At 52.5% G+C, this 115,343-nt stretch carries 110 protein-coding genes and 2 tRNA genes (2 of these 112 only partly in view); 64 read left to right on the top strand and 48 right to left on the bottom strand.

Going from position 1 to position 115,343, the window contains the following annotated elements; all coding sequences use genetic code 11:
• From R2K28_RS05315 to R2K28_RS05275, 9 genes are all read left to right on the top strand, one after another.
• Window positions 1-179, top strand: partial view of a tetratricopeptide repeat protein gene (locus R2K28_RS05315; protein WP_316368331.1) — the final stretch only. 1,669 nt of this gene lie to the left of the window's left edge; only the last 179 of its 1,848 coding nucleotides appear in the window; its start codon lies off the left edge, out of view; the stop codon is at window positions 177-179.
• Entirely contained in the window at window positions 176-3,010 is a 2,835-nt protein-coding gene (locus tag R2K28_RS05310; protein WP_316368330.1) for a tetratricopeptide repeat protein, read from the top strand. Before R2K28_RS05315 ends, R2K28_RS05310 begins: the two co-directional genes overlap by 4 nt.
• On the top strand, window positions 2,997-3,650 hold the full coding sequence (locus R2K28_RS05305; RefSeq protein ID WP_316368329.1) for a tetratricopeptide repeat protein: 654 nt from the start codon (window positions 2,997-2,999) through the stop codon (window positions 3,648-3,650). The genes R2K28_RS05310 and R2K28_RS05305 overlap by 14 nt, the downstream gene beginning before the upstream one ends.
• A 12-nt stretch (window positions 3,651-3,662) precedes the next feature.
• A complete protein-coding gene (locus tag R2K28_RS05300) occupies window positions 3,663-3,950 on the top strand; it encodes a hypothetical protein (RefSeq protein ID WP_316368328.1) in 288 nt (95 codons plus the stop codon).
• A gap of 132 nt (window positions 3,951-4,082) precedes the next feature.
• On the top strand, window positions 4,083-4,736 hold the full coding sequence (locus R2K28_RS05295; RefSeq protein ID WP_116446455.1) for a MotA/TolQ/ExbB proton channel family protein: 654 nt from the start codon (window positions 4,083-4,085) through the stop codon (window positions 4,734-4,736).
• Window positions 4,733-5,251 carry an ExbD/TolR family protein gene (locus tag R2K28_RS05290; RefSeq protein WP_316368327.1) on the top strand — a complete coding sequence of 173 codons (519 nt, stop codon included), beginning with the start codon at window positions 4,733-4,735 and terminating at the stop codon, window positions 5,249-5,251. Before R2K28_RS05295 ends, R2K28_RS05290 begins: the two co-directional genes overlap by 4 nt.
• On the top strand, window positions 5,248-5,778 hold the full coding sequence (locus tag R2K28_RS05285; RefSeq protein ID WP_316368326.1) for an ExbD/TolR family protein: 531 nt from the start codon (window positions 5,248-5,250) through the stop codon (window positions 5,776-5,778). The genes R2K28_RS05290 and R2K28_RS05285 overlap by 4 nt, the downstream gene beginning before the upstream one ends.
• A complete protein-coding gene (locus tag R2K28_RS05280; protein ID WP_316368325.1) occupies window positions 5,775-6,743 on the top strand; it encodes an AgmX/PglI C-terminal domain-containing protein in 969 nt (322 codons plus the stop codon). Before R2K28_RS05285 ends, R2K28_RS05280 begins: the two co-directional genes overlap by 4 nt.
• Before the next feature lie 209 nt (window positions 6,744-6,952).
• Window positions 6,953-7,933, top strand: a complete 981-nt coding sequence (locus R2K28_RS05275; protein WP_316368324.1) for an FAD:protein FMN transferase — start codon at window positions 6,953-6,955, stop codon at window positions 7,931-7,933.
• Here the strand turns inward: R2K28_RS05275 and tgt are convergent, their stop codons facing one another.
• Together tgt and queA are read right to left on the bottom strand one after the other, a co-directional pair.
• Window positions 7,934-9,052: a tRNA guanosine(34) transglycosylase Tgt gene (tgt, locus tag R2K28_RS05270; protein ID WP_316368323.1), complete on the bottom strand. Its 1,119-nt coding sequence runs from the start codon at window positions 9,050-9,052 to the stop codon at window positions 7,934-7,936. It abuts the gene before it with no gap.
• 227 nt (window positions 9,053-9,279) lie between these two features.
• Window positions 9,280-10,320: a tRNA preQ1(34) S-adenosylmethionine ribosyltransferase-isomerase QueA gene (gene queA, locus R2K28_RS05265; protein ID WP_316368322.1), complete on the bottom strand. Its 1,041-nt coding sequence runs from the start codon at window positions 10,318-10,320 to the stop codon at window positions 9,280-9,282.
• Between the two features lie 395 nt (window positions 10,321-10,715).
• Here queA and R2K28_RS05260 point away from each other — a divergent pair, with 395 nt between their 5' ends.
• The 6 genes from R2K28_RS05260 to R2K28_RS05235 all read left to right on the top strand — a co-directional run bounded on the left by R2K28_RS05260 (window position 10,716) and on the right by R2K28_RS05235 (window position 18,738).
• On the top strand, window positions 10,716-12,851 hold the full coding sequence (locus R2K28_RS05260; RefSeq protein ID WP_316368321.1) for a bifunctional diguanylate cyclase/phosphodiesterase: 2,136 nt from the start codon (window positions 10,716-10,718) through the stop codon (window positions 12,849-12,851).
• 36 nt (window positions 12,852-12,887) lie between these two features.
• Window positions 12,888-12,974: transfer RNA gene (locus R2K28_RS05255), tRNA-Leu, on the top strand.
• A gap of 978 nt (window positions 12,975-13,952) precedes the next feature.
• Window positions 13,953-14,681, top strand: a complete 729-nt coding sequence (locus tag R2K28_RS05250; protein ID WP_316368320.1) for a hypothetical protein — start codon at window positions 13,953-13,955, stop codon at window positions 14,679-14,681.
• Between the two features lie 90 nt (window positions 14,682-14,771).
• Entirely contained in the window at window positions 14,772-16,718 is a 1,947-nt protein-coding gene (locus R2K28_RS05245; protein WP_316368319.1) for a vWA domain-containing protein, read from the top strand.
• Window positions 16,719-16,753: 35 nt separating this feature from the next.
• Window positions 16,754-17,527 carry an ABC transporter ATP-binding protein gene (locus R2K28_RS05240; protein ID WP_316368318.1) on the top strand — a complete coding sequence of 258 codons (774 nt, stop codon included), beginning with the start codon at window positions 16,754-16,756 and terminating at the stop codon, window positions 17,525-17,527.
• Window positions 17,527-18,738 carry an ABC transporter permease gene (locus tag R2K28_RS05235; RefSeq protein WP_316368317.1) on the top strand — a complete coding sequence of 404 codons (1,212 nt, stop codon included), beginning with the start codon at window positions 17,527-17,529 and terminating at the stop codon, window positions 18,736-18,738. Before R2K28_RS05240 ends, R2K28_RS05235 begins: the two co-directional genes overlap by 1 nt.
• 126 nt (window positions 18,739-18,864) lie before the next feature.
• Here R2K28_RS05235 and R2K28_RS05230 read toward each other — a convergent pair whose 3' ends face one another.
• Both R2K28_RS05230 and R2K28_RS05225 read right to left on the bottom strand, forming a co-directional pair.
• The gene (locus R2K28_RS05230) at window positions 18,865-19,335 is read right to left on the bottom strand and encodes a hypothetical protein (protein WP_316368316.1); all 471 of its coding nucleotides are present in this window, start codon (window positions 19,333-19,335) and stop codon (window positions 18,865-18,867) included.
• 516 nt (window positions 19,336-19,851) lie between these two features.
• On the bottom strand, window positions 19,852-20,961 hold the full coding sequence (locus R2K28_RS05225) for a putative Ig domain-containing protein (RefSeq protein ID WP_316368315.1): 1,110 nt from the start codon (window positions 20,959-20,961) through the stop codon (window positions 19,852-19,854).
• 441 nt (window positions 20,962-21,402) lie between these two features.
• Between R2K28_RS05225 and R2K28_RS05220 the strand changes: the two genes are divergently transcribed.
• The 4 genes from R2K28_RS05220 to asd are packed head-to-tail and all read left to right on the top strand — an operon-like array spanning window position 21,403 to window position 24,896.
• The gene (locus R2K28_RS05220) at window positions 21,403-22,575 is read left to right on the top strand and encodes a pyridoxal-phosphate-dependent aminotransferase family protein (protein WP_316368314.1); all 1,173 of its coding nucleotides are present in this window, start codon (window positions 21,403-21,405) and stop codon (window positions 22,573-22,575) included.
• A gap of 8 nt (window positions 22,576-22,583) precedes the next feature.
• Window positions 22,584-23,402, top strand: coding sequence for a sulfurtransferase (locus R2K28_RS05215; RefSeq protein WP_316368313.1), 819 nt, complete (start codon window positions 22,584-22,586; stop codon window positions 23,400-23,402).
• Window positions 23,399-23,992 carry a hypothetical protein gene (locus tag R2K28_RS05210; protein ID WP_316368311.1) on the top strand — a complete coding sequence of 198 codons (594 nt, stop codon included), beginning with the start codon at window positions 23,399-23,401 and terminating at the stop codon, window positions 23,990-23,992. Before R2K28_RS05215 ends, R2K28_RS05210 begins: the two co-directional genes overlap by 4 nt.
• 4 nt (window positions 23,993-23,996) lie before the next feature.
• Window positions 23,997-24,896, top strand: a complete 900-nt coding sequence (gene asd / locus R2K28_RS05205) for an archaetidylserine decarboxylase (protein ID WP_316368310.1) — start codon at window positions 23,997-23,999, stop codon at window positions 24,894-24,896.
• 73 nt (window positions 24,897-24,969) lie between these two features.
• On the opposite strand, the gene R2K28_RS05200 is transcribed toward asd, so the two are convergent.
• The 3 genes from R2K28_RS05200 to R2K28_RS05190 all read right to left on the bottom strand — a co-directional run bounded on the left by R2K28_RS05200 (window position 24,970) and on the right by R2K28_RS05190 (window position 26,811).
• A complete protein-coding gene (locus R2K28_RS05200) occupies window positions 24,970-25,818 on the bottom strand; it encodes an arsenite methyltransferase (RefSeq protein ID WP_316368309.1) in 849 nt (282 codons plus the stop codon).
• Entirely contained in the window at window positions 25,811-26,161 is a 351-nt protein-coding gene (locus tag R2K28_RS05195) for an ArsR/SmtB family transcription factor (RefSeq protein WP_316368307.1), read from the bottom strand. Before R2K28_RS05195 ends, R2K28_RS05200 begins: the two co-directional genes overlap by 8 nt.
• 182 nt (window positions 26,162-26,343) lie before the next feature.
• Window positions 26,344-26,811 (bottom strand): DUF882 domain-containing protein, encoded by a 468-nt coding sequence (locus R2K28_RS05190; RefSeq protein ID WP_316368306.1) that lies wholly within the window; start codon window positions 26,809-26,811, stop codon window positions 26,344-26,346.
• On the opposite strand from R2K28_RS05190, the gene R2K28_RS05185 reads away from it, so the two are divergent.
• A complete protein-coding gene (locus R2K28_RS05185; protein WP_316368305.1) occupies window positions 26,810-26,944 on the top strand; it encodes a hypothetical protein in 135 nt (44 codons plus the stop codon). The two genes, R2K28_RS05190 and R2K28_RS05185, sit on opposite strands and share 2 nt — an antisense overlap.
• Before the next feature lie 125 nt (window positions 26,945-27,069).
• On the opposite strand, the gene R2K28_RS05180 is transcribed toward R2K28_RS05185, so the two are convergent.
• From R2K28_RS05180 to efp, 3 genes are all read right to left on the bottom strand, one after another.
• Window positions 27,070-28,689 (bottom strand): L,D-transpeptidase family protein, encoded by a 1,620-nt coding sequence (locus R2K28_RS05180; RefSeq protein WP_316368304.1) that lies wholly within the window; start codon window positions 28,687-28,689, stop codon window positions 27,070-27,072.
• 346 nt (window positions 28,690-29,035) lie between these two features.
• Window positions 29,036-30,019 (bottom strand): EF-P lysine aminoacylase EpmA, encoded by a 984-nt coding sequence (epmA, locus tag R2K28_RS05175; RefSeq protein ID WP_316368303.1) that lies wholly within the window; start codon window positions 30,017-30,019, stop codon window positions 29,036-29,038.
• Window positions 30,020-30,027: 8 nt separating this feature from the next.
• Complete coding sequence (efp, locus tag R2K28_RS05170; RefSeq protein ID WP_116445031.1) at window positions 30,028-30,600, bottom strand: elongation factor P; 573 nt, start codon at window positions 30,598-30,600, stop codon at window positions 30,028-30,030.
• A 34-nt stretch (window positions 30,601-30,634) separates the two neighbouring features.
• Here efp and epmB point away from each other — a divergent pair, with 34 nt between their 5' ends.
• Window positions 30,635-31,654: an EF-P beta-lysylation protein EpmB gene (epmB, locus tag R2K28_RS05165; protein WP_316368302.1), complete on the top strand. Its 1,020-nt coding sequence runs from the start codon at window positions 30,635-30,637 to the stop codon at window positions 31,652-31,654.
• Here epmB and tsaD read toward each other — a convergent pair.
• Complete coding sequence (gene tsaD, locus R2K28_RS05160) at window positions 31,651-32,700, bottom strand: tRNA (adenosine(37)-N6)-threonylcarbamoyltransferase complex transferase subunit TsaD (RefSeq protein ID WP_316368301.1); 1,050 nt, start codon at window positions 32,698-32,700, stop codon at window positions 31,651-31,653. The genes epmB and tsaD overlap by 4 nt on opposite strands.
• A gap of 119 nt (window positions 32,701-32,819) precedes the next feature.
• Here tsaD and rpsU point away from each other — a divergent pair, with 119 nt between their 5' ends.
• The 8 genes from rpsU (at window position 32,820) to R2K28_RS05120 (ending at window position 40,328) form a co-directional block, all read left to right on the top strand.
• On the top strand, window positions 32,820-33,035 hold the full coding sequence (gene rpsU, locus R2K28_RS05155; protein ID WP_069120837.1) for a 30S ribosomal protein S21: 216 nt from the start codon (window positions 32,820-32,822) through the stop codon (window positions 33,033-33,035).
• A 33-nt stretch (window positions 33,036-33,068) separates the two neighbouring features.
• The gene (locus R2K28_RS05150; protein WP_116445028.1) at window positions 33,069-33,512 is read left to right on the top strand and encodes a GatB/YqeY domain-containing protein; all 444 of its coding nucleotides are present in this window, start codon (window positions 33,069-33,071) and stop codon (window positions 33,510-33,512) included.
• Window positions 33,513-33,580: 68 nt separating this feature from the next.
• Window positions 33,581-35,332, top strand: coding sequence for a DNA primase (dnaG, locus tag R2K28_RS05145; protein WP_316368300.1), 1,752 nt, complete (start codon window positions 33,581-33,583; stop codon window positions 35,330-35,332).
• Between the two features lie 111 nt (window positions 35,333-35,443).
• Entirely contained in the window at window positions 35,444-37,276 is a 1,833-nt protein-coding gene (gene rpoD, locus R2K28_RS05140) for an RNA polymerase sigma factor RpoD (protein ID WP_316368299.1), read from the top strand.
• A gap of 73 nt (window positions 37,277-37,349) precedes the next feature.
• A tRNA-Ile gene (locus R2K28_RS05135) sits at window positions 37,350-37,426 on the top strand.
• A gap of 377 nt (window positions 37,427-37,803) precedes the next feature.
• Complete coding sequence (locus R2K28_RS05130; RefSeq protein ID WP_316368298.1) at window positions 37,804-38,670, top strand: DUF4747 family protein; 867 nt, start codon at window positions 37,804-37,806, stop codon at window positions 38,668-38,670.
• A 6-nt stretch (window positions 38,671-38,676) separates the two neighbouring features.
• Window positions 38,677-39,351: a hypothetical protein gene (locus R2K28_RS05125; RefSeq protein ID WP_316368297.1), complete on the top strand. Its 675-nt coding sequence runs from the start codon at window positions 38,677-38,679 to the stop codon at window positions 39,349-39,351.
• Window positions 39,352-39,455: 104 nt separating this feature from the next.
• Window positions 39,456-40,328 (top strand): FRG domain-containing protein, encoded by an 873-nt coding sequence (locus R2K28_RS05120; RefSeq protein ID WP_316368296.1) that lies wholly within the window; start codon window positions 39,456-39,458, stop codon window positions 40,326-40,328.
• A 53-nt stretch (window positions 40,329-40,381) separates the two neighbouring features.
• Here R2K28_RS05120 and R2K28_RS05115 read toward each other — a convergent pair whose 3' ends face one another.
• The 8 genes from R2K28_RS05115 to R2K28_RS05085 all read right to left on the bottom strand — a co-directional run bounded on the left by R2K28_RS05115 (window position 40,382) and on the right by R2K28_RS05085 (window position 47,545).
• Complete coding sequence (locus R2K28_RS05115) at window positions 40,382-41,671, bottom strand: hypothetical protein (RefSeq protein ID WP_316368295.1); 1,290 nt, start codon at window positions 41,669-41,671, stop codon at window positions 40,382-40,384.
• Between the two features lie 191 nt (window positions 41,672-41,862).
• Entirely contained in the window at window positions 41,863-43,503 is a 1,641-nt protein-coding gene (locus R2K28_RS05110; RefSeq protein ID WP_316368293.1) for a replication endonuclease, read from the bottom strand.
• 274 nt (window positions 43,504-43,777) lie between these two features.
• Window positions 43,778-43,978, bottom strand: a complete 201-nt coding sequence (locus R2K28_RS05105; protein WP_316368292.1) for a helix-turn-helix transcriptional regulator — start codon at window positions 43,976-43,978, stop codon at window positions 43,778-43,780.
• An 87-nt stretch (window positions 43,979-44,065) separates the two neighbouring features.
• Window positions 44,066-44,464: an HNH endonuclease gene (locus R2K28_RS20410; protein WP_442871425.1), complete on the bottom strand. Its 399-nt coding sequence runs from the start codon at window positions 44,462-44,464 to the stop codon at window positions 44,066-44,068.
• A 210-nt stretch (window positions 44,465-44,674) separates the two neighbouring features.
• Window positions 44,675-45,439, bottom strand: coding sequence for a hypothetical protein (locus tag R2K28_RS05100; RefSeq protein ID WP_316368291.1), 765 nt, complete (start codon window positions 45,437-45,439; stop codon window positions 44,675-44,677).
• Between the two features lie 73 nt (window positions 45,440-45,512).
• Window positions 45,513-45,818, bottom strand: coding sequence for a DUF3658 domain-containing protein (locus R2K28_RS05095; RefSeq protein WP_316368290.1), 306 nt, complete (start codon window positions 45,816-45,818; stop codon window positions 45,513-45,515).
• Between the two features lie 20 nt (window positions 45,819-45,838).
• Window positions 45,839-46,291 carry a hypothetical protein gene (locus R2K28_RS05090; protein ID WP_316368289.1) on the bottom strand — a complete coding sequence of 151 codons (453 nt, stop codon included), beginning with the start codon at window positions 46,289-46,291 and terminating at the stop codon, window positions 45,839-45,841.
• Window positions 46,292-46,312: 21 nt separating this feature from the next.
• Entirely contained in the window at window positions 46,313-47,545 is a 1,233-nt protein-coding gene (locus R2K28_RS05085; protein WP_316368288.1) for a tyrosine-type recombinase/integrase, read from the bottom strand.
• A gap of 537 nt (window positions 47,546-48,082) precedes the next feature.
• Here R2K28_RS05085 and R2K28_RS05080 point away from each other — a divergent pair.
• Window positions 48,083-49,342: a GGDEF domain-containing protein gene (locus R2K28_RS05080; protein ID WP_316368287.1), complete on the top strand. Its 1,260-nt coding sequence runs from the start codon at window positions 48,083-48,085 to the stop codon at window positions 49,340-49,342.
• A gap of 74 nt (window positions 49,343-49,416) precedes the next feature.
• Here R2K28_RS05080 and R2K28_RS05075 read toward each other — a convergent pair whose 3' ends face one another.
• Window positions 49,417-50,085, bottom strand: coding sequence for a rhodanese-like domain-containing protein (locus tag R2K28_RS05075; RefSeq protein WP_316368286.1), 669 nt, complete (start codon window positions 50,083-50,085; stop codon window positions 49,417-49,419).
• A 221-nt stretch (window positions 50,086-50,306) separates the two neighbouring features.
• Between R2K28_RS05075 and R2K28_RS05070 the strand changes: the two genes are divergently transcribed.
• From R2K28_RS05070 to R2K28_RS05050, 5 genes are all read left to right on the top strand, one after another.
• On the top strand, window positions 50,307-52,307 hold the full coding sequence (locus tag R2K28_RS05070) for a CHASE domain-containing protein (RefSeq protein WP_316368285.1): 2,001 nt from the start codon (window positions 50,307-50,309) through the stop codon (window positions 52,305-52,307).
• Window positions 52,308-52,385: 78 nt separating this feature from the next.
• Entirely contained in the window at window positions 52,386-52,775 is a 390-nt protein-coding gene (locus R2K28_RS05065) for a response regulator (protein WP_316368284.1), read from the top strand.
• Window positions 52,776-53,232: 457 nt separating this feature from the next.
• Window positions 53,233-55,320, top strand: a complete 2,088-nt coding sequence (locus R2K28_RS05060; protein ID WP_316368283.1) for a TonB-dependent receptor plug domain-containing protein — start codon at window positions 53,233-53,235, stop codon at window positions 55,318-55,320.
• Window positions 55,321-55,384: 64 nt separating this feature from the next.
• Window positions 55,385-55,930 carry a YfiR family protein gene (locus R2K28_RS05055; RefSeq protein WP_316368282.1) on the top strand — a complete coding sequence of 182 codons (546 nt, stop codon included), beginning with the start codon at window positions 55,385-55,387 and terminating at the stop codon, window positions 55,928-55,930.
• Between the two features lie 2 nt (window positions 55,931-55,932).
• Window positions 55,933-57,951 (top strand): ATP-binding protein, encoded by a 2,019-nt coding sequence (locus tag R2K28_RS05050; protein ID WP_316368281.1) that lies wholly within the window; start codon window positions 55,933-55,935, stop codon window positions 57,949-57,951.
• Between the two features lie 711 nt (window positions 57,952-58,662).
• Here the strand turns inward: R2K28_RS05050 and R2K28_RS05045 are convergent.
• Complete coding sequence (locus tag R2K28_RS05045; protein WP_316368280.1) at window positions 58,663-59,073, bottom strand: hypothetical protein; 411 nt, start codon at window positions 59,071-59,073, stop codon at window positions 58,663-58,665.
• A gap of 255 nt (window positions 59,074-59,328) precedes the next feature.
• Here R2K28_RS05045 and R2K28_RS05040 point away from each other — a divergent pair, with 255 nt between their 5' ends.
• Window positions 59,329-59,955 carry a TIGR04211 family SH3 domain-containing protein gene (locus R2K28_RS05040; RefSeq protein WP_316368279.1) on the top strand — a complete coding sequence of 209 codons (627 nt, stop codon included), beginning with the start codon at window positions 59,329-59,331 and terminating at the stop codon, window positions 59,953-59,955.
• Window positions 59,956-59,957: 2 nt separating this feature from the next.
• On the opposite strand, the gene R2K28_RS05035 is transcribed toward R2K28_RS05040, so the two are convergent.
• Entirely contained in the window at window positions 59,958-60,899 is a 942-nt protein-coding gene (locus R2K28_RS05035; RefSeq protein WP_316368278.1) for a sigma-54 interaction domain-containing protein, read from the bottom strand.
• A 120-nt stretch (window positions 60,900-61,019) separates the two neighbouring features.
• Window positions 61,020-61,931, bottom strand: coding sequence for a LysR family transcriptional regulator (locus tag R2K28_RS05030; protein WP_316368277.1), 912 nt, complete (start codon window positions 61,929-61,931; stop codon window positions 61,020-61,022).
• Window positions 61,932-62,119: 188 nt separating this feature from the next.
• Here R2K28_RS05030 and R2K28_RS05025 point away from each other — a divergent pair, with 188 nt between their 5' ends.
• A complete protein-coding gene (locus R2K28_RS05025) occupies window positions 62,120-62,458 on the top strand; it encodes a pentapeptide repeat-containing protein (protein WP_316368276.1) in 339 nt (112 codons plus the stop codon).
• Between the two features lie 98 nt (window positions 62,459-62,556).
• On the opposite strand, the gene tatC is transcribed toward R2K28_RS05025, so the two are convergent.
• From tatC to typA, 13 genes are all read right to left on the bottom strand, one after another.
• Window positions 62,557-63,681 carry a twin-arginine translocase subunit TatC gene (gene tatC, locus R2K28_RS05020; RefSeq protein ID WP_316368275.1) on the bottom strand — a complete coding sequence of 375 codons (1,125 nt, stop codon included), beginning with the start codon at window positions 63,679-63,681 and terminating at the stop codon, window positions 62,557-62,559.
• Between the two features lie 9 nt (window positions 63,682-63,690).
• The gene (tatB, locus tag R2K28_RS05015; protein WP_316368274.1) at window positions 63,691-64,029 is read right to left on the bottom strand and encodes a Sec-independent protein translocase protein TatB; all 339 of its coding nucleotides are present in this window, start codon (window positions 64,027-64,029) and stop codon (window positions 63,691-63,693) included.
• A gap of 37 nt (window positions 64,030-64,066) precedes the next feature.
• On the bottom strand, window positions 64,067-64,312 hold the full coding sequence (gene tatA / locus R2K28_RS05010; RefSeq protein ID WP_116444989.1) for a Sec-independent protein translocase subunit TatA: 246 nt from the start codon (window positions 64,310-64,312) through the stop codon (window positions 64,067-64,069).
• Between the two features lie 157 nt (window positions 64,313-64,469).
• A complete protein-coding gene (locus tag R2K28_RS05005; RefSeq protein WP_316368273.1) occupies window positions 64,470-64,787 on the bottom strand; it encodes a phosphoribosyl-ATP diphosphatase in 318 nt (105 codons plus the stop codon).
• A 209-nt stretch (window positions 64,788-64,996) separates the two neighbouring features.
• A complete protein-coding gene (gene hisI / locus R2K28_RS05000) occupies window positions 64,997-65,380 on the bottom strand; it encodes a phosphoribosyl-AMP cyclohydrolase (RefSeq protein ID WP_316368272.1) in 384 nt (127 codons plus the stop codon).
• Complete coding sequence (gene hisF / locus R2K28_RS04995) at window positions 65,377-66,147, bottom strand: imidazole glycerol phosphate synthase subunit HisF (RefSeq protein ID WP_316368271.1); 771 nt, start codon at window positions 66,145-66,147, stop codon at window positions 65,377-65,379. The genes hisI and hisF overlap by 4 nt, the downstream gene beginning before the upstream one ends.
• 202 nt (window positions 66,148-66,349) lie before the next feature.
• Complete coding sequence (hisA, locus tag R2K28_RS04990) at window positions 66,350-67,087, bottom strand: 1-(5-phosphoribosyl)-5-[(5-phosphoribosylamino)methylideneamino]imidazole-4-carboxamide isomerase (RefSeq protein WP_316368270.1); 738 nt, start codon at window positions 67,085-67,087, stop codon at window positions 66,350-66,352.
• Window positions 67,088-67,186: 99 nt separating this feature from the next.
• Window positions 67,187-67,831: an imidazole glycerol phosphate synthase subunit HisH gene (hisH, locus tag R2K28_RS04985; RefSeq protein ID WP_316368269.1), complete on the bottom strand. Its 645-nt coding sequence runs from the start codon at window positions 67,829-67,831 to the stop codon at window positions 67,187-67,189.
• An 18-nt stretch (window positions 67,832-67,849) separates the two neighbouring features.
• Window positions 67,850-68,440: an imidazoleglycerol-phosphate dehydratase HisB gene (gene hisB, locus R2K28_RS04980; protein ID WP_116444983.1), complete on the bottom strand. Its 591-nt coding sequence runs from the start codon at window positions 68,438-68,440 to the stop codon at window positions 67,850-67,852.
• 209 nt (window positions 68,441-68,649) lie between these two features.
• Window positions 68,650-69,609 (bottom strand): MBL fold metallo-hydrolase, encoded by a 960-nt coding sequence (locus R2K28_RS04975; protein ID WP_316368268.1) that lies wholly within the window; start codon window positions 69,607-69,609, stop codon window positions 68,650-68,652.
• A gap of 55 nt (window positions 69,610-69,664) precedes the next feature.
• Window positions 69,665-70,102, bottom strand: a complete 438-nt coding sequence (gene dtd / locus R2K28_RS04970) for a D-aminoacyl-tRNA deacylase (RefSeq protein ID WP_316368267.1) — start codon at window positions 70,100-70,102, stop codon at window positions 69,665-69,667.
• Entirely contained in the window at window positions 70,099-71,049 is a 951-nt protein-coding gene (pip, locus tag R2K28_RS04965; RefSeq protein ID WP_316368266.1) for a prolyl aminopeptidase, read from the bottom strand. The genes dtd and pip overlap by 4 nt, the downstream gene beginning before the upstream one ends.
• A gap of 305 nt (window positions 71,050-71,354) precedes the next feature.
• A complete protein-coding gene (gene typA / locus R2K28_RS04960) occupies window positions 71,355-73,166 on the bottom strand; it encodes a translational GTPase TypA (RefSeq protein ID WP_316368265.1) in 1,812 nt (603 codons plus the stop codon).
• 663 nt (window positions 73,167-73,829) lie between these two features.
• Here typA and R2K28_RS04955 point away from each other — a divergent pair.
• From R2K28_RS04955 to R2K28_RS04905, 11 genes are all read left to right on the top strand, one after another.
• On the top strand, window positions 73,830-74,786 hold the full coding sequence (locus R2K28_RS04955; RefSeq protein WP_116448065.1) for an AAA family ATPase: 957 nt from the start codon (window positions 73,830-73,832) through the stop codon (window positions 74,784-74,786).
• 21 nt (window positions 74,787-74,807) lie between these two features.
• Entirely contained in the window at window positions 74,808-75,719 is a 912-nt protein-coding gene (locus R2K28_RS04950) for a DUF58 domain-containing protein (protein ID WP_316368264.1), read from the top strand.
• The gene (locus R2K28_RS04945) at window positions 75,720-76,199 is read left to right on the top strand and encodes a DUF4381 domain-containing protein (protein ID WP_116447624.1); all 480 of its coding nucleotides are present in this window, start codon (window positions 75,720-75,722) and stop codon (window positions 76,197-76,199) included.
• A complete protein-coding gene (locus R2K28_RS04940) occupies window positions 76,192-77,232 on the top strand; it encodes a VWA domain-containing protein (RefSeq protein ID WP_316368262.1) in 1,041 nt (346 codons plus the stop codon). The genes R2K28_RS04945 and R2K28_RS04940 overlap by 8 nt, the downstream gene beginning before the upstream one ends.
• On the top strand, window positions 77,225-78,253 hold the full coding sequence (locus tag R2K28_RS04935) for a vWA domain-containing protein (protein WP_316368261.1): 1,029 nt from the start codon (window positions 77,225-77,227) through the stop codon (window positions 78,251-78,253). Before R2K28_RS04940 ends, R2K28_RS04935 begins: the two co-directional genes overlap by 8 nt.
• A complete protein-coding gene (locus R2K28_RS04930; protein WP_316368260.1) occupies window positions 78,250-79,647 on the top strand; it encodes a tetratricopeptide repeat protein in 1,398 nt (465 codons plus the stop codon). Before R2K28_RS04935 ends, R2K28_RS04930 begins: the two co-directional genes overlap by 4 nt.
• A gap of 89 nt (window positions 79,648-79,736) precedes the next feature.
• Window positions 79,737-81,356 carry a hypothetical protein gene (locus tag R2K28_RS04925; protein WP_316368259.1) on the top strand — a complete coding sequence of 540 codons (1,620 nt, stop codon included), beginning with the start codon at window positions 79,737-79,739 and terminating at the stop codon, window positions 81,354-81,356.
• Window positions 81,357-81,782 (top strand): hypothetical protein, encoded by a 426-nt coding sequence (locus R2K28_RS04920; RefSeq protein WP_316368258.1) that lies wholly within the window; start codon window positions 81,357-81,359, stop codon window positions 81,780-81,782.
• Window positions 81,725-82,045: a hypothetical protein gene (locus tag R2K28_RS04915; RefSeq protein WP_316368257.1), complete on the top strand. Its 321-nt coding sequence runs from the start codon at window positions 81,725-81,727 to the stop codon at window positions 82,043-82,045. The genes R2K28_RS04920 and R2K28_RS04915 overlap by 58 nt, the downstream gene beginning before the upstream one ends.
• 87 nt (window positions 82,046-82,132) lie before the next feature.
• The gene (locus tag R2K28_RS04910; protein WP_316368256.1) at window positions 82,133-84,259 is read left to right on the top strand and encodes a YgiQ family radical SAM protein; all 2,127 of its coding nucleotides are present in this window, start codon (window positions 82,133-82,135) and stop codon (window positions 84,257-84,259) included.
• A 175-nt stretch (window positions 84,260-84,434) separates the two neighbouring features.
• Window positions 84,435-84,878, top strand: a complete 444-nt coding sequence (locus R2K28_RS04905; RefSeq protein ID WP_116449193.1) for an Hsp20/alpha crystallin family protein — start codon at window positions 84,435-84,437, stop codon at window positions 84,876-84,878.
• A gap of 169 nt (window positions 84,879-85,047) precedes the next feature.
• On the opposite strand, the gene R2K28_RS04900 is transcribed toward R2K28_RS04905, so the two are convergent.
• Entirely contained in the window at window positions 85,048-85,668 is a 621-nt protein-coding gene (locus R2K28_RS04900) for an outer membrane beta-barrel protein (protein ID WP_316368255.1), read from the bottom strand.
• Between the two features lie 81 nt (window positions 85,669-85,749).
• Window positions 85,750-86,592 (bottom strand): 16S rRNA (cytidine(1402)-2'-O)-methyltransferase, encoded by an 843-nt coding sequence (rsmI, locus tag R2K28_RS04895; protein ID WP_316368254.1) that lies wholly within the window; start codon window positions 86,590-86,592, stop codon window positions 85,750-85,752.
• 51 nt (window positions 86,593-86,643) lie between these two features.
• Between rsmI and R2K28_RS04890 the strand changes: the two genes are divergently transcribed.
• Genes R2K28_RS04890 through R2K28_RS04870 form a run of 5 tightly spaced genes read left to right on the top strand, consistent with a single transcriptional unit; the run spans window position 86,644 to window position 91,645 of the window.
• A complete protein-coding gene (locus R2K28_RS04890; RefSeq protein WP_316368253.1) occupies window positions 86,644-88,641 on the top strand; it encodes a penicillin-binding protein activator in 1,998 nt (665 codons plus the stop codon).
• Window positions 88,638-89,000, top strand: a complete 363-nt coding sequence (locus tag R2K28_RS04885; protein WP_116448021.1) for a YraN family protein — start codon at window positions 88,638-88,640, stop codon at window positions 88,998-89,000. Before R2K28_RS04890 ends, R2K28_RS04885 begins: the two co-directional genes overlap by 4 nt.
• A gap of 30 nt (window positions 89,001-89,030) precedes the next feature.
• Window positions 89,031-89,618: a phosphoheptose isomerase gene (locus tag R2K28_RS04880; RefSeq protein ID WP_316368252.1), complete on the top strand. Its 588-nt coding sequence runs from the start codon at window positions 89,031-89,033 to the stop codon at window positions 89,616-89,618.
• 44 nt (window positions 89,619-89,662) lie between these two features.
• Window positions 89,663-90,244 carry a BON domain-containing protein gene (locus R2K28_RS04875; protein ID WP_316368251.1) on the top strand — a complete coding sequence of 194 codons (582 nt, stop codon included), beginning with the start codon at window positions 89,663-89,665 and terminating at the stop codon, window positions 90,242-90,244.
• Window positions 90,245-90,247: 3 nt separating this feature from the next.
• Window positions 90,248-91,645, top strand: coding sequence for an FAD-binding oxidoreductase (locus R2K28_RS04870; RefSeq protein ID WP_316368250.1), 1,398 nt, complete (start codon window positions 90,248-90,250; stop codon window positions 91,643-91,645).
• A gap of 245 nt (window positions 91,646-91,890) precedes the next feature.
• Here the strand turns inward: R2K28_RS04870 and R2K28_RS04865 are convergent, their stop codons facing one another.
• Window positions 91,891-92,535 (bottom strand): Crp/Fnr family transcriptional regulator, encoded by a 645-nt coding sequence (locus R2K28_RS04865; RefSeq protein ID WP_116447689.1) that lies wholly within the window; start codon window positions 92,533-92,535, stop codon window positions 91,891-91,893.
• Between the two features lie 128 nt (window positions 92,536-92,663).
• Here R2K28_RS04865 and R2K28_RS04860 point away from each other — a divergent pair, with 128 nt between their 5' ends.
• Window positions 92,664-94,817, top strand: a complete 2,154-nt coding sequence (locus tag R2K28_RS04860) for a CHASE2 domain-containing protein (protein WP_316368249.1) — start codon at window positions 92,664-92,666, stop codon at window positions 94,815-94,817.
• Between the two features lie 51 nt (window positions 94,818-94,868).
• On the opposite strand, the gene R2K28_RS04855 is transcribed toward R2K28_RS04860, so the two are convergent.
• The 3 genes from R2K28_RS04855 to R2K28_RS04845 form a co-directional block, all read right to left on the bottom strand.
• On the bottom strand, window positions 94,869-95,312 hold the full coding sequence (locus R2K28_RS04855; protein WP_316368248.1) for a hypothetical protein: 444 nt from the start codon (window positions 95,310-95,312) through the stop codon (window positions 94,869-94,871).
• Window positions 95,313-95,379: 67 nt separating this feature from the next.
• Complete coding sequence (locus R2K28_RS04850) at window positions 95,380-96,126, bottom strand: sugar transferase (protein ID WP_316368247.1); 747 nt, start codon at window positions 96,124-96,126, stop codon at window positions 95,380-95,382.
• 284 nt (window positions 96,127-96,410) lie between these two features.
• Entirely contained in the window at window positions 96,411-97,070 is a 660-nt protein-coding gene (locus R2K28_RS04845; protein WP_316368246.1) for a hypothetical protein, read from the bottom strand.
• 290 nt (window positions 97,071-97,360) lie between these two features.
• Here R2K28_RS04845 and nhaD (R2K28_RS04840) point away from each other — a divergent pair, with 290 nt between their 5' ends.
• The 3 genes from nhaD (R2K28_RS04840) to R2K28_RS04830 all read left to right on the top strand — a co-directional run bounded on the left by nhaD (R2K28_RS04840) (window position 97,361) and on the right by R2K28_RS04830 (window position 101,565).
• A complete protein-coding gene (gene nhaD / locus R2K28_RS04840) occupies window positions 97,361-98,836 on the top strand; it encodes a sodium:proton antiporter NhaD (RefSeq protein WP_442871424.1) in 1,476 nt (491 codons plus the stop codon).
• Between the two features lie 106 nt (window positions 98,837-98,942).
• Window positions 98,943-100,382, top strand: coding sequence for a sodium:proton antiporter NhaD (nhaD, locus tag R2K28_RS04835; protein ID WP_316368245.1), 1,440 nt, complete (start codon window positions 98,943-98,945; stop codon window positions 100,380-100,382).
• A gap of 310 nt (window positions 100,383-100,692) precedes the next feature.
• Window positions 100,693-101,565, top strand: a complete 873-nt coding sequence (locus tag R2K28_RS04830) for a phosphoribulokinase (protein ID WP_316368244.1) — start codon at window positions 100,693-100,695, stop codon at window positions 101,563-101,565.
• An 82-nt stretch (window positions 101,566-101,647) separates the two neighbouring features.
• On the opposite strand, the gene gloB is transcribed toward R2K28_RS04830, so the two are convergent.
• From gloB to R2K28_RS04815, 3 genes are all read right to left on the bottom strand, one after another.
• Entirely contained in the window at window positions 101,648-102,427 is a 780-nt protein-coding gene (gene gloB / locus R2K28_RS04825) for a hydroxyacylglutathione hydrolase (RefSeq protein ID WP_316368243.1), read from the bottom strand.
• 27 nt (window positions 102,428-102,454) lie between these two features.
• Complete coding sequence (gene dxs, locus R2K28_RS04820) at window positions 102,455-104,368, bottom strand: 1-deoxy-D-xylulose-5-phosphate synthase (protein WP_316368242.1); 1,914 nt, start codon at window positions 104,366-104,368, stop codon at window positions 102,455-102,457.
• Between the two features lie 127 nt (window positions 104,369-104,495).
• Complete coding sequence (locus R2K28_RS04815; RefSeq protein ID WP_316368241.1) at window positions 104,496-105,404, bottom strand: LysR family transcriptional regulator; 909 nt, start codon at window positions 105,402-105,404, stop codon at window positions 104,496-104,498.
• 305 nt (window positions 105,405-105,709) lie between these two features.
• On the opposite strand from R2K28_RS04815, the gene R2K28_RS04810 reads away from it, so the two are divergent.
• The 4 genes from R2K28_RS04810 to R2K28_RS04795 all read left to right on the top strand — a co-directional run bounded on the left by R2K28_RS04810 (window position 105,710) and on the right by R2K28_RS04795 (window position 111,150).
• Window positions 105,710-107,128 carry a form I ribulose bisphosphate carboxylase large subunit gene (locus tag R2K28_RS04810; protein ID WP_316368240.1) on the top strand — a complete coding sequence of 473 codons (1,419 nt, stop codon included), beginning with the start codon at window positions 105,710-105,712 and terminating at the stop codon, window positions 107,126-107,128.
• Between the two features lie 178 nt (window positions 107,129-107,306).
• Window positions 107,307-107,663, top strand: a complete 357-nt coding sequence (locus tag R2K28_RS04805; protein WP_316368239.1) for a ribulose bisphosphate carboxylase small subunit — start codon at window positions 107,307-107,309, stop codon at window positions 107,661-107,663.
• Window positions 107,664-107,879: 216 nt separating this feature from the next.
• Complete coding sequence (locus R2K28_RS04800; RefSeq protein WP_316368238.1) at window positions 107,880-108,686, top strand: CbbQ/NirQ/NorQ/GpvN family protein; 807 nt, start codon at window positions 107,880-107,882, stop codon at window positions 108,684-108,686.
• An 82-nt stretch (window positions 108,687-108,768) separates the two neighbouring features.
• Window positions 108,769-111,150 carry a nitric oxide reductase activation protein NorD gene (locus tag R2K28_RS04795; RefSeq protein WP_316368237.1) on the top strand — a complete coding sequence of 794 codons (2,382 nt, stop codon included), beginning with the start codon at window positions 108,769-108,771 and terminating at the stop codon, window positions 111,148-111,150.
• Window positions 111,151-111,301: 151 nt separating this feature from the next.
• On the opposite strand, the gene R2K28_RS04790 is transcribed toward R2K28_RS04795, so the two are convergent.
• The gene (locus R2K28_RS04790; protein ID WP_316368236.1) at window positions 111,302-111,757 is read right to left on the bottom strand and encodes a hypothetical protein; all 456 of its coding nucleotides are present in this window, start codon (window positions 111,755-111,757) and stop codon (window positions 111,302-111,304) included.
• A 15-nt stretch (window positions 111,758-111,772) separates the two neighbouring features.
• Window positions 111,773-112,075 (bottom strand): hypothetical protein, encoded by a 303-nt coding sequence (locus tag R2K28_RS04785; protein WP_316369693.1) that lies wholly within the window; start codon window positions 112,073-112,075, stop codon window positions 111,773-111,775.
• A gap of 265 nt (window positions 112,076-112,340) precedes the next feature.
• Between R2K28_RS04785 and R2K28_RS04780 the strand changes: the two genes are divergently transcribed.
• Window positions 112,341-113,726 (top strand): ribulose-bisphosphate carboxylase, encoded by a 1,386-nt coding sequence (locus tag R2K28_RS04780; RefSeq protein ID WP_116448629.1) that lies wholly within the window; start codon window positions 112,341-112,343, stop codon window positions 113,724-113,726.
• A 10-nt stretch (window positions 113,727-113,736) separates the two neighbouring features.
• Here the strand turns inward: R2K28_RS04780 and R2K28_RS04775 are convergent, their stop codons facing one another.
• Window positions 113,737-113,970, bottom strand: coding sequence for a hypothetical protein (locus R2K28_RS04775; RefSeq protein WP_316368235.1), 234 nt, complete (start codon window positions 113,968-113,970; stop codon window positions 113,737-113,739).
• Between the two features lie 112 nt (window positions 113,971-114,082).
• On the opposite strand from R2K28_RS04775, the gene R2K28_RS04770 reads away from it, so the two are divergent.
• Together R2K28_RS04770 and R2K28_RS04765 are read left to right on the top strand one after the other, a co-directional pair.
• Entirely contained in the window at window positions 114,083-114,889 is an 807-nt protein-coding gene (locus R2K28_RS04770; protein ID WP_316368234.1) for a CbbQ/NirQ/NorQ/GpvN family protein, read from the top strand.
• Between the two features lie 212 nt (window positions 114,890-115,101).
• Window positions 115,102-115,343, top strand: partial view of a nitric oxide reductase activation protein NorD gene (locus R2K28_RS04765; RefSeq protein ID WP_316368233.1) — the start only. 1,990 nt of this gene lie beyond the right edge of the window; the window shows 242 of its 2,232 coding nt (coding positions 1-242); it begins with the start codon at window positions 115,102-115,104; the stop codon falls past the right edge of the window.

Genomic DNA, 115,343 nt, shown 5'->3' with positions numbered 1-115,343 from the left:
CAGGGCTGCATAGACAGGTGAAGGTGTTACGCCAAGACGAGGCCGGGTTGTTGCGCGAGATGGCACTAGAAAGACTCGAACGACGGCGCAGTCTAATCAACAGCTATCTGGTCCAGGCCAGGTTTGGCGTCGCCAACCTGCTGGATATCAGTACCGCACGAGCAGGAGGAGAGGAATGAGGCTCTCTTTCTCGATCGCTCTGCTTGGCGCACTACTCTATGGCTGCTCGAATATGCCCATGATAGGTAAATCAAAACCTGATGAACCTACCCTGGCAGATATCCAAAAGCAGCCGGTAAAGGTTGAAAAAAAGGCCCTCTCCCCCACTGATCGCAACGAAGTCATCGAAAATTATCGCGCCATTCTGCAGCTTAATCCCGATCAGCGTCTGAATAGTGAAGCGACCCGTCGCCTGGCAGATCTTGAGTTGGAACGTAGTGAAACAAAACTATTGGATTCCACAGACGAACCAATCCCCAGCGATGCTGAACTAGACAAATCCATAAAACTTTATGAATCCCTGTTACGTAAGGATCCTAACTATGCATCCCGTGACCTGGTTCTCTATCAGCTGGCCAGGGCCTATGAGTTGAAGGGCGACTTAAACGCCATGATGCTGACTCTGCGCGCCCTGATTACACAATACCCCGACAGTCCCCACTGGCAAGAGGCCCAGTTCCGACGCGGTGAACACTTCTTCGTCTCGCAGCAGTTCGATAATGCCGAATCATCCTACAATGCCATTCTGAAACAACGTCAGGAGACACCCTACTACGACCGGGCGTTGTTCAAACACGGTTGGTCACTGTTTAAGCAACAAAACATCGAAAAGGGCCTCGATTCATTCACTCAATTGCTTGATCGCAACCTAGGTGATGCCCCGGAGGCCGATGTCAGCAAACTCTCTCCCGCCGATCAGAAACTATTAAAAGAGACCATCAGGGTGATCAGCCTGACCTTCTCTGAACTCGGTGGCGCAAAGCGCATCAGCCGTTACTTTGACACTAAAGGTCATCGCAACTACGAGTATATGATCTACCAGGGACTGGGTGATCTCTACCTTAAGCAAGAGCGTATCCAGGACGCGGCCGATGCCTATCTTGCCTTCGTAGACTTCTCTCCCGACCACCCCCAATCGCCCCGCTTGTCGGTGAAGGTGGTCGATATCTATACCGAAAACGACTTCCCGGGACGGGCAATAGAGAGTAAGAAAGCCTTTGTCCAACACTATGCTGTGGGCAGCGATGCCTGGAAGAAACAGGATCAGAAGAATCAGGCATGGTTGAATCAGCAGCTGCGCAACTATCTCAAAGAGCTTGCCGAATATCACCATGCGCTGGCGCAGCAATACAAAAAGAGCAAGGATAAAAAACTGGCTGCACAGCAGGCCAAACAGGGTGCCGAAGCAGCACACTGGTATCGGCTCTATCTGGATACCTTTGCCGACGATCCCACCGCAGGCAGTATCAGTTTCCTCCTCGGCGAGCTGTTGTTCGAGCTGAAAAAATATCCCGAAGCCGTGACCGCCTATGAGGACAGCGCCTACCGATTACCTGCCCACGACAAGCAGGCCGAGGCAGGGTATGCCGCCCTACTCGCCTATGCCGAGCATAAAAAAAGTCTGGCGGAAAATAGACAGCAGGCATGGAGTCGGCAGGGGGTGGAGAGTGCGCTGAAGTTCTGCGATATCTTCCCCAAGGATTCCCGGCGGGCCTCGGTCTTGACAGAGGCGGCCGATCAACTGCTGCAACTCAAGGAGATCGGACGCGCGCGTGGCGCCGCGTTGCAAGTCACCAATCTAAAACCGCCGGCGGAGAAGAAGCTGCTGCGCACCGCCTGGACCATTGCCGCCCACGCCGCCTTTGAACAGAAAGATTACCAGGCTGCGGAAAAGGCCTACCAGCAGGCACTGGTACTGATGCCCAATAAAGCCAAGGAAAGGAAACCCCTTGAGGAGAGGCTGGCTGCCAGTATCTACCAACAAGGCACCACCCTGCGTTCCCAGGGCGACAATAAAGGTGCGGCTCAGGCGTTTATGCGCATTGCCAAGCAGGCCCCCAAAGCCTCGATAATAGCCACTGCCGAGTACGATGCCGCCGCCAGCCTGATTGCCGCCGGTGACTGGGCAGGCTCGGTTAAAATCCTCGAATCCTACAAGGCGAAATATCCGAAGGATAAGTTGATACCGGAGGTCAACAGTAAACTCGCCGTTGCCTATATGGAGACCAAGCAGCCACTCAAAGCGGCCGCGGAGCTTGCCACTCTATCCACCCAGGCCGGCTCCCCCGAGTTACGCCGTGAAGCCGGCTGGCGCTCAGCGGAGCTGTATGAGAAAGCGGGCAAGCAGAAGCAGGCGATCGCCGCCTACAAACGCTACGTGAAGAACTTCCCTGCCCCCCTCGATCAGGCGATGGAGGGGGGGCAAAAGCTGGTCGAGCTCTATCACAAGGGGGGCGAGACAGGAAAGCGGGACTGGTGGTTGAAAGAGTTGATCCAGCTCGATGCTCGTGCCGGAAAACAGCGTAGCGACCGCACCCGCTATCTGGCTGCACAGGCATCCCTGCGCCTGGCCGAGGCGAACCTGCAGGGCTTTCGTCGCATCAAGTTGAAGGCCCCGCTGGAGAAGAATCTGAAACGTAAAAAACAGCAGATGCAGACAGCCATCAGCGCCTACAAAAAGGCCATCAAGTATGACGTGGCGGAGGTGACAACCACTGCCACCTACCAGATCGCAAAGATGTATCAGCAATTCGGTACTGATCTGATGGAATCCGAAAGACCCAAGGGGTTGAATGCGGAAGAGTTGGAACAGTATGAGATCCTCCTGGAAGAGCAGGCCTATCCCTTCGAGGAGAAGGCCATCAACCTCTACGAAACGAACGTGGAGAGGGTATCCAACGGCATCTATGATGAGTGGGTGAGGAAGAGTTTCGATGCACTGGCGAAGTTGTTACCCGGACGTTATGCCAAACAAGAGCAGCGGGAGGCGTGGATTGATGCGATCAACTAGTCTCCCTGTTCGATCCAGTGCAATCATCAGGCTCGTCTGCGCCACAGTTGTCTCCGCCCTGATTGTTTCAGGGTGCAGCGGCACACCCGCTATGGTCAAAGCCACAGAGACTGAGCAGAAAGCTGCTGCTACCGCTCCCAGCGTAAAGCCGAGCAGCGCAGAACCACAGCAGCAAAGGCGATTCGACGCGGCGGTGGCGCTGATGCGAAAAGACGATATCGTCAAAGCGAAACAGAGCCTGCAGGCATTGATCGATCAGAATCCCGGTTTGGCGGGACCCTATATCAATCTGGGGATCATCCAGTTGAACGAAGGTGAGCCGAGCAAAGCCGAACAGTCATTCACCACCGCCTTGCAGCTGAAGCCCGACAGCTCACCCGCGCACAACCAACTGGGTGTTGCGCTGAGGATGCAGGGGAAATTCCAGGAGGCGGAGCAGGCCTACCAATCGGCGCTTGAGATCAAGCCCGACTACCAGCTGGCTCACCGCAACCTGGGCATACTCTACGATCTCTATCTGAGCAAACCGAAACTGGCACTGCGACACTATAAACGCTGTCAGGTATTGAGTGGCTCCGATGACAAACAGCTTGGCGGTTGGATTCTCGATCTTGAACGACGTATCAAGTCAACAAAGTAACGGTACACAGCTATGTTGAAAAGGCCAAACAGACATACCTTGACGATGACCGGGGCAGCCCTGTTGCTGCTCACGCAGCAACTGTATGGGGAGCAGCGTCTCGATCTGGAGGGCACGGCAATTTTCGGCAACAAAGAGTCGCCCAACATTCTCTATGTGGTACCTTGGCGCTCCGCGAAGCGGCTGACCAACATGATGCCCCCGGAAACAGGTCGCAGAGACGAGTTGTTCGCACCGCTGGACCGTGATGTGTTTCGCAGACAGATCGATTGGTACCAGACATTTAGCGAAAAACCGTAAAGAATTTAACACTTAGTGCCGTATGACTGAAAACAACCCTATTTCATACATATGTCGTGTGCCGGTCATCAAAAGATGGCTGAGCACATATGCAGTAAACCGATATACAGGCGTTTAACAACGGAGAATCCTATGGAGCTCATTGATCCTATCATCCGATTTTTTCAGGAAGGCGGACTATTTATGTACCCAATCCTGCTGATCTTTGCAGGCGGTGTGGCGATAGCCATCGAACGCTGGGTCTATCTGACCATACAGACCGGCAGCAACAAGCGTATCTGGAAAAGGGTCCTGCCCCATCTCAACGACGGCGACTTCAAGTCGGCCATGTCCGCCGCGAATAAATCCAAGACCGCCATCGGCACCATGCTGACCTACGGTCTGGCCCGGGCACGTACCGCGAGGCGCCGGGACGATGTGGAGGTGGCCATGGAGGAGGGCTTGATGGAAGCGATCCCGCGCATGGAAAAACGCACTCACTATCTCAGCACCCTGGCCAACATCGCCACCCTGCTCGGCCTGTTGGGCACCATCATCGGTCTGATCCAGGCCTTTACCGCGGTCTCCAACGCCGATCCCGCGGAGAAGGCGGACCTGCTCTCGGCCAGTATTTCGGTGGCCATGAACACCACCGCCTTTGGACTGATGGCGGCGATCCCGCTGTTGCTGGTGTACGCCCTGCTGCAGAGTAAGACCACCGCCATCGTCGACAGCCTGGAGATGGCCTCGGTGAAGTTCCTCAACATCTTCAGTGAACAGGCATTCAGTACACGGAGCAAGGCATGAGAGAACGGCTGAGGCGCCATCGCCACGGGGAAGAGCTGAACATCACGCCCTTCCTCAACCTGATGGTGATCCTGATTCCCTTTTTGCTGATCACGGCCGCGTTTTCCAGGTTCTCCATTATCGAGCTCTACCTGCCCCCTGCCAGTGAGGGCACCCTGAAGGCGATCAAGGAGCTGCAGCTGGAAGTCATCATCCGCAAGAACAGCCTCGAGGTTGCGGACCGGCAAGGGGGCTTGATCAGACGCATCAAGAACACCCCGGAAGGTTACGACGTGAAGGGATTGAATGAGCTGCTGGTTCAGATCAAGGTCCGTTTCCATGACAAACGCAATATCTTCATTCTCTCGGAGCCCAACACCAATTACGAAACCATGGTTCAGGTGATGGATGCGGTACGCATGACAGAGAACATGGAGGCCGGTGCCGTAGTGCAATATGAATTATTCCCGGATATCGCGTTGGGTGACGCCCCCCCGGTAGCCGAGCAGAAACAGGACGAAGGTAACGCATCATGAAGATGTCGCGCCGTGCCAAACGCATGGATCGCCACCATCGGCGAAACAAGGGTCATGCGGTACTGAACCTGGTCTCCCTGATGGATATCTTTACCATCCTGGTGTTCTTCCTGCTGGTCAATTCCGGCGAGGTTCAAGTATTGCCCAACGCCAAGGCATTGAGCCTACCCGAGTCGGTGGCAACCCTGAAACCCAGGGAGACCCTGGTGGTGATGGTCAATCACGATGAAATCCTGGTACAGGGATATCGGGTTATGGACCTTTCTCAACCCTTGCCAAGGGGGACCACGCTACCAGCCCTGAAAAATGAACTGCAACGCCATGCCGACAGGTCCAAATCCAAGGTGATCAACCCGGAGGAACCCTTTAAAGGCAAGATCACCATCATGGGTGAGAAGACGATTCCCTACACCCTACTGAAACGCGTCATGGCCACCTGTGCCGAGTCGGATTACCCCCATGTCTCCCTCGCGGTATTGAGAAAGAATGAAAAGGCCAATGGAGCCAATGGAGGACAGCCGTTGTGAGCTCCGCCTACCGACACTCCAATTATCTGCCCTGGTATACCGCATCGGCCGACGAGCGGCGATTTCAGATTATCAGCCTGGTGGTGCTCATCATCGCCCTGCTGTTAGGTACCATCATACCGATAATCGAACTGCCGGAGAAAGAACGGTTCAAGAAACAGACCCTGCCGCCCCGTCTGGCGAGATTGATCCTGGAACAGAAAAAGGAGCCTCCCAAACCGAAGAAGATCGTCAAGAAGAAACTGCCGGAACCGGAGAAGAAGAAACCGGAGAAGAAGCCTGAAGAGAAGAAAAAACCGGAGCCAAAGAAAAAACCGGAAAAGCAGGTGGTGAAAAAGAAGCCGACTAAACAGGATGCGCGCAAGAAAGCTGCGAGCGCCGGCCTACTCGCCTTTGCCGATCAGTTGGCCGACCTGCGCGAAGAGCAGATCGAATCGAATGTCCGTGGAAGTCAGAGACTCTCTACCACCGGCAAAAAGACCTATCGCAATCAACGCTCGATCATCTCCTCCGGCGTCACCAGTGGCAGCGGCGGCATCAATACAGCGGCCCTGAGCAGGGGTACCGGTGGCACCGGCCTCTCTAGCCGAAAGACCACCGAGGTAGAGAGTGCCGCCATCAGCGATGAGACCAAGGCGGCGGCTCGGAGCGGTGGAAAAGGCAAAGACTACAAGGGATTCCGTACCCGGGAAGAGATTCAGCTGGTGTTCGACCAGAACAAGGGTGCTGTCTACGCCCTCTATAACCGCGCCTTGCGAAAGGATCCCTCTCTGCGCGGCAAGGTGGTGTTGGAGTTGACCATAACACCTGCGGGAAAGGTGACCAAGTGCGTCATCCTCTCATCCGAGCTCAACGATCCGAAACTGGAGCGCAAGCTGGTGTCACGTATCAAGCTGTTTAAGTTCCCCGCCAAGGATGTGGATACCGCAGTGGTCTCCTATCCCATCGACTTCCTGCCCTCCTGATGTTTCCACTCTCCGCCTGCAACAGCGTTTTGCTTTGCAGGCGGGTAAACCGTGTAAAAATGTAAGGCGCGCATTTCTCCTGAAATGGAATTCTGGAAGTAAAAGCTGTCATTAAATATGCTGCAATTCGTAATCATTGAGGATGGATACCGCAGTGATTGAAAGGGCAAGATATCTCTGTTCAAACATGATGAGATGTAACAAGAACAATGCGAACCGTCTATAGACTTTTACTGCTGTTGACGGCGCTCGCCTGTTTCCAGTCGGTGCACGCGGCCTGGGTCAGCGGAGAGGAAGCGATCATGGGCACTCGGATCAGTGTCCAGCTCTGGCACCAGGATAAGGATCAGGGCAAGGCGGCGATCGAGGCCGTGATGGAGGAGTTTCGACGCCTCGACAGAAAACTGAGCCCCTACATCGATAGCAGCGAGCTTTCCCTGGTCAACCGCATGGCCTCACTCGAACCCCTGGTTATCTCAGAGGAGTTCTTCCGCCTTCTCGAGACCTCCCTCGAATACTCCGCGCTGACTGAAGGCGCCTTCGATATCACCTTCGCCTCCATCGGCCACCGCTATGACTATCGCAAGGGAATCAAACCGACCGAATCCCTGATCGACCGCTCCCTGCCCCTGATCAACCACCGCAACATTCGGCTCGACGCGGATAGAGGCACAGTCTTCTTCGAAAAGCAGGGGGTACGCATCGACCTCGGCGGCATCGCCAAAGGCTACGCCGTCGATCGGGGCATGCAACTGCTGCAGCGCAGAGGCGTACAACATGCGTTGATCAGCGCGGGTGGCGACAGCCGTCTGCTGGGCGATCATCGGGGCAGGCCCTGGCATATCGGTGTCCAGGCGCCCCGGGACAAAGGCAACATGGCGGCTGTGCTACCCATTGCCGATAGTGCCATCTCAACGTCGGGAGATTACGAACGTTTCTTTGAACGGGATGGGATCCGCTATCACCATATCATCAGCCCGGATACGGGACGTTCTGCCGATAACCTGCAAAGCGTCACGATTATCGGTCCCAATGCCACCCGCACCGATGCCCTCTCCACCAGCGTCTTTGTACTCGGCACGGAAAAGGGAATGGCGCTGATCAATCGGCTGCATGATGTGGAAACCATTATCATCGACAAGCATGGAAAGATGATTACATCAGACGGCCTTGCCGATCTGACGCAATAGTTAAATGGTTTTTTCCGGTCCGGAAGTCCCTCGCTTTGCATAAAAAGTCTCAGTAAACTCCCCTAAGGTTCCGCCCTCGATCGCCCCCCGAAGATCCCGCATCAGCTTCTGGTAGTAATAGAGGTTATGTATGGTATTCAAACGCGCCCCGAGAATCTCGTTGCATTTGTCCAGGTGACGCAGATAGGCGCGGCTGTAATTGCGGCAGGTATAACAGTCGCACTCAGGATCCAGTGGACCCTCATCATATTGATGAGCGGCATGGCGGATGCGCACCACACCCTGGTGGGTGAAGAGGTGACCGTTGCGCGCATTCCTGGTCGGCATTACGCAGTCGAACATGTCGATGCCCCTGTGAACCGATTCGACGATATCCTCCGGGGTACCCACGCCCATCAGATAGCGGGGTTTGTCCGCAGGTAACCGGGTGCTGAGAAAATCGAGGATACGCCAGCGATCCGCAGCGGGCTCGCCCACCGAGAGGCCACCCACCGCATAGCCATCGAATCCGATATCGACCAATCCCTGCAGGGACTGCTCGCGCAGTGCCTCGAACATACCCCCCTGGACGATACCGAACAGGGCTGATGGGTTGTCGCCGTGGGCAATGCGACTGCGTTCCGCCCAGCGCAGGGAGAGCTCCATCGACAACCTCGCCTCCTCTTCCGTCGCCGGGTAGGGAGTGCACTCGTCGAAGATCATGACGATATCCGAGCCCAATTCCCGTTGCACCTGCATCGACTCCTCAGGGCCCATGAAGACCTTGCTGCCGTCGATGGGCGACTGGAAGGTCACCCCTTGCTCGGTGATCTTGCGCATCTCCCCCAGGCTGAACACCTGAAATCCCCCCGAGTCAGTCAGGATAGGTCCCTCCCAGTGGGTAAAACCGTGCAGATCGCCATGCTTCTGGATAACCTCGGTGCCAGGCCTCAGCATAAGATGAAAGGTATTGCCGAGTATGATCTCCGCACCCAGCTCGACCAGCTCCTCAGGGGTCATCGCCTTGACCGTGCCATAGGTCCCGACAGGCATGAATGCGGGGGTTTCAACACGCCCTCTGGCGAAGCTCAAACGACCACGACGTGATGCGTTATCTTTTTGAAATATTTCGAATTTCATCGCTTTTAATCAAACCGTCAAAGAACAGCGGTAAACTTGCTCTCCTACGAATGAATATCCTAAGTGTTATTACTCGGCACAATTAGGGTTATCCCTTATTTTTCTTGACAAGAGCATCACTATATAAGAAGATGTTCATGTGCTGATCATTATCGTTCAGCACTCTACACTCCTCCATCCTCCTTTGGTGGATATGTTTAGCGCGGCACCCTTGCCGCGCTTTTTTTTTACCCGTTGGATTCCTCTGCGGGAGTCAGGAACATTGCATCTCCGTAACTGAAAAAACGGTAGCGTTTTTCAATTGCATGTTGATAGGCATTCATGATGCGATCATAACCGGCAAAGGCCGCCACCAACATCAGTAAGGTGGACTGGGGTAGATGAAAATTGGTTATCATGGCATCCACACTGCGAAATCGATAACCTGGTTTGATAAAGAGTCGAGTATCCCCCTGATAGGGTTTGATAGCACCATCGCTTGATGCAGCCTCTAAACTCCTCACACAAGTTGTGCCCACGGCCACCACACGCCCGCCCCTTTTACGCGTATCGACAACCTGTTGGCATACAGCCTCATCAACCTCAACATACTCCTTATGCATAATATGCTCATCGAGATTTTTAACTCTTACCGGTTGAAAGGTTCCAGCACCCACATGCAGGGTCACTGTTGCCTGGTTGACACCCAATTCGGATAGTTCATTCAGCATCTCTTGATCGAAGTGCAGCCCGGCAGTAGGTGCGGCAACCGCCCCAGGGCTTTGTGCATAGACCGTTTGATATCGTTCCATGTCAATGGATTTATCGTCACGGGCTATGTAAGGGGGCAATGGCATGTGACCAAAATGATTCATCAGATGATAGAAGTCATGAACTTGGGAGCGAAGCAGAAACAGATCACCTTCTCGACCTGTGACCTCGACACATTGATCGCTATCGCCAAGTTCAATCCAAGTTCCAGGTTTGGGCGATTTGCTGGCGCGGATATGCGCCAACGCCAATCCAGGCTCAATGACACGTTCAATCAGTACTTCGACTTTCCCGCCACTCGGTTTATTCCCATACAGTCGAGCACGCATCACCTGGGTGTTATTCAACACCAACAAATCCCCAGGCTGCAGCAGTGAGGGAAGGTCAGAAAACATCAGATCCTGCGGTTGTGACTCCCCCTGTAACAACCCAAGCAGGCGACTCCCTCTTCGCTTCTTATGTGGAAACTGGGCGATGAGTTCATCTGGTAAGCGGTAATTAAAGTCGGATAGCTGCATAGCGCGCGGATGGTAGCACGTCACGAGTAAGCGGGGAACAATTCACTTTTCATCAAGCAGGTATTATTATCAATATCCTAGTCATTATTCCGTGTAAGGTGTATCAATACCTACGAACCCGATTTTCGAATAAAGACTGACACACTAATCATGGTTGTTATTGGCCGATAGGGATGATCATATGTGGGTTAAAACAATTTCCAGTATGGAGATAAAACCCACTATAATACACAATGTGATTGTGCATCTGTTGTGAGGGGACGTATACAGAGTAGCAGCGTATGACGATTAGACCAAAACCTCTATCCCTCAGTCTCTTTACATCACTCTTCGTGATGCTTTTTCTAATCCTGCTTTTTACTCTGGGAAATCTGACTTATAGGGAGTTTGAGAAGTTGGATAGTAGATTTCGAGTAGCCACTGAACAGAGTGCGGCGGCTGAACTCGAAGCCACATTGACTGAGACCATCAGCCTCGCCAGAGAAAAAACCCGCCGACTTGCTGCTTGGGATGAAGTTGGACAACAGCTCAACAACCCAACCTTTTACACCGCTTGGTATGCCAACAGGGCAAAAAATATTGAGTATGACTCGACACACATGCTCGATATCGCGATCTATGATCTCAATGGTAAGGTGCTTGCGCCTGTCAACACGTCTTCACTACCCCAGAAGATCGATACCGGTAGTGACAGTGACTATATTCAGGTACGTGACCATGAGCCACTTATAGTAGTCGTAACTGTCGTGAAGGACCCGGTCAGCAAGAAAAAGCTGGGGTATCTCGCTACGTTATACCAATTATTTCCAATCCTGAAAGGATTAAGCCATTTCAACTATATTGACAATACCAGTATCAGCATCAACATCGCCGATATTGATAAGACTTCGAATCTATCGCTGTTAGAGCATATCGACTATCGGCTTACAAGCGATCCCTATGCTGAGGCAATCAAACCGGTTATTCAGGAGTCACTACTGCAACTGGCCGGTGCCGCTTTGATATTGACACTATTGATCTTTCCATTGGCTGCCTGGCTGGTAAATCGCCCCATATTGCAGATATCGCAACAGATCGATCAGTTGCAATTCTCACCTCGAACAGCTGTCAATCAACAGATAGTGAAACCCTTGTTCATCAAGGAACTGGATAAGATACAAACATCCTTGTACGCCTACCACAATAAACTCAATCAGGCGAATACGAATCTCGATCAGAAGACCCAGGAACTGGATGATCTAGCTCAGCACGATCCATTGACCGGTATTATGAATCGCCGTGCCTTTGACACCTACTGGAGGGAAGTAAGTGATGTATTTAAACACAGTACCAACGAGATCTCCCTGCTACTGTTTGACATCAACCACTTCAAGGCGCTTAACGACACCTATGGTCATCACACTGGCGATGAGGTATTAATCGCCATTGCACGTACGATAAACAGCATTCTACCTAAGCGGGAACAGCTATTCAGGCTTAGTGGTGATGAATTTGCTACCATCCTCATCGGCGCAACACCCCGCAAAGCCATGCAAGTCGCCAAGCAGTGCCATCTGGCCATCACCAACTATCCCTTTGATACGCTTGGCATCAATGAACCGGTACGTATAAGCATTGGGGTGGCAGATACAACCATCGAAAGGAGTGACAACCTCAATGCCCTGCATTGGCAGGCGGATATTGCCATACACTTCGCCAAACGTCCCGGTTACTCCAGTATTGTCCGATTCAAACCCGAGTTGGCCGAAACTACCCAAGGCCTGTTTTCGAACCGGACTCACAGTGCAGTCTACGATGCTATCACCCGCGGTACCGGGCTAATCATGCACTACCAACCAATCGTAAACCTGCAGGATGGCAGGCCCCAATATTATGAAGCATTGGTACGTATTGCTCATGAGGGTCAACTGATCATGCCATCCCACATTTTCCCGCTAGTGGAGGCACGCAGCCTTGACCAGGAGCTGGATCATCATGTCATTCAAAAGATCATCACCGACCTGCAGGAGGGTGTGATCCCTGCGGGTACAGGTGTGTCGATCAATATCTCGGCGCCATCCATTATAGATAACGAATTGATAAAACGGCTTGCAGGATTCAAACCCTACATGGATGACTATAAGCTGTTGATCGAGGTCACCGAGACCGCCCTCATCACCCAGCTTCAGACCGCCAGGATAAATCTTGAAACCCTGCGCGAAATGGGATTCAGTATCGCTCTGGATGACTTCGGCAGTGGCTACTCTTCCCTGCGTTATCTGGGAGCCATGCCGGTTGACGTGGTCAAGTTCGACATCACCCTGACCCGCTTGGTCGACAACAAGGAAAACAACCCTATCCTCAGCTACCTGGCGAAAATGATAACCGAATCCGGCCATCTCCTGGTTGCCGAGGGTATAGAAACTCCCCAGATTGCAGAACAGCTGAGTAAACTTGGGTTCCGTTATGGCCAGGGATACCATTTCGGTCGGCCGATGCGACTGACCGATAAACCCAGCTCTGATGCCGACTCCCTCAATTATTCTGCATAGCCTGAAAAAATTATGTATACTTTGCGGCTTCACGACGCCGGGGTGGCGGAATTGGTAGACGCAGTGGATTCAAAATCCACCGGTAGCAATACCATGCGGGTTCAAGTCCCGCCCCCGGTACCATCACCCACCATCCTCTATCACCCATCCCACATCAGACAAACCCAGTACTGAAGCAATCCGGTTTTAGTGGCATTTTTTATCACTTATAATAGAATTTAGGTATATCAAAAGCCCACTAATTGTACTGTCATTGTTTGTTTATTTGATCATCGATCTGAGAAATAATTTTCTCGCCTGAAAAATAAATCTGGAGATTCCATCATGGCAGAGAGAAGCATAGGCAAAAAACCCATATCCCCTATAACAGGCTTTCTGGCCTCAACCAGTTCGGCTGGCAACTTTTCTGTATAAGACGACCTGTCTGTACAAAAGTCATCCTGGTACTCTGGCATGCGAACGAAATCATTTACAAATAAGCGAATAGGCATGGGACCAATTCCGTCCGAGCCCAAGTACTATCTCAACAAAGAACAGGTGAACGGACTCGAGGTGCTGAGAAAATTCGGTTGGCGAATCGTCTGCGTCAGGCGTCCCACCGTATTTGACACAACAACAATCCTGTTAAATAAACACACCAACAAGCTGGGGGTTCTTGGCAGTGACGGTATACTCCGCATCTCCAACAACCTAAAGATAAGAGAAAATAGCAAGAAAAGAGACGACACTAAGATTAACAGAACTCGCCCTCTGCAATTCAGAAAAACACATAAATAGATCTAATCTCTGAACGGATACAGCCCATTCAATATAAATAATAATCATTATTATTTACAATCGATCCCCATCCTGTGACAATCTGCTTATATTATCCCGGCATCACGAAACCGGAATCCTGCCTCACCTCGGCATCTATCCGAATATTGCATCGGGCATGACAGCCCATATATTTCAGCGCTACCCGATATGTGAATACCCACCTATCGCATATATGGATTTTATGTGTCTGTTCTGTTCAAATGTTGGGGTTATAGCGAAACAACAGGTGCGTGCATCACGGTGGCGCCAGTGCCCACCGAAACCTTAGATAATAAGTAGAGTATGACTAGTCCAGATTCCAAATTACCCGATGAATATGATCAGGATGTTGAGAAATCGACGAACTCCGATCGATTGAGAGTGGTATTGGAAATAGCCATTGCAGCGCTTATCCTCACGGGTATCTATTTCCTTTTTGCTCCTGAAGAAGAGATAGACCTGGCACCTCCTCTGGAGCAGAGTCAGATCGACCCGATAATTCGCGCCCAAATCGACTCGGCAGCGGAGCAACCCTCCCCCATTGAGGAGGAGACCAGCACCACCGAAACATCGACAGCCGAGGATGATACGTCGAATCTGGACATCGCTGCGACTGACAATCCACCCGTCCAAGCTGCTGACACTGAAGGCGGTCCGGCTCGTGGTTTGATATCCCGGATACGTTCCGGAGAAGCAACCTTGGATCCGCAGCAAATCCTCAACCAGGTAGATGCCTACCGGAAAGAGGGAATGCTGACCGACGCCTATCTATTGCTCTTTTATGCCGCGCGTGAAGGCGATGGTGGGGCGGCCTTTTCTCTGGCCGATATGCATGACCCGAACCATTTTAACAAAGCCAATCCATTGCTCGATAAACCTGATTCTTATCAGGCACATAAATGGTATTCGGTGGCCGCCGGCAAAGGTATAGACAAAGCGAATGAACGGTTGAAATCCCTGAAAAGGACCACCGAAGCGCAAGCCAAGAAAGGAGATCTTGCAGCTCAGCGACTTCTGTTGAACTGGCAGTAGCTCTCAATCAAGGACTATCCGATGGCCATACTCAAATCGACTCTGACTCTATTGATTGTTGTTCTTATGCCTTCTCTTCTCTTGGGAGCTGTGCAGCAACACCCGCTTCTCATGGAGGGAAAGCAGGCACTCTACCAGCGTGTCCTGAGCAAACCCGGCGCTCATTTTTATGAAGAAATACAAAAGGCTAAGTCCAAACCGGCCACACCTTTCAGTGTCTTCTATGTGTACAATCGCAAAACCAATAATGGCGCCACCTGGTTACAACTTGGCCACAATCGTCATGGCGAACTGGCCGGTTGGATGCCGGAAACCGAGACCATTCCCTGGAATCAAGGTTTGACCGTCGCTTTTCGTGATCCTGTGGGCAACGACCGGGTGCTTCTTTTCAATGAAAAGGCCAATCTGAAAGCGCTCATAGACAGCAACGATAAGGAAAAATATCGACAGCTCTATCAGGCTGCCGAGTCGGGTGAACTGGATGACAACTCTCCGGTAATCGCAATTCAGCCCAGGACACATATCGATATATTGAAGGATTTCTATCTGGTACCCATACGTGACCATGAGGATATCTATATCGGGAATGAGCAGGCGCGAATACTGCAGGTATCCAGCGTACCACTCCTACCTGCCGTTGAGAGCAAAAAGGCGGATGTGGCGCCGAAACGCGCAAAAGCATCTGACAAAAAGATTAAGCCCTTCCGCTCCGCCGTAGTGTTTGTTATTGACTCCACCCTCTCAATGGACCCCTATATCGACCGCACTCGAGAAGCAGTGCGAAAAATATATGACACCATTACCAAAGAGGATCTGACCGGGGATGTGAGCTTTGGCCTAATTGCCTTTCGCGATAATCCACAGGCCGTTCCGGACCTTGAGTATTTGACCCAAACCTATGTCGATCTTCAGCAGGGACAGGATGCAGCCGGCTTTTTCAACCAGGTCTCCTCACTCAAAGCCGCTACCATTTCCAGTCGCGATTTCAATGAAGACAGCTTTGCTGGTGTAAACGAGGCCATCGCCGGAATCGATTGGCAGGGACAGGACGCCCGCTATGTTGTTCTGATCACTGATGCCGGACCCCGGGAAGCAGGTGATCCCCTCTCCGGCACAGGTATGTCGAGCGCATCGCTTCGGCAGTTGGCCCAGGACAAAGGGATAGCCCTCTCGGTTTTACACCTATTGACCCCAAGCATCATGGCGGATCACAGCAAGGCAGAAGAGACCTATCGCGATCTCTCATACTACCCGGGTATAGGTAGCTTCTATTTCGGTGTGGAAACGGGAAATGTTGAGCGTTTCGGACGCGTACTTGATGCCCTGGCCACACAGATTACCGAACAGGTCAAACTGGCTGCCATGGCGGCCGCCGGGAAAAACATGGCACTGGAACGCCAAGCCAAGAACAACCAGGCAGCACAAGAGAAAGAGACTGATCAGTTGGCCCAATTCCAGGCAAAAGTCGCCAAACTGGGGTACGCCCTGCGCATGCGCTATCTGCAGCAGAATGATAAACAACAGATACCCAATGTCTTTAATGCCTGGCTAGTCGACCGGGACATCAACAAACCACGAAGGCAAACCCTGGATGTACGTGTACTTTTGACTCGCGATCAACTCAGCGATCTCCATGGCATCATGCACCAGGTGCTAATCACGGCTGAAGAGGGGCTGCTATCCCCACGCACTTTCCTGAATGATTTAAAGAGTCTCGCCGCCACTATTGCCCGGGATCCTGAACAACTCGGCACGACCACACGGGTAACTGGCGCACGCCAAGGCAACCTTGCTGACATGGGCTTTATGCGTGAGTACATAGAGGACCTCCCCTACACCGGTGAAGTAATGAATCTCTCCCTGGAGAATTGGCAGGATTGGCCAGCGCGAGAGCAAATCAGCTTCATCAACCGCCTGGAAGAGAAGATAAACTATTACCAGGTATTGCACGACCATACGGACCTTTGGGTCTCGCTAGACGGAGGTCCGATATCCGGTGACTCCGTCTTTCCTATCGCCTTGGAAATGTTACCCTAGCTCTCCTTCACTATGCGCCTGGAGGAGTCCCGGATTTGACTACAACTGTTACCCAGCCGGGTGTCAACCTGAGCGGCGAGAAAGTACTCATCTATCATCTACGCGATGTGGTGAAGACCCGGGAAGCCGAAGGCAGTGCATTTCGTCTCCGCGTACCCAGCTTACAAATTGCCCTCGGAGAGAAGATAGCCCTGATTGGTGAAAGCGGCTGCGGCAAGAGCACCCTATTAGATATGCTCTCGATGACATTAAAACCGAGCAACATCGGGTCATTTCGTTTTAGACCGGAACCTGGTGCTGACCCAGTCGATATTTCAAAACTGTGGCAGAAAAAACAACTCAATCAACTGGGTGATCTGCGTCGCTTGAGGATCGGTTATGTCATGCAGACAGGCGGTCTTCTACCCTATCTGACGGTACGGGAGAATATCAACCTCTCCCGTCGCTTGCTCGATATGCAGGATGATGGTCTGGTCGACGAACTGGCGAGTGACCTGGGCATTCGCAGACACTTGAACAAACTACCCCATTTGCTCTCTGTCGGTGAGCGTCAACGGGTTGCCATTGGTCGTGCACTGGCCCACCGCCCGGCTATAGTAATAGCCGACGAACCCACAGCGTCACTCGACCCAATAGCAGCAGAACGCATCATGTCGCTGTTTATCGAGTTGGTGGATGAGCTGCATATCACTGTCATCCTTGCCAGCCATGCGTGGCGACATATCAACCGCTTGGGACTACGTCATTTGGAACACCATACCCATAGAGAGGCGGACGGATCGATGACTGAAACCGTAGTGAGCGGCTGATGCATCATCGTTTTAAGGACATTATCTGGTTGGCCAGTCGCGATTATCGTAACGAGTGGCAGATGTCGACCTTCTTTATCATTGCCCTGGCAGCTGTGCTCGGACCAATGATGATCCTGTATGGCCTCAAGTTCGGCATCGTCGGCAGCATGCTGACAAATCTTATAGAGGATCCTCGGAACCGGGAGGTTCGCCCTATCGGTAGCGGTCGTTACGACAGCGCCTGGATCGAACAACTCCACGCCAGGGAGGAGATCGACTTTATAATTCCGCGTACACGCGCCATCGCCGCCACCATAGACCTGAAGAGTGAAATGGCCAAGAGCATCATCTCTGTTGAGATGCTACCTACAGGCCAGGGTGATCCACTGCTCAAGTCAAAATCAATTCCACAAGATCTGCGGCAGATCGTACTTTCAGAAAAAGCGGCACAAAAACTTAAAGTAAAACCTGGCGATGAAGTCAGTGGCAGTCTGTCCCGTCGATACAAGGGACGTAGCGAAAGGGTACATATCACACTCCGGGTGACCGATATCGCAAGACACGCCAGTTTCACCCGGGATGGCGCTTTTACTCACCTGAGCCTGCTTGAAGCTGCGGAGGACTTCCGCGATGGTCGCGCGGTCCCCATTCTTGGTTGGAGCGGTACCAATCAAAGGAATGACAAACGCACCTACCCCAGCTTTCGTCTCTATACACGTTCCATCTACGATATCGCACCTATCAGTGTTGCAATGAACAAGCTGGGAATCGAAGTGAATACCCGCGCTGCCGACATCGATATCGTGCGTAACATGGATCAAAATCTGAGCCTGGTTTTCTGGTTGATCGCACTCATAGGACTGATCGGTTTCTCATTCTCTTTGGGGGCCAGCCTCTGGGCTAACGTGGACCGGAAGAGAAAAGAGCTGAGCGTACTTAGATTGGTTGGATTTCGTACTGGTGAAATTATCTGGTTTCCGGTTCTACAATCAGCTTTCACAGCCCTCTTCGGCTGGCTTACCGCCTCACTGATATATCTGGCTGTGAGTTTCACCATCAATGGACTGTTCGTGACCCAAACCGAGGGTAGCGAGACGATTTGTCAGCTGTTACTGAGCCACTTTATCATCGCCCTGATTCTGACCCTGGGATCCTCCATCATAGCTGCCTCCCTGGCGGGATATCGGGCAGCTAGAATAGAGCCCTCGGAAGGATTGCGAGAGATCTAAAACCAGCCACACCATCAATTAGCGTCGAGCCAGGCCTTCCACAACAAGTGAGAAGGTAGCTCATAAAAAAGTCCGCAGAGGCTGAACCTTTGCGGACCTATTCATTCGCATACAATTGTTGATGCGTCAGATCTTCCGTCTGACACTGAAAGAGATGAACCCGATCAAAGCAGAACCGAACAGCCATACTGCCGCAGGCAGGGGTACTGCCTTAATTACCAGGTCATAGTCGGAATGGACTTTACTATCTAGCGCGTTCAGAGCGAAACCAGAGAGGGTAAAAACATAACTTCCCACCCCTAGGTTCAAAGTCTCTGAAAACATGGGACTGAGGTGATACTCTGATTCATCATTGATGTTTGTCAGCAACAGATCATCACCAGCCATACCTTGGTGGGAACCGGAGAAGTTGATCAATAGCCCGGAGGTCTCGACATCAAGGTGATAAATATCTGTAAAAAGACCGGAATAAGGCGAAGGAGTATAAGTATCACCATTCTCACTGAAGGTGCCCGCGTCAATCACTGTTCCAGCAAGCGCGCCACCTGAAACGACGACCGCCACCAATGCAAATATGTAAATGATAAGTTTTTTCATTTCTATCTTCCCTCAGAACAAAACTCCTAAAACCCGTAACTTCTATCTTAGTTGGTAATGGTCAGCTTTCTATAAAAAAATACTAAAAATACTATCTTTTGCACACAACATAAAAATTTTACAATTCAGCCCATCATAATTTACAAATACATTACTAATATTTGGGTGTTTAATTAGACATTCCAGGGAAATTTCAATCAGGTACTACTGCATTTAATAGAGTATGTGTGCAATGAACACCTGACAGTCATCCGGACCCTGTCATTACACTAGGGCTATTCATTACATAGGTATCTTAATTTCACATGACAGCACAACAAAAAAACATCGATTAATTATCGCTGCTGCCTGGGCCAACTAAACAGAATCCTTATTCGCCATACTGCCAATCAAATTTAATCGCAACCTTGGTGGGTAATTCACAATTAAAAAAACCCGTTGCAAGTGAGTCATCTTGCAACGGGTTATCTTATCTTGAATATCGTATCGAAGGAATTATAACAGTCTAGGTCACAATCAATTCACGGCAGTCTTCAACACGACATTAGAATAACTGCTCATGTTGTTTTCTTGATCGTATACAGATACAGCGACGTAATAATCTCCAAGATCCAGATTATCCAACACATAGGTGGTTCTATCACCTTCATTGATGTCTGCAACCATCTGAAGGTTATCTCTCGTGGTGCCAACGTAGATACAAAATCCTTGGATATCCGCAAGACTGAGTGCTGAGCCATCAGTACGAGTTGTTGGTGCATTCCATCTCAACGAGATTGAACCGGTAACCGCCGTATTGGTATCCGAATTCACGGAAATAGCAAATGCGTTCAAGCTGGCTTCGTCAGTGCCATCAGATACAGTGATTACGATATTGTTGTAGTCACCCACATCATCAGTGGTGGGAGAACCGCTCAATCTACCTGTCTGACTGTTGAATTGTGCCCAGGCAGGCAGGTTGGAGACAGCGAAAGTCAGGTCATCATTGTCACTATCCGTTGCGCTCGGCGTGAAGGAGTATGTTGCACCTGCGTCTACGCTGTTAGCGGGACTACCGGAAATCACAGGGGCCTGGTTGGATGACTGTTGTGGATCTGTACAACGGCTGTTCGAAGTATAATATTGTACCGGAGATACCTGACTATATTGTGCTTGTACTGTAAAACAGTGCTGTACACTAAGATCCAGGCCTTGAACAGTAGCCGTGGTGCCAGCTATGTTGGTTAGATCAGTAGCACTCACACCATCGATGAATACATTGTATCCGCTTTGGGGTGTATCGTTGGTCTGGTTCCAACTGAGGACGACATCGTCATTAGATACGGTTGCAGTGGTTAGAGACGCAGCGCCAAACGCATTGGCGGATACCGTAGGGGTCTGGGTTGTCGTTACTGGTTTTACTGTCGTTGTTGTTGTAACCGGTGTCGTTGCGGCGCTCGGCTGCTCTTCGCTTGATGTTATTGCATTTGTCGAAGGTGGTATAATGATCGTTTCGCTGCCGCTGGAGACGGCGGTGTCCTGATTGCTCGCCACCTGACCGGACTCAGTTACGGCGCTTCCACCACCACACGCACTGAGAATGATACTCAATGTTATTGTTGTAAAAACCGCCTGGTAAGATCTCATTTCGATGCCTCAGTAACGTAATTCCTGCGATAGGTTACGGCAGACATGGATAGGACCTGAGGAACTGGATCACAGATCAGCATGACCTTATTCACAATACCGGACAGAGTTTTGTAATTTATTGATATTGTTACTTTTTTATTTAGTTTGATGTGGGGTTTTCGAAGCTTGATTGGCGCGTGATCGGCTTAATTTTTTCCAGTTCGAAGACAGAATTTACCAACCAGAAAAGTCGGGAATGCGGCGATAATTACAGACCTGTTTAATTAGTTACTTCGAACACCCATATTCAAACAGTGATAACACAGCAGATCCTGTCGGCATATCCCACTCACAAGCCCAATTACCCGAGTCTGAACAGGGGGGTAATGCTTGATGCCGAACGGACTCGACACTTATACTCAGCAACGATTTAAATTCGATAACAATAGGCAACCCAGCATGACTTCAAGTTTTACCCCACCCATCCGCACCCTCATGGGCCCTGGCCCCTCAGATGTACACCCGCGCATCCTGGAGGCACTGTCACGCCCGACAATCGGCCACCTGGACCCGGTGTTTGTGGAGATGATGGAGCAAACCAAGGGATTACTCCAATACGCATTCCAAACTGAAAACTCTCTGACAATGCCTGTATCGGCACCGGGATCCGCCGGCATGGAGACCTGTTTTGTCAATCTTGTCGAGCCCGGTGACAAGGTCATCGTATGCCAAAATGGTGTTTTCGGCGGCCGCATGAAGGAGAATGTTGAACGCTGCGGCGGGACTCCGATCATGGTCGAGGATGAGTGGGGCAAAGCGGTCGATCTGGCCAAGGTAGAAGCAGCGCTTGAGCAAAACAGCGATGCGGTGATTCTGGCATTCGTGCATGCCGAAACATCTACCGGCGCCCGTTCAGATACCAAGGAGCTGGTGGAACTTGCCCATCGTCACGACTGCCTTACCATCGTGGATAGTGTTACCTCCCTCGGCGGCTGCGAATTGAAGGTCGACGAATGGGGAATAGATACCATCTACTCGGGAACCCAGAAGTGTCTCTCCTGCACACCAGGCATCTCTCCCATCAGTTTTAATGAGCGCGCCCTGGATAAGGTCCGCAACCGTAGCAGCAAGGTACAGAGCTGGTTTCTCGACCTTAACCTGGTGATGGGATATTGGGGTAGTGGCCAAAAGCGCGCCTATCACCATACCGCGCCTGTGAATGCCCTGTATGGCCTACATGAAGCACTCTGCATACTTCAGGAGGAGGGATTGGAAAACGCCTGGATGCGACATCAGAAGATGCATAACGCGCTGAAAGCCGGACTTGAGGCGATGGGTCTGACATTTATCGTGGATGAAGCGCATCGGCTGCCACAGTTAAATGCAGTCTCCATCCCCGAAGGGGTCGACGATGCCAGCGTAAGAAGCCGGCTGCTGAATGAATACAACCTGGAAATCGGTGCCGGACTGGGTGCTCTGGCTGGCAAGGTTTGGCGTATAGGCCTGATGGGGCATAGTGCCCGAGCGGAGAACATCCTGTTGTGCGTAGGTGCCTTGGAGGCCGTCTTGAGTGACATGCAGGCACCGATCAATACTGGTGTTGCCCTGGGTCGTATGCAGCAAGCGCTCTAAGCAGAACAGTGACAGCCGAAACCCCTCTGCTGCTCGAACCCGGGCAGCTGCGAGACCTGCTTGGTGAAAAGAGTTTGGTGGTCATCGATCTATGCAAGCAGACCACCTACTCCCAGCTGCATATTCCTGGAGCGGTACATCTGGCCTACAGCCGGATTGTGGCCAGCCGGCATCCGGTGCACGGTTTACTCCCTGAACCCGGACTGTTGGCACAGATCCTCTCTGAGCACGGCATCGGGAACCACACCCATGTGGTCGCCTATGACGATGAGGGCGGCGGCAACGCCTCGCGTCTGTTATGGACACTCGATGCCATGGGGCACGATCGCTATTCCCTGCTGAACGGCGGACTCCACGCCTGGGCCAATGAAGGCCAAGCCTGCAGCCGTGAATCCACCGCTCCCCCTGCTGCCAGTTTCAGCGCCACACCCAGGACCGAATCTGTGGCCAGCGCCGAATACATAACCGAACGTATGGGTGAGCCTGACTTCGCCCTCTGGGATGCCCGCAGTTGGAATGAATTTTCCGGCGTCTCACGTTTCTCCAGGCACCCGGGACACATTCCGGGAGCGGTCAATCTCGACTGGCTGGAGGTTATGGATCGTGCACGAAACCTACGCCTAAAGTCGGACGAAACCCTGAGCACGCAGCTTAACCAACTCGGGTTGGAGCAAGACAAAGAGATCGTCGCTTACTGCCAGACACACCATCGCTCCTCCCTCGCCTGGTTCGTGCTTCGCCATTTGGGTTATCAACGCTGCAGGGGCTACCCAGGCTCATGGTCAGAATGGGGTAACAGTGATGATACGCCAAAAGCCTTGCCATGAGACGGCCATCCCCTAAGCAGCGTCGGATAGTCATTCTAATTCTGGCACTGCTAACATTTTCAGTGGCCTATTACGCAGGGCATACACAAAAGCAGCACAACAAGACGTTACCGCACATCGACGGCGTCCTGATCGATCCACCACTGCCGATGCCCACGATCAATCTATTCAAGCAGGCGGGTGAACCCTTTACCAACACAGAACTTCAGGGGCATTGGAGCCTGTTGATGCTTGATCCCAATCCTGGGAAAACTGCCTCAACCGCACTCACCCGACTGATACAGGTGCACAACCGCCTGGCATCAGATCCAGACCTGCAGCAGCAGATCCACTATCTCTATCTTCCCGGAAACATGGTCGAAGAGATGGCGATATCCTTCACATCGATGTCGGACAACATCCAAGTCCTCGCTGGCGATACGCAGATGGTTAACGGGGCCTTTGAAGCCCTCGGTGGTTATACTGAAGACATACAGCATACACTCTACCTGATAGGACCGAGGGCAAAGCTGCATGCCCTGTTTACCCGCAATGGCAATCCCGCTACTATCGCTGAAGATATCAATAATCTGATCATCGCAGCGCAGTAACAATATGAATCAACCCGATACCGCAAAGGACATCGCCAAAACCATTGCCCAATCCCTGTTCGTGGGTCTGCAATATATCTTGCCTCACCATCTGCTCTCCTCCTTGATGCACAGCATTGCCCGTATCGAGCTGAAACCGTTAAAAGATCTACTCATCCGGCAAGCCATCAAATGGTACACGGTTGACATGCAGGAAGCGTTACAGAGCGATCCTGCTCAATACAGGTGTTTCAACGACTTCTTCACCCGGGCATTGCGTCCTGATGCGCGCCCGGTCACTCAGGAAAGCAATCAGCTTGCCTCGCCGGCTGATGGCACACTCAGTCAGGCAGGTGATATAGAGGCGGGATTCCTGTTTCAGGCAAAGGGACACGACTACTCGCTACTCGAACTGCTAGGCGGCGATAGTGAGATGAGCCGCCTGTTCGAGGATGGCAATTTTGCCACCATCTACCTTTCACCACGGGACTATCACCGACTGCACATGCCTGTCAGTGGCAGATTGAAGCGCATGCTGCATGTCCCTGGCCGCCTGTTCAGCGTCAATGAAACCACTTGCCGGAAGGTACCGAGACTGTTTGCCAGGAATGAACGGGTAATCTGCCTCTTCGAGACCGACTTGGGTCCCATGGCAATGATCCTGGTGGGCGCCATCTTTGTCTCCAGCATCGAGACCGTATGGGCCGGCACCGTCACTCCAGTCCAGCAAAGAGTAAACAGCTGGGATTACGCACCCCAATCCGAGCCCGCCGCGATTGAACTGGATAGAGGTGAGGAGATGGGACGCTTCAACATGGGCTCCACCGTGATACTGCTCTTTCCCAAGGATGCGCTGGAGTGGATGGAGGATCTCACCGCAGGATCGACGGTGCGAATGGGACAGGCAATCGCAGAGAAATGCTGAGGAGTTTTTAGTTTTGGATTTTAAGTCGTGAGCGCAGCGAACACAGCAACTGAAAACTCACAACTCAAAACGCTCATAAGCTTGGTTTTATCGCCTCGATGGTCGCCGATACCACGTAATCCTCAACCCCGCGCCCCGGCGCCCAATCGCGGATAAACTCTCGGGATTCATCCTTGGGTTCTATTTTGATACGGGCAAATCCCGCCACATCGATAAACTCTTCCAACTCCTCGATCATCGATGCATTGCCCATACACCCGGCGACCAATTGGGGATCGTTTCTCATCTCATCCGGGATTTCCACGCTGGCCACCACATCGGAGATGGCTAAACGCCCGCCCGGTTTAAGTATCCTGAAGGCCTCACGAAACACCCTGCCCTTATCCGGTGAGAGGTTAATGACGCAGTTGGAGATGATCACATCCGCCGTGCTATCGGCAATCGGCAGGGCCTCGATCTCGCCCAACCTGAACTCCACATTCTTATACTTGCCGCGCAAGGCATTGTTGCGCGCCTTGGAGAGCATATCCGGTGTCATATCCACACCGATCACCTGCCCCGCATCACCCACTTCCACAGCTGCCAGGAAACAGTCAAATCCACCACCGGAACCGAGGTCGACCACCACCTCTCCCGGCTGCAGGGCGGCTATAGCCTTTGGATTACCACAACCCAAACCCATGTCGGCACCATCCGGCACCATGCCAAGGTCCTCCTGGCTATAGCCCAGACGGGTTGAGATCAGGGTGTTGATCGACGCATCATCGGAGACCCCGCAACAACTCGATTCGACGCCACAGCAGCCATTCGCATTGTCCGTCACCGCCACTTCCGCATAGGCCCGACGCACCTCCTGCCGATGACTGTCCTGGAGATCTGTCAATGACACCTCCGGTGAACCGTTGTTTGATTTGTCAGACATCACAGCCTCCACTGTTTATCAATTCGGTTGGCGGGTCGAAAAAACCCGACAGTTGTTTCAGCACCCCGGGATCGATCCAGCAATTGACCCGCTTGCCCTGCCGCTCCATCTCGATCAATCCAGCATAGTGCAGCGCCTTCAGATGGTGTGAGAGGGTGGATGGAGCGATCTTCAATCCCTCCCCCAGCTGCCCGACACTAAAGCTGATCGCCTGCTCCAGCTCGCAGCGGGTACCCGGTTGACAGCAGCGACTCAATCGCTGAAAGATCAGCAACCGGTGGGGATTTCCCAGGGCCTTGAACATCTCTGCAAGTTGCTGGTCATCAGATCTATTATTCGACATGTATCGAAATATAGAACAATCCATATGGAGTTGCAAACTTAATGAGCTGAATATCCAGGATGAGGAGGTTTCCTGTGAGGTTCTGAATCGCGGCCTTTGCAGGGATCCCTTTTCAAGGCATCAGGGGATTCCCGGGTAAATACTCCTGGGTTTTGAAATGTAACGACAGGGTCTCGGCAGGTTCAAGACCAGTAGCGAAAGCGCCCGGTGTCCACATGGATGAAATTGGATTTTGGATAGTAACCCACACCACCCGCCTGCATGGCGACAGCACTGTCCCGCAGGGTCTTGAGATCACAGCCACAGAGGCGGATATCGATCGCCCTGCCCTGCATATGCAGGCTCCGCTTTGCCACGCCGCCACTCTTATTGCGCAGCATGGTGTTGGTTTTGGGGGAGCGGTAGGCGGAGATGATTTCGAATTCGCCCGTGGCTCCCGCCGCCTGCTGCAGTTGGTAGAGCATCTCCAGCAGCGCTCTATCCATACGGATCGACTCGCCGGTACGATGATCCCTGAGCAGATGATCGAGAATCTGCAGGCTATCGGACTGATATTCCCCTTCGCGCCAATAGGTTACGCTCTTTCTTTCACCCGTATGGGTGTGGCGAAACGCCAAACTGCGATTCTCGCCTGCCGCGAGTGCCAGCATGGGTGACGCCAACACTATACCGGTCAACGATGCGCAGCCGGAGAGAAAGCGACGCCTGCTCAAGCAGGGTTTGTGGTTGGGAGTTATCAGCGATGATGACATGGAAGCAGGCAAGCCTTGTAACCGATTGTGAATCTATTGTCGGCGAGGACCGAATAAAATCCACGCGCAGGTTAACAAATTCCTACAGCATAAAGCCAGCCATGTGACTCCAGTCACAGGTGAGTCTTGCAGAATGCCTTATCCGAGAGGATATGGCTAAAGGGAGGGATTCTCCACGCTGCTGGCGTGATGGGCGGTTATCTGCTCAATCCCTTCCCCCATCACCAGCATTAAAGCGGTGTCTCTCTGGTAGATATCGGGGCGGAAATTGATACTCCCCCCCGTATCCACCCAACTGGTGAAATAGGTGAGATAGACCGGCATAGGCTTGGCCAGGGGGGCGATCTGGGTTTCCCCACTGCTCAGGGCCTGCTGCAACCAACCCGTTTGTGGCTGTTCGGCATACTCAACCAGCAGCTGTGCCAGCTGGTCAGCCGCCTCAACCCGGACACATCCTGAACTGTAGGCTCGATTCGGCCGCTCGAACAGACTCTGGGCCGGGGTATCGTGGAGATAGATCTGGTGTGAATTGGGCATATGAAACTTAATCCGCCCGAGACTGTTGCTATTGCCTGCATCCTGTTTCAAGACGAAGGGAAAATTATCTTCATCAAAGCTATCCCAATCGATATCGAGCGGATCGACCTCACCCCATCCATCGTCTGAGCGTGTATAGACGCGAAACCGCTTGGTCGCCAGATATTCACTATCCTGCTGCAGACGCGGCAATATATCCTGCACTGCAATGGAACGCGGCACGGTCCATAAAGGATTCATGACCAGATGGGTCACACGACTCCTGAATGAAGGTGTTTGTCGTTCCAGCTTGCCATTAACTGTGCGCTTGTGAAACACCACCCGGTCCCCGTTCACCAGGCTTATTTCAAATCCCGCTGTATTGACCATCAGGTGTTGGGGCTCGAGTTCGTGAGGCAGCCAACGCCATCGCTCCAGATTTGCGCGTATCTGCGCGATGCGGGTCTCTATCGGGTCATTCAGGGATTGCAGGGTGGCGGACCCCACTATGCCATCCACCAGCAGACCCAGACGCCGCTGATATTGCTTGACTGCAGACGCCAGGTTGGCATCGAAGTAGTTTGGCTCGGGTACCGGTTCCTCGATCTGAAACGATTCCGCCTTTAACCGCTGCCGCAGAATGGCGACTGCAGGATCGGTATCACCGGGGCGTAAACTATCAGCTGCCTGGACAGTTTCCCAGCCACCTTTGGCCTGGATGTCACGATACTTCGCCAAGGCATGTTTCAGCTGCAGATAGGCACGATCGTTGGGTCGCAATGAATTGAGCAACTGCTCCAGTTCGCCCCTCGATAGGGCAGCGGCCAAGGCCTCCACTGGATCGAAATCATCCATTGGCAGCATCCAGTGCGGATCGATTGATTGAGGATCAAATCGACCTAAACGCAAATCCCTGGCCAGCCTGAAGTAGCCATCTGTGAGCAGCAGTTCACGATAAACCAAGACTTCCGAGGATGGGTTGTAGATCAAGCCATGGAGATGATCCACATGATAATTACTGGCATTCAATCCCTCCTGATCCGCAGCTGCCAACCAACGAAAGATCTGTCTGCCCTGCTCTGTCAGTTTTCCAGCATGGTGCCAAATAAAACTCTGCTGCTGACTATCGTAAAGGCGTTCAATCTGCGGCCAATCGATTACCAGCCCCTTCTGCAACGCGGTTTCGATAGGCACTGCCAATGGCTGTGTGGTGGGCGTGATGTCAACAGCATCAGCAGCTTCACCGGTAGTGAAACTCAAGCAGAGGAGAATGCCACACCAGTATCTTTGTTTATCTTTCACCATACGCCTAAGCAATCTAACTCAATGAATAGGGTGTGCTGTAGCAACAGGGAGACCGATACAACAGATATCTTGCCGCAATCGTAATTGCCAGAAGACAGAGACTCAGACGATCACCACCGCTATACATTAAGCTTAGTTCAGCATCGGGGTTGAGACGGGTTTACCCCCGGCAATACATGGTTGGAGTCTATATGGGCCAAGTCGGAGATTGGGTGAAAATTTGTTAACACCACCCGCTGAGACAAGGAAGGGGAATCAGTACAGGAACCGGCTTCCCATACAGTCAAATCTTAGCCGTCAATCATGCCCGGTTAAGATCGAATGTCACCACCTGGCGTAAGTCACGAGTGTCTGTCAAAAACATCAATAGACGGTCAAGCCCCAGGGCAACACCGGCACACTCCGGCATCCCTGCCGTCAAGGCATCGAGCAGGTTCTCATCCATGGGTGGCACTGCTTGTCGTGACTGTCGGCGTCGACGATTGTCATCGCTGAAACGCTTGCGTTGCTGATCCGCGTCGGTCAGTTCCTGAAAACCGTTGGCAATCTCTATGCCCCGTATATAGAGTTCAAAACGCTCCGCCACCGTCGGTCGACTACCTCTCACCCTTGCCAGCGCCGCCTGACTGGCGGGATAGTCATATAGGAAAGTCATTCCTGCCTGTCCCAGTTCGGGCTCGATCAGTTGACTCAGGAGCAGGTCAAGCCAACCGTCACACTCATCGATGGCCAGTTGATCCGCACCGGGAATACCCTGTTCGATAGCGCATTGCCTCAATTGATCGCGTTTAGTCGTATGCGGATTCACACCCAGCCGGCGCTCGAAGGCTTCGGCATAGGTCAGTTTTTCAATCTGCAACGGTTGTTGTGTCAGGGTATTCACCAGACTCGCCACCTCATCCATCAATTGGTGATAGTCGAGGCCGGGTCGATACCACTCCAGAAGGGAAAACTCAGGATTATGGCGACGTCCAAGCTCGGCATTGCGAAACACCTTACAGATCTGAAAGATCGGACCACACCCGGCGGCCAACAGCCGTTTCATGGGAAATTCCGGGGAGGTGTGCAGAAACAGGTCACGCCCCTGATCCGCCTCGGGGCCGGTATAGCGGGTGGAGAAACTCTCTATTGCAGGGTCTGTGGCAGCGAAGCGGGAACAGATCGGCGTCTCCACTTCAAGCACACCGATACGATCAAAGAACTGGCGGATCAGGCCCAACATCTCCGCCCTGGCCCGAATAATCTCCACAGAGGCGGAGGGCCGCCAGATATCAGATTGGGCCATTAAACCGATCAATCATCCTTGGCACGTGAGACATACTCGCCATTGCGCGTATCCACCTTGATTGCCTCGCCGATCTGAACAAACAGGGGTACCCGCACCACCGCCCCTGTTTCAAGGGTGGCCGGTTTACCGCCACTGCCAGAGGTATCTCCCTTCAATCCCGGATCGGTGTCGGTAACATTCAAGATCACGAACTTGGGTGGTTCCACGATAATTGGCGTCCCATTCCACAGGGTCACCAGACAGACATCCTGCTCCTTCAGCCATTTGGCGCTCTCCGCCACCGCAGACTGATCGGCGCTCACCTGCTCATAACTCTCGGGATCCATGAAGTGCCAAAATTCACCATCGTTATAGAGATACTGCAGTTCGGTCTCGTGGACATCCGCCCCCTCCACCGACTCACCCGATTTAAAGGTCTTTTCCAGTACCCGTCCGGTCTTTAGATTGCGTATCTTGACCCGGTTGAAGGCCTGACCTTTGCCAGGCTTGACGAATTCGTTTTCAATAATGGAGCAGGGATCACCATCCAGCATGATTTTCAGGCCACCCTTAAACTCATTGGTGCTATAACTAGCCATGACATCCTCACGAAACATATCAATTGCGGCGCACATGATACCTGAGACTGGGTCCCGTGTGCAGGCATCAGCATGGCAAAAGGCCCTTGCCGATGGTTTCAGCGACGTTTCCACTCTGCTCGAATACCTTCAGATCGAAGCGTCGGCAGTCGCCGATCATACCCTGGCCAGCCAACAGTTTGCGCTGCGCGTCCCTCAGGGTTTCGCTGAACTTATGCGTAAGGGGGATCCTCAGGATCCTCTCCTGTTGCAAATCCTACCCACTGCGAATGAAATGGATCCGGCCGCCGGATTCAAATCAGATCCGGTGGGTGATCACAAGGCAGAGCAGAGCCCAGGACTGCTACGGAAGTACCATGGCCGAATCCTGATCATCACAACCGGGGCCTGCGCCGTCCATTGCCGCTACTGCTTCCGTCGCCACTACCCCTACACCAGGGCAACAGCCACCGCCAGTCAGTGGCGCCAGGTGATGGAATATCTCAGGTCCAGTCCCGCTATAGAAGAGGTCATTCTGAGCGGCGGAGATCCCTTGATGGCCAGTGACGACAAACTTGCAGGATGGCTGCAGCAGCTTGAGGCACTGCCTCAGATCAAACGCTTACGCATCCATACCCGGCTGCCCGTGGTGCTGCCCCAGCGCATCACTGAGGAACTGGTTGCGGTTCTGCAGCGTTGCGCCATCAATAAGGTAATGGTCATCCACGCCAACCACCCCAACGAGCTGGCACCCGCAGTGGCCGATGGATTGGAAAAGCTGGCGACCGCGGGAGTCACCCTGCTGAATCAGTCGGTTTTATTGAAAGGCGTGAACGACAGCTGCGACACCCTGGCCAGGCTCAGTTATCGCCTGTTTGAGATCGGTGTCCTGCCCTATTACCTGCACCTGCTCGATCGGGTTGAAGGTGCGGCACATTTCGAGCTGGACGAGAGCGCCATCCGGATACTGCAGCAGCAACTGCTAACCGAGTTGCCAGGATACCTAATGCCGAGAATGGTGCGTGAAATAGCCGGCGTGCCCTTTAAAACACCGCTCCAGGGATGCCCGGATTAGAGGCCGGGATCCGAAACACCCTCACCCAGTTCATCCATCGGCCAGCGGGAGCGGACCGTAAAACGAAGTGCCTCCGACTCGCCAGCCAGCAAGTGCTGGCAACCAGCGTAGGCGATCATGGCCCCATTATCGGTGCAAAACTTGGGACGGGGGTAGTAGGCTGTCCCCGCTTCACCCTCCATCATCGAATCGATACGCTGGCGTAAGCGTTGATTGGCACTGACGCCACCTGCCAGCACCAAACGCTTGATCGCACACTGCCTGACGGCCCTGCGACACTTGATCAACAACGTATCCACCACCGCCTCTTCGAAGGCGCGGGCGATATCCGCCCGGGTCGTATCGGATAGGCTCCCCCCCTCCTGGCGTTCGGCCTGCTGGATGGTATTCAGGGCAAAGGTCTTCAAACCGCTGAAACTGAAGTCGAGACCAGGTCTGTCGGTCATGGGACGGGGAAATTTGTAACGGTCTGGATCCCCCCGTTCAGCCAGCTTGGCCAGCTCCGGTCCCCCCGGATAGGGCAATCCCAGCAGTTTGGCGGTCTTGTCGAAGGCCTCGCCAGCCGCATCGTCCAGGGTATCCCCAAGCAGCCGGTATCGGCCTATGCCTTCCACCTCCACCAGCTGGGTGTGGCCGCCGGATACCAGCATGGCAATGAAGGGAAAAGCCGGCGGATCCGGCTCGAGCATGGGGGCCAGGAGATGCCCCTCCATATGGTGTACGGCTATTGCAGGCACACCCCAGGCCCAGGCCATGCTGCGCCCCACCGAGGCACCCACCAGCAGGGCCCCGACCAGTCCCGGACCGGCGGTGTAGGCCACCCCGTCCAGTGATGATGCCTCGATCCCCGCATCCTGAAACAGTTGCCGGACCAGGGGCAATAACTTGCGCACATGATCCCGGGAGGCCAATTCCGGCACCACACCCCCATATTCGGCGTGCAGTTCGACCTGGCTGTGCAGTGCATGGGCCAACATGCCCTGTTCACTGTCGTAAACGGCCACACCGGTCTCATCACAGGAGGTTTCTATACCTAATACCCGCATATTTGTACCAATTTTTGCTCTAAAATAGCTTCATACCTTTGCAAACCGGGGTGGCTATGAGTAGAATCTCCGCCTTTCGACCGGTTGAGAAGCTTAACAGATCCGAGGAAACAACATCGATGCCTAACGTACGCGTCAAAGAGAACGAACCTTTTGAAGTCGCCATGCGCCGTTTCAAACGCTCCTGTGAGAAGGCCGGGGTACTTGCCGAAGTCCGCCGCCGGGAATTCTATGAAAAGCCCACCTGGGAACGCAAACGCAAGGCGGCCGCTGCCGTTAAGCGCAACCTGAAAAAGGTCTCCCGCGAAAGCCGCCGTTTCGAACGCCAATATTGATCATCCCTCCCTGCACGGCAGGAGTCAGCCCGGATGCTTAAACAACAGATCCTAGATGACGTCAAGGCCGCCATGAAGGCCAAGGATAAGGCGCGTCTCGGTACCTTGCGCCTGATCACCGCCGCGATCAAGCAGCGCGAGGTGGATGAACGCATCGAGCTGGACGATACCCAGGTGCTGGCGATCCTGGAGAAGATGATCAAGCAGCGGCGTGACTCCATCAAACAGTATGAGGATGCCGGCCGTCAGGAGCTGGCGGAGCAGGAAAAGAGCGAGATTGCCATCATCGAGGCCTATATGCCGGAGGGCCTCAGCGATGAAGAGATCACGGCAATGATCGAGCAGGCCATCACCCAGTCCAATGCCGCGGGCATGAAGGACATGGGCAAGGTCATGGGACTGCTCAAACCCCAGATGCAGGGCCGGGCCGATATGGGCAAGGTCAGCGGTCTGGTGAAACAAAAACTGGCCGGCTGACTCACAACCGGTCAATATCGGCTATTCTTGCCCCCATGGCCGCGTCCCTTGAAGGCCAGTAGGAAGACATGGCCGGTAAGATTCCCACACAATTTATTGATGACCTGCTGAACCGCATCGACGTGGTCGACGTGATCAATCGGCGTGTACCGCTTAAAAAGGCAGGCCGTGATTTTCAGGCCCGCTGCCCCTTCCACGACGAAAAGACCCCCTCATTCACCGTCAGCCCGCAAAAACAGTTCTACCACTGCTTCGGCTGTGGCGCCCATGGCTCCGCCATCGGCTTTCTCATGGAGTACGACAACCTGGGTTTTGTCGAGGCGGTGGAAGAGCTGGCCCACTTCGCTGGCCTCGAGGTACCCCGGGAGGCCGGTGCCGCTCAAGGCCCCGACCTGAATCCGCTGTATGCCATGATGGAGGAGACCGCCCGCTTCTACCGCCATCAACTCAAAAACCACGCTGACGCCAGGCAGGCGATTGACTATCTAAAGGCACGCGGCTTGAGTGGAGAGATCGCTGCCATATTCGCTATCGGCTATGCACCTCCAGGCTGGGATAATCTGCTCTCTACCCTGGGCAGGGATAAGCCGGCCATTGCCAGATTGCTGGAGTGTGGTTTGACCCAAGAGGGTGAAGGCAAAGGTTACGATCGATTCCGCAACCGCATCATCTTTCCCATACGGGACCGGCGTGGACGCAGCATTGGCTTCGGCGGCCGCAGCATCGGGGAGGAAAAACCGAAGTACCTGAATTCGCCTGAAACCCTCCTGTTTCACAAAGGTCGGGAACTCTACGGTCTGTACGAGGCGCGTAAGGCGAGCACCAAGATCGCAAGACTCCTGGTAGTGGAGGGTTACATGGATGTGGTGGCACTGGCCCAACACGGCATCCTGAATGCCGTCGCCACACTCGGTACAGCCACCACACAGGACCATCTGGAACTGATCTTTCGCACCTGTCCAGAGGTCGTGTTCTGCTTTGACGGTGATCGTGCCGGACGAGATGCTGCCTGGAAAGCGCTGTTGACCGGCCTTCCCCTGATGCGTGATGGACGAGAGGTCAAATTCCTGTTTCTACCCCAAGGAGAGGATCCTGATACCCAGATACGCAAAGAGGGTTCCAGCGCCTTCAGCCAACGTATCGAGCAGGCACAGCCCTTGTCTAAATTTCTCTTCCAACATCTCACCGACCAGGTGCAGATGGAGAGTATCGATGGACGCGCAAAGCTTGCGCAACTTGCCTCCCCCCTGTTGGAAAAACTCCCATCCGGTGTATTTCGCCGGATGATGTTTCAACATCTTGAGGAGTTGGTGGGGCTCAAGGGTGGCCACCTCGACAAGGGCGGTCAACAAACTAGCCAGGCTGTTCACCGCCGGGGTATGGGTCATTCAGAGAAACAACAACGACCGACTCCGATTCGTATGGCTATTGCATTATTGCTCGACAGCCCCCATCTATTTGCCATCGCGGAGAGTGTTGAAAATGAATGGCAAAACTGGGATGCACCCGGCATAAGCATACTTAAACAGTTACTTGAAATAATCCGCTCTCAACCTACGCTTAACAAAGCAGCCTTATTGGAACGCTGGCGGGATACGGAGCACTTCAATCACCTGAATAAACTGGCCAACTATAGATTTGACCTGCCGGACATGGATCAGGAGGCAGAATTGCGTGACGCACTCCTCAAATTGAATGCGCAGTATCGGAAGAACTCCCGGCCGCAACCGGGGAATCTACGCCCCAGTGAACTGTCTGATGACCAGCTGAATGAGCTGAAACGCCGCTATCCGGGCACCCTCAGCCAAGATGAGCAATAGAGCCGGGGGTCTTCAAAATAGGGCTGGTAGCTAGCATAACTATATGAAAGTGTGCTAATATGGTGAGTTCAGTCTCAGCGTTGTGCACCTCGTCTGACTACAAGGTAAAAGATGAACCAGGAACAGCAGCAATCTCAACTAAAGCAACTGATTGCAAAAGGTAAGGAACAGGGATTCCTCACCTACGCGGAAGTTAATGATCACCTTCCTGAGGGCATAGTAGAGCCTGAACAGATCGAGGATATCGTCCGCATGATCAACGACATGGGCATCACAGTCCATGAATCGGCACCTGATCTGGAAGACAACACCCTGAGTGACTCGGTGGCCTCCGCCGATGAAGACGCCGCCGAGGCTGCGGCTGCGGCCCTGGCCAGTGTTGACAGTGAATTCGGCCGCACCACCGACCCGGTACGCATGTACATGCGTGAAATGGGCACCGTCGAGCTGCTGACCCGCGAAGGTGAGCTGCGCATCGCCAAGCGCATTGAGGAGGGCCTGCATCAGGTCTCTGCCGCATTGTCCACCTTCCCTACCACTGTCGATCTGTTGTGCACCCTGCTTGAGAGGATCGAGCCAGGTGAATCACGTCTTGCCGACATCACCAGCGGTTTCATCGACCCCAACGAACCCGATGAGATCCCCACGCCGGTGCAACCTCAAGATGCCGCGAAAAGCGACAACAATGGCGATGACAGCGATGACGATGATGACGAGCCGGAAAACACTGGCCCCGACCCGGAAGAGGTGGCGGCAAAGGGGAAAGAGCTGCGCAAACGCTTTAACGCGCTGTGCAACTCACTCAAGAAACAGGGCCGCTCCAGCACCAAGTCGCAAAAGACCCAGGAAGCGGTTTCTGAGGCATTTCTCGAATTCAAGCTGGTACCCCTCACATTCAATCTGCTTGTCTCGACCCTGAGGGATACGATTGAGCGCATCCGCAACCAGGAGCGCATCATCATGAACCTTTGTGTCGACAAGGCGCGTATGCCACGCAAAGAGTTTATCGCCTCCTTTCCGGACAATGAGACCAACCTCGATTGGATCATCAACCAGATCGATAAAGGCAAACCCCATTCGGAAGCCCTCAAAGAGCATGCAGATGAGATCATCCGCGCGCAAAAGCGCCTGGTGAGCATCGAGAACGACTGCCTGTTGACCATCGGTGAAATCAAAGAGACCAACCGCAAGATGTCCATTGGCGAGGCCAAGGCACGCCGCGCCAAGAAGGAGATGGTGGAGGCCAACCTGCGCCTGGTCATCTCGATTGCGAAAAAGTACACCAACCGCGGCCTGCAGTTTCTCGACCTTATTCAGGAAGGTAATATCGGCCTGATGAAGGCAGTGGACAAATTCGAATACCGTCGCGGTTACAAATTCTCGACCTATGCGACCTGGTGGATTCGTCAGGCCATCACCCGCTCTATCGCCGATCAGGCACGTACCATCCGTATCCCGGTACATATGATCGAGACCATCAACAAACTGAATCGCATCTCCAGGCAGATGATTCAGGAGATGGGCCGCGAGGCCACACCGGAAGAGCTGGCTGAACGTATGGACATGCCGGAAGACAAGATCCGCAAGGTACTTAAGATCGCCAAAGAGCCGATCTCCATGGAGACACCCATCGGCGATGACGAGGATTCCCACCTGGGCGATTTCATCGAGGACTCCGGTGTGGTCTCCCCCATCGAGTCCGCCACCGCGGAAGGCCTAGGTGAAGCGACACAAAACATGCTGGCCGGCCTTACCAGCCGGGAAGCGAAAGTATTGCGTATGCGCTTCGGTATCGACATGAATACCGATCACACCCTGGAAGAGGTCGGCAAGCAGTTCGATGTCACCCGAGAGCGTATCCGTCAGATCGAAGCCAAGGCGTTGCGCAAACTGCGCCACCCTTCCCGCTCGGATCGCCTCCGCAGCTTCCTCGACAGCGATTGATTACGAGGTCCCAGCGCAAAAACGCAAAAATTGCCGTTATTGCGCCGGGATCTGCTACAATCCCGCCGATTCCGGGCCCATAGCTCAGTTGGTTAGAGCAGGGGACTCATAATCCCTTGGTCCTAGGTTCGAGTCCTAGTGGGCCCACCAATATTTTCAATATGTTAGCATCTTAACGAACAAGGTGAGGAATGGCATGTAGACACAATGTAGACATATAAAACACCCTCACTACGACATTCATTCTTCCCCCAAACACCCTGCTTTTAATCCTGCAACCCGCATTAAAAAATTCAACAGCAGCAAATATCCCCGCAGTCGTCAAATGATGTCTCCCAGGTAATCGCCCTAAAATACCCTCATTTAGATATAATGCGAACAATTATCCTTTTGCTCTTCAGTGCTCAAAGTCTTAGACTTTTCGCTTGTAACGAAAATAATCTTTAATTTTGGAATGATGTTCAGGGAAAACTTATGTAACTTTCTCTCATCAACAGGCAAATAGATAAACCAATAGGGAAAATATAATGCCACGCGAACAGCGTCTTTCTCTTTCTGCAATAAATCTTTGTCTTCACCCTCATAATCCTGAAAAGTACATACAACTAATTCAGCTTGCAGCCAAATCAAAACAAATACTTCCTATTCGTGGAACTTCTCATGGTCTATTGAATGGCGCATACGCCATCAAGAGCGGTAAACCTGAAGAGGGAATAGAGGGTGAAATCTCAAAATTCACTCAAATCGACCTAAATTCACCATGGCTTAACACAAAAACAAGTAAAGAGGCTAACGAGCATGATGTTGAAAAAATCAGCATCCCTGAAAACCTAAAACCTAATTACCAGAGGTTTAACTATGTTTTTTTTCCGAAAAAACACAAATTTGTATTTCAAACATACTCCTCAGGAAACCGCACCCTGTCCCCCAGTTTTGTTCGGAAATTTCTAGATTCATTGTTTTCCATTGAAGCAATTAAAACAAAGTTTGGAGTTGTTGATTTAACCATTGTTCCAGAAACTGACTCACTAGAAAAGATCTGGAAAATCCCACAAATTGACAAACTCACTCTAACGATCAACCGCCCCAATCCTGACGATTTTCATGACGAAGAAATCGAGTTTTTAGAAGAGATGAACATCCAGCATATAAGAGAGATCAAGCAAGAGTACAGAGCCATCGATGGCCAAACAATTACTCCAAACACAAAGACCAAGACCTTAGCAGAAATTGCAGCCAATAACGGCAATGTATATGCAAAAGGCAAAGATCAAATGGGTAAACCTATAAAAGAGTCGACTAAACAACACCCACGTGAAGACACTTATTATTTTGACCCTAATGATACTCAAGAAGCTTATGCAATCAGAGAATACGCAAAATATTTTTTGTGAAATTTAATGCACATATTTTCAAGGTATAGAGGTGTAGGTGAAGTAATATCAAGATATTGGTACGCCTATGGCGGTTGGAAAGAAGTTCTAGTATCCCCTTATTTCCATCTGGCACTTGTTATCAACATACTGACTATATCACAATGGACAGGTGACAATTGGCATAGCCCCATTATAAATATAATGCCTAGTTTATTAGGTTTTTCTCTTGGTGGTTATGCTATTTTACTTAGTTTCGGAAATGACCAGTTTTTGGAGAGACTAACGAAACCGAGTAAAAACTATCTAAAAAATAAACCTAAAGACATTTTTAAAATGGACTCAATATATATAAAGGTTAATGCTTCCTTTGTGCACTTTATAGTCTTGCAAATGATCGCTTTGTTATTAGCCCTAATATATCAATCAGGGGCATTCTCTCATCTAGCATTAGACAGCAAAAACATGTTCCTGACTTATTGGCCAGACTATCCTGCATTTTTAGATACTGTAAAACACTCTTATTCATTCACCACATATCTAATTTTTATATATGCTTTACTAAGCGCAATTTCTCTCACATTCAACATTTTCAGAATGGCTGGATGGTTTAATTTAATTCAGTTAAAAAAGCACTCGAAATCACCACATTACATGAGAGATAAGCTATTAGCTAGAAAGTCCAACAGTCAGATACTTTAGCATAAGTAAGGGACAGATCTCCTTGATTTCAGACGGCAATTGGGACACCCTAAACCTCCCCCGTTTTAGTGGACACTAGAATTAAACAACTGATGAGGTGTCAAATGCCCAGAAGGAAACGATGGGAAGATTCAAAAATTGAAGCTGGATACGGTGAAGTGAAACTGCTCTCGTGGAGGTATTTTTTTGATTTTGTTCATCAGGAAATGTTGGACTATCAAACATATGTTTGGCGAGGCCACAGAAATGACGACTGGTTATTAGAGTCGACATTAGACAGACTGGTTAAAAAAGCAAAGGTACCTAGAACGAAGAGGTACGATTTTCGGAATAATCATTTAGAACAGTTCAAATACGCGGCCAGGGGAAGACGAGGTGCCACTCCGCCCCTACTAGAAAACGAGAATGATTGGTGGGCTCTTGGGCAGCATTATGGGCTTGCTACCCCCCTATTAGACTGGACTTCTTCTCCCTTTGTTGCTGCGTACTTTGCATTTATTGGTCAAGGCGAAAGTCAAACAAGACATCGATCCATATATGCGCTCCACAAACCTACAATAGAATATAAAGTAAACACACTTATTCAGGAAGAAAAACGAAGACGCTGGGAAGAAAAGAAATTAATAAGTGAAGGGAAAAAGACTGTGGGTTTGTTAAACACAGCACTACTTGATAGCCCAATTAGGCCAGAAATTGAGTTTATCCGGCCAATGTCAGATGAAAACCAGCGTCTAGTAAATCAAGGCGGATTATTTACAAGATCTCCAGATGATGAAGATCTTACAAAGTGGGTTCAAAAGAATTATCCTGAAGAAACAAAGGGGTATAATCTTATGAAGATTTTGATACCTAACAAAGACAGGGAAAGCTGCCTGAAGGGATTAAATAGAATGAATATAAATCATCTGACACTATTTCCGGACCTATACGGCGCCACTAAGTTTTGTAATTTGCATGCTGAAATTAAGCAATATTAAAGTCAGAAGAGGGCACCCGTTAAGTGGTACACATATACTAGGCTAGTCATTGTTTATGGATCTATAATTGGATAATTTAAATCAGCTAATATTGTTTTAAGACCTATTTCATTTAACTGATTACCAATTTTTTGTTGAAGAATTCTCATTACATACTCAATCGCAGCACTACAGTCATTTGCTGTGGTTTTTATTAGTCTATCATCTCCTAATTTAGTATGAATAATAGAATTTCTTTTTATTCTGAGTTCGTTGAGTGTTTTCATTTCATTATCGTCTATCAGTTCAAGCAACTCCAATAAATCTATCCTTTTTTGAATTGAATTGCTTCTTAAATAAGTATCCTTTCTATTACTATTAAATCTTTTACGTCCATTGTCATATTCACAATTTATCGAATCAATATGATCTAACATTTTATCAGTAATAATATTCTCAATCGCGCTCCAACTAAATATCAATGAATTCGCATAACAACCCTTGTGATATTCAACAATACTCTTAGTCAAAAGTTGCATATATTCAATGGCCCATGGATACCTCAAACATTCCTCGAAAATCTTACAAGCAAGATTCAATGTAGATATGGAAAGCGACATGCCATTCCATTTATGAATATCAGTATCATCTACAAATTTCTTTACTGCAAGATTCTCAGTATTACCACCCCCCCCTTTAATATACCCATCATCTGAAATATAAACCCTCACCACATTAGAAATAGATAGTTCAGATATACCCAGTGATACTTTATGCTCCTGTATAGCACATATATCTAAAACAAATAAATAAGCATTTAGATAACTGTAATAGATTCCCCACCATTCCATAATTTCTTCTATAGGATCAAGCCGCATCATTGGTGATTGATTCTCTAGGTAAGATACATTGAGTGCAAGCATTCCATCCTTCGCTACATATAATTCAAATTTTTCCGATTTATAATTATATACAACTTTATGTCTATAGTTTGGCGATTCAATTTCTTGTGATGTGCTGTTACACATTGAAATAACACTAATTGTCCTTCTCGAATAAAAACCACAGCACCTTACATTACTCTCTTCATATCTATATGCAGGTCTGAATGCTTTTCTGAGATGCAGCCTTTCTTCCTTCGACATATTTGCTACCTCATAGTAATACCCCTCACGAGATTGATCCCTTCTATATAATGATGGACCTTTTGATATCTCTGTACTTTGCACCATAGAATTTACTAAAACCACTGATCCATTAACCCTTACTGCCATATCTTTTAGATATTGAGGCGGTTTACCATCAGGCACATCAATTGCTGATCCTGGTATTAAATAATCATCTTTCAATACAGAAAATATCATACAAAATCTCACTAAAACTTATACTGTAGTTCCACTTACTAATTCACATTAATTATGTTGCTAGCATTTACTGGCTTTCGGAATAGTTAAATAGCAATCGCTTTTCTAGAAATTGAATTCATGTATAAATAACACTTAATCACTACATTTCCTCCATTATTTGCAATATTAAATTATATCTCAGCGTACAGTTATTGACAGAACTCCAAGTGGTTACCGCTCTGATAGGACTGGATTTCAAAATTTGACCCACATGATGAATCAAATCCTACAGGCTCTACTCTCCAAATATGGGTCCGTGTTTGAATTGCCACATCACCTACCTGCACACCAAACACGACCTCCCCTATGGGTTCACCGTAGCTATTAGGTCGGTCAGACCAAGCCTTGGCCAAGGTTATCGGCCGATCCTCACGCGAACAATTCATTCCACCCATAACCTCGATGAAGACCTCCCACTTGCCTTGATCCGCTGCCTGTCTCGCCGCGTCAATCTCGGAATTGGAGACCTGATCCCGTAACAGGCGCAATTCTCGCCAGACTGAAACCGGCGGACCACCAAAAAACTGAAATTGCCTTATTCCCCAGGTTGTAGACCAGGCCTTGACCCGTTCAGCGGCTTTAGGGGCCTCCAGGCCTGATTCATCGGCATCGATCCCAAATCCGTCCACATTCTTGGAGATGTACTTGGCTACATACCCAATTGCCGTTCCTTTTGTCGGATCAATTTTATCCACTTTGAACCGGCGTTGCTGCGCACCTGGCTCATCGGGGGAATCCTGCAGTGCATAGTGCCGCAGAACGGATATCATGGCTTCGGCCTGATTAGGCAGCACAAAGACCAGAATATGCCAATGTGGTGTGCCGTCATGGTGGGGTTCCGCAATCCTGATACCAAACATGTCAATCCCCTGCCGAGCCATGGCCGCGCGGGTCCTACTCCAGACCCGGTTCAGATATGCCTGCCCATCACTCGGTCGACTACCATCGTACTGGGGATTGGGGTCCCCGCTCTTACCATAACGGGCATGAAACCGAGAGGGGCAGGTTAAGGTTAAAAAAAGCGCCTCGTAACCTTTCTGCTTGGCATAGGTCTCACTCCCAGCTATTCGGGCCATCAACTCATTACGGCGCAATACAGGATTGGAGAGGGAGCCGTCAATCACTTCCTGTAAATTGAAGGCCTCCCCTAATTCATTGACCACTTGCAGGGTCTCCATCAGATTACGATTCCGTCGCTGCCGCTCCCGTCTCCTCAGCAGATTTTCATTGCTGACATAGAGCTCACTCTTTTTGTGAACCAGGCCTATCTCAATGGCTGCCGATTCGATGGCCCTGGTCTCGGCCCGCTTGAGCCGCCTACGCCACCAGCGCTCATCGCACATACGACGGTTGGCCCCCTCCAGACCGCTCTTGGCTGAGGGCTCGGCGGGCACAATGCCACTCTCCTCAGCATAACCACAAAGACACCGATATCGGGCTTCTGCTGTTTCATGCCGCGCACTGAGCCAGCGGGCATTTCCGGCCTTGAGCTTGGCGATACGTCGCAGGTCGTCGGCATCCTCGCTCAGCATCACCCCCTTGGGACAAAGCTCATGTGCGGCTTTTCGTAGCCGGGTATTCGCTCGAAATCGGCCATTGGGTTTTGGCCAGTCTTCTTCATAAAGATCTGCGAGTTGGCCTGCAAACCGGTCCGGGATGCGCGGCAGGATGTCATGTCGCCATTTTCTTTCTGATCCACAGCCCCCCGATAACGGCCACAGGCGCTTTTCAGCCAGAGTGACAAAGTCAGGTATTGGAGGCGCAAGCCAAGTATCTGTGTGATTGATCATGAGAGACACCCCACCAGATCTAGGCAATCAAGCTTGATTTCCTTATTAAGGAAGTAAGGCCTTATTAGGGATGTTCCATTATTAGGGAAATCGTTATTTATACAAGCGGCTCCTTTTAAGGAAACTCCGCCCTGCGCATCCCTTATTAGGGCGTCCCCCTTAAAAGGACCTCCCTTATAATATAAGGACTCCTCACATAAGGTTACGGCTTCACGAGTAGCTCCCTTGTTGAAATAAGTGGCTCCGGTTTTGTGATTGTCAGTGGCTATCATGGCTAGTCACCTGTATCACTGGTGGATTGACGTAATTGTGAATTGATATAGGCGTTGAGGTCATCTGCTCGATAACGAACAGCTCTCGCACCAATCTTCACAAAGGGGATGCGCGCGCCGGCCCAGCGGTCACGCTCAAGAAAAGCTTTACTTACATTGAGATATTTTGCAGCAGCTTTGGTATCAAGTAGTTCAGTTTGCATTTGATTTCTCCTGTATTTGATTACATGAGAGAAAGCCTATGCAGGGATCTACTGAGTTGGAATGCGCCAACTTACTTGGTGTATACGTTAAGCCTCTTGACGTATACGTGAAGCAACTTCAGAACCACCCTGACTAGCTGTGTGTATAGTCAGTTGATGCCAAGCACCACTTTTCACTCTTCTTCTTACATAACGCTTGTATTGGTTAGGGGGAAGAGGATCCTTTGATCTATGACGGTGGGCGTTACAGTATGCGCAAGCAGCAACAATGTTTGTTTTGCTCGCTTGTCCCCCAGTAGCATGAGCCACAAGGTGCTCGCCGGTTGACTTCAACAGGTTTGTCTGCTTTTGGGATAGATTGTAGGTTTTGGCAAATTTTTCACACCCAACTTCCCAGATGGGAGATGCGCAATAATAGCATTTGCCTGCTTGCGTGCGATAAGCCTGCTTACGAAAACGCTTCAGTGATTTTCTACGAATAGACATAATGACTCCTTGGTTGCCGTGATGTCCCGCCTCCCGAAGGGATGGCAAGGACACAGCCTGGAGTCACTCCTGGGCCCACTCAGTTGTGAAAACAACTCAGCGACTGATTGCTTTTTCAATCAATAGATAAACAATAAATCCAAAGCCTAAAAGAATCAAGACCATGAAATAGACATTTAGGAAATAATGGATTAAGTCCTCAAACTACGATCAACCGCTGATCTTGGTTGCCATTTCTTTTTTATGTTTACCAATCCAGCTAGCCAATCTCAAGATTGGATCTTCTGTACTTAGGGTAGTGTCCACTTCATCCTGCAGTGCAGAATAAATACGCTTGGCGGCATCTCGGTTTGATCTACTCTGCAGATTATTATCCAGATAATAATTGATGACCTTTTCCTTGAGTGCTTCAAATTTTGCCACACGCGTGCGTCCACCTTTCCTACCACGCTCCTTCACATCGGCCTGTTGCTTCTTAGCATACCGATCCAGCTCGTCATAGCATTCAGCGGCACAAACCGCCTCCATACACTCCAACGGCCATTCGAGGTTGCTGAATCGGTACGTTTCACTGTCTTGTTTGTCTGGTTCCAGGAAATTGGCTGGATTAAGTGCTTCTAGGACGTAGGCAATAGCGAGAATGGCAAAATAGTCAGACCAGGTCGCATTAGGAAAGTGTTTCTGCTCCGTGATATCAAACTCCTCCCTGTAAGCTTTAAGCGCCTTGACCCGGCTGGTAAAGCTGAACCCCATGGACTCAGTCTCTGCCATAGTCTTTTTGAAAAGCGGCATACTCCCTTCACGCAGCATCCAGTCAAGGGAATCCAGGGCATGGGCAATCTCTTGTCGCGTGCGCCCTTCCAGCAACACCCTAGCCCTGCTCAGCTGATCTCCAAAAGAGAACAGAAGATTATCATCCAATACATCCTGTAGCGGATCAAAGGTTTCATCATATTCATACAAATAGTAATCCATGATTAACTTTCTCTATGTACTCAGGACAATCGACAATCGGGGACACACAATAAATTCACTATCCAACATACGGTTACGACTCATTTTCAACAGGTTTACGTACCTCGCTATATCGCATGTAAGACAGATTACCTCTAGTGACCAGCTGTTTTTCATCAACCAGTTTTCTAATTCTTTGTGAATAGTAAATATCAGGTATCCCACTGATTCTACTGGGTATATCAAGCATTGTTCTTGCTACAACCATAGCCACCTTGCGCCATTTATCATTGGTATTCGATAACAGTGCCATATCAATCTCATGTACTTCCTCCACGGTCAGCCTTTCCACTAATTGTTCTTGTTCAGGTGTTAGTTTTCCATCTGGTTCCATATCCATATTACGCTGCCTCTAAGGTTTTAACCTCTCGGTTCACATGTAATATCTTTATCTAGTTTCCCTGACCAAGTTCTTATTTTAATCCGATTTGCATACGGATGCTCTTCGTTGCTTGTTGGCACGTCGCTATAGTCAAGCAACATTGAGCCACACCATTCCTCGTCTCGCCAATAACTGATAACTGCAGAATTATCGGAGATAATCTGATCTATCAGTGTTTTTGCATCGCCACCATCATTATTCTCAAGATCATAGAAATGCCCGTGATATGAATCGAATGAAACGGTTATTTCATCTCCGTATGTATAAATCCTCAATGGTGCCGTTACGTTTTTCGAGGGTGGTGTGATTTCCAATTTGAAATACGTTTCTCCATTGTATTCTTCCGTATCCGCAACATCCTTCCACACTGGGTACATATCGAGTATCTGAGCTGCCATTTCCTTTGAATACTGGCTCATTTCTTTTTCCATATAGAAATCCTCACACTATCCTTAATTTACATGCCCTTTCATGGTAATTGGCACGATATTACTCGTTGATGCGTATCCCGCAGCGAGCAGAATGGCCTGGGTGATCTTCTCCATGGCCGGCCGCAACCGCTCAGGATCCATGACGATATACCCCGCCGTCACGTCATTCGGCATCTTGTGGTTGACCAGGTGCTTGATGGCGTACTGGGAGAGCTCCAGGCTCTCCGCCACGGTGATAAAGGTCCGCCGCAGGTCATGGAGGGTAAATGCAACCCCAGACCACTCAGCGACCTTAAACAGCTGCTTGCGGGGCTCGATGATCCGCCCCCCGCTGCTGCCGGGGAAGACATAACTGCTCTCATGCCGCTCTTTCCGGCGCTTGAGCAGCTCAAAAAGGTAGTCGGAGAGGGGCAGGATGAGGGGTTCCCGGTTCTTGGTGTCATGAATGATCAACGTCCGATCCACGAAATCCACATCGTCCCATTGCAGATTCATCCCCTCGGAGCGGCGTAATCCGGTGAAAAGGAGCAGCATCAGGTAGTCGGCAATGGTTTCGGAGGTGCCCCTCCCCTCCCCCCGCAGCCGCTCCACGGCCTCGAACCAGGCCGGGAGCTCGGATCGCTTGACCAAGGTGCGGCGGCGCTCCACCCGATACCAGGCTTTGACGTGAGAAAGGCGATCCACCGGGTTTTCCGGGAAGAAGGAGCGGCCCTGGCTGTCCTCGTACTGGCCTTGGGCAAAATTGAAAATGGCTTTGAGGAGACGCATGGCGTTATTCGCCCGGGCCTGGGAGCGCTTGCCGTAGTCCCGGTGGCGTTTTTGCACCCTGTCCTTGGTGATGTTGCGCAGCTCCTGATCCTGCCAGTCCTTGAAAACCTCCTTCATCAGACGGCGGTAGTCTTGGACCGTGCTCGCCTTCAGGCCGGAGCGGACCTTGAGATAGAGCTCGAAGACCTCCCCCAGGGTGACCGATTGGATTTCCTCGTCCTGCTGCTCCGAGATGGGATCCTCGCCGCTGGCGACCTGGCCGAGAAATTTTATGGCCTGCTTGCGGGCCTTCTCGGCGGTCATTTCACTGAACCGGCCCAGGGTCTTGCGCTTGACCTTGCGATTGATGCGTTTTTCGACCACGAAGCTCTTGGCACCCCCGGCGGTGACCCGCAGGGCAAAACCCTTGAGCTGTTCATCCCGGTAGAAGACCTGGCCGGTGGCCGGGATGGGGGCCTGCTCGACAGCCGTTTTGGTGATTTTCATGGTGTCCCTTTTTAATCCCTTGGTCCGTCGTGTAGACACTATGTAGACACTTTGGGTCAAATTTACGCCGATCTATTCAAAGACCATGGGACAGAGTAAATCGCATAAGTGATGAAAAGTAAAGGGAATTAAAAGAGCCTCAAAGAAATGTAGACAAGTTCAAAAAGGGGACCAATAAAGCTCATAATCCCTTGGTCCTAGGTTCGAGTCCTAGTGGGCCCACCAAATAGATTCAATGACTTACGACAACTTATCAATTTCTCTTCGATAGCGTGACCCATTCGCGAAGCCATTCCCTTTATTTATACACCCACTTACCATCAATCTTCCCTACAATCAGAAGCTTACTCAGACACCGGTCTGTATAATTTAGAGAAATTCGGATTATGTGCCTGGGTAATAGCACCAGTGGGTGTATCGGCAGATTGCATACAATGCGACTCTTAAGATTTCTCAACAATTACCGAAATATAGTTATACATGGAAGTGAGAAATACTCGCAATGATGATCAATACTCGACACATTAGGCTCACCCATTGAACTCAGATACATCAACTTCCTTAAAAACCAAACAGCGTGTTTTTCATCAGAGGGTGCAATACCTCTACCAGGGTGGTTTACGCGCCGTAAGTTTCAATATTATCAACGCCTCTCTTCTCTTGGGTGTCTATTGGTTCCAGCTCCCGCTAACTCAGCTGGTCATTTGGTTCATTGTATTGACCCTAATCTCTGTAGCCCGCATCTCTCACATCAGCCTGTCCCTGGAAAAAGAATGGAAAATTTCAAAAAATCGGCAAAAACTTCATGTTTTCAGGATAGGAGCACTAGTAACTGGTGCGACCTGGGGTGCGGGATTTATATTTCTGAGTCCAGGATTGAACGATACCTATACCCTATTGTTTCTGTTTACCCTGGCTGGGATGTGCTCTGGCGCGTTGTCCTCTATGGCAAGCGATAGACTCACCTATCTGTTTTACATCCTGCCAATGCTTATTCCCGCCATGCTGATTACAGTGCTGCAAGGCAACCTTCTTAGTCTTGTAATGACAGTAATGCTGATATTATTCACCATCATGCTGGCAGTCTCACACAAGCTGGCAGTCAAAACATTTGCCGAGGGATTAGAGTACCGTTTTGAGCACGAAGACTTGGTTAAAGAGCTATTAAGCGCAAACAATGCATTAACCGCTACTAATGCAGAGCTGGAGCGCGCCAAAGAGGACCTGAGGGAGTTATCTCTTTATGATGAGCTGACCCGAGTACCAAATCGACGTTATTTCATGCAAGTTTTAGAACGTGAAACCCATCGTGCAAAACGCGAACAAATACCCCTTTCTGCAATTATGATTGACGTGGATGAATTTAAAAATTACAACGACACATATGGACACTCAAAAGGCGATCAATGCTTGCGTACCATCGCTGAATATCTGCAAAATGCTCTGCAGAGATCAAGTGACTTCTTTGCCCGTTACGGTGGTGAAGAGTTTGTAGCACTGCTCCCCAACACCACTCAAGAAAACGCATTGATTGTGGCTGAACGGATGCGTATGTCTATCTTCAACGCAGAACTGGAACATAGCGGGTACGCAAAGGGTAAAGTAACCGTTAGTGCAGGTATAGCATGCTGCTCAGCCGGTCATGGATGGAAAAGTTGTCAGTCGTTGATTGATTCTGCTGATCGCTCTCTATACCAGGCAAAACAAGCAGGGCGAAACCAAGTTGTGACTCAGGGACAGCAATCGGTAGTTGTTTCACTATTATCAGGAGAGTCCTCGACGGACGTAAAATCTTGATCCAGTGGTTCCGTTTCTAAAAAACCTGTGAATTTTTATTCACCTTCTAACCGACAGCATTCCTGATTGCTGAATCATTGATTCACCAATTCCCCATCAGGCGTGACAACAGGCAGACCAAACACCTGCCAGAGCTGCATACCGCCACGGTAGTAGTGTAACCTGTTTGCGGGATATCCGATGTCGAGCAGGCCCCGGATCGCCGTGGGTGACTGGCCACACCAGGGCCCATTGCACCACAGCACTAGAGTTTTGCATTGGGTAAAATCCCAGCTACCGTTTTTCTTGCTGGCGCCGAATTGTGCCAGTGACTCCTCCAGTGTGATCTCATTTGCGCCCTGGCCTATATTGAGATGCGTAAAGGGGATATTGATCGAGCCGGGGATGGTACCGCGCTCATGCCAGTCAGGGGTCCTGGCGTCAATCAGCAGACCGCTGCCGTCGTTCAGAGATGTCCGCATAAATGCAATCAGCTCCACCTCACCGATAGTCTTGACGCCATCCGCCACCTCTATCGGTTGGGCACAAAAGGGCGGGCACGGACGTGAGATGCGGGCAAAATCGAATTCCAGCAGGGCATCGGTATCCTGATTACGACGAATCAGCAGCTGCTTACCTGCATGTTTGACACGGAACTCCCCAAGCTCCGGTGTAATCATGACCTCCAATGCCACCGTTTTGGTGACCATCGAAAACGACGTCAAAAACAGGCTCAAAACCAATACAGATTTTAATTTTCCCATGGCATTCTACCTATCGACTTGGCTGGCAGTGGTGATTATAGCGATTTCATGATTAAAACACCGAAATAGCCGATTCAAAATATCTTCTTCACATGCTTCTGGTGGTCAAACATGTACACGGCAGAGGTAAATGAGAAACAAATTTGACCTTACAACGGCAGCTCACTAGGCTCATAGAATGGATTCAGTAATAGTGTAGATAATTCAATAATCCTATAAACATGGCGACTGCTAACGACCTCAGACATCTCGTTGGAAAATTGAATGCTGCCACGGCACGCATCAAACAGCGCCTTTCTGAACGGTACCTTGCGAATATCTCACTGCAACTGACCCCAGAGAAGAGAACTGACCCGAAATCTATCTGGTGGGGGTACTTTCCAGTTGCACTGGTCGCCGTCCTGGGTCTTATGATAACCATGGCATTGTTTGTACAATCGATGCGATGGCAGAATAGACAGGTTGAAATAGCATTCAATGAAGCCTCCCAGGATAGAATTCTCGTCATCCAGCGGGAAATCAAACACTCCCTGAGCATTATTCTGGACATCGCCAGCTATTTTGAGGCTTCCGAAATCGTCTCGCGGCGTGAATTTCGCAAATTTGTCGGCCCAGCCTTAAAAAATCAGGCAGGAATTAAAGCCCTTGAATGGGTCCCGGTAGTTCCTGATGGAATGCGCGAAACCTTCATCGATGAGGCCCGGCAGACCTTCCCTCCTTTCCAGATCATGGAAAGGGATGACTCCGGTATGCTCAACAAAAGCCCACGCCGGCCTGTCTACTATCCGGTACTCTATATACAACCCTATCAGTACAACAAGCAGCTGCTAGGCCTCGACATGGGAGTTGACCCGACCGCCTATAACCTCTTGAGCGAAGCGGAAACCACACAAGAAATCCAGGTATCTCCCGGTCTCTACCTGAATGACAATGGTCAACGCAAGTCCGGTATCATGGTCGCTGCCCCAGTCTTCTTCAGCGCCAGCGAGGAATCTGATGAGACCTCCAAGGCTACCTCATCGATCAGAGGCTTTGCCTTAGGCGTGTTCTTCATCGGCGACATCATTGAGCGCGCGCTGGAGAGTTTGCGCCCAAGCGGGATCGATATCCACGTCTATCAGAGTAGTGGTAATGATGACGGACAACTACTCTATAGCCATCGCACCCGCCTGCGAGACGAATCAGTAATTATCCGTGGTGACAAAAACCCAGAAATCTCCTACGCTCATGAGATAAGCGTGGGAACTCAAAAGTGGCGAATAATCTGTGATAGCGTTTCTGGCAGGTTCACAGCAGACACTTGGAGCAGCTGGGTTATCTTTTTTGGTAGCTTGGCCTTCTCACTCCTTTTTACAACCTATATTGCGACGCTTGTCGGCCGAGCGCGACAGGTCAGACTGGAAGTCGAAGAGAGAACATCCCAATTATGGGAGGTGGTGCAGGCCCTGAACCAGGAAGTGATCGAACGTAAGTCAGCCGAGCAAGATTTACAGAGGCTTAATGAAACCTTGGAGCAACATATCGCCAGCCGTACGGCTGAAGCTGAGCGCAGGGCTCAATATCTTGAACAGTTTGCCTATGTAACATCTCACGACCTGAAGGCACCATTACGCGCGGTATCAAATCTTGCCCAATGGATCGAGGAAGACCTGCGTGAGAAACTGGATGATGCCTCAAAAGAACAACTTGCCCTGCTTCGCGATCGGGTAAAAAAAATGCATGATCTCATAGAGGGGTTGTTAGAGTATTCGAGAGTCGGCAGAACTTCAGATCCAGAGAGCCTTGTGGACACCCGGGAGTTGGTTGAAGAGATTATTGATTCTCTCTCACCCGCAGAAAACTATTCTATAAAAGTCAAAGGCAAAATGCCGATACTGAAAGCCGATCGCCTGCAGCTTGGACAAGTCTTTTCCAATCTGATTGGAAACAGCATAAAACATCATGGCGGGAACAAGGGTAAGATACGGATCAGGTGTGAAAATTCAGAGCAGTTTCCTGAATTTTCAGTTTGCGATGATGGACAGGGGATTGCACCACAATACCACCAGAAGATTTTCATGATGTTTCAAACCCTTGAATCGAGTGATTTCGAAAGCAGCACTGGTATTGGTCTAGCACTGGTAAAAAAGATTGTAGAAGAGCATGGAGGAACAATAAAATTGAGGTCAAACCTCGGGGAAGGGACATGCTTCTTTTTCACTTGGCCAGCAGTTCACTCATGAGGGTAAGCGGGAAGGCATGATCCTAAACCAAACAATTTGAGAAATAATAATCTAATGCTAAACAAAGATGAAACAATCATGCTGATCGAAGATGATCGAGTCGATATAATGACCGTTCAACGGGCCCTGAAGAAGAACAACATCAGCAACCCCCTACATATCGCCAGAACCGGTTTGGAAGCCCTTGATATGCTTAGAGGAACGAATGGAACCCAGAAAATCAGTCCCTTACCCGCACTCGTACTTTTGGATCTAAATCTTCCCAAAATGAGTGGGATTGAATTTTTACGTGAGCTGCGAAACGACTCAGAACTTAAATCACTGCACATTATTGTCCTGACTTCATCCAATGAACCCAAAGACCGGGCCGCCGCATTTGAGTATGAGGTTGACGACTATATCGTCAAACCGCACTCATTTGACGAATTTACACGTGCTGTTGCCACCATCCTTGCACTTTGGGAGTAAACCTGTTCTTTTGCAGACAATTGGCCAAGAATCAAGCAACAGAATATGCAAGTATGAATGACAATTGATGCTATTATCCTAGGACCGGGTATCCTAATCTGCTACATAATATGAAAAATTACCTCTGGATCTGTGTTTATTAAAAAACTTGTCATACAGCCATTTCATGCCTCACTCATAAATAAATTGACCTGAAACCTGTTACAACCAGCATAAGTTCTGCTCCATCAAAAATGAAATATTACTTTATTTAATATATAGATAGGCTCAACATACAGGTAACTTCACAAGGATGTATCGTGACCAGACTTTTCATTGTAAATCCAATCCACCCTCAGCATCCGACCAGATTCGCAGACATCATATGCGAAATGGAGATCTGCCTTTCCGGCGAGTGTTATCACTCTTTCCATCCAGAACTTACAATCCAGATTCAGTATTTTAATTCTGGTGGCCTATGATCAATTCGAGATTCACCTTCTGCTCAGTTGGTCTGTTATACAGCATCAATGCCTACGCATTGCATGACCAGCGGCTAGACCATTTTCTCTCTCTAAGTCTGGAAGAGTTAATGGATTTGGAAGTTACGATCTCCACCGACACCAAGCAGACTGTTGCCAGAGCACCCGCTGCGGTAACTGTTATCACGGCAGAGGATATAAAGGCAACTGGCGCCACCGACCTGGTAGACATTTTGGAAAGCGTCCCTGGCATCCATGTAAGAGCCAATCAGTTTGCATTCAGACCTCTGGTGCAGTTTCGTGGCACCAGCGCCAATCAGACACTGCTCATGATCAATGGCGCACCTATGCGTGACCTGATGTGGGGATTTGGTATTTTCTGGAAAGGAATACCCAGTAGTATCATTGACAGAGTCGAAATTATTCGTGGTCCCGGTTCAGCGCTTTTCGGCGCAGATGCCTCAGCCGGTGTGATCAATGTCATTACAAAAACTGCAGGAAAAATTGACCACAACGAAATAGGCCTGCGCGGCGGCAGCTTCAACACCAACACCGGATGGTTGCAATATGGGGACAGTTGGAACGGCTTTGATGTTGGCTTGTCGATAAACCTGTCCACTACCGACGGTCACGATCCTCTTGTTGAAACAGATGCTCAGACACGACAGGATCTTGCTCTAGGCAGCGACGTCTCCCTCGCTCCTGACAATGCCCAATTCGGCTGGAAGAATCACGACATCCGATTCTCTGTTGCCAGGGATGGTTGGCGTCTCCTTATGGACTATACGAAACACAGCGATCTAGAAGTTGGGCTTACGGGCGCAGGGGTTCTGGATCCGGTGACAACTGCAGAAGATAGCCGCTTCAACCTGAACTTGCTATATAACAATCCTGATTTTAACGATGCTTGGGGTATCGATGCGGAATTACGATACCAGGACCTGGATTACAGCTCAGGTGATGGTTTTCAAGAGCGCCCTCCAGGCGCTTTCAACGGTGACTATCCTCTGGGGGTCATCAATCAAATGCGGTCGGCTGAGCGCAGACTCAACTTCGAGGCCAGTGGCCTCTATTCAGGACTTGATAAGCACAATCTTCGACTGGGTCTCGGCTACACATGGCAGGACCTATACTACGTCAAACAATTGATCAACATGGGGATAGGACCTAGTGGAGAACTGCTACCACCGGGTAGTCCGCTAGTAGATGTCTCGGACACTCCTTATGCATTCGCTCCTGAAAAGATACGTACGATTCGATATCTGTTTGTACAGGATGTTTGGTCTTTGAGGGACAACTGGCAGCTGACTGCTGGCGTCAGGTATGACGACTACTCTGATTTTGGCGATACATTCAATCCCCGCCTGGCCCTCGTTTGGCAGGTTACGGATAAATTCACCACAAAAATGCTATATGGCAAGGCATTTCGTCCTCCGTCTTTTCAAGAACTTTTCGCTGAAACATCCTTCTCAGAACCGAACCCTGATCTGGAGCCGGAGCGGTCGGAAACAACAGAACTAATTCTGTCTTATATGCCCAGTAAAGACCTGGCCATCGGATTCAATCTCTACCTCCTTAAGCAATCTGACTTTATCCGAGCCATATCCTCTCCCGGAGAGGCCAGCAGACGATTCCATAATACCGGCGAACATACAATTCGCGGTTTTGAAATTGAAACAAAATGGCAAGCCACCGACGACCTTAGATTCTCGGCAAATTATACCAAACGCAATCCTGACGAAAACCAATTTCGCTCCGTGGATCAACCGAAACAAGATGCCTATCTACGCGCCGATTGGGCGTTCCTCCACGATTGGAACTGGAACATACAGGCTAACTGGATTGGCGAAAGGGATCGGAGGAGCGACGACTTGAGGCAATCGCTCGATGACTACACGATTACCGATACGACAATTCGATACACAGGCCAAAACGCCTGGGAGCTTGCGTTGTCTGTTCGCAACTTATTCGATGAGGATGCAAGAGAATATACTTCGCCTTCAATCGCCAATGACTTAAGACTGTCTGAGCGGAGTTTTTATGCGGAAATACAATACAATTTTCCGCATGCATTAATGCAATAACCGTAAACAAATGAACAAACAAACCGAGTTGCCTTAAAGGCATATGTGGATTGGATAGACGGACGTGACAACAAGGCAGTTGACTCATATAACATTAATCCTGCTATGTTGCTTATCGTTTGCGACTTTTGCAAAACAGCAACAAAGCGAAGTAAATCTGCTAAAAGCGGTATTTATCTATAACTTTGTAAAATTTTCACGTTGGCCAGAGGAGGCATGGAATGAACAGGATCCAGCTATTAAAATATGTTCCATTGGTGATGACGAACTGACAGAGACGCTTGTCGGGCTCCACGGCAGGACACTGAGAGATCGTCTGGTTGTAATCGAACGAAGACACAGTAGATCAAAACTCAGCTCCTGCCATGTTCTGTATCTTGCAAAATCACTACAGGATAAGGCACTAGAGATCTGCAAATCACTCCATGACATGCCAGTACTGACTATTAGTGAAATATCGGATTTTTCCAAATCAGGAGGAATGATTGAGCTGTATCGTAGTGAGGGTCGAATAAAATTCAAAATCAATCTTCAAATCACACGCCAGGCAGGACTGGATCTCAGCTCTCGATTACTCAAACTGGCTATTATTGTCGACAGGCAGAAGTAATCATGAACCTATTACGCAATGCCTCTATAAAGCACAAATTAGAAGTCATTATTCTGCTGATAACTGCTTCAGCTCTTTTGCTTAGCTTGCTCTTATTTATGATCCTGGAAATGAGATCCGCCCGCGGCGAAGCAGCAACCCGCCTGCAATCCCTTGCACTCTTACTTGGGGCAAACAGCAATGCAGCGATCACCTTCAATGATCGCAATACTGCAAGTGATATACTGGCAACCCTATCAACGCAAAATGATGTCATCGAAGCCGTGATTTTATTGAATAACGGCGATGTATTTGCCAGTTACCAGGCCAGCAACTTAAAAGAAAACGATGATTATAATAATGGTAAATCTTCTGTTGGGGGCTATTTCAGTCTGGTTTCGGTAAATGAGATGATCCTGTTAGACGGCGAGACAATAGGATCGCTGCGCATTGTCGGCGATATGAGCAGAGCTCGATCTCTCCTGTTCCACCAATCGTTAATGGCTTTAGGTGTGTTCATCGTATCAATGCTATTTGCATTCTGGCTCTCTAATCGATTTCAGCGCGTAATCTCTCAACCAGTTCGACAACTACTACGCACTATGAAAAAGGTTGCGGTAAAAAGAGACTTTTCACATCGGGCCAGACGCTTGAGCAACGATGAACTGGGAAGCCTGGTCGATGGATTTAATGCCATGCTGGATCGCATCCAGAAACATGACAGCAAACTTGCCGCATATCATCAAGATCTAGAACACCAGGTCACCGAACGAACCAAGGAATTAAATACTGCAAAAAATGATGCCGAAGCAGCAAGTCAAGCGAAGAGTGATTTTTTAGCCACAATGAGTCACGAAATACGTACCCCCATGAGCGGCGTTATCGGCTTCAGTCATCTGCTGAAAAAATCAAAGTTGAATCACCAGCAATTTGAATATGTGGATATTATTATCAGTTCCGCACAAAGCCTGCTGGAAATTATCGATGACATTTTAAACTTCTCAAAGATGGAGGCAGGAAAATTCACCTTGGAACACAGTAACTTCATGATCGAAAACCTAACCCATGGAGTTGAGATGTTATTTGCCCCCAAGGCACGGGAAAAGGGACTATCCCTTACATCCTACGTTGCAGAAGACGTTCCACCAATGCTCTATGGTGATCCTGCCAGGATACGCCAAGTACTCATCAATCTCGTTGGTAATGCGATTAAATTCACAGACAAAGGCGATGTTAGAATTGCGGTTGATATAATAGATCAGCAGAATGATCAATATAGACTCAGAATTACTGTTAGTGATACAGGCATTGGTATCAGCCCACAGCAATACTCACAACTATTTCAACCATTTCAGCAGTGTGATGGATCACTTACGCGCAACTACGGCGGAACCGGTCTCGGTTTGGTTATTGCTCAGCGTCTTGTATATCTCATGGGTGGAGAGATCACGCTGACTAGCACACCGGGTGAGGGCTCGACTTTCGCTGCTTTAATCAACGTTGGCCCGCCTAAAACGTTAAAAGAACCTGACACCATATTAACAATTGCATCAAGTGCTACTGAAACAGCAGAAAATCCAATTCAAGAGGGCTCAGCATTCAGTAACCTGACCATACTTGTCGTCGATGATAGCAATGTAAATCTAACATTGGCTAATACTCTATTACAAAAAAAAGGCGCAACCGTAGTTGCCGTGACAAGCGCATTAGAGGCTTTGCAAATAATAGACAGTCATACTTTCGATCTCATTTTGATGGATCTTGAAATGCCTAAGATGAGCGGAATTGAGGCGGCAAGAAAAATAGGTGAAATGCAAAATTCGAAGCATATACCGATAGTTGCCGTCACTGCCCATGTTTTGCCCCAAAAACATCAGGACGTAATGAATGCAGGGATGAAGGATCTTTTGGCAAAGCCTTATCTACCTGACCAGCTCTATGCGATCGTAAGCAAATGGACAGGACACCTGTATAAGTCAGATAGCACTCAGGCGGCCAGCCATCTACAATCGAAAGACAGCACTTGGCAGCATCTCGAATGACAACAAAGCGGACCAACTGATTCTTAATGAATGCCTTGAGATGCTACCAAATTGTGAAACCGCATTGAGAGAATCCCACTTGGCCGGAGACCTATCTGCCTTATATCAAGCCACCCATAAATCAGAGGGCTCGGCTGGCTAAGGAGGAACATCATTAATATACAAGGAAGCTGCATCTTTGATAGACATATTAAAACAGGAACCGGATCACGAGGATAAAATCGCACAGTGTGTCACTAGTGGGCCAAGCGGGAAGTTCTGTAATTCTCAGAGCCCCGCAAAGGGATCAAGGCAAGGCGCGCTTCGCGGGGAATGGCAGGCCCTTTCCAAGAAGCGCAACGCCGAATTGATCCCTTTGCGGGGCTCCCCATGGGCCAGCCCACAAGCCAAGCTGACCGTGTTGTGCTCACTTGAATTGGCTACGGCCAGTCCTGCGCTCGCACGCCTTGTCACCTTGGCTTGTGGACTGGCTGAGAGTTACAGAACTTCCCGCTTGGCCCACTAGACTGCTTGAACAAACCAGCCAATTCAAACGCCATTACTCCAATCCTGCCAAAGCTGAATCGTCAAATAGATCAGAGAATTCATTTATCCTGTCACTTTAAATATCACCTTGCATTCCTCGCCAGATTACCAGAGCATTAAAAATCCCGGCTGCTGCCGGGATTTTATTCAGATTCCAAGCGCCAGCCAACCTGGTGATCAGATCTATCAATCCCAATAGTACTTATTGTCACGATGCCTTGAGTATTCGTCATGATATGCAATATAGCGGTCAATACCGTTATGCATGTACTCTCTTATCAGGCGGCTGTTCTTGTCTAACTTCCGTGTTAAATGGTTAAACTCACTTCTCGATAGATAGCCATCACTCCTATACTCCCGCGATAAGCGGCGCACCTTGCGATATCTTTTTTTCAGTTTCCTGGCTTCTTTATGGGTCAACCTGTCCCTATCTATACCTCGCTCGATTCTGTGATATTGACGATCCAAGCGTTTTTCGATCTTGTGTACCTTCTTATTGTCACAATACTCACTTCTGTGCGAATTACCGGCAAATGAAGGTGCAGCCATTACAAGGCTTAGGGATACTGCAATCAGTGTTGTTCTAGCAAATTTCATGGTAGCTCTCCTGTCATCGATATTCATCAAATCTCAAATACAGAATATGCTGCTGATGCTGAACGAAAACTGAATGAGCCAGTTTTAGATAGCCAGGTCAAAAAGTACTAATTCGACACTGGCATAGATTCACTCTATTCGCTATCCTCAATGCCGATATATGAATATGTTGCAGGACAGAATTTGCACCAAAAAACTCGAATTCAACCACGCATACATCTTCATTACTCGCTGTTTCTCCGAGGGATGGATTGAATGAAGTACTTTAAAAATTGTTTTATTTCGGGCCTATGCCTGATTGCTTGCAACCACACCGCTCTAGCAGAGACAAGATACGTCACGGATGAATTGCAACTCTCCATGTATGAGTTGATCAACTCCAAGGGCAAGCTTCTAAAACGTCTAAATAGTGGCGATGAACTAGAACTGTTGGAACAAGAGGGATTGTACGCCAAAGTTCGTGCCGAGGATGGTACCGAAGGCTGGACAAAGGCCGGATTTCTTATCCAACAGAAACCTGCGCGCACCCAACTGGTGGAGCTCCAACTACAGCATGAAGCGCTGGCCACGGAGTTGGAGCAAAGCAAAGCAAAGTTACAGAAATCCCGCAACGAGTTGGACAATCTCAAACATCAGGAGCAGCAGGCCACCGCTGAATTACAGGACCAACTGGCAAACACGGAAGGGGTCGTCGCCGCTCTCGACCGGATTCAGCAGGAGAATGAGGCTCTACGCAATAGCCAAAATCAGATGCACTCTGCCATCCCTCTGAACTGGGGACTGATTGCTGCCGGGATCACTTTCATACTGGGCATTATCGCCGGTATCATGCTGTTCGACTATCGCAGTCGAAAACGTCATGGCGGCTACCGTATCTATTAGCATCAAGCTTCGATGGCGTATTTTTTTATCCGGTAGAGCAACGTATCGCGACTGAGTCCAAGCATCCTTGCCGCTTTGCTACGATTGCCGAATGTTTTAACCAAGGCCTGCTCAATCAAGCTGGCCTCGAGCTCATCCATATTGAGACCCTGATCCGGTAGCAGAAAACGATTGTTGGTGTAATTCTGCTGGCTGGCGGGTGTCCGAAACTCCTGGGGTAGATTATCCACTTCGACTTTGCGACCAGAAAACAGAATCAACATACGCTCAGAGAAGTTTTTCAGCTCCCGTACATTTCCCGGCCAGTGATAGCTGTTCAGCAGCTTCACTACCGCCTTACTATAGAGCGGAGGAAGAAGCTTGTAATTTGCAGCAAGTTCAGCTGTCAGCCCGGTAAGCAGCAGATTTATATCACCCGGACGCTGTCGTAACGGTGGTAATTCAAGGGGTACCACGTGGAGCCGGTAAAACAGATCCCGACGAAAACTCCCCTCATCGATCAACTGGGTCAGATCACAGTTGGTAGCTGCGATTACCCGTACATCAACTCGCTGATTATTCGCTCTACCGACAGTTTGGCACTCTCCCGTCTCTAGAAAACGTAGTAGCTTCGCCTGAACCGCCAGCGGCAACTCACCGATCTCATCCAGGAACAGGGTACCCCCATTCGCAGCCTGCACTTTGCCAATGCTGTCACTGGAGGCACCGGTGAAAGCGCCTTTGCGGTGACCAAAAAGCTCACTTTCGGCCAATTGTGTCGGTAGGGCCGCGCAGTTGACGGTTATGAAGGATTTGTCGCGTCGACGACTGTTCTGATGTAGTGCCTGAGCCAGCAACTCCTTACCTGTACCACTCTCACCAGTGACCAGTACAGCGGCATCAGTCGCAGAAACAATACGCATTGCCCTTAGCAAGGACTGAAATTCAGGGGCCTTTCCTATCATAACCATCTCCAGATCGAATCCTGGGCCATTGTAGAACAGTTTTTCTATTGAGGAAAATAGCTTGGGAATACCCTTCCTTCCTGGCACAGTGCACCTACCTTTGACCATGGCCGCTGCTTGCTACTTGAACATCTCCTTCACAATCTCAAGAAACCGCTTTGCCTGGGGAGAAAGAAACTTGCCGCGGCGTAACACGATACCGTAGCTGCGATCGGGGAAATATTCACCCAAATGGATGGTGGAGATCTGCTCTTCTCCGGTAAGACAGACATCGGTGACGATAGATATACCTAAACCGATCTCTACATATTTTTTGATTACCTCCCAGCCGCCAGCCTCCAGGGTGACGTTATAGTTGGCATTGTGCTGCTTGAACACCAGATCCACCATCCTCCACGTACTCAGATGATGGGGGGGAAGTATCAGCCCATAGGGGCTTATGTCATGTAACTGAATCGACTCCTTTTTTGCCAGGGGATGATCCAATGGTGTAATCAATACTGGCGCATAATTGACCACAGGCTGGTAGGTCACATCGTCAGGAATTTCCAGCATTGAGCCGATTGCGAGATCCGTTTTGTCGGCTCTCAGCATAGCCATGCCATCCCTTCCGGTCACATTATGGAGTTTTACCCGAATCCCGGGATAGCGTTCGGCAAAACGACGGATGGGTTCAGGCAGGATGTATAGAATCGTTGATTCACCCGCAGCGATATTCAGTTCACCGCTTTCGAGTTTTCCACAGGAGGCGGCAAAGGTCTCCTGCAGTTTATCCATCCCCTCTACCAGTGGCTGTGAGAGCTTGTAGAGGGTCGCCCCTTCCGGGGTCAGCTTGATTTTCGGTCCTCTCCGCTCAAAAAGAACCGTTTCCAGTTCCCGCTCCAGGGCCTGAATCTGCAAAGAGACAGTCGGTTGACTCAGATAAAGCCTCTCAGCAGCCTCGCTGATCGATCCAGTCTGAGCCGCATGACAGAAGGCTCGCAACTGCTTTAACCGGTTTTGTTTATAATGAATCTGTGGTGTTCCAGCCATGTCAGCCGCCCGATAAGTATTAAGTAAATCAATACTAGATGCAACAACCACCAATGGCAACAATAAATACATCTAAAATATTGGATCGGCTCGGAAATAGACCCGACATTTCGCTATCCTTTACCTGAGGATCAGGATGGAGAGATTGTTTCAACACGATCTACCGGTATACATAGACAGAGGTATCCATGCAGAAACCCCAGCTGAAAGAGGACCCCATGTATCAACTTCTTAAACAGGGAAAAATCGAGGAATTCAACCAACGACGTGCGGATGGTGAGCCTTGCGACCTGCGCAACGCCGATCTGAGAGGGACAGATTTAAGGGATCTGGATGCGCGAAACCTGGATTTGTCCGGTGCCTATCTGCGTCATGCCGACCTGCGTGGACTCAATCTGAGTGAAACCAATCTCGAGGGCGCGAGCATCAACAGTGCCAAGATTTCGGGTACCTATTTCGCTGCAACACTCTCTGCCGAGGAGATAACCCTGTCACTGGTGCACGGTACCCGTCTGCGCAATCGTTGATTGGCTCAACCGACCTAATCTCACGGATTAGTGTTAACAGGCCCTATGAGGTAATCAGGAGCGCACAGGTAAGAGAATCGAGGAAGTTCCGGGGAGAGCTAGTCGTCTGAATCGAGTTGCGCAAGGATGTTACGCGCCACCAGGCGTTGATCCGGATTGCCCTCCTCCAGAATCTCATACAGCAGCTCACGCGCACTATCCACATCGCCGCTGTCGCGGTACTCCTTGACCTGCTCAAGTTTGTCCTTGACGCTGTCGACCTCTGCATCTCCCTCCGCCTGTTCGAGCGCATCTATGGCATCCATCTCCGCCTCCATCTCATCATCGGTCATGGGCACAAAACGGTCCGGATCCACGTAGTCGCTCGCGGGATCGATATCACTGCCAACCACATCCTCCTGCTGCTTCTCCGCAGACCCTTCCATCCCGGCCCCGGCTTGGGCGGTGACCGCCCCATCGGGCAGATCATCGGAGGTCTCCGGGCGTCGATTGACAAAACCCTTCGAAAAGATAAGCCCCAGCTCGAACAGGACCCACATGGGCAGGGCCAGCAGGGTCTGCGAAATAACATCGGGTGGGGTCAGAAACATCCCGAGCACGAAAGCGCCAACGATCACGAAGGGCCGTTTATGGCGCAGTTTTTCCGGCGTGGTGATCCCCATCCAGACAAGAATGATGGTCGCAATCGGCACCTCAAATGCGACCCCGAAGGCAAAAAACAGGGTCATTACAAAGTCGAGATAACTACCCATATCGGTCGCCACCTCGACACCCTCGGGTGCGGTGCCGGCGAGAAAGGTGAATACCAGAGGAAAGACGACGAAATAGGCAAATGCCATCCCCAGGTAGAAGAGCATGGTGCTGGATATCAGCAGGGGTATGACCAGCCGCTTTTCATGCTTATAGAGACCAGGTGCCACAAAGGCCCAGAATTGATAGAGGATGAAAGGCACTGCAATGAATATGGCCAATTGCAGACTGAGTTTAAAGGGTATGAGGAAGGGGTCGATGGGCTTGGTGGAGATCATCGTGCTGCCTTCCGGCAGTGCAGCCCGCATCGGCCCCGCAATGGCGCTGTAGAGGTCGTTGGCGAAGGGGAACAGCACCAGGAACACCGCCATTACAACCAGAACCATACGCAATACACGATCGCGTAATTCGATCAGGTGGGAGACCAGGGGTTGTTCCTTGGTGGTTGTATCGGGGGTATTCTGCACCGACATCTCTAATGATTAGTTTTTACTGTCGGACTCTTGGCGGTCGTCGAGAGCATCCTGACTCTCCTTTACCTGCTTGGCTGTTTCCTGCTTGATCTCATTGAGATCGCTCCGGGTCTCTTCAACAATCTCATGAACCGGATTGGCCAGGGCGGCCTGTTTTTCGATAACCTCCCTGAGTTCCTCGGCCTTGATCTCCTTATCGATATCCGCCTTCACATTGGCAACAAACCGACGTCCGCGTCCCAGCCACAGACCAGCGGTACGGGCAACCTTGGGCAGACGTTCAGGACCGATCACTATCAATGCCACCAAGGCGATGATTGTCAGTTCCCAGAAACCAACATCAAACATGCTATTTTCTCATCAAAAAGATTGTGAGGTCGCTCTTTCAGCTCTTGTCACTCTCCTTGGAAGTGACCTCACCGTCGACTACCGTACCTGACTCCGACTTCTCGATCTGCTCCTTGGCCTTTTCCTGTTCCTGTTGCTCACCATCTTTCATGGCGCCTTTGAATCCCTTGATCGCCCCGCCCAGGTCGGAACCGATATTTTTCAGTCGCTTGGTGCCAAACAACAGCAGGACTATTGCAAGAACAATCAACAGTTGCCAGATACTGATACCACCAAAACCCATAATCTTCTCCACTCTCCGGCTTTGCCGGTTTCTCATTTGAACCTGAAGCTTAGGTTTCAGGTTATATTGTGTGCGTCTATCAACCTAGTGAAGGCGCTGTAGTTAGCTCAATCAAGTCTGGGATCATACCCCAGATAATGACCTTCTGTCTTCCGGACTAATCGACTCTTTGCGCCTTCTCCTCAAGCCCGGAGAGGCCGAAACGACGCTCCAGCTCAGCCAGCACTTGCTCTGGGCCCAGCCCTTGATGCGCCAGCATGACCAAGGTGTGGAACCAGAGATCGGCGGTCTCGTAGACAATCTTCTCCGGATCACCGTCCTTGGCCGCCATTACCGTCTCGGTGGCCTCTTCGCCAACCTTCTTCAGGATGGCATCGAGCCCTTTGGCGTACAACTTCGCCACATAGGAGCTGTCAGGCTCGGCCTGTTTGCGTTGCTCCAGCACCTGGGCCAGTTGTTGTAATACATCACTCATCGTAAATCCTTGGACCGTTGAATTGGGATTGAGTTGTTTTTATAACGCAAAGGTCGCAATGAAGCGCAAAGAACGCCAAGTAGATTAAATGAGCGATTGATATATCATGCCAAGACATGTTTTACATTCATAAATTAAAGCGACCTATGACAAATTGATCAAACTTAGCGTTCATTGCGCTTCTCTGCGACCTTTGCGTTATAAAACACCTACTTATCATAAATCTCCCCAGGATCTTTAAGCACGGGCAGGATTTCCACCCACTCATCATCCTGCAGTTCACGATAGAAGCAGTTGTGTCTGCCAGTATGACAGGCGATGCCCCCCTTCTGCTCCACCTCCAGCAGGATCGCGTCACCGTCGCAATCGATACGGATCGATTTAACCCGCTGCTGATGTCCCGATTCCTCTCCCTTATGCCAGAGTTTCTGCCGGGATCGAGACCAGTAGACGGCATGCCCACTCTCCTTGGTGAGTCGCAATGCCTCCGCATTCATCCACGCCATCATCAGTAGCTTACCGCTACCGGACTCCTGGGCAATCGCAGCCACCAGGCCATCGCGATCCCATTTAACTGCATCGAGCCAACTCACAGTCTCACCTCGATGGCTTGATCCCGCATATACTGCTTGGCCTCACCAACTGAGTATTCGGCAAAGTGAAAAATGCTGGCAGCCAACACTGCATCGGCACCTCCCTGTTTCACTCCATCCACCAGATGTTGCAGATTGCCGACACCGCCGGAAGCGATCACCGGAATCGGCACGCTATCGACGATTGCCCGGGTAAGGGCATTGTCGAATCCGATCTTGGTACCATCCCGGTCCATGCTGGTGAGCAGTATCTCCCCGGCACCATAGTCGCTCATACGCTGTGCCCATTCGATGGCATCGAGTCCCGTCGGCTTGCGTCCACCATGGGTGAAGATCTCCCATTTCAGGGGTTCACCCGCTGCACTCACCTGTTTGGCATCGATCGCAACCACGATACATTGGGATCCGAATCGCTCAGTGGCCTGCTTCACAAACTCGGGATTGAAGACTGCAGCGGTATTGATGGCCACCTTGTCGGCGCCCGCATTGAGCATGCGCCGAATATCATCCTCGCAGCGAATGCCCCCGCCGACAGTAAGCGGAATGAAGACTTCACTGGCGACATGCTCGACAACATGCACAATCGTCTCCCGGTCATCCGAGCTTGCGGTGATGTCGAGAAAGGTGATCTCATCCGCCCCCTCCTCGTTATAGCGCCGCGCCACCTCCACCGGATCGCCGGCATCACGGATATCGACGAACTTCACGCCCTTGACCACACGGCCGGCGTCCACGTCGAGGCAGGGGATGATGCGTTTGGCTAACATGATCTTTGTTTATACCTGGTTTGTTGGATTTGATTTGCTCATGGTTTTTTTGACCCCCTCTCCCTGGCCCTCTCCCGCGAGGGGAGAGGGAAAGCAACTTTCAGGGTAGTTGCGAACCTTCCAGCTAAGTCCCCTCTCCCCTCGTGGGAGAGGGTTAGGGAGAGGGGGAATAAAATCTATGAGCGCAGCGAACACCTCAAAACTAACAACTCAATTCATCCGCCAACTTCTGACCCGCAGCCAGGTCCAAAGTGCCCTCATAGATTGCCCGACCGGTGATGGCCCCCATGATATTCGTTGTATCCGCCTTGCACAGGGATTCGATATCCCCGATATAGGTGATACCTCCCGAAGCGATCACCGGCGTGGTTATGGCATTCGCCAGTGCTGCTGTCGCCTCGATGTTGGGTCCCGACAGCATACCGTCGCGTCCGATATCGGTGTAGACAATGGCGGAGACTCCATCATCCTGAAAGCGCCTGGCGAGCCCGGTCACATCCTGGTCGGTGACCTCTGCCCAGCCGTTAATGGCAACCATGCCGGATACGGCATCGAGACCGACTATCACATGCCCGGGGAAGGCCTTGCAGGCACGGCTCACGAATGCAGGCTCCTTCACCGCCTGGGTACCGATTATGCAGTAGCTGACCCCTGCATTCAGGTAGGCCTCGATGGTGGCTTCATCACGAATTCCCCCGCCTACCTGAATCGGTGTCTCAGGGTAGGCGTTGGCGATGGTGCGGATTGCACCGCCGTTCACCGGCTCACCGGCAAAAGCGCCATTGAGATCAACCAGGTGCAGACGACGAGCGCCCTCGTCTATCCAGCGGGTCGCCATCTCCAGGGGATTATCCGAAAAGACGGTATCATCCTCCATACGACCCTGACGCAGTCTTACACACTGGCCATCCTTCAGATCAATAGCAGGTATTAACAGCACGATTTCGTTCCTATCTCAATATCGGTGCGGCAAGCCACACCCTACCTCAGGTTTATGTGCAGGGTGCGGCTTGCCGCACCGTTGATTGTGAAAACTTGATCATGCCGGATTCCAGCTGATGAAATTCCTCAACAGTTGCAATCCCGCATCGGCACTCTTTTCCGGATGGAACTGTACCGCAAAAAGGTTTCTGTCGGCGATGGCACTGGCAAAACCGACCCCATACTCCGTTGTCGCCGCCACCAGCTCTCTATTGGTGGGGTCCACATAGTAGCTGTGCACGAAATAGAAGCGGCTATCCTGCTCGATATCCCGCCAAAGGGGATGATCGTAGCCTTGATGCACCTGATTCCACCCCATATGGGGGATCTTCAATGCCTCACCATCCGGGGCTGTGCCCCCGGGAAAACGCCGTACGCGTCCCTCTATCAGGCCCATTAACTGGGTGCCGTCATTCTCTTCACTGAATTCGAGCAACACCTGTTGCCCCATGCAGATTCCGAGGAAGGGTTTGCTCCCGGCGGCATCCAGCACGGCCCGGTTGAGGTGGTGATCGGAGATCGCCGCCATACAGTCCCTGGCCGCGCCCTGGCCTGGGAATATGACCCGATCGGATGCGAGTATCAGTTCCGGATCGTCACTGATCAAGACCTCGTCATTGTCAGCCGCCACATGTTCAATCGCTTTGGCGACGGAACGCAGATTACCCATACCGTAGTCAATCACGGTGATACGCTGTGTCATCGATACACCTGTGAAATGTTACAGACTACCCTTGGTGGAGGGTATTCGCTCAGCCATACGGGGATCTGTCTCCAGCGCCATGCGCAACGCCCGACCAAATGCCTTGAACACTGTCTCTGCCTGATGGTGGGCGTTGCTGCCACGCAGGTTGTCGATGTGCAGGGTTACGCCGGCGTGATTCACCACTCCCTGAAAAAACTCCTGGAACAGATCGACGTCGAAATCGCCGATGCGTGCCCGGGTAAACGAGAGATTATAGACCAGACCTGGTCTACCGGAAAAATCGATCACCACCCGGGACAGGGCCTCGTCCAACGGCACATAGGCGTGACCGTAACGACAAATACCCTTTTTATCACCAATCCCCTTAGCAAGGGCCTGCCCCAGACAGATACCCACATCCTCTACCGTGTGGTGAGCATCGATGTGCAGATCGCCCTTCGCGGTAATACTCAGGTCCACCAGTCCATGCCGGGCCACCTGATCCAGCATGTGGTCGAGAAAGGGTAGCCCTGTATCAAAGGAGGCCTCACCAGTCCCGTCCAGATTCAGTGAAACGGTGATCTGGGTCTCCAAGGTATTGCGCTCTATCTGAGCGGTACGCTGCATTTTGATGACTCCGGTAATGTCCGACCTGAAAACTGATAGACCGAAACTGATACTAATTTTTTTAGATGTCAGGCATTTATGTACCCACACCCATTAGAAGATGCTTATTTTAGTGGAAAACGACTGAAAAGACAGTGCCGGATTCATGCCAGACCCATGAATACCGGTGAATGGTTAAAACAGGGCCAGGATAAAGCCCCGGGGAATGACTAGAAGAGCTCTTCCTCGACCTCCAGATAGACGAGGCTGACATGCCGCCCAACGTTGCGCTTGAAATCGACCCAGTCTTGAAAGTCGCTCAGGGATTCAAGGATCAGAGGGGTCATCTCAAAATCGCTGAGCCCCTCTTCAAAGTGTTTTACAACCTCACCCTTTAGGGTGCTCAGGTAGCCAAGATAGGTCTGGGGTACATCACGGCCACCCGTCTTTCCATGACCGGGAACAAAGATCTCCGCCTGGGTTCCAAGGGCACGTTCGATAGCGGCTATATTACCCGCGAAGGTACCACTATCCATACGGCCCAGGCGCTTGCTCATCACATTGTCGCCAAGGAAAAGCACCTTTTGTCGGGGTAGCTCAATCATGATATCCGAGCGACTATGCGCCTTTGCTTCAAAATGAATCCGCAAGGCAACCCCACCAATTGTCATCTCATCTCCGTGTGCCGTCGAACGGTCGGGTGGAACCTCTACAGTGCCTGCAACCGCGCCTTCCGTCATGCGCATCAAGGTAGCAAGAAAGGCCTTTCCATCGCCCTTTTCCACCAAACGACGCATCTCTTCATGAGCATAGATAGCCACATCGGGAAAGACCTCACGTATTGCCTGATTGGCAAGCCAGTGATCACCGTGGATATGGGTGTTGAACACCGCAAGCACAGGCAGGTCGGTCAATTTCCTGATCTGCCGCAGCACCATCTCTCCTGTCTGGACGCTCGATCCCGGGTCGATAACGATCACCCCTGCATCGCCGATCACAAAACCCGGGTTATTCATGAAACCCTGATTCTCCACCGACGGCACACCCAGCGGACCGTGTATGACATAGACCCTGTCGGCGATCCGATCAGCGGGATAATCCGGCACTGCGGGACCCCGCTCAGCGGCCATTGCAAACGATGCGAACAGGATTGAGAAAATCAGAAATTTGGGAAGGCGACTTATCAGCATGATGTTATATGTACCCTGACACATTGAGATTATCAACACTATGGTATTTGTTGTTTCAAGTTTCCAGCCAAAACGTAACCGGACCATCGTTGATGAGCGCCACCTGCATATCGGCGCCGAAAACACCGCATGCCACTGGTTGGTGCTGCACTAACGCCTGCTCAGCCATATGGGAAAACAGACGCTCCCCCAGTCTCGGATCAGCGGCACCTGAGAAGCCCGGCCGCATCCCCTTCTTGGTATCTGCCGCAAGGGTAAACTGGGGAACCAATAGCAATCCACCCTGGATATCCCTCAGGCTCAAATTCATGCGCCCGGCCTCATCATTGAAGACACGGTAACCCAGCAAACGTTCAAGCAGACGATCCGCTTGGGCGGTTTCGTCACCCTTCTGTACCCCAACCAGTACCAACAGGCCCCGCTTGATCTCAGCAACCGGTTCTGAGTCGATGTGCACACTTGCCCCATTCACCCGTTGCAGCAGACCGATCATGACAATGCCTTCGCAAATTTGTCCGTTGCCTCGATCAAAGCACTGCGTATGCCGGGTTCCGCCGCGGAGTGACCGGCATCCCCGATCACCTTCAACTCACTCCCTGGCCAAGCTCGATGAAGCGCCCACGCGGAGGCCATGGGACAGATAAGATCATAGCGACCTTGCACGATGATTCCAGGAATATCCGCCAGTCTGTCGCTCTCCAGTAACAACTGATTCGGGTACAGAAACGCATGATTGATAAAATAGTGGCACTCGATACGCGCCAGACTCAAGGCTGTGTGAGGATTGGAAAAAAACCCGACCACCGCGGGATTGGGGTGGAGGCTGGCAGTGCGGCCCTCCCACACCGACCACGCCTTGGCTGCCGCCATTCGATCAATATCGTTGTCACCACTCAGGCGAAGATGATAGGCATGTAACAGATCGTCTCGTTCCTGTTCAGGGATGGGGGCGACAAAATCCTCCCAATAGTCGGGAAAAACCTGGCTTGCCCCATGTTGATAAAACCAGTCGATCTCTTCATCACGACAGAGAAAGATCCCTCTGAGAATCATTCCGGTGACCCGCTGCGGGTGGGTTTGAGCATAGGCCAGGGCGAGGGTCGATCCCCATGATCCGCCGAACAAAAGCCATTGCTCGATATTCAGCTGCCGGCGTATCTTTTCCATATCATCCACCAGATCCCAGGTGGTATTGGACTCAATGGAGGCATGCGGCGTGGAGTGCCCACAACCCCGCTGATCGAAAAGCACGACGCGATAGTGGTCGGGATTAAAGAATCGGCGGTGATAGGGTTCACAGCCGGCACCCGGCCCGCCATGCAGAAACAGCACTGGAATCCCGTCCGGATTACCAACCTGTTCCAGGTAGAGTCGGTGGCCATTTTCCACAGCCAGCATCTGCGATGCATATGGTTCGATGGGCGGATAGAGGTCTTTCATCACTATCTTGACCGTCGTGTAGGAAAAATCCTACAACGATTAGAGAAAAATCTCACAAACAATGTGTGCGGAATCCCACAGCAAAAGTTACATTTTGTGTCAATATTAAGTTGTCGTCATCAGGGATGAACTTCAAAGGACACACAGCTCAGGAGAGCACAGGGACGAAAAGCTTAGCCAACCAAGCCGACGACCATGAGCCCAACTGCAAGGATTGCGGTTGGGCTTCTTCTATTTTGGCCCCACTTACAATATCTTAGACTCACCAGCCATCCAAACCAGGGTCAATGGTTAGACTAGCGCATCTACTCCCGCGACGCACGTTTGCGCTCAAACTCCTTGAGGTGCTTCTTGCGTAACCTGATGTCACCTGGGGTGACTTCGACCAGTTCGTCATCCTCGATGAACTCCAGCGCCTGCTCGAGACTGTACTGCAGCGGGGGGGTCAGGATAATCGAATCATCCTTTCCGGAGGCGCGTATGTTGGTCAACTGCTTGCCTTTCAGCGGATTCACCACCAGGTCGTTTTCCCGTGAATGGATGCCCACGATCTGTCCCTCATAGACCTCATCACCGGGTGATGAGAAGAGCCGGCCCCGCTCCTGGAGATTAAACAGGGCATATCCAAGCACCTTGCCCTGACCATTGGCAATCAGAACCCCATTCTTCCTCGGTGCTATCCCCCCATGCTGGGTCGGGCCGTAGTGGTCGAAAACATGGTAGATCAGACCTGTACCTGAAGTGGTGGTCATGAACTCGGTCTGAAATCCGATCAGTCCCCGTGAAGGTATGATGTAGTCGAGGCGGACCCTGCCTTTACCATCCGGCACCATATCCTTGAGCTCACCCTTGCGGGCGCCCAATGCCTCCATGATGCTGCCCTGGTCCTTCTCCTCCACATCCACAGTCAGCTGCTCATAGGGTTCGCAGACCTCACCATCCACTTCGCGAAAGATCACCTCGGGTCGGGATACGGCCAGTTCATAGCCCTCACGACGCATATTCTCGATCAACACGGAAAGGTGCAGTTCACCCCGCCCGGAGACCTTGAATTTCTCCGGATCCGTGCCCTCCTCGACCCGCAACGCCACATTGTGTATCAGCTCTCGCTCGAGGCGCTCTTTGAGCTGTCTGGAGGTGAGATATTTGCCCTCGAGCCCGGCGAAGGGGGAGGTATTCACCTGGAAGGTCATCGATACGGTTGGCTCGTCCACTGTCAGTGGGGACATCGCCTCCACATGCTCAGGATCACACAGGGTATCGGAGACATTCGGGGCCTCCATTCCGCTGATGGCGATGATGTCACCGGCACTCGCCTGATCGACCTCGAAACGTTCCAGACCCAGGTAACCGTAGACGATGCCAATCTTCCCGCGATGTTGCTCGCCATCGTATTTCACCACGCTGACCTGTTGATTCGGCTGGATGGTACCCCGGGTCACCCGGCCCACTGCGATCGCACCCACATAGCTGTTGTAGTCCAGGTTTGAGACCTGCATCCGGAAAGGGCCGTCCGGGTCCACATCGGGTTGCGGGCAGTGATCGACAATTGTTTTAAACAACGGCCGCATGTCCCCCTGCTGCACATCGCTCTCCAGTCCCGCGTAGCCATTCACGGCCGAGGCATAGACGATGGGAAAATCGAGCTGTTCATCGGTTGCACCGAGACGGTCGAACAACTCGAACACCTGATCGATGACCCAGTCCGGCCTCGCCCCAGGCTTATCGATCTTGTTCACCACCACGATCGGGCGCAGGCCATGCTTGAAGGCCTTCTGGGTGACAAACCGGGTCTGGGGCATCGGACCCTCCTGGGCATCCACCAACAGCAACACAGAATCCACCATCGACAACACCCGCTCAACCTCGCCACCAAAATCCGCATGCCCGGGGGTATCGACAATATTGATTCGATAGTCATTCCAGCGGATGGCCGTATTCTTCGACAGGATGGTGATACCCCTTTCCCTCTCCTGATCGTTGGAGTCCATGACACGTTCCACATCGCCAAAACGCTCACCCAGGGTCCCGGACTGCTTCAGCAGTTCATCCACCAGCGTGGTCTTGCCATGATCCACATGCGCGATAATGGCGATATTTCTTAGGTTTTCAATCACTGAAACTGCCTATACAGAGTAAAAAGATGGCGGATTATACCCTGCCTGTGGAAATTGTCGTTTTTTAATTTAAATGCTATTTAATTCAGATGATTAGAGAACAATCTAAACGACAATAGTTATCTTCTATCGACAACCCCCTTTCATTTCATAACTTTCAGAATTACCCACATGCGCTGTGGATAACATTGTTGATAAATCCTGAAAATCTCCATCAAAGCCCAATAGAACGGGGAGTTTCATTAAATCGTAAAAAAAGTGAACAATTTGTTTTTCTATAAAATAAACATATAGTTAGATAAACATGAATGCCTTATCCCCAGCCTATAAATAGGTATATGCCCGAGCCAATCCCTCGGCCTTTCCGCATGTGCACAGTTTTCATTGTCGCATCAGCACGCGGTTATCCATTAACGAGGAGCTAATTCAGTTGCAAAAAGATTGGTCTATCAGCAGGAATCCCTTAAGGATCAACGGGCCTTAGATAAACAGTTGCTAATAATCAAATAGATTGGACTTCTTCTAAAGCTTGCACTCTGGATCGAATATGGACAGGATAGATTGCGACGCAACCTGAGCAAACATAAAGCCGGGATTGAGAAACCAGATCAATACCTCGTGTTGCGCGAATTATCACAAGCAATAAATGAAGTAGAATCACTCATGAATTCATCCGATCTTGCTCCGCTGCGCGAACATTTGGCTTCGCGTATCATCGGTCAGACAAACTTTATCGAAAGTATGTTGATCTGCCTGCTCAGTGACGGTCATCTGCTCATTGAGGGATTGCCGGGACTCGCGAAAACCACCGCCGTGAAGGCCCTGGCAGAGGCCATTGAAGGGGATTTTCACCGCGTCCAGTTCACCCCCGACCTGTTACCCTCCGACCTCATAGGCACCGATATCTACCGCCATGAGAAGGGGGAGTTCGAATTCCGTCAGGGCCCCCTTTTCCACAACATCCTGCTTGCGGATGAGGTCAACCGGGCGCCCGCCAAGGTACAGTCGGCACTCCTGGAGGCGATGGGAGAGCAGCAGATCACCGTCGGTCAAACAACCTACCCTCTGCCCGCTTTTTTCATGGTGCTGGCGACCCAGAATCCGGTTGAACAGGAAGGCACCTATCACCTGCCGGAGGCCCAGCTGGACCGCTTTCTGATGCAGGCCAATGTGGATTACCCCAATCGTGATGAGGAACTCAAGATTCTGGACCTGGACAGCGCCCAGCAAAAGCAGAAACCCACACCACCAGATAAGCCATTGACACAAAAGAAGTTGACTTCCATTCGCCAGCAGGTGGCCGAACTCTATCTCGATCCTAAGCTCAACAGCTATATCGTCGACCTGGTTCAGGCAAGCAGGAATCCCTCGGCTTATGACAAGGATCTGGCCCGCTGGTGCCGATTCGGTGCCTCTCCCCGGGCCAGTATCGCATTGGCGCGATGCGCACGGGCAAAGGCCTGGCTGGACGACGAGGAGTTCGTGGCGCCCCACCATATTCAGGCCGTGGCACCGGCCATCTTACGCCACCGTATCCTGCTGACCTTCGAAGCGGAGGCGGAAGGGATCACCACCGACGATTTTCTCTCCCGCCTGCTGGACATGGTTGCCATCCCCTAGCCAACCGGGCTTAGTATTCGCATGAGCCTCTATCCCCATATCGATGATCTGCTGGAGCTACGTCATCAAGCCCATACCCTGGGCCTGGCCTCGCACCATCTGGTAAATACCAGTTTCAGCGGTCTCTATGCCTCCGTGTTTCGTGGCACCGGCCTCGATTTTGAAGAGGTGAGGGAGTATCGAGAAGGGGATGATATTCGCAACATGGAGTGGAATGTCACCGCCCGCACCAACGTGCCCCATCTGAAGATATTCCGTGAAGAGCGGGAACGCAGTGTGGTGCTCTGCATCGATAGAGGCCCGCACATGAGCTTTGGTACACGCGGCACATTCAAATCGATCCAGGCTGCCAAGGCGGCTGCGCTGCTTGGCTGGGCCGCATCCAAACTGCACGACAGGGTCGGGGGTATGCTGTTTGGCGATAGAAACCTGGGGATGCAGTACTTCCGTCCCACCAAGGATCGTCGTGCCTTATGGCGTCTGCTGCATGCGCTGACACAGGAAGGCACCACTCAGCAGCCCCATATCGACTGCCTCTCCGAGGCTCTGCAGCGGGCCGACCGGGGCACCGCAACCGGTTCTCTGATCTTTGTCATCGCCGACATGAATCGTGAGATCCAGGACCTGAAACAGACCTTGGGGCGACTCTGTCAACACCATACCCTGGTACTGGTACCGGTGGATGATCCCGCTGACAAGGAGCTACCCGATATGGGACAGATCACCTTTGTCGGCCCCGATGGCAACGCAATGGAGATCGACACCCGTGACCATCAGGCCAGAGCGCGCTATACAGAGACCTGGCATAAGCGCCGCCAGACCCTGACCCAATTGACCAATGCCCTGGGCATACCCCTGATGCCGATTGCCACCAATGAAGAGATCCATCTGGCCCTCTCCCATGGATTGGCGAAACATTTTGGCAGACGTTGAATGGATCCACTACGCGACATTCGAGGCATCGATCAAGCCCCCTGGTGGCCACCCGCCCCAGGATGGTGGCTAGTGTTGGCACTGATACTCCTGACAGGCGTGTTGATTTGGTTCATTTTCAGATGGCGCAGGCTCTATCCACTGGGACGCTGGCAACAGGATGCACGGCGCAGCCTTCTCGCCTTGCGTCGACGCATGAAACGCGAGCCGGCGAAACAGGTGGCCAGTGAACTCTCCGAGCTTCTGAGACGCATCGCCATCGCCCGCTGCGGCCGGGAGGAGACAGCCGCCCTCACCGACGAGGCCTGGCTCGACTGGCTGCAGAGCAACGACTCCACCGGCTTTCTGTGGCGTGAAAAAGGCCGGATCCTACTGGTGCTGCCCTATGCCCCGCCCGAGCGTGGTGCCGATAAGGCTCAGCTGGCGCAATTGATCGATGCCGCCATCCATTGGGTCAGCGAGGAAGCCTGTCATGTTTGAGTTTCACTGGCCCTGGATGGGGCTGTTACTGCTGCTGCCCCTGTTGATACGTCACTTTTGGCCCCGTCCATCCCGGGAGCAACACGAATCGGTGGAGGGAATGCAGACCACCCTGCTCCATCCAAGCCTGGCCCACCTGCAGGACGCCTTTCACACTCGCCAACCCCGCCAGCCCCTGAGTGCCCGTCTGCACAGCTGGCTGCTCTATCTCCTGTGGCTGGCCCTGGTGTTGGCAGTAATGCGCCCCCAATGGCTTGAACCCTATACCGAAAACCGCACCGCGGGCTATGACCTGATGCTGGCCGTGGATGCCTCCCACTCCATGAACGCCCTCGATTTCACCCTCAACGATGAACAGGTCAGTCGCATGCAGGTGGTGAAAGGTGTGGTGACCAACTTCATCGAGGGACGGCAGGGGGATCGTCTCGGCCTGGTGGTGTTCGGCAGCCGGGCCTACGTACTCTCCCCGCTCACCTATGACCGCAAAGCAGTCAGCAGTCTGCTGGGGGAAGTGATTCCCCGCATCGCCGGTGACGGAACCGCCATCGGTGACGCCCTGGGTCTGGGTATCAAAAAACTCAGAGAACGACCGCAAGGTTCAAGGGTGCTACTGCTGATCGCTGACGGTGAGAATACCGCGGGTACCATTCCACCCCTGAAGGCCGCCCAGCTGGCGGCAGAGGAAGGCATCCGAATCTATAGCATAGGGGTTGGCAGCGATAAGGAACGGGTGCCCATCCTGGAGAATGGCCGCATCACTACCCGCACCGACCTGGGATTCAATGAGGCGGTGATGCGTGAGATAGCGGAGGCCGCGGATGGCGCCTACTTCCGTGCAACCGATACCGCGGCCCTGGAAAAGATCTATCAGCACATCGATGAGCTGGAAAAGACCGAGGCCGAATCCCGTACCGTATTCATTCCCCGACCCCTCTACTATTGGCCCCTCGGCGTTGCACTGTTGTTGCTGCTGATACTGGGCATCTATCCCGAGGGCAGGCAGCGACGTTTGAAAGGGGGCGGGTATGCCTGAATCCCTGTTTCACTTCGCCCGCCCGGAGTGGTTGTTCGCCCTGTTTGGGCTGATCCCGGTGCTTGGCTGGTTGATCTACAGTGTGGTTCGCCCCGCGAAAGGCCCTATCCATCGTTATGCCGATGACCACCTGCTGCCACACCTGACCGGGGTACGGGAACTCAGCGTGGATGAACGCTGGAGTCGTTTCACCCGCTGGGGCTTGTTGTGGATTTTGCTGGTGTTGGCCCTGGCCGGTCCCCGTTGGGACTACACCGATATCGAGGCCTTCTCGCCGGCCAGTGATCTGGTCATCCTGATGGATATCTCCCGCTCGATGAACGTGGCGGATGTGCCCCCATCACGCCTGGCAAGAGCGCGTCAGGAGGTGCAGGACCTGGTCGTGCTGAATCAGGAGCTGCGTATCGGCATGATCGCCTTCGCAACCGTGCCCCATGTGATCGCACCGATCACCGAGGACAGTCAAAGTATTCTCAACGCCCTGCCGGCGGTCTCCTCGGAGCTGGCCAATCTCCAGGGCAGTCGTCTGATCGCCGCCCTGGAACGTGCCGAGCAGCTGCTCGGCAGTGAGGGCAGCGGGAATGCACGCACTATCCTGCTGATCAGCGATGGTGATTTTGATGAACCAGGACTCTTGCCGCGGATCGAGAAACTCGCCCAACAGGGGGTCGTCCTGCACACCATGGGAATAGGCACGACCGGGGGTGGTCCGGTACCCGCCCGTGCTGGCCAGAGTGAATTGATGAGAGAGCGCAGCGGCAAGCTGATTGAATCCCGACTCAATGAACCCCTGCTGCAACAACTCGCTCTGGCAGGGGGGGGATACTTTCAACGTGCGGACTTTCGAGATCAGGACAGTCGCAATATATTGCAACTCGCCAGCGGGGAGGTTGGCAGACCCACCCCCACGGAGGAGAAGACGCGGGTCTGGAATGAGCGCTTCTACTGGCTGATTTTTCCTCTGCTACTATTCCTGCTGAACCGCTTCAGAGTCCGCCGAACGGGAGAGACCCAAGTATGAAGGTGGTCTATCTCTCCATGATACTGCTTTTTACTCCCGCCCTGGTCGGGGCCAATTGGTTTTTGAACCAGGAGCAACAGGCAGCAGAGAACTACAACCAGGGCCATTACGATGAGGCGGCCAAGGGGTTTGCAGATCCCTACCGCAGGGGTGTCGCAAACTATCGCACCGGTGACTACCAGGCTGCCAGCGAGAATTTCAGCCAGGTAGAGAGGGAAGAGGTGAAGCAGGATGCCCGTTACAACCTGGGTAACAGCCGCTACAAACTGGAGGACTACCAGGGCGCCATCGAAGCCTACCAGGAGGTGCTGGAAGGGGATCCGGATCATACCGATGCACGCCATAACCTGGCCCTGGCGAGAGAGAAGCTGGCGCAGCAGGAAAAAGATCAAGAACAGGAGGAAGAGGAAAAAGAGCAGGATCAGGAATCCGAGAAGGAACAACAGGAGTCGGAATCGAGTGAGGAGCAAGAGGAACAGGAGCAGTCCGGGGAACAGCAAGAGGAGCAGCAGCAAGAATCCGGGGAACAGCAAGAAGAAGAGCAGCAGCAATCCGGCGAGCAGCAAGAAGAACAACAGCAGCAGTCCGGGGAACAGCAACAGGAACAAGAGCAACAGTCCGGGGAACAGCAACAGGAACAAGAACAGCAGTCCGGCGATCAGCAACAGGAACAAGAGCAACAGTCCGGCGATCAGCAACAGGAACAAGAGCAGCAGTCCGGCGATCAGCAAGAGGAACAACAGCAGCAGTCCGGTGAGAAACAGGACGAGCAAGAGCAATCCGGAGACCAGGAGCAGCAGTCGGATAAAGGCAGCAAGGATCAGGATGAAGAGAGTGAGTCGGGTGATCAGATGGAGAAGGACGAGCAACAGGAAGGCAGTGAGTCAGCGACTGATCAGCAAGCAATGAGTGGGGAGCAAAAACAGCAACAGGACAAAAGCGAGGGTATGGAGACCAGGGACGATGAGCAGAGAGGAGAGGAGGAGGAAGCCCAACGAGAGCAACAGGCAATGGGCGAACAAGATAACGAAAAGTCTGCTAGTCTCGAAGCGAAGCGAGAAGATAAAGAGCAACAGGCGCCTGGATCACCCCGGCATGACGAACTGGGCCGGGATAGCGGTGAACGTCATGTCCAACCGGAAGACGAAGCCCGAGCGGATGCAGTGGATCGGGTGGATCAAAGCGACCAGCCCCAATCCCAAGAGGGAGAGGACCAAACCGAGGGCAGCGGTAGTGACAAAACCCGCTTGAGCGGTGCCAATGCATTGATGGAGCAGTGGCTCGATCAAGTTGAGGGGGACCCAGCGCAACTGATGCAACAACAGTTCAGGCTGGAAGAGTATAAATACCTGCGTAGCCGAGGCGGCCGCGACACGGAGACAAGACCCTGGTGATAAAGCCACCTTACAGGCGCCGGAAAATCATGGGCCCCATGGGCCTAGCGATAATCTTGTTGACCTTGTTGTCAGCGCATTGCACAGTCATGGCCAACCCCTACCCAAGCAACTCACCATGGCAGGGGATGCCGCCCGGGCAGTGGAATTTTGCGCCACCTGATCATCGTAAGTCCGGCACCCCATCTCAAACTCAACCAGCAACAACCCAATCACCCTATGGGGGTTGGCCCGGCAGTCAATATCCCCGGTATTCGCCGCAAAACCACTATGCTCCTCAGACCCAGGCGCCACAGATCGAAACCGATCTTTCCACGCAAAGCCCCTATATACAGCAGAATGTGGTGCTGAAAATCAGTGTCGTCAGTCAAAACAACCTACGCACGGCAACGCCACAGATACCCCAGAATGACCACTTTATCCTGCAGCAGCTTGAGGGCCCTGTTACCTACTCCCGTACCCGGAATGGGAAAAGGGAGATCGTAAACGATTTCTATTTCACCCTGACTCCGCTTAAGGCAGGCCTGTATCAGCTTCCCACACTGAGCATCACTGGAGAAGAAGAACAGCTAGCCACATACAGTCGGGGCCACAGGTCATTCGATGTATCGATAAACAACCCGCCACAACTGGAGATCAGGGAAGCCGACCCGACCAGTTCCCCCTGGTTGCCTGTGGAACAGCTCGATCTGAAAATCAAACTGCCGCAAAAGCTCAAAGCCGCTGCCGGCAAACCCTTTACCCTGACGACTGAAATCGATGCCATCGGCATCGTGGCTGAGCATCTTCCCAGTCTTGAACAGCAACTGAAGACCGATGCCTTTCGCGTCTATCGGGATCAGAGTCGGGTAGAGACCACCCTCAACAAGCGCAACAACAAGCTCGTCAGCCGCCGCCTGGAGACCTTTACCCTGGTACCCCTATACGGCGGCGATCTGAAACTCCCCCAATTGAGTGTGAACTGGTGGAATACCCGCATTCATGGTCCACAACGCGCCTCTATCCCACTGCATCCAATCGCTGTCAGCGGTACGCGTAAATCCGACGACTTTTTTGGCTCCGATGAAGAGAGCACCCTGTTTCCCGCCGGCGCCTCTTCAGCATTCTGGATACCCCTGGCGGTGATGTTCGGCGTGATCTTCGGTTACTGGCTTGCGATTTGGATCTCCCACCGTAGAAAAGGGGATACACAACACTCACCATTGGCCCCATTGGTGGTCTTTCTACAGCGCCCGATGCGTCAGATGGCGCCGGCCTTCTCACCCCTCAGGGCGAAACTGCGTACTACCACCGCCGTGCTCAACCCGGCCACCCACTGGCAGCGCTGGCGCCGCAACCTGGTTGGCATGCTGCCCCTCTCGGTGCGCTTCTACTTCTGTGTCCGCTTCGTGGATGAAGAGACAGACCCGGAGGTATGGGGCTACACCCTGAGATTTCTCGCCAACAAGCACCTCAGCCTGCCACCGAATGTCCCCTTCAGTGTCATCGGCACCCATATCGTCGACTTCCATCCCAAGGCCCAGGAAGGGAACATCCACTCCCTCATCCATGAACTGGAACAGGCGATCTATGGCCACAGCGAACTCGATTTCGATCGCTGGAAAGAGGCCTTCAAACATGAGATCAGGCCCAGTTTGAGACTATGGCCACGACGATCTTCCAGGGCCAGAAGCGATCGCAGAGTTCTGTTGCCAGGCCTTAATCCGTAAATGCGGTTAACTAGCTTCAATCGCTACATCGGCATCGACTACTCCGGCGCAAAAACACCCAACTGTAGTCTGAAAGGGCTACGTGTCTACCAGGCCACTCCCAAGGAGCTGCCAGAGGAGGTCCCGCCGCCGCCCGGCAAGCGTAAATACTGGACCCGTCGTGGTCTCGCCGAGTGGTTGGCCGAGCGGTTATCGGAAGAGGAATCGACCCTGGTCGGCATCGACCACAGCTTCTCCTTTCCTCTGCGCTATTTCGAGGTGCATCGACTGGAGCCGGAGAATCCCGATCCGGCAGTACCCGCTGGCGGCGTATCACCGAGGTGCGGGCCGGGGCCAAGTCGGTGTTTCATTTCGATGTGCCGGGGTCGGTGGCCAAGTCGACCCATGCCGGAATTCCCTGGCTACGCTATCTGCGCCTGCGGCTAGGGGAACGCATCCACTTCTGGCCATTCGACGGCTGGGAGATTCCCATGGGTAAGTCGGCCCTGGTGGAGGTCTATCCATCCCTGTGGAGCAAGGGCTTTCCCCGCGATGACCGCACACCCGACCAGCAGGATGCCTATGCGGCGGCGGCCTGGTTGCGGCAAACGGATCTGGATGACCGTCTGGATGACTTCTTGAAGCCAGTGATGCTGCCCGGTGAATATCCTGTCGCCCAGGTTGAGGGATGGATACTTGGCGTGGCGTGACATGACGCTCCCTGTTTTAGAAACAACTACTTTTCGTGTCACTTAATACCAGCGAAGCATTGTCAAAGCAGGGTATAATCCGCCCCCATGTCCCGACCCACCCCCCTCTTCTACCACCGCCCCTACTGGGCCGCCCGTTTCGGTATCGCCCCGGTGCTGCCCATGAGCCGGGCAGAGATGGATCAACTCGGCTGGGACAGCTGCGACATCATCATCGTCACCGGTGACGCCTATGTGGACCATCCCAGCTTCGGCATGGCCCTGATCGGACGTCTGCTGGAGGCCCAGGGATTCCGGGTGGGGATCATCGCCCAGCCCGACTGGAGCAGCGCCGAGGCCTTCCGCCAACTGGGAAAACCCAATCTCTTCTTTGGTATCACCGCCGGCAACATGGACTCCATGGTCAACCGCTACACCGCCGACCGGCGTATCCGCAGCGATGATGCCTATACACCCGACGGGCAGGCGGGCAAACGCCCCGACCGTTCAGTGATCGTCTATGCCCAGCGGGCGCGGGAGGCCTATAAGGGGGTAGCGGTGGTGATCGGCGGCATCGAGGCGAGCCTGCGCCGCATCGCCCACTACGACTACTGGTCGGACAAGGTGCGCCGCTCGGTACTGCCCGATTCGAAAGCTGATCTGCTGATCTATGGCAACGCGGAGCGGGCGATCGTGGAGCTGGCCCATCGGCTGGCCGCCGGGGAACCGATCGGGGGGATCACTGACATCCGGGGTACTGGCTTGATGCGCCAGGGGCTGCCCGAGGGGTGGAGTGAGATCGACTCCACCCATCTCGATAAGCCAGGCCCCAAGACGCATCACCCCGATCCCTACCAGGCGGAGCCTGACTGCGAATCCAAGGTCGTGCGTTTCACGCCACATCAACGCCCGGCCGGGCTCGAGCGGAACCATACAGTGGTGCGCCTCCCCTCCTACGACCAGGTCGTTGAGGACGAGGTCTGCTACGCCCACGCCTCCCGGGTCTTCCACCTGGAGACCAACCCGGGCAACGCCCGTGCCCTGGTACAGCGCCATGGCAAGCGGGACATCTGGCTCAATCCGCCGCCGATCCCCCTTACCACCGATGAGCTGGACCGGGTCTACGAACTGCCCTACACCCGCCAGCCCCACCCGGCCTATGGCAATGCGCGCAACCCGGCCTGGGAGATGATCCGTTTCTCGGTCAACATCATGCGCGGCTGTTTCGGCGGTTGCACCTTCTGCTCCATCACCGAACATGAGGGGCGCATCATCCAGAGCCGCTCGGAGGATTCGGTGGTAAAGGAGGTGGAAGCAATACGTGATCAGGTACCGGGCTTCACCGGTATTATCTCCGACCTGGGCGGCCCTACTGCCAATATGTACCGGCTTGCCTGCAAGGATAAGAAGATCGAATCGGCCTGCCGCCGCCTCTCCTGCGTCTACCCCGACATATGCGGCAACCTCAATACCGATCACCAGCCGTTGCTCCGGCTCTATCGGCGCACCCGCGCCCTGCCCGGTATCAAACGGGTCTTTATCGCCTCGGGACTGCGCTACGATCTGGCGATTCGGTCGCCGGAGTATATTCGCGAACTGGTCACCCACCATGTGGGGGGCTATCTGAAGATCGCCCCGGAACACACCGAGTCCGGCCCTCTGAGCATGATGATGAAGCCGGGTATAGAGAGCTACGACCGCTTTAAAAAATTATTCGACAAATACTCCGCGGAGGCGGGTAAAGAACAGTACCTGATCCCCTACTTCATCGCCGCCCACCCAGGGACCAGCGACCAAGACATGCTCAACCTGGCCATCTGGCTGAAGCGCAACGACCTGCGTCCCGACCAGGTGCAGGCCTTCCTGCCCACCCCCCTGGCCATCGCCTCGGCCATGTTCCACACAGGGCGCAACCCGTTGCGCAAGATCCGCCGCAACAGCGAGCGGGTTAGTGTGGCGCGAGGTTTAAAGCAACGGCGGTTGCACAAGGCGTTGCTCCGTTTTCATGACCCTAAGAACTGGCCTCTGTTGCGGGAAACCCTGACCCGCATGGGCCGCCAGGATCTGATTGGCAATGGCAAGCGACACCTTGTCCCCAAATGGCAGCCAAGAATGGAACATGACGCATCAGAAACAAAGCGTCCAGCGCGTCCGAGTCACGCAAAACGATCAAGCAAGGTAGCGGGTAAAAACAGCACCAGCCGGATCAAAAGAGCCCGCCAAAGACACAAATAACCCGCTTCGCCCCGAGCCCTGCCCGCCAACCCGTTTCAGGTTACTTTTCCTGTTAATTTACAGAATGTTAAACACCCAATTATCACCTTACAATTATCCCTATAAACGGCTTGAAAAAAGCGCATGATGGGACCATATTCATAGTAGGGACGGGTAGTAATGAAGGAGGTATATCATGAACATCACACGTTATGACCCATGGCGCACAATGGAAGATTGGCGTCAGGAGATCGACCGTGCGTTCCACCCGCTCCTGCAACGAGATGACGATACCTCTCGCGTAGTAGGAGGCGATTGGGCACCTGCGGTGGATATCAAGGAAGAGGATGCCAGGTATGTCATTCGAGCCGATATTCCGGGTGTAAAACCGGAAGATATCGAGGTCACCATGGAGAATGGTGTATTGACGATCCGCGGTGAGCGCAGGTTTGAAGAGACCGAAGAGAAAGAGAACTTCAGACGCATCGAACGCTCCCACGGCATCTTCTATCGTCGTTTCTCACTGCCGGATAACACCGATGCAGAGGCTGTTCAGGCAAGCGGTAAGGATGGTGTGATTGAGGTCATCATCCCCAAGACAGCGGAAAAACAGCCAAAACGCATTGAGGTGCATCATTAAGGCATTGGGTCTTTTTTAGACGACGCTAATTTTGAAAACCCTCTCATCACCGAGAGGGTTTTTTTATCGCTTCTGCCACTTCAAGACAGGCATGGGATTCACCCCCAGGCATTCCATCCATGAGCCAATAGCTCCGGGTAGGATCAGTGATCTATCGGGGCGGTAGCGATCAGAAGCTGAATATCAGGCCCAGATTGGTTTCGAACTGGGGAAAGGCATCACCCTCGATCTGCAGGTTGCATCCAGGATTGCAGAACAGGGTTTCGTTGGAGTCGATCAAGGTACTGTAACCGCGCATCTCAAAACGTATACCCAGCCGCTGTGTGGGATACCATTTCAACCCACCCCCGACACTGAGTGAGAAACGGGTTTCATCGTTATAATCCCTATGGGTGGGATTCATGATTGTCATTCCGAGACCACCGGTGATATAGGGGGTGACCTTGTCCACAGCATGATCGAAGGGTGAGACATCCACGGTGCCGCCAAGATGGAGATAGTGGATATCCAGACCGAACGCATTATTCGGATCGGTGGAATCTGCCAGGGAAGAGTCCTGGTGGCTGTAGAGAAACTCGTAACGGGTCGAATCGGAGGCAGCCTGGCTGATGGTAAAACCCCAATCCGCGGCGTGCTCCACATCCAGACCCTGGTAGTGATTGTCGAGTTCGAAAGAGCCACCGAACCGGTGCCCGGTGAATGGGGTGAATTCAAGATCACCGGCTGCGCATAGACTCGATGAGCCCGCGACCAGGGACAACCAGACTGTTAAAAAAGCGACTCTGTACATGGCAACAAAAATCAGGATAAACGACTTATACGGGTAATTATTGTTAAGAAAAGTGAAAATTACCTGGCATCACATCACATCTTAGTCGCCTGATATCTTAAGCGCCTGTTTATAAAGAATATTTTTTTTAATGCCTGAGACCCGGGATGCCAATGCGACAGCCTGTTTGAGAGGTAGTTCCGCCAACAGTGTGATCAGCATATGCTCGACATCGACCTCAACCTGCTCCCCGGACGGGTTGTCGGCACCCTTGATAAGAATAACAAACTCCCCTCTCCGCTGATCACTATCCTGCTGCAGTTGCTCGACCAGCCTGTCCAGACTTCCCCTGAGAATGGTTTCATGGAGTTTGGTCATTTCCCGGGCAATCACCCCCTCCCGTTCAGGACCGAATGCCTCTGCCATGGCCGTGAGAGATTCCACAACCCGGTGACTCGATTCATAAAACACCAGGGTGGAGACCTCATCCGCCAGAGTTTGCAGCCAGGAGCGTCTTTGACCGGCCTGGCGTGGCGGGAAACCGACAAACAGGAAGCGGTCGGTAGGCAGTCCGGATGCGCAAAGCGCACAGGTCAATGCACTGGCACCCGGAATGGGGACCACACGCCCACCTCTCTGTATCAGCTCCCTGACCAACGGAAAGCCGGGATCACTGATCAATGGTGTCCCCGCATCGGAGACCAGGGCGATCGATTGTCCCCCATCGATGGTCTGTAGCAACTGTTCCAACTGGGCGTGTTCATTGTATTGATGAAATGCGCGCAAGGGGGTATTGATGCCATAGTGTTTCAGTAATGGCCGGGTATGTCGTGTATCCTCTGCTGCAATGAGATCGACCTGCTGCAGCGTATCCAGTGCGCGCTGGGAAATATCCTCAATATTGCCGATCGGTGTAGCAACAACGTAAAGTACGCCCTTTGACACAACTGTTCCTGATGTAGAATGGACGCACCATCCTGCCATAGATATCGAACCATGCAAATTGATCGACGCTTATTGCTGTTAACTCTCGTCTTGTTCCTTGTATTGCAGGGTTGTACGACCACTCCCAAGATCGCTCCCGCTGAACCCCTGGAGCTACCGGCGCATGTCAGGCTTCAGATTGAGCTGATGCTGGAGAGCGGCGAGTATGCCGCAGCGGCACAACAGCTCGAATCCCTGGCCAGTGAACGCCTATCACCCCAGCGTGAATGGCTGCTGCTGGAAGCCACCGAGTATTGGCTCAAGGCGGGTAATCAGACAAGGAGCCTGCTACTGATAGAGCAGCTTCAATCCTTTGATAGTGACCCGGACTTCGTCCTGAAATGGCGCATGCTCCGCACCGAAATCGCTGTTTCTGAGGGGGATATCGAAACCGCTCTCAATCTGATGGAACCGCCACCGGATAAGGATGCCCCGCTAATCCTGCGTCAGCACTATCACAGAAACATGGCGGAGATATTCCGCCTGTCGGGAAACCTCCTGGAAAGTGCGAGTGAACTCGATGTGCTCGACCTGTTGTTGGAGCAGGACGAAGAGTCGCGGCTGGCTATCCAACAGTTATTGGTGCAGACCCTGGCGAGTATGACCGACACGGCTCTCAGTATGCTGCAGCCTCAACCTCCCGCCACCTTGATCGGGTGGATGGAACTGGCCAAGATCATCAAGCTGCAGATCACCGATGCAACTGAATTGAGCACCCAATTGGCCACATGGCGGGATCGTTTTCCCCAACACCCCGCATTACAACCCCTGCTCGCCGGATATCTGCAACAACAGGGCTTGAGCAGTGAAGATCATATCGCCATTCTGCTTCCCCGCAGCGGGCCCTACGCAAAAGTAGCGGCGGCCGTTAGAGATGGTTTCATGGCCGCCTGGTATCAGCAACCGGCGCCACAAAGACCCACCCTGCAGTTCTACGACAGCAGTGAATTGAAAGATACCCTGCATATCTATCAACAGGCCTTACTGCAAGGGGCGAAAATGATCGTCGGCCCCCTGAATAAGGATGCGGTCAGGATGTTACTCGGTCTGGAGCATCTGGATAACCCCATCTTGGCCCTGAACCAGGTTGATGATGTGGAACTCTATCACCCAAACCTGTTTCAGTTCGGCCTCGCTCCCGAAGACGAGGCACGCCAGGCCGCGGAGCGCGCTTGGCTGGAGGGTCACAGGACCGCACTTATCTTGACTCCCACAGGGCGTTGGGGCGAGCGCATCGCCAGAAGCTTCCAGCAGCGTTGGTCAGATCTGGGCGGACAGGTGATGGAGCAACAGCATTACAATGCCAAAGAGAATGACTTCTCCTCCCCGATTCGCATGCTGCTCAACATCAATGAGAGTGAAGCAAGGAGCCATGCCCTGAAGAAACTCTTGGGGCGTCAATTGGAGACGGAATCCCGCGCACGCAAGGATGCTGACTTTATCTTTCTCGCCGCTCGTCCCCAGAAAGCCAGGCAACTAAGACCACAACTGAGATTCTTTCATGCCGGCAACCTGCCGATCCTATCCACTTCGCATATCTACACCGGGGTGAATCAGGCAGACCTTGACCGGGATCTGGGCAAAATCAGTTTTGTCGATACACCCTGGCTATTTGAAGAGGGCCAGGGTGGACCACTGTCACGCAACAATCTGGAAAAGCTCATGCCCGGCGTCAAGGGGCGTTACGCCCGACTATTCGCCATGGGCATCGACAGTTACAATCTGTTGACTCAGCTGCAGGATTTACAGACTCAACCAGGCCGTACCTTCAGCGGTAAGAGTGGCAGCCTCTATCTGGATCAGAGCAACCGGCTCCACAGACTCCTCGCCTGGGCGGACATGGAGAATGGATCGGCCAAGATCAGCGGTTACGCCCCGCGCATGGAGCGGCCCGGCAGCAGCGGACAGACCTTTGACACCCCTAGATCATCAGGCTACTTAGCACCCCCGACCGATGGGATGCCCCCGGTGACTGATCACACCCTACCCCCACCGGACAGTCGGCCATGATTGCCAATCACCTGGCATATGGACAAGAGGCGGAACAGCAGGCGCTCGACTTCCTGCAAAGCAAAGGGCTTAGACTTCAGGAACGTAATTTTCGCTGTAAAACAGGTGAGATTGACCTGATAATGCGCGATGCTCAGACATTGGTTTTTGTTGAGGTACGTTTTCGCCAGTCAAACGATTATGGTCGCGCATTGGAAACAGTGACTGCAGGCAAACAGCGAAAACTCCTCAACACCGCAAATCGATATCTTCAAATGAAGCATATTGATAGTGCCTGTCGTTTTGACGTTATTGCACTCAACGGTTCGGGATCAACACCTATCGAGTGGATAAAGAATGCGATTCAGATCGCCTGGTAGCCATATGATACGAAGCCAAGGTGCAGCGTGATGACCAATACACAGCGAATTCATATGCTCTTCAATCAGAGCATTCAGACCAAGATTGATGCCTTGCCACTTTTGACTCAGCCCATAGGTGATGCTGCCGAATTGATATTCAACCGCCTGCTTGAAGGCAACAAGGTGCTCAGCTGCGGTAACGGGGGATCGGCGGGCGACGCTCAGCACTTCTCATCAGAGATGCTCAACCGCTACGAACGGGATCGACCGGGGCTGCCGGCTATTGCACTCACCACAGACAGTTCGACGGTCACCTCTATCGCAAACGATTTGGATTTCTCCACTATCTTCGCACGCCAGGTCGAGGCCCTCGGTCAGCCGAATGACCTGCTGCTGGCAATTTCCACCAGCGGTAATTCGAGCAATGTCAATCGCGCCATAACATCAGCCCACGAGCGGGACATGAATATCGTAGCCTTGACCGGTCGTGACGGCGGCGAACTGGTGAAACTCCTGGCTCCAGCAGATGTCGAAATTCGCGTTCCATCGGATGTCACTGCACGAATTCAGGAGACCCACCTTTTGATTATTCACTGCCTCTGCGATCTCGTGGATCATCAGTTACTAGGAAGCTAATGTACTACAAATCATTTTTAAGGTTTTACTCTCTGAGGAAGGTCATGCAAAACAAAATCGCTCCACTGCTTGCCATCTGCATCACCATACTGATTCTGCAGGGCTGCACTGCAGCTGTTGTAGGGGGTGCGGCCGCCACCGCGGCGGTTGCCCATGACAGACGCACTACTGGCACCATTGTCGAGGACCAGAGCATCGAACTTAAGGTCTATGACTCGATGGCCAATGATGCGAGATTCAAACAACAGAGCAGTATACATGTCACCAGCTACAACTTGGTTGTACTACTGACCGGTCAGGCGGCTGATCAAGCGCTGCGCAGTAAGGCCGAACAGCTGGCATCCAGTATTGACCGGGTGCGCCGGGTCGTAAATGAAATTGAGATAGGCAGCACATCCACCCTGGTTGAGAACAGCCGTGATGCCGCCCTGACCACGGAGGTCAAGCTGAGGCTCGCAAAGGTCAGGATTCCCGATTTCGATCCACTCAGAGTGAAGGTGGTTACAGAACGAGGGACAGTATTTCTGCTGGGACTGATCACCAAACAGGAAGCGGATGCCGTTACCGATGTGGTTCGTCATATCAGTGGCGTACGTCGCGTTGTGCGTGTCTTCGAGTATATCTGACCCTTGAACACCCATCTCGATAGCGGCCTAATCAGGCAATTCAAGGCAATCGTCGGCGAAGACAATCTTTTTACCGATCCCGCTGACTGCCTGCCCTATGGGTATGACAACAGCCGTCTGCAGGCAACCCCTGAGGCAGTACTGTTCGCCCTGGAGCATGATCAGATCGTTGCCATAGCCCAGTTATGCCATCAACATCGGATACCTCTGGTCACCAGGGGTAAGGGAACCGGTACCACCGGCGCCACTGTTCCTCAGCAGGGCGGTATTGTTCTCTCCCTTGAACGCATGAACCGCATCCTCGAGTTCGATGTGGAGAACAGACTGGCACGGGTACAGCCAGGTGTGACCAACAAGCAGCTGCAGGATCATATTGGCGAAGAGGGCTTTTTCTGGCCACCGGACCCGTCCAGCGCAGCGGTCTGCACCATCGGTGGCAACCTGGCGTACAATTCAGCTGGTCCACGGGCAGTAAAATATGGCACACCTCGCGGCAACACCCTCGGTCTGAAGGCGGTTACCGGCAGTGGTGATTCGATCACTACCGGGGTAAGGACCACCAAGGGGGTTGTCGGCTACGATCTTACTCGACTGTTGATCGGCTCAGAAGGCACCCTGGCAATCATTACCGAGGCAACCCTCAAACTGACACCCAAACCTCAAACCAAGCGTACCCTTCAGGCCAGCTACAGAGATATTCACAGCGCAGCGAACGCCGTCTCTTCGATCATGCGCCAGCCGGTCATTCCTTGCGCACTGGAGTTTATGGATGGTGCCGCACTGGAAATGGTTAGAGGATTCTCCGATCTACGACTCGACAGCCGGGTTGGGGCCTTGTTAATGATCGAGGTCGACGGCTCGGAACACAGTATCAGGCAGGATACCGATGCATTGGCCCGTGCAGCACAGACGGAGGGTCTGCTGGAGATCCACACGGCCGAGACCCAGGAAGAGGTCGCGCGCCTTTGGAAAACACGCAAGGCCCTCTCCCCCGCCTTGAGAAATATCGCACCAAAGAAGATCAATGAAGATGTGGTGGTGCCTGTCTCGTGCATCCCAAAACTGATCGAATCCCTGCAAAATCTATCCCAGGAGAGCGGCATCACCATCGTTAATTTTGGACATGCAGGCAATGGAAATATCCATGTCAACCTACTCCTGGACCCTGATGATCCGAAGCAGCTTGAAGCCGGTGAATACTGCCTGAAATCACTTTTCAGTCTGGTACTGAGTTTGGGTGGAACCCTATCTGGAGAACATGGTATTGGGGTGGTGAAGCGGGAATACGTGGAACAGGAGATCGAGCCAGTATCGCTAAATCTGATGCGTGCGATAAAACGTCAGTTCGACCCACATCTGATCCTGAACCCTGGCATCGGATTTCCCGATACAGAGTCTTAAATGGGTAAAAAAAAACACTCTCCGTAGAAACGGAGAGCGCTACCCAAAATGGAGGCATTACCCCCCTTTAAATCCTTAGCGGCCGGTACGCGGCAATCTTTGGCTCCAATGAGAATAAATTCTCTATGCCGATAGAGTAAGGTTTTGCAGCTAGCGTTGAGAGTGAATAGTTCACACAGGAAGAGTGCGCTGTTTATCTGTAAAACAGCGCATTGCGTTTCAGGGGGTTTTGCCTGGCGGGCGACTCAATAGCGTGCAGGCAGCTGCTTGTTGATGGTGAACTGATTGGAGCTGGTCGTGATATAACCACCTTTGACCAGGTCCTTGAAGATACGACAGACCATTTCCCGCGATGCGCCAATCCGATTTGCCAGTTCCTGCTGAGTGACGTGACCCTCTATCACCAGCATGCCATCCCGCTCCGTCGCCAGGCTCATAAGGGTCTTGCTCAGCCGCCCATAGACATCCGAAAGGGCCAGACTCTTGACCTCATCGGTCAAGTTTCTCACCCTCTGCACCATATCCTTCAACAGATGAATGGCAATATCGGGATTGCTCTTTAACACCTGATGGAATGCCTGCTTGGACATAATAGCCATGGTTGATTTGACCATGGTCATGATCGAAGCTGATCGTTTGTAATCATCGATCAGCGAAAGTTCTCCGAAATACTCACCCTCTTCCTGATAGTTGATGATCGCCTCCTTGCCATTTTCATCATTCAGGTAAACCTTCACTCTGCCACTGAGGATGACATACAGTGAATCACTATTATCCCCTTCAGAAAGAATAATGGTGTTTCTTGGATAGGTCCGGCGAACCATCCGTTGCTCAATCACTGCCAGATCACTTGGCGCCATACCCTCGAAGATGGAGACGTTCTCAATCATAATCGTATTATATACTCTCTAAACACCTTATATGACTTTAACAGAAAAAATTCTACATACCAGGTCGAAATCGATGTTAGCAGTTCAAAAACTGGTGATGACGGTCTCACCAATCCAGAGAATGCCGAATGAATAGAGAGACCGTTCTTCGTTCAACCTTGTTTGGTATGTTCATTGGTCTGATTGGAATTGTGATCAGCTTCTCGCCAGGTAGCGCTTCCTGGGAGGAGAGCATAGGTCTCAGTTTGTTGTTTGAAATGCGTGGACAGCGCCCGCCTCCAGAGCAGATCGCGATTATCTCAATCAATGGCCAGACGGCAGAACAGCTCGGGTTGGGTGAGGAGATTCCCGAGTGGCCCCGATCACTCCATGCCAAGTTGATCGATCGCTTAACCCAAGCGGGTGTGGCGGTAATCGCATACGATATCTTCTTTAAAAAGTCACGCCAACCCGGCCCCGATCAGACCATGGCAAGGGCCATACAGCGTGCCGGAAACGTCCTGCTCGTCGCCTATCTGGAGCAGCAACGGCTGACGGAAGAGCACGCTAATGTAGATATCGAAAGATTGCTACCACCGACCGAAACACTAGTCGATGCAGCGGTGGGTATTGCCCCTTTCGTATTACCTAAGATCCCGGTCAGGGTGAGCCGTTTTTGGACATTCACAGGTGAAAACAGGTTGATCTCCCTGCCGGCCGCTGCACTACAGCTGTTAGTGGACCCGGATGGCAGGCTGCTGAATGGACTACTGCAATCCATAGGCGAGTCATCCAAACTAGTCAACGACAAGCAGACCCATGCGCGCATTGTGAGTCGCATACGCGACGACAGCTCCCTTCAAGCACGCCTGCTGGAGGCCTTCTCTGCCGGCCAAGCGTCACAACAAACCACGCTTCAGCGACAACGCTTCAACGCACTACTGAAACTCTATACAGGCGATACACGCCCCTATCTAAATTTTTACGGCCCTCCAGGAAGCATACCCACAATACCGATACATCATGCCCTTCAAGCCGCACCGGAAGAGCTTGCCAATCTCAAAGGCAAGGTTGTCTTCGTCGGATATGCGGGCACCTACCAGCCAAGACAGAAGGACGGCTTCTATACGGTTTTCTCACAACCCAACGGACTCGACCTGAGTGGTGTTGAGATTGCAGCCACAGCGTTCGCCAATCTACTTATATCAGAGACACTCTCGACACTGGACGATTTCTATATGGCGCTGCTTCTACTCAGCTACGGTTTGGGTATAACCTTGCTGTTCCGTTGGCTGCCGGGGCTACGCGGCATCCTCGCAGGACTGCTCGTTTCCTCGGTCTATTTCATTCTTGTTTACAATCTTTTCAACCAGTTGCATGTTTGGCTTCCCTTGTTTGTTCCGCTTGTAGTACAAACCACGCTGGCGCTGATCCTGGGCCAAACCTTGCACTATCGTCAAATGCGCAGCAGTCGAGAGCGGCTGCGGGAGCTGTTTGGTTACTATCTGCCTGGAGATGTCATCGATAACCTTGCCCAACAAAAAAGGGAACCTATGACGGATACCAGTTCCGCCTTCGGTGTATGCTTGGCAACCGACGCGCAAGGCTACACGGAATTTGCGGAAAACATGGATCCGGTGGATCTGCAAGCCTACCTCAACCGCTACTATGAAATCCTGTTTAAACCGGTGCGAACCAGAAATGGTGTGGTTTCAGACGTGGTCGGTGATGCGATGTTGGCGATCTGGCCATCCACCGAACCCGATATCTCCCTGCACCAGCAGGCTTGCGAAGCGGCATTGGCAATCAATCGTTCCCTGCAACAGTCTCAACTGGAACCAAAACTCTTCACCCGCATAGGTCTACACGCCGGTGAATTGGTCATGAGCCATGTTGGTGCCATCGACCATTTCGAATACCGGGCTGTAGGCGATATGGTGAACACCACATCACGTATCGAAAATCTCAATAAACAACTGGGAACCGCAATCCTCGCCTCAAACGTGGCAGTGGAAGGACTTAAGGGTATTGCGACGCGTGAGGTGGGGGAATTCGCTGTTGCCGGTAAACAGCAATCCGTCACAATCTACGAGATCTCCGCCATGAGTGCGGATGTCACACCCCAGCTACGCCAGTTGCATGAGGATTTTGCCAAAGCCCTTGCGGAATGGATATACGGTGAACGGGAGACGGCATACCAACGATTCAAGCTTATCCTGAAAGATCACCCCAATGATGGACCTACGCAGTACTACGTGAATCAGTTCCGGGAACGCAGGAGATCACGGCAAAATCTGGTTTGAGCGCCCCACGCAATTTACAAATCCATGCGCTGCTAAGACGCGTATAAAAACTCAATGCAAGCGCTCACCCATTTGCCTATCGAAGGATCTTGTCGATATGTTATTGGTTTGACGCCCCTGCTTGAAATCGCGATTATTGCCAATTCCAGCCGGACCAAAGACAGAATCGCTTTTCCTACCAAACGTAACTGCCACATTTCCATAACCCGCGACAGAAAGAATGTTGGCCGCCATGACACCCTGGCGATAAGATGAGGCAACGAGACTCAAAGCGCAGCTTCTGTTCAATCCACGTTCAATTAACAGCTCATCAACACAAAGCAAAAAGGCGTTGTTTGACTGACTTCTATAGGCCTTCATGTATTCACACCACTCATCCATATCAACATCGGCATAGGGAATATGCGCATCAGCCATCTCCAGGGAGCCTAACAACAGGACTTCCACACTACTGCGCACATCGATACACAATGAATTGTTACGCGTATCCCACATGATTTTGACCTCTATCTAGTTAGAGAAACCTGTTTCCGGGAACCTGATACTCCACGCATACCCTCCTCTATCTCGCGCCATGCCCGGTCAATACAACCGGTATGGTTTGCATTAGAATGAGGATATCCAGCCATAGACTGCTTCGACGAATGTAAGTCAGGTCGTAGTAAAGCTTATTGGCGGCATCTTCGACCGTCTCACCATAGGGATATCGCACCTGGGCCCAACCAGTGATACCTGGCTTCACCTGATGCCTGAGTGCATACCCATTGATCTGTTTTTGAAAACCCGAAACAAACTCCGGCCTCTCCGGTCTCGGACCGACCAGACTCATCTCGCCTTTCAGAACATTCAACAGTTGCGGTAGCTCGTCAATACGTGTACTGCGTATGACCCGACCAATACCGGTTACACGTGAATCATTCACGCTTGCCATCTGAGGCCCTGACTTCTCTGCATCGACCCGCATGCTCCTGAATTTCAATACATAGAATTCCCGGCCTTTGTAACCAACGCGAAGCTGTCGGTAGAAGACAGGATCACGCCCATATGTGCTCAACCAGATCAGGGCCATGATGGTGAGCATGACTGGACTCGCGAGCGCAAGGATCAAAAGACTCATAATGATATCAAACTGTCTTTTACCGAATATCCTGTGTGCCGCTGTTTTGCCAAGAACCAATTTGTTGAAATCAAGATAATCCCTGATCGAAGCGACAGGATGGATAACACCTAGCGAATCGGTCGTATCGATTTGATCCAGTTGATAATCAGTATTGAAGTCACTGGAAGTAGACTGGTAATCTCTGCTCATAGCCACGATCCTCGTTCCGAATATTCTGTTATTGATCTCATTCACAGCCCTTGCCAACTGCATGGATCAACCACTTCCAGGCTTATTACCAATCAGCTGTGTTTAGGATCCTATGGGTAATATGATTTCAGATAGTGACTGCTTGTAAGTATCGAATGAAGCACTTGAGATTTGTGACTTTTTCACTTGTCACATCGATAGGTTCTCGCATCAGTCAGGAGACAGCTTTGGAGTAAGCTAGAGGTTCTTTATCGTTGTTTGCTATTGCGCCCAGTCGACTTCTCTCACTGGACACCGGCTTCGAGTGCGGATGATTGCCGATACCCTAAATGCAACATGGCTTTTTCAGATATATCCTCGGCGATACTGAACAGGGATGTTAACTCATCGATAGAATCGATACTGATGTGCGAATCCACCTGATTACCGAATACCGGTGTAAATTCAACATCGATATCCGGCACCTGGTTCCAGGAGAGGACTGCCCTCAGCTTGGGTTGAAAACCATGCCGAATAGCCTGCCTATAGCGTTCGGCCTCGAAACTGCAGGAGACGAGATGATAGGACGGAAGCGATCGCTTTACACCCTCCTCGATCGCGTCACACACTTTGAAGTGGTTCAGCCCAACCGCCTGCAGACCATGAGTGTCGCCCCAATCGACAAAAAACCTGACATACTCTAGCGAGCCATGGCGACGCAGCACCCCGCTGTAGCCATCCAGCTGACGGATACTGACCACTGCCATCAAGCGTGATGCATTGGGATTGAATACCGCACAAAGCAACTCTTCCCAGTGGGTTACGTTTGAATATCTTCTTGCGATCCGCAAAACCTCGCTCGGCGCAAGTTTACCGGCAAAGAGGTGCGCCAAAAGAATATTTCTTGTCAATACCAATTCATTGAGACAGTTTTCTTCGTACTCTTCTGTCACTAGGTGATCCATCAGCAGGTCCTCGATGCAACGCGTTAAACCCTCTCACTCAAACTATTCACCTCTCAGCCCGGATCCCATATGACATGACACCATCCAAGGTGTGACTTTTTCACTTGACACTTACCACACCCAGCCCCGTAAACAGTCGAAAACATCCCCATGCACCATGCCGGGACCGGTTAGCCATCAATAAAAGGGGGATTAAAACGGGAAACAGTTGACCCGATCTCAAGCATCACAGAGAATTCGGGGTTTGGTATTAGATACAGCCAACAATAATATTTTTTTGGGGTGCATCAGTGAGACTTATTGCTACCATACTTATCTCCTTTCTCTGGCCATCCGCGGCCTTCGCCGCGGCATCATCAGGAGGGGATCATTTTGACCTGACCAACCACTGGGTAGGTTTTACCGCGATCGGTATCTTCACTGTTGCTTATCTGCTGGTGATGGCGGAGGAGTTCACCCATCTGCGCAAGTCCAAGCCGGTTATCCTCGCCGCCGGCATGATCTGGGGCCTGATCGCCTGGTACTACCACACCCACGACATGCCCCATGCCGCCGAAGAGATGGTACGCCATAACCTCCTGGAATATGCGGAATTAATGCTCTTCCTGCTGGTGGCCATGACCTATATCAATGCCATGGATGAGCGGAATGTGTTCGAAAAACTGCGCTCCTGGCTGGTCAGCAAGGGTTTCGGTTTCCGCAAGCTGTTCTGGATCACCGGTGTGCTGGCCTTCTTCATCTCCCCCATCGCCGACAACCTCACCACCGCCCTGCTGATGTGTGCCGTGGTCCTGGCCGTGGGCGGTAGCAACACGAAATTCATCCTCCTGGCCTGTATCAATATCGTGGTGGCGGCGAATGCCGGCGGTGCATTCAGTCCGTTTGGCGACATCACCACCCTGATGGTGTGGCAGAAGAGTGTGGTGACCGCCCAGGGACCTGTCGATTTCTGGGCCTTCTTCGCCCTCTTTGTACCCTCTCTGGTGAACTGGGTGATACCTGCCTCAATCATGCATTTTGCGGTGCCTGACGAGAAGCCACAGGGGGGTGGCGACGGGGTGGAGATGAAGCGCGGTGCGAAACGTATCATGGTCCTCTTTCTGGCAACCATTGTGACCGCCGTCAGTTTCCACAACTTCCTTGGCATGCCGCCGGTGATCGGTATGTTGACCGGCCTGGCCTATCTCCAGTTCTTCGGTTTCTTCCTGAAAAAGACCTTCCACCTGGAACATCCCCACCTGACCAAGGAGGACCTGATCGAGATGGAGCATGACGGCCAGATGGGTGACATGGTCTCCTTCGACGTCTTCAACAAGGTTGCTCGCGCCGAATGGGACACCCTGCTCTTCTTCTACGGCGTTGTACTCTGCGTCGGTGGTCTCGGCTTTATCGGCTACCTGGCTGTGGTTTCCGAGATGATGTATACCCAATGGGGTGCGGCACTCGACCTGACCCAAGCGATGAACGAAACACCGGCAAACATCATGGTCGGCATACTCTCAGCCATCGTCGACAATATCCCGGTGATGTTCGCAGTCCTGACCATGATGCCGGATATGTCCATGGGACAATGGCTGCTGGTCACCCTCACCGCAGGTGTGGGGGGGTCGATGCTCTCAATCGGTTCCGCGGCCGGGGTCGCGCTAATGGGACAGGCACGGGGAAAATATACCTTTTTCGGCCATCTCAAATGGACACCGGTGATCGCCTTGGGATACGCTGCCAGTATCGTCGTGCATCTATGGATCAACGCGGGAAGCTTCTAAGAATAATATCCATGGGATGAACCCGGCGCAAAACAGCTTGAAAAACGACCGACATTTTGGGATAGATAGCATCGACCATTGAAACAACCCTAGTCCACAGGCTGAAATGAAGAGACTGACGGTTTCGGTTGCACTGTTCTGCGCTTCCCCCGGCTTGGCGCTGGCGGAACATATGTCGGCCAGTGGTTACAGTATGAGCACCCATTGGGTCGGCTATCTGGGTCTGACGGTGTTCGCCATCGCCCTCATCGCCGTCACCCTTGAAGAGTTCATCGAGCTCCGCAAATCCAAACCCATGCTGTTCGCGGCTGGAATCATTTGGGGCTTGATCGGTTGGTATTCCAATCAGAATACCGGCGGCCACCATGCGGAGCAGGCACTCAGACACAGCCTGCTGCAGTATTCCGAGTTGATGCTGTTCATCCTGGTGGTGATGACCTATATCAATGCCCTCGCCGAACGGCGAGTTTTTTTGGCCTTACGCAGCTGGGTCGCCAACCGCAGGTACAGCTATAAACACCTGTTCTGGACCATTGGGCTTACAACCTTCTTCCTTTCTCCCTTTCTCGACAACCTCTCGACCGCCTTGTTGATGGGTGCGGTTGTCTTGAATCTGGAGCGGGACAACCATAAGTTCGTCACCCTCAACTGCATCAATGTGGTGATGGCCTCCAATGCGGGCGGCGCTTTCAGCCCATTCGGCGATATCACTACCCTGATGGTGTGGCAGCAGGATATTCTCAGCGCCAACGGCCGGGTCGACTTTTTCTCCTTCTTCAACCTGTTTCTGCCCTCTTTGGTCAGCTATCTCATACCTGCCGCGATCATGCACTTCGCCCTGCCGGAAGGACATCTCTCCAGCAGTCAGGAGCGGATAGTGATGCGACGCGGAGCTAAACGCATCGTAGCCCTGTTCGTTCTCACCATCGCAACCGCGGTCGTGTTTCAGGGGCAACTCTTTCTCCCCGCCGCCATCGGTATGATGACCGGACTCTCCTACCTGCAGTTTTTCGGCTACTTTCTGAAGAAGACCCATATACCAAGCCAGGAGAAGATCACCACAACCGAATCACCCGATTTCGCGGTGGTGGTTGAGAGCCGACAACCCTTTGATGTTTTCCTGCGTGTCGCCAGATCGGAATGGGACACCCTGCTGTTCCTCTGCGGTGTCATCCTCTGTGTCAGTGGCCTCGGCTATCTCGGCTATCTGACCCTGGCATCGGAACTGCTCTATATCCAGTGGGGCGCAACCGCGGCCAACATCTCCATTGGTGTCGCCTCCTCCGTACTCGAGAACATCCCCACCATGACCATGGTGCTCAACATGCGTCCCGATATGTCACTCGGCCAATGGCTCTTGGTCACCCTCACTGCCGGCATCGGCGGCAGCCTACTCTCGATCGGATCGGCAGCCGGGGTCGCCCTCATGGGCCAGGCACAGGGAAGATACACCTTCTTTTCTCACCTCCGCTGGACCCCCGTAATCGCCCTCGGCTTCATCGTCAGTATCCTGCTCCACCTCTGGTTGAACGCCAGCCTATTTTGAGGGATCGTTATTATTTTAGCCCTCAATCTGCATAAATAATTCTAGATTTTTCCGTAGGTTAAACAACTATCACAACCTCCATCCCATGGCTGAGCATAACAGGTAATCAGAAAATTTTAAGCCATCATTAGCAAAGCCCTGGGGTGGAAATCAGTCCATGCCGGTACTCCATTGTCGCTGGAAATCGGATTTTCCCGTGTTATAGTTGGCTGCAATTTTTTACCCATAACCTAGTCCGGTGAGACTAAAAGAGCCTCGTTACAGGCCAACCGGACAGCACAATATAATTAATTAGATAAGGGAGAAGCATATGTCCAAAAAGCATCCTGTGGTCGCCGTAACCGGCTCGTCAGGCGCCGGAACCACCACTGTCAAGCGGGCCTTCGAACATATCTTCTATCGCGATGGCATCAAGTCTGCCGTGGTCGAGGGTGACAGTTTCCACCGCTATACACGTGTTGAAATGCGCGAGAAGATGGCTGAAGGTATGAGCCATTTCGGCCCTGAAGCAAACCGCTTCGATAAGATTGCCGAGCTTTTCAAGACCTACGGTGAAACCGGGGGTGGCCAAAAGCGCTACTACTTACACAGCACGGAGGAAGCGGCCGAACACAATGCCCGACTCGGTTGTGATCACAAGCCTGGTGAATTCACCCCTTGGGAAACCATTGATCAGGGTACAGATCTGCTTTTCTACGAAGGTCTGCACGGCATGGTGGTGGATGGCGATGTGGACGTCGCCAAATATGTGGATCTGGGAGTCGGCGTAGTACCCATCGTCAACCTGGAATGGATTCAGAAGATCTTCCGCGACAATGCAGAGCGCGGCTACAGTGAAGAGGCAATCGTCGACACCATCATGCGTCGCATGCCCGACTACATCAACCACATTACGCCGCAGTTCTCCCGCACCGACATCAACTTCCAGCGGGTACCGACGGTCGATACCTCCAACCCCTTCATCGCCCGTGATATCCCGACACCGGACGAGAGCTTCGTGGTTATCCGTTTCAGTGATACGAAGAAGTTCGATACCGACTTTCCCTATCTTTTGTCGATGATCGACGGCTCGTTCATGTCTCGCCGCAACAGTATCGTGGTACCCGGTGGCAAGATGGGGTTTGCCATGGAGATCATTCTGCAGCCCATCATCGAACGCATGATGGATGCCCGTAACGTCTAACCCGATCGGCCGCATAGCCTCTTGGTTATGCGGCCATTCTGCCCCACATACATAATCACTGGAAGTATACCCGGAGTCCGGGTCAATCGTACTCGCTGTCCTTCCACTGCCGCAATGCGGTGAAGACTTCACGGGGAGTGGTCAGGTCATGCCCAGTGGCATCTTCCGCCGCCTGCACAACCGAGCCAACAGTGGTGCGCAAAAAGGGATTCGTCAACAGCTCATCGCTGAGGATCGAAGGTACCGTGGGAGCGCCGGCCTCGCGCTTTTCCCGCTCCCGCTCGATGCGACTTACCAGATCGGGATTCTGCGGCTCGACCCACTCTGCAAAGCCCAGGTTGGCCAGGGTGTACTCATGGGCACAGTAGACCAGGGTATCCCCCGGCAGTGAGGCGATACGCTGTAGCGAGTCCGATAGCTGCTCGAAGGTGCCACCGAATACCCGTCCACAACCAGCGGCAAACAGGGTATCGCCACAGAAGAGTACCCCCTCACCGAAATATGCGATATGTCCCACCGTATGCCCCGGCACCTCCAATACCTGGAAGCTGGCATTCAGTCCGGCTATCTGAGGCCTGTCGCCCTCCTTGAGTGGATGGGTCACACCGCGAATGGATTCACCGGCCGGGCCATAGATCGCGACTCCAGGATAGGCCTCGCGCAGTTCCGGAATACCCCCCACGTGATCATAATGGTGGTGTGTAATGAGGATAGCGCTAAGATCACAGCCATGTTGCTGCAACCAGTTCAAGACCGGTGTCTCATCGCCCGGGTCCACCGCTACAGCTTGGGATGAGGTGGGATTTTTCACCATCCAGATATAGTTGTCATCGAATGCATCGACGCCGGCAATCTCGATCATGGTCTCCTCAGTAAGGCATACATCCGGTTAGACAACCTGTAACTTCGTCTCTCTATTGACCCGCTCGATGGCTGCAAGGATGCCATCGAAATCAAGCCCAGCCTCAGTCAACTGCTCCTGATGACTGGCGTGGTCCAAATAGCTATCGGGCAAACCGAGGTTGAGCACCCTTACCTGGCGACCGCAGGATGCCAGATATTCATTGACTGCAGAGCCTGCGCCTCCCATCACCACATTCTCCTCCAGGGTAACCAGGATCTGATGGGTAGCGACCAATTGATCGATCAAGTCCGTATCCAGTGGCTTGATAAAGCGCATATTGGCCAGGGATGCGTCGATATGCTCGGCAACCTGTTGCGCCGTTGTCAGCAGACTGCCGAAAACCAGGAGTGCCACATGACTGCCAGTGCGCCGGATTTCACCCTCACCGATCGGCAATGGTGTCGGTAGAGGTGCTGCCACTTCAACCCCCGGACCTGTACCCCGGGGGTAGCGCACCAGGGCCGGCCCAGGATATTCATAGGCGGTCTGCAGCAGACGACTGCACTCCTGTTCGTCCCCCGGCGCCATGATAACCATGTTGGGAATCAGGCGCGCATAGCTCAAATCAAAGCTCCCCGCATGGGTTGCCCCATCCGCACCGACCTGTCCCGCCCGGTCCACGGCCAGGGTCACGTCAAGATCCTGCAGTGCCACATCGTGTATCAGTTGATCATAGGCGCGCTGAAGGAATGTGGAATAGATCGCCACCACCGGTTTCAGGCCTTCGCAGGCCAAACCCGCGGCAAATGTAAGGGCGTGCTGTTCCGCTATCCCAACGTCGAAATAGCGCTTGGGGTGCTGCTTGGCGTACTGCACCATACCCGACCCCTCGCACATGGCGGGCGTGATGGCCACCAGGCGATCATCCTGATCGGCGATGGCGCACAACCAGTCACCGAATACCTGGGTATAGGTCTTGCCGCTGCCATGTTTCTCCATCTTCCCCGTATCGGGATCGAACGGGGTGACCCCATGGTAGACACAGGGATCATTCTCCGCATGCACGTAACCCCGCCCTTTTTGGGTCACCACATGCAACAGCCTGGGACCGGGCATGTTGCGCATGTTTTGCAGTGTCGCAACCAGGGTATCGAAGTCATGCCCGTCGATGGGTCCGATGTAGTTGAAACCCATCTCCTCGAACAGGGTACCCGGCATCACCAGACCCTTCATATGCTCTTCCCAGCGACCCACCAGATCCCCCACCTGATGAGGAAGATGACTGAGTGCGGATTTGCCCCCTTCGCGCATGCTGGTATAGACCTTGCCGGAGAGCAGACGGGCGAGGTGATTGCTGAAACCACCCACCGGCTTGGATATGGACATATCGTTGTCATTCAGGATCACCAGCAGATCCTGATCCAGGGCCCCGGCCTGGTTGAGGGCCTCGAAGGCCATTCCGGCGCCCATGGCGCCATCACCGATGATGGCTACAACGCTACGATCTTCACCCTTCTGTTTTGCCGCCACCGCCATCCCGAGCGCCGCCCCGATGGAGGTGCTGGAGTGGCCTGTACCAAAGATGTCATATTCGCTTTCGCAGCGTTTCGGGAATCCTGAGAGCCCGCCCTTCTGCCGCAGACTGGCCATTCGCTCCCCTCTTCCGGTCAGGATCTTGTGCGGATAGGCCTGGTGTCCCACATCCCACACCAGACGGTCGTAGGGGGTGTTGAAGACGTAGTGGAGGGCGATGGTCAACTCCACCACGCCAAGCCCGGCCGCCAGATGACCGCCGGTCTGGGAAACCGAGTCGATAAGAAAGTGCCGCATCTCACTTGCCAGCGGCCTTAGCTTCGCCTGGTCCAGTTTACGCAAATCCCCGGGCAGGGTGACTTTGCCAAGAAGCGGATAAGCTTCCAGCAGGTTTGGGGTTTGACTTGAACTGCCCCGATCCGACATGTTTGGAAGGCCTCACTTAAAGTGAAATGTTGATGTTGAGTGCTTATCTATGACAACTGTCGAGCTGAATTGTTAATTCTAACGCATGCTTAAAACCGCTGTATACACAACAGGGACCTGTTAATACCTAAACAGGCGCTTGCTGGATATGTTGAGCCTCCGACATAACGAAATCGTGAAACGCCTTCGCCGCCGGTGAGAGCCGCTTGGTCTTTCGATAGACCATATACCAGTGACGTTGGATGGGCAGCCCCTCGATATCAAGAATGACCAAACGACCGGTTTCGACCTCCAGTTCGATGGTATGGGCGGATACCACCCCCAGTCCCATACCCGCCCGAACCGCCTGCTTGATGGCCTCGTTTCTGGTCATCTGCATGCCGGTACGGATATTGATGCCTTGCTCCGCAAAATAGCGCTCCATTGCCAGACGTGTACCGGAACCGGCCTCACGCATGATGAAGACCTCTTGCTCCAATCGTTCGATAGGGATCTTTTTCTGGGTCTGCAGCGGGTGTCCGGGAGGGGCGATCACCACCAGGGGATTATCCATGAAGGGTTCATATTCCAAATCGATATCCTTGGGTGGTCGTCCCATGAGTACGATGTCGGTCTCATTGGTCTGCAGCAGCTCCATGAGACGCTTGCGGTTGGAGACGTCCAGGCGCAGGTCGATACCGGGGAATTTCCGGCTGAAGGCAGCGAGCAGTCTGGGGGCGAAATAGTTGACCGTGCTGGCGACAGAGATATCGAGATGCCCGGTGTCCAACCCCTTCAGTGAGGAGAGCACCTCTTCCATCTCCTCGAAGGTCTTGAAGATGGTGCGGCCATAGTCATGCACCTCTCTGCCGGCCTCGGTCAGCTGGATCCTTTTACCGGTCTGTTCGAACAGGGGCAGTCCCACCGACTCCTCCAACTGTTTCACCTGCATCGACACCGCCGGTTGGCTGAGATGGAGCTCCTGTGCCGCACGGGTATAGTTCAGGTGCCGGGCAACGGTGGTGAAGACGCGCATCTGTCGTAGGGTTGTATGCATGGATAGGCTCTCTCACTTCTGGTAATCGGTCTTGGCACAGCTCCAGCATAGGGGGACCTCTGCATGTCGATTTAATCGAGGAGCCAGTTATCAGGAACTATACCACAAATCAGATATGGTATAAGTATTTTCTTATGGTTCCAATTAAAAGATCTGACTTTATTTATGCGCTCTCCCCCCTATACTACCTCCACCTTGATGAAGGTTTTTAGACAAAGATTTTTTACTGATTGACAGCATGGAAAGTTTTTTCCAACAGCTGCATTTCAAGGCAACGCAATCCTAAATCTGGAGGAATCGCAAAAATGGCCAAGAAATATGATGCGGGCGTAAAAGAGTACCGCGAGACATACTGGATGCCCGATTACACGCCGAAGGACACCGATATCCTGGCGTGCTTCAAAGTCACCCCTCAGCCGGGTGTACCCCGCGAAGAGGTTGCAGCCGCTGTGGCCGCTGAATCCTCCACCGGCACCTGGACCACTGTGTGGACCGACCTGCTGACCGATCTGGACTACTACAAGGGCCGCGCCTACGCCATCGAGGATGTGCCTGGCGACGACACCTGTTTCTACGCTTTCGTGGCCTACCCCATCGACCTGTTCGAAGAGGGCTCCGTGGTTAACGTCATGACCTCCTTGGTCGGTAACGTATTCGGCTTCAAGGCCCTGCGTGCCCTGCGTCTGGAAGATATTCGCTTCCCCATCGCCTACGTTCTGACCTGTAATGGACCGCCTCAGGGTATCCAGGTTGAGCGTGACCTGCTCAACAAGTACGGTCGTCCGCTGCTGGGTTGTACCATCAAGCCCAAGTTGGGCCTGTCAGCGAAGAACTACGGTCGTGCCTGCTACGAAGGCCTGCGCGGCGGTCTGGATTTCACCAAGGATGACGAGAACGTCAACTCCCAGCCGTTCATGCGCTGGAGACATCGTTTCGACTTCGTCATGGAGGCGATCCAGAAAGCGGAAGCCGAGACCGGTGAGCGCAAGGGTCACTACCTGAACGTTACCGCACCGACTTCCGACGAGATGATGAAGCGTGCCGAGTATGCCAAAGAGATCGGCGCGCCGATCATCATGCACGACTACATCACCGGTGGCTGGTCTGCCAACACCCAGCTGGCACAATGGTGTCAGGACAACGGTATGCTGCTGCACATCCACCGTGCCATGCACGCCGTACTGGATCGCAACCCCCACCACGGTATCCACTTCCGCGTACTGACCAAGATCCTGCGTCTCTCCGGTGGTGACCACCTGCACTCCGGCACCGTTGTGGGTAAGCTGGAAGGCGACCGTGACGCAACCCTGGGCTGGATCGACATCATGCGCGATTCCTACATCAAGGAAGACCGTTCACGGGGTATCTTCTTCGATCAGGACTGGGGTTCAATGCCTGGCGTTCTGCCGGTAGCTTCCGGTGGTATCCATGTCTGGCACATGCCGGCGCTGGTCAACATCTTCGGCGACGACTCTGTACTGCAGTTCGGCGGTGGCACCCTGGGACATCCCTGGGGCAACGCAGCCGGCGCAGCCGCCAACCGTGTTGCGGTTGAGGCCTGTGTCGAGGCACGTAACCAGGGCCGTGAGCTGGAGAAGGAAGGTAAGGACATCCTTACTACCGCAGCCAGCCACAGCCCTGAGCTGAAGGCCGCTATGGAGACCTGGAAGGAGATCAAGTTCGAATTCGACACCGTCGACAAGCTGGACGTTTCGCACAAGTAATCGACCGAGTCGATTGCTTGGCTGTCAGCCACCAGCCAACAGCAGCCAGCCGTGGGCGGCCTCGCCCCCACAAATTGAGCTGGCCGCTGGCGGCTGAAAGCTGACCGCTTCAAGGTTTAGTGATTTTTCTTGAGCCAGATATCCACACTGGTACTGGCCAAAACAGAGGATTTATCCAATGAGTGAAATGCAGGATTACGCTTCCAGTCTGGAAGATACCAACAGCCGCAAGTTCGAGACATTCTCCTACCTGCCGGCCATGAGCCCGGAGCAGATCCGTACCCAGATCGATTTCATCGTATCCAAGGGTTGGAACCCGTCCATCGAGCACACCGAGCCGCAAAACGCGTCCGGCAGCTACTGGTACATGTGGAAACTGCCCATGTTCGGTGAGACCGACGTCGACGCCATCCTGGCCGAATGTGAGGCCTGCCATCAGGCTCACCCGGACAACCACGTGCGTCTGCTGGGCCTGGACAACTACGCCCAGTGTGCCGGTGCCTCGATGGTTATCTATCGCGGTACGCCGACCTGATCCCGGATCTGAAATCTAGCTAATCACCCCCGCGCACCGTCCGGCGGGGCGGGGGAATTCTGATTAGTAAGCTGTCAGCCGCCAACAGCCAGCGATCAGCTGACTCGCTGATCGAAATCATGGGCTGTTGTCGAGTGAGAGTTTACTTAACAACAATGCAAATCGTCGGTTGCTGCTGTACCCCAGCTGGCTGCTGACTGCTGGAGGCTTTTAGCGATGAGCGATATCGACAGCGATCAGTACTTGATCAAAGAGGAGCCTTATTACCGCCCCGTGCATAATGAGGTTGAGATGTATCAGGCCGCATACGACGCTCGCATGCCGGTCATGTTGAAGGGCCCCACCGGTTGCGGTAAGTCCCGTTTCGTCGAATATATGGCGTGGAAGCTGCAGAAGCCGCTGATCACCGTGGCCTGTAACGAGGACATGACCGCCTCCGATCTGGTGGGTCGCTTCCTGCTCGATATCAACGGTACCAAATGGCAGGACGGCCCGCTTACCGTGGCCGCCCGCATCGGTGCCATCTGTTATCTCGATGAAGTGGTGGAGGCCCGCCAGGACACCACCGTGGTAATCCATCCCCTGACTGATCACCGCCGGGAACTGCCGCTGGAGAAGAAAGGGGAGCTGGTCAAGGCGCATCCCGATTTCCAGATCGTTATCTCCTATAACCCTGGTTATCAGTCACTCATGAAAGACCTGAAGCAGTCCACCAAACAGCGTTTCGGTGGCATGGATTTCGATTATCCGGAGACGGCAATCGAAACCGAAATCGTGGCCCACGAGGCCGGAGTCGACCGGGAAATGGCGGAAAAACTGGTACAGATCGCCCATCGCTCGCGTAACCTGAAGGGCCACGGCCTGGATGAGGGTATGTCCACCCGTCTGCTGGTCTATGCTGCGCAACTGGTGGCCAAGGGTATTGATGCCCAGTCCGCCTGCCAGATGGCATTGGTGACTCCGCTGACCGACGATCCAGACATGCGCGATACTCTGAGTGCTGCGGTCAATACCTATTTTTAAACGCACACAACTGGCTGCGTCGGGGCCTGTCCCCGGCGTGATTGTCCCTTACGCGCTTGCGCGCCTTTTGCGGTAAACAGCCATGAGCGTAGATTTTTCAGAATACATCAACTGTCTTGATGAGAACGACCACGAGCACCTTGAGGCGCTCGAATCCTCCTATCACGAGGCCCAACGGGTCATGTCACCGCGCGGCCTGCAGAACTACCTCGAAGGTATGCGTGCCTTCTGTACCCTCGGTCGCGGTCAGGACCTGGTTCTGACCTACGTGCAGGAGATACCAGGCGTAGCCAAGGAGGTGGGCGAGGATATCATCCCCGACCTGGTCGAGGCGATGATGAAACTGGCTTCCCACACCTCCGGCAGCGTGATCACCCTGATCGTGGCCAATCTGCCCCTGGCGGCCTCCCGCCTGGGCGATGCGGAGGTCATGCGCGGCTTCCTCAAGCTGCTGCATCAGATGACCGGCAAGACGCCCCGCGGTCTGCGCCCGATGATGGAGAACCTGGACGAACTGCTCTCCAAACTGACCCTTGGCGGCCTGCGCCGTTGGGTGATGTGGGGCGCCCAGGCCCACCAGCGGGATCTCGACGGTCAGCTGGCCTACTTCGGCCTGCAGACCGAATCATCCCGCTCGATTCTGCAGTCCGAACGTCGCGGTACCCTGTTCATCGACAACCAGCGCAAACTCAACTTCTACCTGCGCGCGCTCTGGGCGCGGGCCTTCTTCATGCGCCCCACCGCCGGCGACTTCGAGTCGCGCCAGGGGATCCGCCCCTATATCGAGGACTTTCAGATCCACGTACCTGACGCCTTCGATCCTTTCCGCGGTGTCGACGGTATGGAGGTCTACCGTGCGACTGCGGCGCATGCCGCTGCGCACATGGTCTACACCCGCCAACCCATCTCCGCCGAGCAGCTGTCCCAGGCACAGATGCGCATGATCGAGCTGTTCGAGGATGCCCGCGTCGAGTACCTCGCCTACAGCAAGTTTCCCGGCCTGCGCAAACTCTGGCTGCAGTTCTTCACCGCCGAGCCGGGTGAGAACGATGAGTTCGGCAAGCCCCACGAGACCATGGACCTGATGCTACGCACCACCCGCGCCATCATGGACCGGGACTATCGGGATGAGATCGATATCATCAACCAGGTGGCCGACGAATTCGTAACCAAGCTTGAGGAGGACCCGTACGATCCACGCCTGTCCTGGATGGCCGGTGTCGACTTCTACAACAAGATCGTGGAGATCGCCAAGATCCCCAGTGTGCGCATCCTCTCCGAGTGGCCGATCCCCTACCGGGACGACAATCGCTACTTCTGGGATTTCTCCGAAAACATGTTCGAATCACAGGGTATCGACTACCTGCCGACCTCCCAACAGACGGTTCGCCGCTATGTCAGCCTGATGGAGTTCGTCAATGACCTCGACTCGGAGATGACCCACGACAATCCGGACGAGATCCTGGTGCTGGCCACCGAGCTCTTCCCCTACGAAGACATGGGGGTCAGTTACAACCAGATGGAAGGGGTGGAACCGGTCTCCGATCCCTACCACTATAACGAGTGGGATTACCATGTGCAGCTGGCCCGCCCCGACTGGGCCACGGTCATCGAGCGCAAGCAGGGCCGGGGCGATCCCGAGATGATGGACGAGATCCTCACCAAGCATAAACCGATCGCCTCGCGCATCCGCCACCTGATCGATGCGCTGCAACCCCAAGGGATTGTCCGTCGCCGTGGTTATGAGGAGGGGGAGGAGCTGGACCTGAACGCGGCAATACGGGCGATGATCGACATCCGGCGCGGGGTCATGCCCGACCCGCGGATCAACATCCGCGTCTCCCGCCATATCCGCGATCTATCGATCGTGCTTCTGCTCGACCTCTCCGAGTCGACCAATGAGAAGATCGGCGATATCGCCGAGGGTGAAGAGGGTTACGAGGATCAGGACAGCATCCTGGATCTAACCCGGGAATCGGCTGGGCTGCTCTCCTGGGCCATCGACTCCATCGGTGACAGCTTCGCCGTACATGGCTTTGCCTCCGATGGCCGCCACGACGTGCAGTACTACCGCTTCAAGGACTTCGAGCAGAGCTATGACGACGAGGTGAAATCCCGTATGGCCGGTATGCAGGGTGGCCTCTCCACCCGCATGGGTGCAGCCCTGCGCCACGCCGGCTGGCACCTGACCCAGCAGAATGCCCAGAAGCGTCTTGTCTTACTGGTTACCGATGGCGAACCTGCCGATATCGACGAGCGCGATCCCCAGTACCTGCGTCACGATACCAAGAAGGCGGTGGAGGATCTGGCGATGCAGGGAGTCTATACCTACTGCCTGACCCTGGATCCCAATGCGGACCGCTATGTGGCGAGAATATTCGGTGAAAACGGCTACTCCATCGTGGACAATGTGGAGCGCCTGCCGGAGAGATTGCCGAGTGTATTTGCCGCGTTGACCGGGTGAGAGTTAACTTTGATGCTGAAGATCGATCAAGTGTAGGGTGCGGCTCGCCGCACCATTGCACATCAGCAAGGCAAGGTTGTAGCTAGCGGGTTTACGGTGCGGCAAGCCGCACCCTACATCTTGATATTCCCATGCATTTTCGGACAACCTGCTATGGCGGGATTTTAGGAAATGGCAGCACCCGCTTCACCCTCGCTTCACAGCCGTTCTCCTTAAAGCGTGCCTCCGTGATATCGAGGGCCTTTTTGAACTCGCCAATCAGGCGTGTGTGCAATTCCCGCGCCCTGTCATCATAGTAGATTAAGTCGATGGGGGCCGGATCTGTCAGGCTCTCCCGCTCCTGATCACGCCGAAATTTCCAGGCCAACCGGATCAATTTTCCCCCTTCGCCATCACGCACGGCGTAGGCCTGGTTGTCCACAAAAATCACCTCATCCTCATCGATAACCGCCTGGATCTGCATTGTCCGCACCGGGATGAATACATGTTCGTATTGACAGCGTGACAACATCAGCCGGCACTGGTTATAGAGCGGTGACGGAATGGTCAGGCGTTCACAGGCGATTTCATCGGGCCGGAAGAAGATCTCACTAAGTCTCTCACTCATGCTAGGGCCTAAGTATCAGTCATTTTCACCCAGTTCCGGGTTCCACCCCTTTGCCTTGGCTTCGGCAACCGCCCGTTGATAGATGCGACTATGCTTCTCCGCCAACTCCGGCGGCAGATTCGACACCAGATGTCCATATTTTTCCCACTCCGTGGTGACTTTGTCATACAGGGCGTCTATCCCCTGTACCAACCACCCTTCACAGGTCTCTGTCTCTGGAATCAAGCCAAATACCCAGGCGTCACGAATAATGTTGCCGGTGGGATTCATGGCCCCCTTGGGATCCTTGTCTATACCGTGATATCGCTTGTCTGCCATTTTGATCTTGGTGCTCATGTTAATGGTGTGCTGAAAATTATCGCCTAATTCAGGCTGGAATTATTGTATCCCACATTTTATACCGGTTTGACCTCAGCGCCATTAAACAAATAAGTTATTACTTATGGTTTGTATAAGAATATTTGAGGTTTACTTATAAACACAACAAATGTAAGGTTTGCACCCAATTCCCTAAACGAATTGGGGTTAATGGAGAGAAACATAGCTTCTCCCACAGACAGATTCACATATTTGGAGTAGACCAATGGCATTAGACCAATCATCCCGTTACTCGGACCTCAGCCTGAAGGAAGAGGACCTGATCGCCGGCGGCGGGCATATCCTGTGCGCCTACAAGATGAAACCGAAGAGCGGTTACGGCTACCTGGAGGCTGCAGCCCACTTCGCTGCCGAGTCATCCACCGGTACCAATGTGGAAGTCTCCACCACCGACGATTTCACCAAGGGTGTGGATGCACTGGTCTACATGATTGATGAAGCCACCGAGGAGATGCGCATCGCCTACCCCATCGACCTGTTCGATCGCAACATGATCGACGGCCGCATGATGCTGGTCTCCTTCCTCACCCTGACCATCGGTAACAACCAGGGCATGGGCGACATCGAACACGCCCAGATGTATGACTTCTTCATGCCGCCCCGGGCCATCCAGCTGTTCGACGGTCCTGCCAAGGACATCTCCGACCTGTGGCGCATGCTGGGTCGTCCCGTGGTGGACGGCGGTTACATCGCCGGTACCATCATCAAGCCAAAACTGGGTCTGCGTCCCGAGCCCTTCGCCGAGGCGGCCTACCAATTCTGGCTGGGTGGCGACTTCATCAAGAATGACGAGCCCCAGGGCAACCAGGTTTTCTGCCCCGCGAAAAAGGTCTACCCGCTTGTCTATGACGCCATGAAGCGCGCCATGGACGAGACCGGCGAGGCCAAGCTCTTCTCCGCCAACATCACCGCCGACGACCACGCCGAGATGCTCGCCCGTGGCGAGTTCATCCTCGAGGCCTTCGGCGCCGATGCCGACAAGGTGGCCTTCCTGGTGGACGGCTACGTGGGTGGCCCGGGCATGGTCACCACCGCCCGTCGCTACTTCCCCGGCCAGTACCTGCACTACCATCGTGCCGGTCACGGCGCCGTCACCTCCCCCAGCTCCAAGCGCGGTTACACCGCCTACGTGCTGGCCAAGATGTCCCGTCTGCAGGGTGCCTCCGGTATCCACGTCGGCACCATGGGCTACGGCAAGATGGAAGGCGACAAGGACGACCGCGCCATCGCCTACATCATCGAACGCGATGAGTACCAGGGTCCTGCCTACAACCAGAAGTGGTACGGCATGAAGCCCACCACCCCGATCATCTCCGGCGGTATGAACGCGCTGCGTCTGCCCGGCTTCTTCGAGAACCTGGGCCACGGCAATGTGATCAACACCGCGGGTGGCGGCTCCTACGGCCACATCGACAGCCCGGCGGCTGGTGCCACCTCCCTGCGTCAGGCCTACGAGTGCTGGAAGGCCGGCGCCGATCCCATCGAGTGGGCCAAGGAGCACCAAGAGTTCGCCCGCGCCTTCGAGTCCTTCCCCCTCGACGCGGATACCATCTTCCCAGGTTGGCGTGAAAAATTGGGCGTGCACAAATAAGAACTGCACCTCAATGCCATCCGGAATTTAAAGCCCCCGTATGGGGGCTTTTTTTGTAGTGAAGTCCGCCAATGAACGGTAATGGATTTTCAATAATTTCGATTACTTGGTTGTGTAGGGTGCGGCTTGCCGCACCGTTAACCACTCCAGATAGATCGGTGCCTTGGTGATGCTTGCGCATCGGTGCGGCAAGCCGCACCCTACGCCAGGCCGGGACATTTCGGATAACAACATTGGCGTTCATTGGCGGACTTTTTAAATTCAAAAAAGGCTTTTCTCGAACACAGGATTAACCCTACACAATAGAGTAGAATAGCGCGGAATTCGTCTGCCTTGTTTATGAATCTGGAGTCACCATGAGTGCCGACAACGAGCAATACCTGGTCCAACAAGAACCCTACTATCAACCCCAGGAGGATGAGATCGAACTGTATGAGGCCGCCTATGCAGAACGGCTGCCGGTGATGATCAAGGGCCCCACCGGTTGTGGTAAATCCCGCTTTGTGGAACACATGGCCTGGCGCTTAGACAAACCTTTGATTACCGTGGCCTGCAACGAGGATATGACCGCCTCAGACCTGGTGGGCCGTTATCTACTCGACAGTGAGGGCACACGCTGGTTGGACGGCCCGCTCACCGTGGCGGCCCGCATCGGCGCCATCTGCTACCTGGATGAGGTTGTGGAGGCGCGACAGGACACCACGGTGGTAATTCACCCCCTGACCGACCATAGGCGCGCCCTGCCCCTGGATAAAAAGGGTGAGGTAATCAATGCCCATGAGGATTTTCAACTGGTGATCTCCTATAACCCGGGTTATCAGAGCCTGATGAAGGATCTCAAACAATCCACCAAGCAGCGCTTCTCCGCCCTCGATTTCGACTATGCACCGGCTGACCTGGAGGCATCGATCATTGCCAAGGAGACCGATATCGATGAATCCACCGCCGCCCATCTGGTAAAGATCGGAGAGACGGCGCGCAACCTCAAAGGGCATGGCCTGGACGAAGGCATATCGACCCGGCTGCTGGTCTACGCCGCGAGACTGGTGAAACGGGGCATCAAACCTCCGGCGGCCTGCCGCATGGCCCTGGTCAGACCCATCACCGACGACAAGGACATAGTCGCCACCCTGGATCACGCCATCGAGGCCGTATTCGGGTAATGCTGGAAATGTTAACCGTAAATGGACACAAATGATTTTTTTATTCCACCTGGTCTCTTTATTACGTAGGGTGCGGCTCGCCGCACCATTCAACCTGATAGCGGGACAATCGGTGCGGCAAGCCGCACCCTACGCATTAGGAGGAGCGAACGAAATTAACAAATCCCATATGTGTTCATTTATGAACCTTTTATGTTATCGACAAATTACTGATGTCAGATAGAGAGAGACTCAGCTGCGGTTTCAAGGAGATCGACCCGATCTTCGACGACTGTATGGCGAACGCCCGTCGCCACCTCAGCGAGGCGGGTATCGACGCCTATTTGGAAGGCGCCTCCCTGTGCTGCAAGATCGGCCGCGGTGTGGAACCGGTGATCGTGTTCCTGGAAGAGCTGCCCGAGATTGCCGGGCGTACCGGTGAAGAGATTATCGAACTGATCTCCCAGAGCGTGTG

Source organism: Candidatus Thiodiazotropha sp. CDECU1 (assembly GCF_963455295.1).
Lineage (GTDB): Bacteria > Pseudomonadota > Gammaproteobacteria > Chromatiales > Chromatiaceae > Thiodiazotropha.
Note: the sequence above shows the minus strand (reverse complement) of the source record. Positions and strands in the feature narration are given on the sequence as shown.

Excerpts from the sequence above, each read along its gene's own strand:
- efp (WP_116445031.1), bottom strand. The coding sequence starts at position 30,600 with ATGGCTAGTTATAGCACCAATGAGTTTAAGGGTGGCCTGAAAATCATG.
- R2K28_RS04865 (WP_116447689.1), bottom strand. The coding sequence starts at position 92,535 with ATGATTGAGAACGTCTCCATCTTCGAGGGTATGGCGCCAAGTGATCTG.
- queA (WP_316368322.1), bottom strand. The coding sequence starts at position 10,320 with ATGCAGCTATCCGACTTTAATTACCGCTTACCAGATGAACTCATCGCC.
- R2K28_RS05120 (WP_316368296.1), top strand. The coding sequence starts at position 39,456 with ATGCCCAGAAGGAAACGATGGGAAGATTCAAAAATTGAAGCTGGATAC.
- R2K28_RS04855 (WP_316368248.1), bottom strand. The coding sequence starts at position 95,312 with ATGTGGGATACGCGTAACAATTCATTGTGTATCGATGTGCGCAGTAGT.
- R2K28_RS04800 (WP_316368238.1), top strand. The coding sequence starts at position 107,880 with ATGAGCGATATCGACAGCGATCAGTACTTGATCAAAGAGGAGCCTTAT.
- R2K28_RS04880 (WP_316368252.1), top strand. The coding sequence starts at position 89,031 with ATGACCAATACACAGCGAATTCATATGCTCTTCAATCAGAGCATTCAG.
- R2K28_RS05075 (WP_316368286.1), bottom strand. The coding sequence starts at position 50,085 with ATGGGAAAATTAAAATCTGTATTGGTTTTGAGCCTGTTTTTGACGTCG.
- R2K28_RS04940 (WP_316368262.1), top strand. The coding sequence starts at position 76,192 with ATGTTTGAGTTTCACTGGCCCTGGATGGGGCTGTTACTGCTGCTGCCC.
- tatA (WP_116444989.1), bottom strand. The coding sequence starts at position 64,312 with ATGGGTTTTGGTGGTATCAGTATCTGGCAACTGTTGATTGTTCTTGCA.
- R2K28_RS04950 (WP_316368264.1), top strand. The coding sequence starts at position 74,808 with ATGAGCCTCTATCCCCATATCGATGATCTGCTGGAGCTACGTCATCAA.
- asd (WP_316368310.1), top strand. The coding sequence starts at position 23,997 with ATGAATCAACCCGATACCGCAAAGGACATCGCCAAAACCATTGCCCAA.
- R2K28_RS05070 (WP_316368285.1), top strand. The coding sequence starts at position 50,307 with ATGGCGACTGCTAACGACCTCAGACATCTCGTTGGAAAATTGAATGCT.
- epmA (WP_316368303.1), bottom strand. The coding sequence starts at position 30,019 with ATGGCCCAATCTGATATCTGGCGGCCCTCCGCCTCTGTGGAGATTATT.
- R2K28_RS04945 (WP_116447624.1), top strand. The coding sequence starts at position 75,720 with ATGGATCCACTACGCGACATTCGAGGCATCGATCAAGCCCCCTGGTGG.
- R2K28_RS05095 (WP_316368290.1), bottom strand. The coding sequence starts at position 45,818 with ATGGATATGGAACCAGATGGAAAACTAACACCTGAACAAGAACAATTA.
- R2K28_RS04805 (WP_316368239.1), top strand. The coding sequence starts at position 107,307 with ATGAGTGAAATGCAGGATTACGCTTCCAGTCTGGAAGATACCAACAGC.
- R2K28_RS05030 (WP_316368277.1), bottom strand. The coding sequence starts at position 61,931 with ATGGCTGGAACACCACAGATTCATTATAAACAAAACCGGTTAAAGCAG.
- R2K28_RS04955 (WP_116448065.1), top strand. The coding sequence starts at position 73,830 with ATGAATTCATCCGATCTTGCTCCGCTGCGCGAACATTTGGCTTCGCGT.
- R2K28_RS05035 (WP_316368278.1), bottom strand. The coding sequence starts at position 60,899 with ATGATAGGAAAGGCCCCTGAATTTCAGTCCTTGCTAAGGGCAATGCGT.
- R2K28_RS05225 (WP_316368315.1), bottom strand. The coding sequence starts at position 20,961 with ATGAGATCTTACCAGGCGGTTTTTACAACAATAACATTGAGTATCATT.
- R2K28_RS05130 (WP_316368298.1), top strand. The coding sequence starts at position 37,804 with ATGCCACGCGAACAGCGTCTTTCTCTTTCTGCAATAAATCTTTGTCTT.
- R2K28_RS05005 (WP_316368273.1), bottom strand. The coding sequence starts at position 64,787 with ATGAGTGATGTATTACAACAACTGGCCCAGGTGCTGGAGCAACGCAAA.
- R2K28_RS05100 (WP_316368291.1), bottom strand. The coding sequence starts at position 45,439 with ATGGATTACTATTTGTATGAATATGATGAAACCTTTGATCCGCTACAG.
- tgt (WP_316368323.1), bottom strand. The coding sequence starts at position 9,052 with ATGAAATTCGAAATATTTCAAAAAGATAACGCATCACGTCGTGGTCGT.
- R2K28_RS05275 (WP_316368324.1), top strand. The coding sequence starts at position 6,953 with ATGCGAACCGTCTATAGACTTTTACTGCTGTTGACGGCGCTCGCCTGT.
- R2K28_RS04930 (WP_316368260.1), top strand. The coding sequence starts at position 78,250 with ATGAAGGTGGTCTATCTCTCCATGATACTGCTTTTTACTCCCGCCCTG.
- R2K28_RS05285 (WP_316368326.1), top strand. The coding sequence starts at position 5,248 with ATGAAGATGTCGCGCCGTGCCAAACGCATGGATCGCCACCATCGGCGA.
- R2K28_RS05220 (WP_316368314.1), top strand. The coding sequence starts at position 21,403 with ATGACTTCAAGTTTTACCCCACCCATCCGCACCCTCATGGGCCCTGGC.
- hisH (WP_316368269.1), bottom strand. The coding sequence starts at position 67,831 with ATGACACAGCGTATCACCGTGATTGACTACGGTATGGGTAATCTGCGT.
- R2K28_RS05115 (WP_316368295.1), bottom strand. The coding sequence starts at position 41,671 with ATGATATTTTCTGTATTGAAAGATGATTATTTAATACCAGGATCAGCA.
- R2K28_RS05195 (WP_316368307.1), bottom strand. The coding sequence starts at position 26,161 with ATGTCGAATAATAGATCTGATGACCAGCAACTTGCAGAGATGTTCAAG.
- R2K28_RS05150 (WP_116445028.1), top strand. The coding sequence starts at position 33,069 with ATGCTTAAACAACAGATCCTAGATGACGTCAAGGCCGCCATGAAGGCC.
- R2K28_RS04925 (WP_316368259.1), top strand. The coding sequence starts at position 79,737 with ATGGCCAACCCCTACCCAAGCAACTCACCATGGCAGGGGATGCCGCCC.
- R2K28_RS05200 (WP_316368309.1), bottom strand. The coding sequence starts at position 25,818 with ATGTCTGACAAATCAAACAACGGTTCACCGGAGGTGTCATTGACAGAT.
- R2K28_RS04975 (WP_316368268.1), bottom strand. The coding sequence starts at position 69,609 with ATGCTGATAAGTCGCCTTCCCAAATTTCTGATTTTCTCAATCCTGTTC.
- dnaG (WP_316368300.1), top strand. The coding sequence starts at position 33,581 with ATGGCCGGTAAGATTCCCACACAATTTATTGATGACCTGCTGAACCGC.
- R2K28_RS04935 (WP_316368261.1), top strand. The coding sequence starts at position 77,225 with ATGCCTGAATCCCTGTTTCACTTCGCCCGCCCGGAGTGGTTGTTCGCC.
- R2K28_RS05060 (WP_316368283.1), top strand. The coding sequence starts at position 53,233 with ATGATCAATTCGAGATTCACCTTCTGCTCAGTTGGTCTGTTATACAGC.
- R2K28_RS04845 (WP_316368246.1), bottom strand. The coding sequence starts at position 97,070 with ATGGATCACCTAGTGACAGAAGAGTACGAAGAAAACTGTCTCAATGAA.
- R2K28_RS04810 (WP_316368240.1), top strand. The coding sequence starts at position 105,710 with ATGGCCAAGAAATATGATGCGGGCGTAAAAGAGTACCGCGAGACATAC.
- R2K28_RS05025 (WP_316368276.1), top strand. The coding sequence starts at position 62,120 with ATGCAGAAACCCCAGCTGAAAGAGGACCCCATGTATCAACTTCTTAAA.
- R2K28_RS04905 (WP_116449193.1), top strand. The coding sequence starts at position 84,435 with ATGAACATCACACGTTATGACCCATGGCGCACAATGGAAGATTGGCGT.
- R2K28_RS04875 (WP_316368251.1), top strand. The coding sequence starts at position 89,663 with ATGCAAAACAAAATCGCTCCACTGCTTGCCATCTGCATCACCATACTG.
- nhaD (WP_316368245.1), top strand. The coding sequence starts at position 98,943 with ATGAAGAGACTGACGGTTTCGGTTGCACTGTTCTGCGCTTCCCCCGGC.
- R2K28_RS05235 (WP_316368317.1), top strand. The coding sequence starts at position 17,527 with ATGCATCATCGTTTTAAGGACATTATCTGGTTGGCCAGTCGCGATTAT.
- tatB (WP_316368274.1), bottom strand. The coding sequence starts at position 64,029 with ATGTTTGATGTTGGTTTCTGGGAACTGACAATCATCGCCTTGGTGGCA.
- R2K28_RS05250 (WP_316368320.1), top strand. The coding sequence starts at position 13,953 with ATGACTAGTCCAGATTCCAAATTACCCGATGAATATGATCAGGATGTT.
- R2K28_RS04795 (WP_316368237.1), top strand. The coding sequence starts at position 108,769 with ATGAGCGTAGATTTTTCAGAATACATCAACTGTCTTGATGAGAACGAC.
- R2K28_RS04770 (WP_316368234.1), top strand. The coding sequence starts at position 114,083 with ATGAGTGCCGACAACGAGCAATACCTGGTCCAACAAGAACCCTACTAT.
- R2K28_RS04920 (WP_316368258.1), top strand. The coding sequence starts at position 81,357 with ATGCGGTTAACTAGCTTCAATCGCTACATCGGCATCGACTACTCCGGC.
- R2K28_RS05310 (WP_316368330.1), top strand. The coding sequence starts at position 176 with ATGAGGCTCTCTTTCTCGATCGCTCTGCTTGGCGCACTACTCTATGGC.
- R2K28_RS05190 (WP_316368306.1), bottom strand. The coding sequence starts at position 26,811 with ATGCTGGCACTCGCGGCAGGCGAGAATCGCAGTTTGGCGTTTCGCCAC.
- dtd (WP_316368267.1), bottom strand. The coding sequence starts at position 70,102 with ATGATCGGTCTGCTGCAACGGGTGAATGGGGCAAGTGTGCACATCGAC.
- R2K28_RS04900 (WP_316368255.1), bottom strand. The coding sequence starts at position 85,668 with ATGTACAGAGTCGCTTTTTTAACAGTCTGGTTGTCCCTGGTCGCGGGC.
- R2K28_RS20410 (WP_442871425.1), bottom strand. The coding sequence starts at position 44,464 with ATGTCTATTCGTAGAAAATCACTGAAGCGTTTTCGTAAGCAGGCTTAT.
- R2K28_RS04785 (WP_316369693.1), bottom strand. The coding sequence starts at position 112,075 with ATGGCAGACAAGCGATATCACGGTATAGACAAGGATCCCAAGGGGGCC.
- dxs (WP_316368242.1), bottom strand. The coding sequence starts at position 104,368 with ATGTCGGATCGGGGCAGTTCAAGTCAAACCCCAAACCTGCTGGAAGCT.
- R2K28_RS05045 (WP_316368280.1), bottom strand. The coding sequence starts at position 59,073 with ATGAAATTTGCTAGAACAACACTGATTGCAGTATCCCTAAGCCTTGTA.
- rpsU (WP_069120837.1), top strand. The coding sequence starts at position 32,820 with ATGCCTAACGTACGCGTCAAAGAGAACGAACCTTTTGAAGTCGCCATG.
- R2K28_RS05085 (WP_316368288.1), bottom strand. The coding sequence starts at position 47,545 with ATGAAAATCACCAAAACGGCTGTCGAGCAGGCCCCCATCCCGGCCACC.
- epmB (WP_316368302.1), top strand. The coding sequence starts at position 30,635 with ATGATACCTGAGACTGGGTCCCGTGTGCAGGCATCAGCATGGCAAAAG.
- R2K28_RS05290 (WP_316368327.1), top strand. The coding sequence starts at position 4,733 with ATGAGAGAACGGCTGAGGCGCCATCGCCACGGGGAAGAGCTGAACATC.
- pip (WP_316368266.1), bottom strand. The coding sequence starts at position 71,049 with ATGAAAGACCTCTATCCGCCCATCGAACCATATGCATCGCAGATGCTG.
- R2K28_RS05105 (WP_316368292.1), bottom strand. The coding sequence starts at position 43,978 with ATGCAAACTGAACTACTTGATACCAAAGCTGCTGCAAAATATCTCAAT.
- R2K28_RS04885 (WP_116448021.1), top strand. The coding sequence starts at position 88,638 with ATGATTGCCAATCACCTGGCATATGGACAAGAGGCGGAACAGCAGGCG.
- rpoD (WP_316368299.1), top strand. The coding sequence starts at position 35,444 with ATGAACCAGGAACAGCAGCAATCTCAACTAAAGCAACTGATTGCAAAA.
- R2K28_RS05295 (WP_116446455.1), top strand. The coding sequence starts at position 4,083 with ATGGAGCTCATTGATCCTATCATCCGATTTTTTCAGGAAGGCGGACTA.
- R2K28_RS05125 (WP_316368297.1), top strand. The coding sequence starts at position 38,677 with ATGCACATATTTTCAAGGTATAGAGGTGTAGGTGAAGTAATATCAAGA.
- R2K28_RS05230 (WP_316368316.1), bottom strand. The coding sequence starts at position 19,335 with ATGAAAAAACTTATCATTTACATATTTGCATTGGTGGCGGTCGTCGTT.
- hisB (WP_116444983.1), bottom strand. The coding sequence starts at position 68,440 with ATGCAGCGTACCGCTCAGATAGAGCGCAATACCTTGGAGACCCAGATC.
- R2K28_RS04780 (WP_116448629.1), top strand. The coding sequence starts at position 112,341 with ATGGCATTAGACCAATCATCCCGTTACTCGGACCTCAGCCTGAAGGAA.
- gloB (WP_316368243.1), bottom strand. The coding sequence starts at position 102,427 with ATGATCGAGATTGCCGGCGTCGATGCATTCGATGACAACTATATCTGG.
- R2K28_RS04815 (WP_316368241.1), bottom strand. The coding sequence starts at position 105,404 with ATGCATACAACCCTACGACAGATGCGCGTCTTCACCACCGTTGCCCGG.
- R2K28_RS05040 (WP_316368279.1), top strand. The coding sequence starts at position 59,329 with ATGAAGTACTTTAAAAATTGTTTTATTTCGGGCCTATGCCTGATTGCT.
- R2K28_RS05210 (WP_316368311.1), top strand. The coding sequence starts at position 23,399 with ATGAGACGGCCATCCCCTAAGCAGCGTCGGATAGTCATTCTAATTCTG.
- R2K28_RS05300 (WP_316368328.1), top strand. The coding sequence starts at position 3,663 with ATGTTGAAAAGGCCAAACAGACATACCTTGACGATGACCGGGGCAGCC.
- R2K28_RS04910 (WP_316368256.1), top strand. The coding sequence starts at position 82,133 with ATGTCCCGACCCACCCCCCTCTTCTACCACCGCCCCTACTGGGCCGCC.
- R2K28_RS05185 (WP_316368305.1), top strand. The coding sequence starts at position 26,810 with ATGGGTGACGCCAACACTATACCGGTCAACGATGCGCAGCCGGAGAGA.
- R2K28_RS04890 (WP_316368253.1), top strand. The coding sequence starts at position 86,644 with ATGCAAATTGATCGACGCTTATTGCTGTTAACTCTCGTCTTGTTCCTT.
- R2K28_RS05305 (WP_316368329.1), top strand. The coding sequence starts at position 2,997 with ATGCGATCAACTAGTCTCCCTGTTCGATCCAGTGCAATCATCAGGCTC.
- R2K28_RS04850 (WP_316368247.1), bottom strand. The coding sequence starts at position 96,126 with ATGAGCAGAGATTACCAGTCTACTTCCAGTGACTTCAATACTGATTAT.
- R2K28_RS05065 (WP_316368284.1), top strand. The coding sequence starts at position 52,386 with ATGCTGATCGAAGATGATCGAGTCGATATAATGACCGTTCAACGGGCC.
- tatC (WP_316368275.1), bottom strand. The coding sequence starts at position 63,681 with ATGTCGGTGCAGAATACCCCCGATACAACCACCAAGGAACAACCCCTG.
- R2K28_RS05110 (WP_316368293.1), bottom strand. The coding sequence starts at position 43,503 with ATGATCAATCACACAGATACTTGGCTTGCGCCTCCAATACCTGACTTT.
- hisF (WP_316368271.1), bottom strand. The coding sequence starts at position 66,147 with ATGTTAGCCAAACGCATCATCCCCTGCCTCGACGTGGACGCCGGCCGT.
- R2K28_RS05090 (WP_316368289.1), bottom strand. The coding sequence starts at position 46,291 with ATGGAAAAAGAAATGAGCCAGTATTCAAAGGAAATGGCAGCTCAGATA.
- R2K28_RS04860 (WP_316368249.1), top strand. The coding sequence starts at position 92,664 with ATGAATAGAGAGACCGTTCTTCGTTCAACCTTGTTTGGTATGTTCATT.
- tsaD (WP_316368301.1), bottom strand. The coding sequence starts at position 32,700 with ATGCGGGTATTAGGTATAGAAACCTCCTGTGATGAGACCGGTGTGGCC.
- R2K28_RS04775 (WP_316368235.1), bottom strand. The coding sequence starts at position 113,970 with ATGAACGCCAATGTTGTTATCCGAAATGTCCCGGCCTGGCGTAGGGTG.
- R2K28_RS04790 (WP_316368236.1), bottom strand. The coding sequence starts at position 111,757 with ATGAGTGAGAGACTTAGTGAGATCTTCTTCCGGCCCGATGAAATCGCC.
- R2K28_RS05050 (WP_316368281.1), top strand. The coding sequence starts at position 55,933 with ATGAACCTATTACGCAATGCCTCTATAAAGCACAAATTAGAAGTCATT.
- R2K28_RS04830 (WP_316368244.1), top strand. The coding sequence starts at position 100,693 with ATGTCCAAAAAGCATCCTGTGGTCGCCGTAACCGGCTCGTCAGGCGCC.